The organism is Geofilum sp. OHC36d9, from assembly GCF_052400685.1.
Taxonomy (GTDB): domain Bacteria; phylum Bacteroidota; class Bacteroidia; order Bacteroidales; family Marinilabiliaceae; genus CAZHHH01.
Genome location: NZ_JBQTGJ010000005.1, coordinates 173,415 through 255,681 on the forward strand (window position 1 = coordinate 173,415; position 82,267 = coordinate 255,681).

The 82,267-nt window shown below is 39.6% G+C and carries 55 protein-coding genes, 3 tRNA genes, 1 pseudogene and 2 riboswitches (1 of these 61 running past the window's edge); of the genes and pseudogenes, 20 read left to right on the forward strand and 39 right to left on the reverse strand.

Translation table 11 applies throughout. The features are described 5' to 3' along the window. From ACT3CD_RS07925 to ACT3CD_RS07940, 4 genes are all read right to left on the reverse strand, one after another. On the reverse strand, positions 1-3 hold the start of the coding sequence (locus tag ACT3CD_RS07925) for an NUDIX hydrolase (protein ID WP_444644577.1). 762 nt of this gene lie to the left of the window's left edge; the window shows 3 of its 765 coding nt (coding positions 1-3); its start codon is at positions 1-3; the stop codon falls past the left edge of the window. 389 nt (positions 4-392) lie between these two features. After that, positions 393-2,213: a glycoside hydrolase family 2 protein gene (locus ACT3CD_RS07930; RefSeq protein ID WP_444644579.1), complete on the reverse strand. Its 1,821-nt coding sequence runs from the start codon at positions 2,211-2,213 to the stop codon at positions 393-395. A gap of 348 nt (positions 2,214-2,561) precedes the next feature. Continuing rightward, the gene (locus tag ACT3CD_RS07935; RefSeq protein WP_444644581.1) at positions 2,562-3,041 is read right to left on the reverse strand and encodes a low molecular weight protein-tyrosine-phosphatase; all 480 of its coding nucleotides are present in this window, start codon (positions 3,039-3,041) and stop codon (positions 2,562-2,564) included. An 11-nt stretch (positions 3,042-3,052) separates the two neighbouring features. Further along, positions 3,053-3,742 (reverse strand): NUDIX hydrolase, encoded by a 690-nt coding sequence (locus ACT3CD_RS07940; protein WP_444644583.1) that lies wholly within the window; start codon positions 3,740-3,742, stop codon positions 3,053-3,055. Positions 3,743-3,867: 125 nt separating this feature from the next. Between ACT3CD_RS07940 and ACT3CD_RS07945 the strand changes: the two genes are divergently transcribed. The 3 genes from ACT3CD_RS07945 to ACT3CD_RS07955 all read left to right on the forward strand — a co-directional run bounded on the left by ACT3CD_RS07945 (position 3,868) and on the right by ACT3CD_RS07955 (position 8,799). Continuing rightward, positions 3,868-5,385 (forward strand): carbon starvation CstA family protein, encoded by a 1,518-nt coding sequence (locus tag ACT3CD_RS07945; RefSeq protein ID WP_444644584.1) that lies wholly within the window; start codon positions 3,868-3,870, stop codon positions 5,383-5,385. A 33-nt stretch (positions 5,386-5,418) separates the two neighbouring features. Next, positions 5,419-5,645: riboswitch (cobalamin riboswitch) on the forward strand. A gap of 105 nt (positions 5,646-5,750) precedes the next feature. After that, positions 5,751-7,664 (forward strand): TonB-dependent receptor plug domain-containing protein, encoded by a 1,914-nt coding sequence (locus ACT3CD_RS07950; RefSeq protein WP_444644586.1) that lies wholly within the window; start codon positions 5,751-5,753, stop codon positions 7,662-7,664. Between the two features lie 79 nt (positions 7,665-7,743). Beyond that, positions 7,744-8,799 carry a YncE family protein gene (locus ACT3CD_RS07955; RefSeq protein WP_444644588.1) on the forward strand — a complete coding sequence of 352 codons (1,056 nt, stop codon included), beginning with the start codon at positions 7,744-7,746 and terminating at the stop codon, positions 8,797-8,799. Between the two features lie 345 nt (positions 8,800-9,144). On the opposite strand, the gene ACT3CD_RS07960 is transcribed toward ACT3CD_RS07955, so the two are convergent. Beyond that, positions 9,145-10,146 (reverse strand): sugar ABC transporter substrate-binding protein, encoded by a 1,002-nt coding sequence (locus ACT3CD_RS07960; protein ID WP_444644590.1) that lies wholly within the window; start codon positions 10,144-10,146, stop codon positions 9,145-9,147. 103 nt (positions 10,147-10,249) lie between these two features. Here ACT3CD_RS07960 and ACT3CD_RS07965 point away from each other — a divergent pair, with 103 nt between their 5' ends. Next, the gene (locus ACT3CD_RS07965; RefSeq protein ID WP_444644592.1) at positions 10,250-12,019 is read left to right on the forward strand and encodes a methyl-accepting chemotaxis protein; all 1,770 of its coding nucleotides are present in this window, start codon (positions 10,250-10,252) and stop codon (positions 12,017-12,019) included. A gap of 12 nt (positions 12,020-12,031) precedes the next feature. On the opposite strand, the gene ACT3CD_RS07970 is transcribed toward ACT3CD_RS07965, so the two are convergent. The 3 genes from ACT3CD_RS07970 to ACT3CD_RS07980 form a co-directional block, all read right to left on the reverse strand. Then, the gene (locus tag ACT3CD_RS07970) at positions 12,032-12,385 is read right to left on the reverse strand and encodes an MmcQ/YjbR family DNA-binding protein (protein WP_444644594.1); all 354 of its coding nucleotides are present in this window, start codon (positions 12,383-12,385) and stop codon (positions 12,032-12,034) included. Between the two features lie 154 nt (positions 12,386-12,539). Further along, positions 12,540-12,911 (reverse strand): YraN family protein, encoded by a 372-nt coding sequence (locus tag ACT3CD_RS07975; RefSeq protein WP_444644596.1) that lies wholly within the window; start codon positions 12,909-12,911, stop codon positions 12,540-12,542. 12 nt (positions 12,912-12,923) lie between these two features. After that, on the reverse strand, positions 12,924-13,832 hold the full coding sequence (locus ACT3CD_RS07980; protein ID WP_444644598.1) for a S66 peptidase family protein: 909 nt from the start codon (positions 13,830-13,832) through the stop codon (positions 12,924-12,926). Positions 13,833-14,243: 411 nt separating this feature from the next. On the opposite strand from ACT3CD_RS07980, the gene metG reads away from it, so the two are divergent. Then, positions 14,244-16,277, forward strand: coding sequence for a methionine--tRNA ligase (metG, locus tag ACT3CD_RS07985; protein WP_444644599.1), 2,034 nt, complete (start codon positions 14,244-14,246; stop codon positions 16,275-16,277). A 351-nt stretch (positions 16,278-16,628) separates the two neighbouring features. Here metG and ltrA read toward each other — a convergent pair whose 3' ends face one another. The 3 genes from ltrA to ACT3CD_RS08000 all read right to left on the reverse strand — a co-directional run bounded on the left by ltrA (position 16,629) and on the right by ACT3CD_RS08000 (position 18,688). Continuing rightward, the gene (gene ltrA / locus ACT3CD_RS07990; RefSeq protein ID WP_444644601.1) at positions 16,629-18,056 is read right to left on the reverse strand and encodes a group II intron reverse transcriptase/maturase; all 1,428 of its coding nucleotides are present in this window, start codon (positions 18,054-18,056) and stop codon (positions 16,629-16,631) included. Between the two features lie 459 nt (positions 18,057-18,515). Continuing rightward, positions 18,516-18,590: transfer RNA gene (locus ACT3CD_RS07995), tRNA-Pro, on the reverse strand. A gap of 11 nt (positions 18,591-18,601) precedes the next feature. Beyond that, positions 18,602-18,688, reverse strand: a tRNA-Ser gene (locus tag ACT3CD_RS08000). Positions 18,689-18,975: 287 nt separating this feature from the next. Further along, positions 18,976-19,036: riboswitch (Fluoride riboswitch) on the forward strand. Positions 19,037-19,530: 494 nt separating this feature from the next. On the opposite strand from ACT3CD_RS08000, the gene eno reads away from it, so the two are divergent. Then, a complete protein-coding gene (eno, locus tag ACT3CD_RS08005) occupies positions 19,531-20,814 on the forward strand; it encodes a phosphopyruvate hydratase (RefSeq protein WP_444644603.1) in 1,284 nt (427 codons plus the stop codon). Positions 20,815-20,907: 93 nt separating this feature from the next. Here the strand turns inward: eno and ACT3CD_RS08010 are convergent, their stop codons facing one another. From ACT3CD_RS08010 to corA, 3 genes are all read right to left on the reverse strand, one after another. Further along, positions 20,908-21,312, reverse strand: coding sequence for a bacteriohemerythrin (locus ACT3CD_RS08010; protein ID WP_444644605.1), 405 nt, complete (start codon positions 21,310-21,312; stop codon positions 20,908-20,910). A gap of 24 nt (positions 21,313-21,336) precedes the next feature. Continuing rightward, entirely contained in the window at positions 21,337-21,735 is a 399-nt protein-coding gene (locus tag ACT3CD_RS08015; protein ID WP_444644607.1) for a bacteriohemerythrin, read from the reverse strand. A 691-nt stretch (positions 21,736-22,426) separates the two neighbouring features. Further along, positions 22,427-23,566, reverse strand: coding sequence for a magnesium/cobalt transporter CorA (gene corA, locus ACT3CD_RS08020; RefSeq protein ID WP_444644609.1), 1,140 nt, complete (start codon positions 23,564-23,566; stop codon positions 22,427-22,429). A gap of 165 nt (positions 23,567-23,731) precedes the next feature. Here corA and ACT3CD_RS08025 point away from each other — a divergent pair, with 165 nt between their 5' ends. The 4 genes and pseudogenes from ACT3CD_RS08025 to ACT3CD_RS08040 all read left to right on the forward strand — a co-directional run bounded on the left by ACT3CD_RS08025 (position 23,732) and on the right by ACT3CD_RS08040 (position 27,070). Next, positions 23,732-24,688 (forward strand): calcium/sodium antiporter, encoded by a 957-nt coding sequence (locus ACT3CD_RS08025; protein ID WP_444644610.1) that lies wholly within the window; start codon positions 23,732-23,734, stop codon positions 24,686-24,688. Positions 24,689-24,724: 36 nt separating this feature from the next. Next, positions 24,725-25,243, forward strand: a pseudogene (cobO, locus tag ACT3CD_RS08030) (cob(I)yrinic acid a,c-diamide adenosyltransferase); the annotation flags it as partial. A 132-nt stretch (positions 25,244-25,375) separates the two neighbouring features. Then, positions 25,376-26,182, forward strand: a complete 807-nt coding sequence (thiD, locus tag ACT3CD_RS08035; protein ID WP_444644612.1) for a bifunctional hydroxymethylpyrimidine kinase/phosphomethylpyrimidine kinase — start codon at positions 25,376-25,378, stop codon at positions 26,180-26,182. A 237-nt stretch (positions 26,183-26,419) separates the two neighbouring features. Beyond that, complete coding sequence (locus ACT3CD_RS08040) at positions 26,420-27,070, forward strand: TenA family protein (protein WP_444644614.1); 651 nt, start codon at positions 26,420-26,422, stop codon at positions 27,068-27,070. 311 nt (positions 27,071-27,381) lie between these two features. Here the strand turns inward: ACT3CD_RS08040 and ACT3CD_RS08045 are convergent, their stop codons facing one another. The 6 genes from ACT3CD_RS08045 to ACT3CD_RS08070 form a co-directional block, all read right to left on the reverse strand. After that, a complete protein-coding gene (locus ACT3CD_RS08045) occupies positions 27,382-28,809 on the reverse strand; it encodes a glycosyltransferase family 2 protein (protein ID WP_444644615.1) in 1,428 nt (475 codons plus the stop codon). Between the two features lie 9 nt (positions 28,810-28,818). Continuing rightward, positions 28,819-30,057: a hypothetical protein gene (locus ACT3CD_RS08050; protein WP_444644617.1), complete on the reverse strand. Its 1,239-nt coding sequence runs from the start codon at positions 30,055-30,057 to the stop codon at positions 28,819-28,821. A 2-nt stretch (positions 30,058-30,059) separates the two neighbouring features. Beyond that, positions 30,060-31,289 (reverse strand): YaiO family outer membrane beta-barrel protein, encoded by a 1,230-nt coding sequence (locus ACT3CD_RS08055; protein WP_444644618.1) that lies wholly within the window; start codon positions 31,287-31,289, stop codon positions 30,060-30,062. A 1,302-nt stretch (positions 31,290-32,591) separates the two neighbouring features. Further along, a complete protein-coding gene (locus tag ACT3CD_RS08060; RefSeq protein WP_444644620.1) occupies positions 32,592-35,144 on the reverse strand; it encodes an Ig-like domain-containing protein in 2,553 nt (850 codons plus the stop codon). Positions 35,145-35,225: 81 nt separating this feature from the next. Then, positions 35,226-35,636, reverse strand: coding sequence for a bacteriohemerythrin (locus ACT3CD_RS08065; protein WP_444644622.1), 411 nt, complete (start codon positions 35,634-35,636; stop codon positions 35,226-35,228). 566 nt (positions 35,637-36,202) lie between these two features. Next, positions 36,203-36,574, reverse strand: coding sequence for a response regulator (locus ACT3CD_RS08070; RefSeq protein WP_444644624.1), 372 nt, complete (start codon positions 36,572-36,574; stop codon positions 36,203-36,205). Between the two features lie 447 nt (positions 36,575-37,021). Between ACT3CD_RS08070 and ACT3CD_RS08075 the strand changes: the two genes are divergently transcribed. Next, the gene (locus ACT3CD_RS08075; protein ID WP_444644626.1) at positions 37,022-37,687 is read left to right on the forward strand and encodes a transaldolase family protein; all 666 of its coding nucleotides are present in this window, start codon (positions 37,022-37,024) and stop codon (positions 37,685-37,687) included. Between the two features lie 167 nt (positions 37,688-37,854). On the opposite strand, the gene ACT3CD_RS08080 is transcribed toward ACT3CD_RS08075, so the two are convergent. The 7 genes from ACT3CD_RS08080 to ACT3CD_RS08110 form a co-directional block, all read right to left on the reverse strand. After that, positions 37,855-39,498, reverse strand: coding sequence for an ABC-F family ATP-binding cassette domain-containing protein (locus tag ACT3CD_RS08080; protein WP_444644628.1), 1,644 nt, complete (start codon positions 39,496-39,498; stop codon positions 37,855-37,857). 371 nt (positions 39,499-39,869) lie between these two features. Continuing rightward, complete coding sequence (locus ACT3CD_RS08085; protein WP_444644630.1) at positions 39,870-44,909, reverse strand: glycosyl hydrolase family 18 protein; 5,040 nt, start codon at positions 44,907-44,909, stop codon at positions 39,870-39,872. A gap of 522 nt (positions 44,910-45,431) precedes the next feature. Further along, positions 45,432-47,711 carry a beta-1,3-glucanase family protein gene (locus tag ACT3CD_RS08090; protein WP_444644632.1) on the reverse strand — a complete coding sequence of 760 codons (2,280 nt, stop codon included), beginning with the start codon at positions 47,709-47,711 and terminating at the stop codon, positions 45,432-45,434. 205 nt (positions 47,712-47,916) lie between these two features. Then, positions 47,917-49,980, reverse strand: coding sequence for a carbohydrate-binding protein (locus ACT3CD_RS08095; protein ID WP_444644634.1), 2,064 nt, complete (start codon positions 49,978-49,980; stop codon positions 47,917-47,919). Between the two features lie 303 nt (positions 49,981-50,283). Next, positions 50,284-51,705 carry a carbohydrate-binding protein gene (locus ACT3CD_RS08100; protein WP_444644635.1) on the reverse strand — a complete coding sequence of 474 codons (1,422 nt, stop codon included), beginning with the start codon at positions 51,703-51,705 and terminating at the stop codon, positions 50,284-50,286. Positions 51,706-51,999: 294 nt separating this feature from the next. After that, positions 52,000-54,060: a T9SS type A sorting domain-containing protein gene (locus ACT3CD_RS08105; protein ID WP_444644637.1), complete on the reverse strand. Its 2,061-nt coding sequence runs from the start codon at positions 54,058-54,060 to the stop codon at positions 52,000-52,002. Positions 54,061-54,354: 294 nt separating this feature from the next. Beyond that, the gene (locus ACT3CD_RS08110) at positions 54,355-57,372 is read right to left on the reverse strand and encodes a two-component regulator propeller domain-containing protein (protein WP_444644639.1); all 3,018 of its coding nucleotides are present in this window, start codon (positions 57,370-57,372) and stop codon (positions 54,355-54,357) included. 985 nt (positions 57,373-58,357) lie between these two features. Here ACT3CD_RS08110 and ACT3CD_RS08115 point away from each other — a divergent pair. The 4 genes from ACT3CD_RS08115 (at position 58,358) to ACT3CD_RS08130 (ending at position 62,920) form a co-directional block, all read left to right on the forward strand. Continuing rightward, on the forward strand, positions 58,358-58,711 hold the full coding sequence (locus tag ACT3CD_RS08115; protein ID WP_444644641.1) for a hypothetical protein: 354 nt from the start codon (positions 58,358-58,360) through the stop codon (positions 58,709-58,711). A gap of 301 nt (positions 58,712-59,012) precedes the next feature. Beyond that, complete coding sequence (locus ACT3CD_RS08120; protein ID WP_444644643.1) at positions 59,013-61,397, forward strand: TonB-dependent receptor; 2,385 nt, start codon at positions 59,013-59,015, stop codon at positions 61,395-61,397. A gap of 100 nt (positions 61,398-61,497) precedes the next feature. Next, the gene (locus ACT3CD_RS08125) at positions 61,498-62,307 is read left to right on the forward strand and encodes a DUF4625 domain-containing protein (RefSeq protein WP_444644645.1); all 810 of its coding nucleotides are present in this window, start codon (positions 61,498-61,500) and stop codon (positions 62,305-62,307) included. A gap of 109 nt (positions 62,308-62,416) precedes the next feature. Then, a complete protein-coding gene (locus tag ACT3CD_RS08130; RefSeq protein ID WP_444644646.1) occupies positions 62,417-62,920 on the forward strand; it encodes a DUF4625 domain-containing protein in 504 nt (167 codons plus the stop codon). Positions 62,921-63,055: 135 nt separating this feature from the next. On the opposite strand, the gene ACT3CD_RS08135 is transcribed toward ACT3CD_RS08130, so the two are convergent. Both ACT3CD_RS08135 and ACT3CD_RS08140 read right to left on the reverse strand, forming a co-directional pair. Then, a tRNA-Thr gene (locus ACT3CD_RS08135) sits at positions 63,056-63,128 on the reverse strand. 35 nt (positions 63,129-63,163) lie between these two features. Continuing rightward, the gene (locus ACT3CD_RS08140) at positions 63,164-65,620 is read right to left on the reverse strand and encodes an alpha-ketoacid dehydrogenase subunit alpha/beta (RefSeq protein ID WP_444644648.1); all 2,457 of its coding nucleotides are present in this window, start codon (positions 65,618-65,620) and stop codon (positions 63,164-63,166) included. Positions 65,621-66,059: 439 nt separating this feature from the next. On the opposite strand from ACT3CD_RS08140, the gene ACT3CD_RS08145 reads away from it, so the two are divergent. Then, entirely contained in the window at positions 66,060-66,254 is a 195-nt protein-coding gene (locus ACT3CD_RS08145) for a hypothetical protein (protein ID WP_444644650.1), read from the forward strand. 116 nt (positions 66,255-66,370) lie between these two features. Here ACT3CD_RS08145 and ACT3CD_RS08150 read toward each other — a convergent pair whose 3' ends face one another. Continuing rightward, positions 66,371-68,365 carry a T9SS type A sorting domain-containing protein gene (locus tag ACT3CD_RS08150; protein WP_444644652.1) on the reverse strand — a complete coding sequence of 665 codons (1,995 nt, stop codon included), beginning with the start codon at positions 68,363-68,365 and terminating at the stop codon, positions 66,371-66,373. Positions 68,366-68,918: 553 nt separating this feature from the next. On the opposite strand from ACT3CD_RS08150, the gene ACT3CD_RS08155 reads away from it, so the two are divergent. After that, positions 68,919-69,512: a YqgE/AlgH family protein gene (locus ACT3CD_RS08155; protein WP_444644654.1), complete on the forward strand. Its 594-nt coding sequence runs from the start codon at positions 68,919-68,921 to the stop codon at positions 69,510-69,512. 138 nt (positions 69,513-69,650) lie between these two features. On the opposite strand, the gene ACT3CD_RS08160 is transcribed toward ACT3CD_RS08155, so the two are convergent. From ACT3CD_RS08160 to ACT3CD_RS08180, 5 genes are all read right to left on the reverse strand, one after another. Next, positions 69,651-70,514, reverse strand: coding sequence for an aminotransferase class IV (locus tag ACT3CD_RS08160; protein WP_444644656.1), 864 nt, complete (start codon positions 70,512-70,514; stop codon positions 69,651-69,653). A 2-nt stretch (positions 70,515-70,516) separates the two neighbouring features. Then, entirely contained in the window at positions 70,517-71,134 is a 618-nt protein-coding gene (locus tag ACT3CD_RS08165) for a rhomboid family intramembrane serine protease (protein ID WP_444644658.1), read from the reverse strand. Positions 71,135-71,191: 57 nt separating this feature from the next. Further along, on the reverse strand, positions 71,192-72,199 hold the full coding sequence (holA, locus tag ACT3CD_RS08170) for a DNA polymerase III subunit delta (RefSeq protein WP_444644660.1): 1,008 nt from the start codon (positions 72,197-72,199) through the stop codon (positions 71,192-71,194). Between the two features lie 82 nt (positions 72,200-72,281). Then, positions 72,282-73,061, reverse strand: coding sequence for an AMP nucleosidase (locus ACT3CD_RS08175; protein ID WP_444644662.1), 780 nt, complete (start codon positions 73,059-73,061; stop codon positions 72,282-72,284). A gap of 67 nt (positions 73,062-73,128) precedes the next feature. Further along, positions 73,129-73,275, reverse strand: coding sequence for a hypothetical protein (locus tag ACT3CD_RS08180; protein ID WP_444644663.1), 147 nt, complete (start codon positions 73,273-73,275; stop codon positions 73,129-73,131). Positions 73,276-73,437: 162 nt separating this feature from the next. Between ACT3CD_RS08180 and ACT3CD_RS08185 the strand changes: the two genes are divergently transcribed. Beyond that, positions 73,438-73,899, forward strand: a complete 462-nt coding sequence (locus ACT3CD_RS08185; RefSeq protein ID WP_444644665.1) for a type I restriction enzyme HsdR N-terminal domain-containing protein — start codon at positions 73,438-73,440, stop codon at positions 73,897-73,899. Here the strand turns inward: ACT3CD_RS08185 and ACT3CD_RS08190 are convergent. The 4 genes from ACT3CD_RS08190 to ACT3CD_RS08205 form a co-directional block, all read right to left on the reverse strand. Further along, positions 73,820-74,416: a GNAT family N-acetyltransferase gene (locus ACT3CD_RS08190; RefSeq protein ID WP_444644667.1), complete on the reverse strand. Its 597-nt coding sequence runs from the start codon at positions 74,414-74,416 to the stop codon at positions 73,820-73,822. The two genes, ACT3CD_RS08185 and ACT3CD_RS08190, sit on opposite strands and share 80 nt — an antisense overlap. A 137-nt stretch (positions 74,417-74,553) precedes the next feature. After that, positions 74,554-75,720 carry a glycosyltransferase family 2 protein gene (locus ACT3CD_RS08195; RefSeq protein ID WP_444644669.1) on the reverse strand — a complete coding sequence of 389 codons (1,167 nt, stop codon included), beginning with the start codon at positions 75,718-75,720 and terminating at the stop codon, positions 74,554-74,556. Between the two features lie 143 nt (positions 75,721-75,863). After that, a complete protein-coding gene (locus tag ACT3CD_RS08200) occupies positions 75,864-76,670 on the reverse strand; it encodes a glycosyltransferase family 2 protein (RefSeq protein WP_444644670.1) in 807 nt (268 codons plus the stop codon). After that, the gene (locus ACT3CD_RS08205; RefSeq protein ID WP_444644672.1) at positions 76,670-78,106 is read right to left on the reverse strand and encodes a B12-binding domain-containing radical SAM protein; all 1,437 of its coding nucleotides are present in this window, start codon (positions 78,104-78,106) and stop codon (positions 76,670-76,672) included. Before ACT3CD_RS08205 ends, ACT3CD_RS08200 begins: the two co-directional genes overlap by 1 nt. An 828-nt stretch (positions 78,107-78,934) precedes the next feature. On the opposite strand from ACT3CD_RS08205, the gene ACT3CD_RS08210 reads away from it, so the two are divergent. Beyond that, positions 78,935-80,983, forward strand: a complete 2,049-nt coding sequence (locus tag ACT3CD_RS08210) for a sialate O-acetylesterase (protein WP_444644674.1) — start codon at positions 78,935-78,937, stop codon at positions 80,981-80,983. Positions 80,984-81,423: 440 nt separating this feature from the next. Then, the gene (locus ACT3CD_RS08215; RefSeq protein WP_444644676.1) at positions 81,424-81,798 is read left to right on the forward strand and encodes a hypothetical protein; all 375 of its coding nucleotides are present in this window, start codon (positions 81,424-81,426) and stop codon (positions 81,796-81,798) included. The last annotated feature ends 469 nt before the right edge of the window (positions 81,799-82,267 follow it).

Consider the following 82,267-nt stretch of genomic DNA (forward strand, 5'->3'; position numbering starts at 1 on the left):
CATTATCATTATATTACGTTAGTGTTTTTATTACACTTTCTAAACACACTGCTAAAATAGAACATTTACAATAAATTGCAAATACTAAAATTTATATTTTTTAATCATCTTTTACAATAACCAACCATAAACCTTAGAAATATCAATGTCTTTGTGTGGATTAGACACTAACTATTTTGGCGTTATTTATAAATAATCTAAATAATAAAAACAGATAAAACTATTTTGGGAGAACGCTTAACCAGAGATTGAAAAGCCAAACAAATTAAGCACAAAATTGCAAGAAGAAACCACAATCAGGCCAGACTTAAACCAGATATACATCACTAGAATTAGGAATGCATATAGATGGGCCATTTATAAAAAACAAATGTTCCATCTATTAAAAGAAGTTATTTTTTATTTAACGATTGAATTTCATTGTACCAGTTCTGAAGAATAAAAAAAGCTTTCTTTTTTATCAACTGATCAGAAACAAGACCTTTGCGATTAAAACCATCCTGAATTCCAGGCAGTGGTCTGCGAGGCGAGCGGAAATCCATCAAAATCCAAGGTGTAACCCCAGCCAAACCTTTCATCCGCTTCATCATATTAATATTATGGATATAAAGATTTTCCTGAAACTCTTCAGTCCACCGTTGATTGGCATCACCATGCAGCCCCTGAAGTGCACCAGCGCCTACTTCACTAATAAACACAGGTTTATTCTGGGTAAAGGTCCAATTTAGCCGGTCACATTTATCAGGCAGGCCATCGTACCAACCCACATATTGATTAAAACTAAGAACATCCAGTTCGTCAGCCAATGGGTCACCAATTGTTTTAGTGTTTGCATCAACACTATGCACCTCCATAGCCATTGCTACCAAGCGGGTTGAATCAAGTTGCTTAACATCGTGTATTAACGTTCGTAGAAACAGATTACGAGTCGCCGACACCGGCGTTTCATTGGAAATAGACCAAATGATTATATTGGCCCGATTTTTATCGCGGTGAATCATTTCCGCAAGCTGATTACGGGCATTTGCAAGCGTGGCTGCATTATCCCAATTTATGGTCCAGTAAACAGGAATTTCAGACCAAACAAGGAGGCCCTGTCTTTCCGCTTCTTTCACCATGGCTTCATTGTGCGGATAATGTGCAAGACGCACAAAATTACAGTTCAACTCCTTAGCCAGGCCTATTAAAACTTTAGCGTCGGCCTCAGACCAGGCACGACCAGAACGAAATGGCGCTTCCTCATGAATACTAATCCCTCGCGCAAATATTTCCTGCCCATTAAGAATTAACTTTTTGCCTTCAGCTTTAATAGTTCTAAAACCAATCTGGTCCTGGACCTCATCAGATTCGGACCTAATTATAATACGATAAAGTTTTGGCGATTCAGGAGACCAAAGTTGAGGCTTAGTGCTCAAAGAAAAATCAGCTCGTCCGGAAGCATCAGTTCTTAAAACCTTATCTACCTTCAATTCAGGTATCACAACGTGCACATTCTGTTGCTTTTGTGTGCCATCCAACTGAACATAACCGTTAATTAACTTACAATTAGAAGGATCGAGAACCAAATGATAATCACGAATAAAGGTTTCAGGGACCTCAATCAATTTCACCGAACGGGTAATGCCTCCATAATTATACCAATCGGTATTATCAGTAGGAACACCTTCAGGCCGCCTACGATTATCAACTTTTAATATTAAAGAATTACCACTCTTCAATACCTGATCAGTGACTTCAAAATTGAAAGGCGTAAATCCGCCTTCATGAACCCCAAGCTTTACTCTATTAAAATAGACATGGGTTTCATAATTAACTGCACCGAAATAAACAAAATAGCGCATATTGGCAGACTTATCAACGTCAAACTTACGTCGATACCATATATTCCCTTCATAATAAAACAATTTATCATCCTGTGTATTCCAATCGCCGGGAACGCGAAGAGTCTGTTCATCATCAAAATTATATTCCAATAAATCCGAAGGCGACTGAATCTTCTGGTCCATAAAATAACCGTCAATGCGAGGTAATTTACGGTAGTTATAATATCCATTTTCGTACATATCTACCATATACTTCCAGTGGCCATCAAGCATTTGAATCCGCCGTCCGTCGGTATTCTGAATCAATGGAGCCAGCCCTTCATTATTTGAAGCTTTCGATTCCCAAAAAAACAATAAGAATAAGCACCAAATAAAAATAACATATTTCATATGATTATATTTTGTTTCTCAATTGCCATATGGAACTCGCCGGATAATCATTCTTCTGTGTGAGAGATTACTCTCATGGCTCGTTTCATATGATTAAATTTATCTTTCAATGGTCATATGGAACTCTCGATGAATTTTAATCATTCTCCTGTGTGTATTTTAGAATGCTAAAATTCATGTTCGTTTCATATGTTTATAATTTGTTTTTCAGTTGCCATATGGAACTCGCCTAGCTTAATCATCCCTCTGTGTGTGAAACAATTCCCACGGCTCGTTTCTAATCTTCTAACTTTAACGTCTAATTTTAGGAATTGATACTAAGCTAAAGATCAAAACATGTTTGTCGCGTTAATTCTTCCCAAATACCAGATGTTGATATAATCCTTCACAGGCATCCTCTAACAAATCAAGAACCATTTCAAAGCCTGCTTCTCCGCCGTAATAAGGATCAGGCACCTCTTCGGCCTGTCCCTGAATCAAAAAATCGGTCATCTTCCGAATCTTCCCTTGGCATTCTGTTGGCGCTAAACGCTTTAAATCCCTGATGTTCTGATCATCCATCCCAATTATAATATCATAATAATCAAAATCAACGGGGCTTTTTATTGGCCGGCTGATATTATTGAGCAGATACCCCCGTTCACTGGCATGCTTTTTCATTCGACTGTCCGCCGGCTCCCCGGCATGCACAGACAGAATACCCGCAGAATCAATTTCGAAATTATTTTCCGCATCATATTTTTCAACCACACTAATCATCACAGCTTTGGCACTCGGCGAACGACAAATATTTCCCAAACAAACAAACAAAATTTTCGTCTTATCCATACAAATATAATTTATCGATTAACATGAAACAGCAACTGGCCTTCAGGCACTTGTTGTCCATCCTTAAAACGATAATAAAAAGCCCCCTTTTTCGATTCGGTGGTATTTTTAAGATTCAACCGTTCCAAAATATTTAGCGACAACACTTTTTTCCGAAAGTTACCCGGTTCAAAAGATTTCTGAAAAATAGTCTCATAAAGCACCCTCAACTGAGTAAGGGTAAAAATTTCAGGCAATAATTCACGTCCAACCAACTCAGATGCGGCTCTGTTCTGAAGACTTTTCATCGCTTCAGCCACCATTTCTTCATGATCAAAAATCAATTTTGGAATTTCAGCAACCGGCCACCATTGTGCACCAAGTTCGCCTACGGAATTCCGGTCGTGTTCATTCAATCGAATAAGAGCCACAAAAGTAACACTTATCACACGCGTTCCCGGTTCCCTATCAACTTTAGAAAAAGCCCCGATCTGTTCCAAAAAAATATTTTCCAAACCTGTCGTTTGAAACAAAACGCGCCGGGCCGCATCCTCAAGCGATTCATCGGACCTCATGAATCCACCCATAAGCGACCATTCACCTTTACAGGGCTCAATAACTCTATGAAACAACAACAATTTAAGTTCACCGGCCTCATAACCAAATATAACACAGTCAACTGCTAAATGAAACTTCGGGTTCTGATTATATATTTCATTCATAACTCGCACAATAATTCAAGGTAAAAAAGTTTTCTAAATTGGATCTAAATTAAATGATTTAAAGCCTTTCGTTGAAGGCAACTGCAAATTTAAGGTTTTTAGATGAAACACAACTTTACTGATTTTTGACTAATTTTACAAAAAAGCACAAAAATGATTACATCTCTCCTCTCCCTCACGGCTTTAATAGCTGGATTTTTTTATACGGAAAATTTACTGAATATTTTTTTGGCGCCGACGATTCACAACCAACGCCAGCCATTGCCAGTGCTGACCAGATTGATTACATACCTATGCCTGCCTGGAAAACTTTCACCATAGAATTCTTAAACATTGCCGGCTTAGGTCCTATTTTCGGGGCGATATTGGGGGCCATGTACGGTCCAATGGCTTATCTCTGGATTGTGCTTGGTTGTATTTTTATTGGAGCGGTTCACGACTACTTTTCAGGCATGCTTTCAGTCAGGAATAATGGCGCCAGCATTCCTGAAATAGTAGGAAAATATCTAGGTAACGGCTTTCGTCAGTTTTTAAGAATTTTTTCTTTACTCCTGTTAATTTTTGTAGGAGTAGCCTTTGTTACGGGGCCGGCAGAGCTCCTGTCCAGTTTTACAGGTGGTGGTATGACGATGTGGCTCTATGCCATCTTTGCCTATTACCTGATTGCCACGCTACTGCCCATCAATAAAATAATAGGTAAAATATACCCGGTATTTGGTCTGGCTCTACTTATAATGGCCCTGCTTATTGGCGGCGCCATTATAATCTATGGCATCTCAGGTCAATTAGTCCTCAAAGAACTATCACTATCATCATTTAGCAATTTTCACCATCATCCAACAGAAAACATCTTATTTCCGATGCTGTTCATTGTTATTTCATGCGGCGCTTTATCAGGTTTCCACAGCACACAGGCCCCAATGATGGCCCGTTGCATAACACACGAAAAACAAGGTCGGTATGTGTTTTATGGGGCAATGATTGCCGAAGGAATAGTAGCATTAATATGGGCCACTGCGGCTATGAATTACTTTGGTGGTGCCGAAGGACTAAATGCTACACTACAAACTTCCGGTCACACCCCGGCATGGGTTGTAAATGAAATCAGTACCGGTTGGTTAGGCAAAGCAGGCGCCGTTCTTGCAATTATTGGGGTCGTTGTATGTCCCATCACCACTGGCGACACAGCCTTTAGAAGCGCCCGCCTCACCATTGCTGACGTTTTTAAAATGAAGCAGACCACTACAACAAAGCGATTAATCATTAGCATTCCGCTATTTCTAGTAGGCTTTTTGCTCTCTCAGCTAGATTTTGCCACTATCTGGAAATATTTGGGCCTATCCAACCAAATTTTGGCCGTTATCGTTCTGTGGACCGGTGCAATGTATCTTGCCAAAAACAATAAAAGCCACTGGATGCTATCACTTCCGGCTTTATTCATGACCATAATATGCGTATCGTATCTGATGGTTGCTCCAATAAAAACAGGAGGATTGTTCCTTAGCCCAGAAACAGGTTACCTTATAGGAGGAAGTGCCGGAATAGCGGCGATGATCTGGTTTTTGGCAACCATTAAACACATAAAAAAAGAAATTAGGCAACAAAATATAAATCAGCAGATTACAAACAATTTCAAAAATTAAAGAACTAAAATTTGATAATCACATTATAGCACGTATTTTTGCACAAAGATTGGTTCAGTAATCCAATTACGGAAAACTGATAAAAGGGAATCCGGTGACTTAAATGGTTAAATTATTAATCTTTAAGAATTCCGGAGCTGTCCCCGCAGCTGTAATCTCTATTATTTTTTTGAAAACTTCGCCACTGTCAGGTATTAACTGATGGGAAGGCATCAAAAAAAGGAGTGAGCCAGAAGACCTGCCAATACTTTAATTCGTAGCTTTCGGGTAGAAAAGCGAAGATTAGAACTACATCCTTTTGTTCTATATTTTCACCAGCATCCGTTTGTTGCGAATGGTTAAATTCACTTTAATCATTTGTAAACATGCGCTTTAATAGAATCAAACCGTTTTTTACGGTAATATTAGTATTTGGCTGTCATCTGAATGCTCAGGTATACTTTCAACAAAAGACTATACCACTAAAAGGAGTAACCATTCAAGCCAACCATTTAAAGGAATATACCATTGGCGCTGCCATAGAAAAACCAGATTCAATTTTGGTGAAGCTAATGAGAACCTCCTCTCTTTCGGATTTACTCCTACTATCAACGGGAGCATCTATAAAAAGCTATGGTCCGGGTGGACTTTCAACGGTCAGTTTTAGAGGAAGCCACAGCAATCATACCGCGATTATGTGGAACGGGCTTAATCTCCAAAGTCCAATGAATAGCTCCGTTAATCTATCGGCCATGCCAGCATCCCTCTTTGAAGATATACAAATTCAAAGCGGTGGCGCCGGAACCCTATGCGGAAGTGGAGCCATGTCCGGAGTACTACACCTGACCACCAACAACCTCCTAAATAAAAAAAATCACATCTCGGTTAATGGAGGCATTGGAAGCTACAACCGCCAATACGAACAACTGTCACTGAAAACAGGAAACAAAAAAAGAGCCTCCTCCTTATCGGTCATGCGACAAAGCAGCGATAATAACTTTTGGTATTATAACACCTCTCGGCCGGACAAAAGAAAAGAACGCCAGACCAATGCAGGTGTAAAACAATGGGGTTTAAGTCAGGACAACTATTTTAGATTGGGCAATCAACTACTGGTAACGACCGGACTGTGGCTTCAACATTACGATAAGGATGTACAAACAATTATGACCAAAAGCACTCCTAACCAACAATATCAGATAGATAACAATGTAATGGGGGCTATAAACCTGAGATACTACCGCACCAACAACATTCAAATAAACTTCAAACAGGGAATTCTATGGAACCAGATTGACTACACCAATGTGGAGACTCCCATAAGCAGCGGAAATAACCAATCTTTATCCCTCATTTCTGAAATAGAATCAAGAATTAGCTTAAAAAACGGAATACAATGGAGCACGGGATTAAACTACACCAACGAACAAGCCCAAAGTGACGGTTACATTGGCACCCCAATACGTAGTCGTTGGGCTTTATTTTCCTTTGTGCAGTTTAAAACATTTAACAACCGACTAACCTCACTCATAAGCTTTCGCGATGAAATGACCAACACCACGTTACATCCTGTAATATTTGCCTATGGTGGTAATTATGCCCTCACGCAAAGAATAAAAATTAAGGGAAATATCTCAAAAAATTACAGAATTCCAACCTTTAATGATGTTTATTGGGCATTTGACGGTTATGCGCGCGGCAATAACAGTTTGAAGCCAGAGTCGGGCTGGAGTGGAGATATTGGCTTCGAGTACAACAAAAAGACGGCTGAACAAAACATGAAACTAAGCACAATCTGGTTTACCTCCAACATCAAAGACTGGATTATATGGCTTCAGGACGACGATGCAATATGGACTCCCTCCAATAAAAAAAGGGGAGAATCAAAAGGTCTGGAATTAAAAGGTATTTATGGCCGCAAAATAGGATCCTCGTTTTGGCAGTTATCAACCAGTTATTTTTATACCCACTCACGGCTTAAAACAGACGACCATTATGACGGAAAACAAATGGTTTACATCCCTCTCCACAAAGGAGCAGGCCTTTTAACATGGAAATATAAAGCAATAGTAGCTGCTTTTACAATAAACGCCGTTGGCGAAAGATACTACGACTACACTAATCGACTTGAGCCATACCTACTGGGGAATATCATGGGCGGTTATAAAATTCCTGCAGGGAGAACGGACGTCCAGCTAAACGTGAAAGTAAACAACCTATGGAACACGCAATACCAACTAATGGCCTGGTATGCAATGCCACTTTGCAATTACGAAGTCAATTTACAGGTAAGACTGTAATTATTCAATAACCAATCATAATTTTACAATCATGAATATTACCAATTTAAGAAGCCGTTATAAACGGTCAAATTTTGCAATGAATATTTTATTAGCTGCATTTCTGGTTCTTGCTGCGACATCGTGCACGGACGATAACGAAACGAGTAACAGCTTATACACAAACGGAGCCTTTATTCTGAACGAAGGAACTTTTGGACAAAGCAACGCTTCCGTTTCATTCTACAGCTACGACGATCAGGTGGTTGTCGGTAGTATCTTCAAGAAAAGCAATGGCACAAATACAATTATAGGTGATGTATTACAAGACATGGAAATTGTTGATGACAAAGCCTATCTGATTGTGAATGCCAGTAACAGCATTCAGGTGGTTAATAAAAATGATTTTACGTGGGTAACAACAATAGAGGGGTTAAGTAATCCCCGGTTTGCAACTCATTATAATGGCAAACTCTACGTTTCACAATGGGGCTCAACAACCGGTTCTGTGGCTGTTATTGATCTCGACACCAACACAATTGTCAATACCATTGAAACCGGAAGCGGAACAGAAGGCATCATCGTAAACAACGATCTTATTTGGGCTGCCAATAGCGGCGGATACGGCGTAAATAACACCATCTCAATTATTGATCCCAATACGAATGAGGTCATTAATACAGTTGATGTGTCCGATGGCCCAAAACACTTTGCCATCGACAACAACAACGACGTTTGGGTAATATGCTTCGGATCACAAGTTTACGATCCCAACACATGGGACCTGACTTCAGAAACAGGATCAGCACTCATCAAACTATCAGGAACCGATCAAAGCGTATTAAAAACCATAGAGATAGGAGACCAAATTCATCCGTCCCATTTGGAAATTAGCACCGACAAACAAACACTGTATACAGACACTTACACCGGCATTTTTGCAATAGCCGTAGATTCAGAGATATTCCCCACTGAACCGCTTATCAGTGGTTATTATTATGGTTTTAGCGTCAACCCGGCCAATGGAGACATCTACACTTGTGAAAGTCCGGACTTCACTAAACCAGGTACGGTAACCATCTATAATAATGAAGGGGAAATAAAGAGCGAACTAAACGAAAGCATAGGAATAGGTCCCAACAGCGTCATTTTTTAACCATTCCACACTTATTCTCCATGGCAAACAAATCCTGTTTATTGAAGTGCAGTGGTTGTTTGATTTAATCTGCCTTTACAACCGAAATACGGCAACTATTTCGGTAAAACAGACCCATTCTGCCATCTTCATGACAGGATTTTGTTTGCCTCCCCACAAAACAAAATGCCGGGCCTCCCGATTAAAAGAGGGAGCCCGGCATTTTATTAATTGGCAAAATTTTGCAGAATAACACTAATTTAACTGTCAAAAATTCAAATTAGAAACTTGTACATCTGTTAACATGGTCATTTACGGCAGTAAATGACCATGTTAACAGCAAGCACAACGCAAAATAGACAAACTCTAATTTGCAATTTCATCCATCGTATATTCCCCACTTTGAATTAACACTTCATCCAAATTTTCTTTGGTCACAGCAATTGAATTAATCTTATAGGTAGGAATATCAACCGTTCCATTAAAGGTAGAAGCATTAGACAAATCGCGGGCCTTTTTGCCATCCAATAAATCCATAACTAATTCGGCCGTTTTATACCCCAACGTTTTATGCGGATGATAAACAGTCATAGTCATTGAACCATCATAAATTTCTTTAACGGCCTCTAATATTGCATCCTGACCAGTGACCACAACTTCGCCTTCTTTCCCATACTTTTTCAAAATATTTGCCACGGCAACCGACATCGGATCACTACAGGCAATAACAGCATCGATATCCAACCCGTAGCTATCAATAATCTTCTGAAACTCAAAAGCCGTACGTTCACCATTCCAACCTTCCACGTACGTGTCAAACAACAAATTTATGCTACCCGATTCAATATGCGGTTTCAAAATGGAATCGATATGTTGCTTTAACTCCAGCCCATTGCGGTCAAAACGATCGCCGCCAAAAACGATATAATTACCGGTGGGCTTTCGCGAAAGAGCGGCCTCACAAAATAGACGTGCAATATCTTTATTGTTACCAGTCACAAAAAGATCGTATTCTGAATTGTTAATCAATCTGTTATAAGCAACCACAAGAACACCCTTTGCAACGGCATCGCGCACCAATGGAGCTATTGTATTTCCGTTAATAGCGGCAATAATTAAAACATCTACACCTTCGTCCAGCAATTGATATCCTTGCTGAAGCTGGACAGCATCGTCATCCTGAGCCGATAACGTAATCATTTCAGCCCCTAACTGTTCAAATCGCTCGGCCATATATGCACCTTCCGAGACAAATCGATCACGAAAATCAGCCGGATTTAAATACCCCACCTTCCACTCTGATTGACTGCCACATCCGGCGAAAATCAACATTAGAACAAATAACTGAACTTGAAAAATAATCTTCATATTAACTCGGCTTTAATAAAAATAATTACGTATTGATTTACGAAATTAATTATTTTTTAATACTTTTTCCGCATAATTGGAGAATTTCAACAAAGCTATATTTATGAAGATAAAAACTTATTGGCAAGATCTTAGTATCCGCAATAAAATCGGGACAAGTTTTGCAATCGTTATCGGAATCACGATCCTAACAGGTCTGGTATTACTTAAAAACTTATACCAAATTTCAAAAGAAACACAGAACTTATCCGGAATACACATTCCTTCGGCAAGTGCATCAAACTTACTGTTAAGGTATTGGCAGGAAACGCAGGAATTTGCGCGCTCATACGAATTCACAGGCGATAAATTCTACCTCAAATCGCATGATGAGTCATACAATAGAATGATTAATGCATTGGATAAGCTCAAAACCCTCACGGCTGACAGAATTGAGGCACTTCAAAAAAAAGGTGTATTTATTCCTCTACTAACAGAATATGTTCAAACCTATAAAACCGTATGGGAAGATTACCAAACCAAATCCGTCAATTTTCAGGAATCCAAACAACAGCTCATTAAAGAAACCGATAAATTAACAGCTTCGGGAACCAACAACCAGTATTCCTCAAATCTCTACGGTAACATTGTTGACCTGTTACTGGCATTTAACAATAGAGATGGTCAAGCGGTAGAAGTCGTGGCAGATCAGTTAAAAGATTTACAACAAAAAATAACACGAACCAACTCTCGTTTTAAAACCACGACCGGCAATATCTTCACAGATGCTTTTCATGCCATTGACGATTTTAAAACAATGCAATTAGCCGGGCTAAAAAATTATGAAGCCTCCAAAAAAGTTCTCTGGGAAGTAAGAGCCGCAACAGATATAGGTCTGGATCAGATAATTTTGACGGGTGAAGACAGCTATATAATTGCCACACAACAACGAAATGTTCAAATAGCAACACTATCGTTCATTCTAATATTAGGGATATTTATGATCTATTTCCTATCAGATTCAATTGCAAAACCAATTGTCAAAGGGATCGAGATAGCGGAAAAAGTGGCAGGCGGTGATTTAACAGTTAAAATGTTAGAAAGCCACCGTAACGATGAAGTTGGTCGATTAAGTAATGCCTTAAACTATATGACCGACAATCTGAATCAACTCATCGGAAAAATAATTGACACAACACATTCGATAGGGGATGCCAGTAATAAATTAACCACTAAAGCACTGGATCTAGCTGAGGGCGCCAACGAGCAAGCCTCTTCAGCCGAAGAGGTATCGTCATCAATGCAACAAATGCATGCCAACATTGAACAAAACACTGAAAATTCACGGCAAACAGAATCTTTATCAGCCAAAGCAGCCACAGACGTAAAAGAAAGCAACAAGAAAACAAAAGAATCGGCCGATCATTTGGAAGAAATCACCAACAAAATATCAATCATCAAAGATATTGCATTTCAGACCAACATATTAGCTCTGAATGCGGCCGTTGAAGCCGCCCGTGCAGGTCAGGAAGGACGCGGATTTGCCGTTGTCGCAGCAGAAGTGCGCAAACTGGCCGAACGAAGCCAGGTCGCAGCCCAAGAAATAACCGGGGCCTCTGTCGTAGCCATTGAATCATCGCAATTGGCAACTCAATTGATGGACCAGATAACACCCCAAATTGAAAACACCGCGAATCTGGTAAGAGAAATATCCGCAGCTTCGGTTGAACAAGTAACTGGTGTTGAACAAATTAACCTGGCACTACAAGAACTAAACCAGGTAACTCAACGCAATGCGTACAATGCCGACGAAATAAATATCGCAGCCAAAGAGCTTCAGCATTTATCTCAACTCCTTACCGAAGCCTCATCGTATTTTAAAGCCAGAAAATAAAACTAAAGTGATTTATGAATTCTCAATCTCTTCCCTGATTTTTCGGGGAAGAGATTTTAACACCAAATTGTAAGAAAGGTTAATCCATTCAAAAACCATCGAATCAGCAATACTACCATTTATTTCAACCGTGTTCCAATGTTTTTTATTCATGTGGTAACCCGGACTCACGCAACTATACTTTTCCCGCAATTGAACCGCATACTCTGGGTCGCACTTAACATTAATTCTAAAATCACCCTCAAGGGTCGTCAGTAAAAACATTTTACCGCCAATTTTAAACACCAGACTATCGTCTCCAAAAGGCATTGATTCTGACACATTGGATAAGGACATACAATAATCACGTAACTCCTCGATATTCATAAAACAAACAGTTTAAATCTAAAATAGTGGTAGCTAAAAATATCAGGCTTCTGTACAACGCGTGCCCTCAAAATGGTCATTTACCAAAATAAACACACATTTATAAAGTTTCAAAACGACCATGCTTATAAATGATTTCAAATAAAATACAGACCTATTCAAGTTGCGCCGTAAAAGCATTTTCTATCAACTCTATTTCCCACTCATCACTATCTTTTATTGGCATACAAGTCACCACATCAAAACGAACCGGCTCATCCACCTCATATAATTTCACATAAGCGTCGGTAGCCAATACCAGGAATCTGATTTTAGATCGGGTAATACTTTCCCTCGGATGTTCCCATTTACTGCTGGTGCGCGTACGCACCTCAACGATAACCAGGAACCCATCTTTACGGGCAATAATATCTACTTCTTTTTGTCGGTAACGCCAGTTACAGGTTACAATAGTATAACCTTGCTGCGTCAAAAAAATGCGGGCTTTTTCTTCGCCCAATTGCCCCAATTCATTGTGGCTGGCCATAAACTCAATAATTTATTTGATGTAATTCAATGTCACCGTTTCCTTTTTAACAGACAAATGAACGGTAGCGCCCAGCATCAAAGGCTGATTCGCCAAACTGTGGCCGGCCGGGAAATTGAACATTACCGGAAAATCACAACCTTCAACCACTTGCGAAATAATTTCATATGGTGATGCCCCGAAAGGAGTATGATTGTCCTGAATATCGGTCATCTGCCCCACTACTAAACCAGCCAACCCTTTTAACTTCCCGGCCAGCTTTAAACCTCTTAGCATACGATCAATATGGTACAGGTATTCGCCCACTTCCTCAATGAAAAGAATTTTTCCTTCAGGTTCAAAATCATAAGGCGTACCAACCAAGGAATTCAGTAACGTCAAATTTCCGCCTATCAATTTACCCCTTCCTTCCCCAATAACGTTTAACGAATGAGGCATAATCTGATAAATCACTTCATTCCCTTGTAACATCTGCCATAGAGTGTCAACTCCGGAAGAATCATAATTTCCGGTCTCGAGATTTTTAGGCATAGGCCCATGAACCGATTTCATCTTTAACTGTGCTCCCAATACTGAATGAAACACCGTAATATCGCTAAATCCGATTATCCATTTTGGTTGGTTCTTCAAAAGAGAAAAATCAATCCTATTTACTAACCTAATAGCGCCATAGCCACCACGCGAACACCAGATAGCCTTAACTTCCGGATTCTTAAGCATCGCATTAAAATCATCAGCCCGCTGTTGATCGGTACCAGCCATCTGATGCCACTGGCCTGCCGCATGTTTGCCCAACAAACAACGCAAGCCCATATTCTCCAGATACTGGCTCGCAAGCTTCAATGACGAAGGTGCAATTTTACCGGCAGGAGAAACAATTCCAACTAAATCATCTGACGAAAGAAAAGACGGCGAAATCATAATAAAATCAAACATTAATGTCAAACCACAAAAAAACAGCGTTCAAACTTCAATATATCAGGACGCAAATTATAAATATGAAACGAGCCATGAGAGGGAACTCTCACACAGAGGGATGATTAATTCCGGCGAGTTCCATATGACCTTAAAAAACAAAATATAATCACACAAAAAACTATCCTATTATTACAACACTATCACACGCCTTATAAAAACCCTGATTTTCAAACTATAAAAAACTAAAAACAAATCGTAATAACATCAAAGTCATTAAATTTATTAGTTTTCTTAACTACACTAATTATCTTTGCTGTTTGTAAAGCATAATTTACGAGTAAAACTAAAAAAACATCCTGTTTAAAGCAATTTGGGTTCACGATTTCCGAAAAAAATATTCGACATTTTCAACATATGACAAATTTTAAACGCACATTAGTTACCACAGCCCTACCGTATGCCAACGGTCCGGTTCATATTGGTCATTTGGCCGGAGTTTATGTACCAGCCGATATTTATGTAAGATACCTTCGTCTAAAAGGAGAAGATGTTTTACTTATTGGCGGTTCCGATGAACACGGGGTCCCAATTACGCTCAAAGCCCGTAAAGAAGGCGTAAAGCCACAGGATATCGTAGACAAATACCATGGCATCATTAAAGAATCATTTAAAGAATTTGGAATTTCTTTTGATATTTATTCGCGTACCAGCAATAAAACCCACTACGAAACCGCCTCTCAATTTTTCAAAACACTATACGAAAAAGGAGAATTTATCGAAAAAGAGAGCGAACAGTATTACGACGAGGAAGCTCATCAGTTTTTGGCCGACCGCTACATCACTGGCACATGTCCGCATTGCGGCAAAGACGGGGCCTATGGCGACCAATGCGAAAGCTGTGGCACCAGCCTTAATGCGACCGATCTGATACACCCAAAATCGACCATTTCGGGAAGTGCTCCGGTATTGAGAAAAACCAAACATTGGTATTTGCCATTGGATAAGCATGAATCTTTTCTCCGCCAATGGATCCTGGAAGACCACAAAGAATGGAAACCAAATGTTTATGGGCAGTGTAAATCGTGGATTGATCTTGGGTTACAGCCTCGTGCCGTAAGTCGCGATCTGGACTGGGGTGTTCCAGTTCCGGTTGAAGGTGCCGAAGGGAAAGTACTGTATGTGTGGTTCGATGCCCCTATCGGTTACATATCGGCTACACGCGAATTAACCCCCGAATGGGAAAAATACTGGAAAGATCCGGAAACACGTCTGCTGCATTTCATCGGCAAAGATAATATTGTGTTCCATTGCATCGTCTTTCCATCGATGCTTAAAGCCGAAGGGTCATATAATCTGCCTGATAATGTGCCTGCCAATGAATTTTTAAACCTTGAAGGAGATAAAATTTCAACTTCCCGCAACTGGGCTGTCTGGTTACATGAATATCTCAAAGATTTTAAAGACCAGCAGGATGTTTTACGCTATGTTTTAACGGCAAATGCCCCCGAAACAAAAGACAACGATTTTACCTGGAAAGATTTCCAGGCACGCAACAACAATGAGTTGGTAGCTATCTTCGGCAACTTCGTCAACCGAAGCATGGTGCTTACACATAAATATTATGAAGGAAAAATTCCCGTGCCCAATGTATTTAACGACTTTGACAACGAAACACTTAACAGCATCGCCGATATCGTTAAAAGAACAGAAGAAGCACTGGAAAATTTCAAATTCCGTGAAGCAGTAAAAGAAGCCATGAGTCTGGCGCGCCTCGGGAATAAGTACCTGGCGGACTCAGAACCCTGGAAACTAATTAAAACCGATGCCGACAGGGTTTCAACCATTATGTACGTTGCATTACAAATCACGGCTAATCTGGCCGTTTTAATGGAACCTTTCCTTCCATTTACGGCTCTAAAATTGCGCAACATGCTAAATATGGACAACATAGACTGGCAGGATTGCGGACAAAAAGAAATTCTTAAGCCCGGCCATATCATCGGCGAAGCCGTTTTGTTATTTCAAAAAATAGAAGATGAAGCCATACAGATGCAACTGGATAAACTGGCCCAATCGAAAAAAGACAATGAAACCGCGGCAAAAACGGCCAACCCCATAAAAGAAAATATCAGCTTCGACGATTTCTCAAAAATGGACATTCGGGTGGGCACCATTCTCGAAGCAGAAAAAGTGGCCAAAACAAAAAAACTGCTAAAATTAAAAATTGATACCGGTATTGATCAGCGAACAGTAGTCTCAGGCATTGCCGAATATTTTAGCCCCGAAGCTATCGTGGGAAAGCAAGTTAGCATTCTGGTAAATCTGGCCCCACGAAACATTAAAGGCATCAATTCGCAAGGAATGATTCTAATGGCTGAAGATGCCGACGGCAAACTGGTCTTTGTGAACCCGTCAGATAAAGTTAAAAATGGGTCTGAAATAAAATAAATACAGCTCTTTTATCATTTAATCTGCCATGCTATAACATTTCCCAATCGGTTGAGGAAATGTTTATGGTGTGGCAGCATAATTTAGTATTACCAATCAATATTTTCCAAGCCTAAACTAAAATATTCTGACTCCCCTATTATACATCTAATAATTTATTTCTAGTCATGTCAATAGAATACAAAATAAAACGCATTTCTTCGATCTAGAACTCTAATACAAATTGGTTATAAAGCAATTACTCCAGCCCTCAAAAAAATAATTTAATCTAATCGAGTAGGAGAAACGGGATTAATTCCCGTTTCGTACTCTCCCACCACCGTACGTACGGTTCTCGTATACGGCGGTTCCTTAATATTCAACTCTTACCGCTTTGTAATAATCCAGTAAGAAAACATATCCGGCCTTACGCAAACGCTGGTCTGTGACAGTTCTGGACAGGATAAAGCTCTTTGCTATGTGCCAGTAACCTTTCCTTGTGTTCGCCCACTCATAAGCTTTGTATTTATTTATACCCAACTTTTTCAGGTTGGCTACTCTGGTTTTTATCCGTTTCCATTGTTTCCAGATTACCATTCGTAGCCGTCGGCGATACCACGCATCCGTTTTTATCAGTAGATTTTGCATGTCGGCCAGTTTGAAGTATTGCACCCAGCCCTTAATGTATTGACTTAATGCCTCCTTCCTGCGATCGTTGCCCCATCCGTTGCTTCTCGATGTCAGCTTTTTAATTTTGGCTTTCATCTTCTCCATACTTTTGGGGTGTATCCTCAACCTTCCTTCACCTCTATAGCGATAGAAGGTATAGCCAAGGAACTTAACATCCTTTACATGTCCCACTTGGCTCTTGTCCCGATTGACTGTCAAGAATAGCTTTTCTTCTATAAAAGAAACAATACTTTTCATCGTCCGGAGGGCGCTTCGCCGGCTTTTGCAGAGTATTATCATGTCATCAGCATAACGTACAAATTTATGCCCTCGGCTTTCGAGTTCCCGGTCCAGCTCATTCAGTAGGATATTTCCCAGCAGAGGACTTAGTGGGCCTCCTTGCGGTACGCCTTCATGGGTTTCTTCGTAGTGGTCTTCATGCATTACTCCAGCATTTAGGTACTTGTGGATAAGTGACACGACACGTCCGTCTTTAATGGTGCGCGATAGTATCTCTATCAACTTGCTGTGGTTAACGGTATCAAAGTACCGCTCCAAGTCTATATCTACTGCATAGATATAACCTTGAGTAATGTAGTCCCGACACTTACGAAGGGCGCCATGAGCATTTCGCTTGGGTCTAAATCCATAACTGTGAGATGAGAACTGAGGCTCGTAAATGGAGGTCAGTTTTTGCGCGATGCTTTGTTGGATTACTCTGTCCACGACTGTAGGGATGCCCAACTGGCGCTGTTTTCCGTTTTCTTTGGGTATTAAAACCCGTCTTACAGGATTGGGGCGGTATTTCCCCTGTTGGATGGATTGTATTAGTCTATCCTTGTTATTGACTAGATAGTCCTTTAAAGACTCTACCTCCATCTTGTCTACTCCACCCGCTCCTTTATTGCGCTTTACTTGTTTGTAAGCGATGTTCAGGTTTGAGGGGGACAGGATATGCTCTAATAATCCGTTTCCTAAACGATAATCATTGGTGGTGAGGTTGTTTTCAGTTATCCAAATGAAGGTCTGCCCTTCCACATATCCGTCGGATGCCGTCCTATCTTTCTGTGGACAGGTCTTTGATGATGTAAAGATTTTCTGCTTTCCTTCCTTCATGTTGGTAACTTTCATTGACTACTCAATCATTAAGGTTCAGCCCTTCCCACTTTGAGGAGTTGAGTGGTACTATGGCTTCTGCTGACTTCTCATGGCAAGCTTTACTCCGTGCTTCATACCCTGTTTCCACACGTCCATGAGACCTCCCGTGGTAAGATAAATAACTTTCATCCCATATCCCCGCCACATTTACACTCCGGTGTCCGCATAATCTTTGGACTTTGACTTGTTTTGCAGTCTCATCCAACCGGTTGTGCCTGATATGATTCGTGTTCCTCGGGGCAGGTTTTTGCCGTAGACTTCCTTCAGATTCCACCTCGCGATGGACACCCTTGTCCTTAGCTAATGGTTGGCGATTATGAACCCCCATAGTGGACTTGCACCACCAAGTTATTTACCATGCACGGCACACAACAAAAAAGTCTGTAAATCATACGATTTACAGACTTTAAAGTAAAATTATCTCCTAATATGTCGGGGTACCAGGATTCGAACCTGGGACCTCCTGCTCCCAAAGCAGGCGCGCTAACCGGACTGTGCTACACCCCGAAAAAATACAGCGGAGAGAGGGGGATTCGAACCCCCGGTACAGTTACCCGTACGGCAGTTTAGCAAACTACTGGTTTCAGCCACTCACCCATCTCTCCAATCCTTTAAATGAACATTTCAACCGCTTTGCGATTGCGAGTGCAAATGTATAAAATTGAGCATAACTTCCAAAGAAAATAGCTGTAAAATGAAACAAATAAATTACTCAAAGACTCTTTACTATTGAATTTCAGACCAATTAATTTATCATTGGCTTGCAATTCAACAGTCCACAAAAAACAAAAAAGCGCTTTTCTAAATAAAAAAAGATCGCAGACACTAAAAAATAAACGGTATAAAACCCTTTCTTGTCAACCGCCCATAAAAAATATCCACTATATTTGTATTCATAATTGGCAATGATGTCTGCCTCAAACCGCTTAAAAGCTGATGACATCTGCATTATTAGTTACTAAACTATGCGGATTCATTATATACGGGCAACATGAAAAACCAAAGACATCCAGCTAACATTCAACAAACGACCTCTCATTTAAAGTTAAGCACAGGTTTGGTATATGCACCCGCATCGCTATCAGCGGTTACCAGGCCATCATTTTTCACAAAGCCCAATAACCGGTTAACACATTTGCAAATAAATAGCACCTACAAAAAAACGCCTTTTTTTTCGTTACGCTCCCTTTCGAAAGGGTTATTTACTCCAGTAAACTCACATTTTTCAAACTTCAGAAGCCTCAAAATTAGAACATTCTTATCGGCAACGAAAGTTTTTGGACACATACTATATAATGACATTACCCATTCAAATATTTATACCATAACAGATATCTGTAGCAACGATGCCTCTGGACCATAAAAAAGGCAGAATTGTTTGCAGCCAATTAAAACAGAGTTATCGTAATTAAAACAACTTTCATCATAAAATGTGGAGGACACCAATATGAAAATTAAAAACATTGAAGCCTTAGAAATTTTAGACTCACGCGGAAATCCCACTGTAGAAGTAAATCTTATGTTAGAAGATGGCACAACATCACGAGCCATGGTTCCAAGCGGAGCCTCAACGGGCGAACGTGAAGCCACCGAACTGCGTGACGGCGATAAGAATCGATACCAGGGGAAAGGGGTTCAAAAAGCGGTTGACAACGTGAATAAGATAATAGCACCTGCCATCCATGACATAGAAATAACCAGTCAGCGCCATCTCGATTATCACCTCATTGAAATGGATGGCACGGCCAACAAATCTAAATTAGGAGTAAATGCGATTTTAGGCATTTCAATGGCCTATGCCAGAGCCGAAGCACAGAGTTCAGGCACTCCATTGTACCAACACCTGGGAGGCAGCAATGCCTATGTTTTGCCCGTTCCGTGTATGAATATCATCAATGGCGGCAGGCATGCCGATAATAACGTCGATTTTCAGGAATTTATGATTGCACCACATGGTGCCGCCTCCTTTAAAAAATCGATACGAATGGGTATCGAAGTTTTTCACACATTAAAAGAGGTGCTTAAAAAGAAAAACTATAGCACCGGAGTAGGCGATGAAGGTGGATTTGCGCCCAATCTCAAATCAAACGACGAAGCCATAGAAGTAATCCTGGAAGCCATCACAAAGGCGGGTTATAAGCCCGGCAGCGACGTCAGTATCTGTCTCGACCCTGCTACCAGTGAGCTGTGGGATAACGGGAAGTACAAACTTTTTAAAAGCACTGGAGCTTTGCTAACAAGCGATGAAATGGTCAGACTTTGGGAAAACTGGATCAATCAATATCCCATCGTATTGCTCGAAGACGGAATGGCTGAAAATGATTGGGAAGGTTGGAAAAACCTCACCGATGTCATTGGTAAAAAAATTGAAGTCGTAGGCGACGATCTCTTCTGCACCAATAAAGCCATCCTCGGTAAAGGGATACAAAAAGGGGTCGCCAATTCAATTCTGATAAAACTAAATCAGATAGGAACAGTAACCGAAACGCTCGAAACCATCGAGTTAGCCTATAAAAATTCATACAACTGTTTTGTCTCACACAGAAGTGGCGAAACCATCGACAGTTTCATTGCCGACCTTGCTGTTGCAGTTAATGCAGGACACTTAAAAACCGGCAGTGGGTGTCGTGGTGAACGCATCGAAAAATTTAATCAATTAATGCGTATTGAGCATCAATTAGGCAGCACATCAAAATTTGCAGGTATTTCGGCCTTTAAAAATGCGAAATAATTAAAACGGGCATCATTAAAATAAACAATAGAATGCCCCGGCTATAAAAAGCCTTTCTGTAAAAACAGAAAGGCTTTTTTTTGTACAAATAAATTACATCCGGCCAGCTCTTTGCAAATACCATTTGGCATATTGCATATCTTCACGTTTTATATGGCGCGTAATCCAATCCATAATAAAATGAGTTATTTCATACGAAGCCGGAATTTCGCCTGCCTCATATCGCATCAGAAAATCATTCACCTGTTTAACAAAAGATTGATGCTCGATGCTGTGACTCGCCAAACCAGGAAATTCTATTCTTTTCATAAAAGCCTCCTCATTCGAGAAATGCCCCTTTGCGTAATCAATCAATTCATGCATCAATTGCACAAGACTTTGCTTCCCCTCGCCGGACTTCAGTCCTTCATAAAACTTATCAAGCGCCGCAAACAAAGTCTGATGTTCCTGATCCAACTGTTCGTTCTTAACACTGTAGTTTACACTCCATTGTATCATATAATTTTCAATTTGCGAACCGCGTCAGTCCTGATTAAGATTAAAACGCATATATCCGTGATCAACCCCTTTTATATGATTTATTAACCAGGTCTTTAAAAAATTAGTCACCTCAATAGTTAACAGCAAACGCCCCGCTTTTATCTTTTCATGAAATGATTCAATTTTTTCAACGTACTCACGATGTAGCTTCTGATGCTGAGCCAGTTTAGGATAATGAATCTGTTTCATATAACTCTCTTCGTTGGCAAAATGATACTTGGTATAATCAAGCATAGCCAAAATCAACTCCTGTAATTTCTCAGATGATTTTCCTTCTTTGAGACCAACGTAGAAATCATTCAAAATTTCAATCCACCGCTGGTGCTCTTTATCAATTTGGTCATTCCCTACCGACAAATCCTGCGTCCATTCAATGTACATAAATAATAATTTTAAGTTATAGTTAGCACTCCAAAATAATTCTTTTTCCCTCGCATAAGCGAATAAAAACAATATAGTTTTTATTCGCTTATGCTATTACATTCGTGGCATAAAACAAAACTAATTGAATGTTTGCATTCTATCTAAACAGAAAGAGATAAAAGATGTAAAACACCTCCCATATATACAAATTTAGAATCGTTCCAGATAAAAAAAAGAATTAAAGCGCTCAATATCAAACGGTCGAAGAAAAAATCCATTTAAAGTAAAAAATATCTGTAAACAATAATAACCATCACAAATACAGTTAGAAAGAAAAAACAACGAGTCCATCAACAATCAATTTCAAACGCAATAGTTTTAAATTTTAATATTTTTTAACAAAAAAGAATTGCACACTTTTATTTCTTTATCGATATTTGCATTGGGTTAGGGTTAAGGTTAGAGAAAGGGTATGTCAGAACGATGACAGCCCTTTCTTTTTTTATGTTAACTACTCCCGCTAAAAAACAATGCTTTGGCAGAAAAAATAAAGCCCGCCCCATTAATCTCTAATTTCCCCAGTACGGAATCAAATAGTCTCCACGATAACTTCTAAGAAAACTCTTATTAAAAAAATAGGACAAGAAAAAAATTCTTAGCGATAAAAATTAAAAGAATAGAGAAGATAAAATTGGAACTTCACAAAAAATCAGAACCAGCCTTTCCTTTTAAAAAAGAACACCATAACAAAAGCAACAATCACCATAATGCCAAGAGAAGCCGGGTAGCCCCAGGCCCAGTTCAATTCCGGCATGTTCCACTTCCCGGCTTCGGGATTAAAATTCATCCCATAAATCCCGGCAATAAAAGTTAGTGGAATAAATATCGTAGCAATAATCGTCAACACCTTCATAACTTCATTCATTCTGTTGCTTAGCGACGACATATACATATCATAAAGACTAAACACCATTTCACGTTGATTTTCGATGCTATCAATAACCTGCACTATATGGTCATACACATCGCGCATAAAAATTTTCACTTCGCCGCTAAACAAGGGCATTTCATCGCGAAGCAAGCTATTAATACCGTCACGAAGTGACCAAACCGATTTACGAAAATAGATTAGATCCCGACGCAGCCCATGAATCGTTTGAAGATTCTCCTGCCTTGGAGTGTCAATTACGACTTCTTCAACCGACTCAATGGTTTCGCCTAGGGCATCAAGAGCTGTAAAATAATGATCCACCACATTATCAACCAACGCATAAGCCAAGTAATCAACGCCTAGCTTCCGCAAACGTGTGTTATCAAGCGCCAGGCGTTTTATCACCGGATCAAAGACAGGGTCATCACTCTCCTGAAAGGACAACACATAATTACTCCCAACCACCAGGCTGACCTGCTCCGTTCTAAAACCCTCATCCAGTTCTCTTTTGCCTGCCGCAATCATCCGCAGAACAATAAAGACAACATCACCATAAAATTCCACCTTGGGTCGCTGACTAATACTAACAATATCTTCCTGAATTAATGGATGCAACTCAAAATAATCCCAAACTTTTTTCAACTGCTCAATATCGTGTAGCCCCTGAACCTGAATCCATGTTTTGGTGCTATCGGTTAAATAAGGCGCCGAGGTTTCTATTTCGGTGATGGGAATCGCATCATATTGCGTCTCACTATAATCATGTACAGTCATCAACACCTTCGCCATTCGACGTATCCCAGTATGTTGAAGAGTTCCGGGTGCTTGTCCAGGCGCCTTTCGGCTGGCGAGTCTCTGAAGTGATGGATTTAAAAAACCTTTAACTTTAACGACTGAAGGGTGAACTTTAAACTTCATAAGAATTATTTTTTACTAAGTTGATAAAAATATCAATAATGAAGATAATTTTGACAAGATAAACAAAGCACAAACAGAAGAAAAGAACTAAATATGAATCAACGCCATTTACCCCCCGCCAATGAAAATCATTTTCAACAGCTACACATCAAATAATACGAGACAATGCTTTTAACAATAACAATTTTAGTCATAGGTCTGGGCTTACTACTTAAAGGAGGCGATTGGCTGGTTAGTGGCTCGTCAACACTGGCACGTCGCTATGGATTATCTGAATTGGTTATTGGGCTTACAATCGTCGCCTTTGGCACCTCGGCACCCGAATTGGTCGTCAGCACACTGGCAGCTATCGATTCGCATCCGGAAATTGCACTGGGCAACGTTATTGGAAGCAACAATTTTAATCTTTTCATCATCCTGGGATTAGTGGGAATACTATCCCCGCTTAGCGTTCAGGAAAGCACCATACGCAAAGAGATCCCAGCCTCGCTCCTCGCCGCAATACTATTACTGCTTCTTGGCAATAATTTTTTCATCGGCACCACCGACTTCATGATAAGTCGTACAGATGCATCAATCCTACTCATCTGTTTTGCAGCCTTCTTGATTTACATTAGCAAAAACATAAAACAAGCGAGCACAATTAATACACAAGCACAAAAAAACACTCAACTATCAAAGACCATTCTATTAATAGCGGCAGGACTTGTTGCCCTTGTTGCCGGTGGCGACATGGTCGTGACATCGGCCGTGAAACTGGCGCGCACTTTCAACCTCAGCGAAAAAATCATCGGGCTCACCATTGTGGCAGCAGGCACTTCTCTGCCCGAATTGGTTACCTCATTGGTAGCCATCCGTAAAAAAAACAGTGATATTGCCATTGGAAACGTCATCGGCTCAAACATTTTCAACATCTTTCTGATTATAGGAACCGGCGGCATGATAACACCAATAAGCTCATTGCAAACCTTTAACACCGATTTATGGCTGTTAACAGGCGGCACTTCTTTATTACTTTTGGCTATGTTTACCGGCAAAAAAAGACAGCTCGATCGCTGGGAAGCTATGATTTTATTTGCAATTTATGCGGTATACATTGTCTATGCGACCATAAAAGATTAATAATTAAAACTTTGACAAAAACTAAAAAACAGAAATTTAATGAAAGGATATATTCAAATATATACAGGTAATGGGAAAGGTAAAAGTACAGCCGCCTTCGGATTATCGCTCAGAGCCATTGGCGCCGGTAAAAAAGTCTACTTTGCTCAATTTGTAAAAGGGAAACTTTATTCAGAAATAGAGGCGATAACTAAATTTTTACCCGATATCACTCTTAAGCAATATGGCTTAGGATGTTTCATCTACAATGAACCGACTCAGGATGATATTAATGCCGCCCAAAACGGACTAAAAGAGATATCGACGATTATTCAATCCGGTAAATATGACGTGGTGGTTCTCGACGAAGCCAACATCGCGCTATATTATAAACTCTTCACTGTTCAGGAGCTCATTACCGTATTAAAAACAAAACCTGAAACCACCGAAATTATCATTACCGGTCGTTATGCTCCCGATGAGCTCCTCAAAGTTGCAGACTTAGTAACCGAAATGAAAGAGATTAAACACTACTACACGAAAGGCATTGAAGCACGTAAAGGAATCGAGTTTTAAAGGAATGATTCTCCTTTATGAAAAAAACAAATCCCACGCGCGGTATCATAAAAATTTCAATGATTTAATTTTGTCATTCAGGTTAACCTAAAAAAACAAAACGTTTCAGACTTAACAAATAATCATAATGAAATGAATTACAAACGTGTTTTAACCATTGCCGGCAGCGACCCCAGCGGAGGAGCGGGTATTCAGGCTGACCTGAAAACCATATCGGCCTGCGGATGCTATGGCACTTCGGCCATAACAGCAGTGGTCAACGAAAATACTGTCGGCGTATTCGGACTTCACCCTATCCCGGTTGATTTTGTAAAAGGGCAAATAAAATCTGTTCTCGATGACATTGGCACCGACGCCATTAAAATAGGCATGCTGCACTCTGCGAATCAAATCATGGCGGTCATTGAAGCCATTATGCCATACAACATCCGCAATATTGTACTTGATCCGGTCATGCTTGCCACCTCAGGCGACACATTACTTATGAACGAAGCCATAGTCACACTCAAGAACAAATTAATGCCAATGGCAAGAGTTATCACCCCTAACATTCCAGAAGCCGAAATTTTGTCAGGGGAAAGCATTAGAAACCAATCCGACCTGCCCAAAGTGGTAAAAAAAATATCGTGCAATAAAACGGTTTCGGTATTACTGAAAGCCGGACATTTAAACGATGAAACACTGATCGATATTTTCTATAATGCAGAAACCGACGAAATTATTGAGCTGCCTTCGCAGCGTATTAATACCCATAACACTCATGGTACAGGCTGCACCCTTTCATCGGCAATAGCCTCATTTCTGGCACAACAAATGCCTCTCAACAGAGCTGTAACAGAAGCAAAAAGCTATATTAATCAAGCCATTGAAACAGGTAAAGATTATCACATTGGCAAAGGCCACGGACCGGTTCATCATTTTTATAAATACTGGAAGTAATAGAAATCCCGTGTCATATTCTGCTTCAAAAGGCTTTCTTGGGCGAACAAAAAAAAGCTAAAGTGATTTTAATTAACAAAATGATTCAGTCAGCAACCTGAAAAATATTAAATTTACTCTTCAAACAGCTTCTTAATATCAACAATATGAAACGAGCCATGAGAGGAAACCCTCACACAGAGGGATGATTAATTCCGGCGAGTTCCATATGGCAACTGAAAAACAAATTAGAAACATATGAAAAAAGAGCCTCCATTTAGTAAACTACTGTGGAATAATATTATACCCATCTATGACGAAATTATCCACTGCGATTTCATCAAAGAATTGATACATGGAACGTTACCCGATAACAACTTTGCGCACTATCTGGCTCAAGCTCTTCTTCATCTGAAAAAAAATAATGAAGCCCTTATGGCAGTTGCCGAAAGAACATCTCAAAAACATCAGCAACTATTTTTCAAAAAACTGGGTGATGATGGTATTAAAATGGAGACTATAATGCGGATAAAGTATTTAGCTCATTTTGCGGTACAGGAAACGCCAAGTCAAAGTCCCATATTTAAAAAATATAGCGAATTTCAGCTTTCACATGCCAACCATTCTTCGTTCAATGTGGCTCTGGCAGCGTTGCTTCCCTCCTTTTGGATACATACCGAATATGGAAAAATAATACGACTCAATACCATACCTGACAATCCATATCAAAAATTCATTGAAATGTATAGCGGGCCAGAAATTACCGGATACAACAAAAAATTCATTGAAATAGTAGATGAGGAAGCTCAAAAAACTTCGGATGAGGGGCGTGAAAACATGCGGAAAATATTTATTACTGCGACACAATACGAATTGGATGTATTTCACGAAACAATGAATATTCAATAGAATCTGGCTATAAGTACAACTTTTGAGCAAGCCTTTAATTTGACCTTCCTAGCCCAAATTTCTGACTTTATAAACGAGCACTATAATGAAGTAAACAAAAAAACTTCTTTTTTACCACCAAAGTTTTCGAGCAAGCGTTGTATACAGACAACCGCATTTTAAAATCTCCTACTACGTCAACCTATATCTCAAATAAGTACTTTCCACTGAAGATATGATTGTGAATTGAAGCCATAACTTTAACAAAACTGGGGTTGTAATCAGGCTCTCAATCGTTCATTTTTTTCCCTGGCGTTAGCACCATAAATTATTTACTTTTTCACTTTATCAAAAGCCGTTCTTGTCATTCTCCCCCAACCTTTTTTATCTCCTTTGACAAAGTAAACAAAATTACCCAAAATTGAAAAATAGACATTTAATGGATGGTAGATAACGGTCTCGAACAAAGCAATCAAAATTACTCTGCTAATGAACCTGGCCCCCTTATACCTACTAAAAACATAAGTCTCATAATAGATAGAAAAGGAAGAAAAAAAGATGGAAAAAGAAACGACGAAAATTGAAAGAATCAAAAATATCTGCATATTAATACTTTCAAAAATTAACATAAACAAAAAATAGATCAATCCAACAGTCTCTATAATAGGTGCTAGCCATTCAAAAAGAACCCAATATGGGAAACTAATCAGGCCCATCTTACCGTATTTGGGGTTAAAAAACATGTCTTTATGTTTCAACACTGTATCAATAGAACCTCTTGTCCATCGATTACGCTGATTTCTAAGTGTTTTTAGTTTTGACGGCACTTCAGTCCAGCATAGCGGTTCGGGAATAAAGGCGACCTTATATTTTTGTTTTGCAACAGTGTGCATATACTTTCTTAACCGCACCACAAGTTCAAAGTCCTCCCCAATAGAACTGGTATCATAACCATTAACATCTCTTACCAGCTGGCAGTCGAACAACCCAAAAGCGCCAGAAATAATTAGCAGTCCATTTATTCTACTCCAGGCCATTCGTCCCAATGTGAAAGCTCTGATATATTCAAGCACCTGAAATTTAGCCCATAAGTTTTTAGGATAATTTATTTCAGTAATTCTACCGTCTTTAATTTTACATGAGTTAGCAACCCGAACCACCCCCCCGGCAGCGATCACTTTTCGATCGCCCTCTTCCTCTATAAAAGGTTTAACCATACGCAAAATAGCATCGTGCTCAATAATGCAATCGACGTCAACAGCCAGGAAGAGATCAGAACGAGAAATATTGATACCTGCATTTAAAGCATCCGCTTTGCCGCCATTTTCTTTATCAACATAGATTAGATTATTATAGGCCACCATAGTGGATTTATAAATACCGCGCACCTGAGCTGTTGGTATTTTACCATTTAAAGCATACTCAACTTTGACCAGTCCATAGTAATCAATCACTTTCTGTAAACTATTGTCTTTGCTTCCATCGTTAACAATAATTACTTCAACTTTTGGATACTCAAGAGACAGCAAACTCCTGATATTTTCAATAATAGAGGCTTCTTCATTATAGGCAGGCGCAATAATTGAAATAGATGGCAACAATTTGTATTCACGTACCGTATTGAAACGAAAGTACTTAGATTTCTTAACATAAAAAGACAAATCTAAAGATGACAAAACGGCAATAAAAATGTAGCTAACAAAAAGAAGAGAGCCGTAACCCAAAAAAAATGAGTTTAATAAGTAGTAGATGTTATCCATTGAGTAAGATTACTGGTTAATATACATACATGCCGTTTCATTATAGGCCATTTTAATTTCAACATTTTGTGAGCTTTCGAACGTTGAAAGTAAATTAAAATCATTTTCAAAAATTATTTTCATAGCTTCAATCATAACTAAAACAGATTGATATTCAACTATTTCAACAAGAAAAGAATAAAACCGCTGATCCAAGATATTATGAGCATGTTCAAGGATAAGCAACTTCACTTCATCGGGTTGCTGATCAAATAGTTCTATAATAATTTGCATCGTTTCATCCTGAGGCACGGTTGAAAGCAAAGCATCCCAGGCCAGTTTATTAAGGACGACATCCTGATTCCCTATATGATTAATGATAAGTATTGTATTTTTACTGCTCTTTTCGTATCTATATTTAGCAAGTAACAGGCCTATCATTACTTTTCTCGGACTATCTGACGCTAACAAGGCACGATAGTCGATATTCATTTTTCGATTTTTCAAGACAGCATTAACCACCATATTAATGTCAATAAACGAAAGACTATGCTTCTCACCTATAAAACCAACCAAAAAATCGTCATTCTCCATCAACCGTATTAAAGCAGCATAAGCTTCCGTTCGTATAACAAAATTTTTATTCTCAGCCAATAAAAGTATCTGATCAATACTCGTTGTAATACGGAGGTACGACAACACTTTCATGGATAAAATTTTATTGTCAAAATCCTTGTGATACAAAAAGGATTCAATTTTATTCTGAATATTTAAAGCGTCGATTAGCTGCTTAAACTCGGGACTAAGATTATCTGCCATAAGTTCCTGCAATCGAAGATAGGACTCTAAAAAAGCTTTTAATTGGATCTCATACTTAACAAAAGGCTTAATCCTTTTAAAAAAATTAGCCCTATTTACTTCATCTTTGTATATATCGGCCACAAAATAATTTGACAACAGATAGGTGAAATAACTTAAATATTTAGCTTTCTGTTTGGCACTACGACTACGCTGATGGTCATAAAACAAACTTAAACTGGTAAATATAGATGCATTAACCAACGAAAAAAAAGAGAAAAATAAAACCAAATATAGCCAAACAGGTATCCCTGAAACAAAAGAATAAATCGGATTAACGAACCTTATTCCAAACAAATTCGTCTCATAACGATAAAATGCATACATGAAATAAGCAACAAAAGCTATTGCACTAGTCAACAAAACAAAAAGTGCTAAAACTTTAAAACATTTTAAAATAGTACGCATCATTATTAAAACTTGTGTTTCAAAAGAATTTCGACTGTAAACCTATTCCTAAAGTTACTGGCCTGAAATTCCTCATAAGTATATGCAGCGGTTAACTTTATTTCTTCAAACTTCAACACGGCCCAATTTTTTTCAATTTTCACCCGATAATTTTTCAGTAAATAGACGTCTGCCGATTGCAATAGAGAAAATCTTTCATCTGGTGAATTTCCATACAGGAGTTCTAACCCCCAATAATTAAATTGATTTGGAGCATAATATCTTGTATTTAAAACGTAGGTAAAAGTGTTTTTTGCTTTCTGAACGACATAATAGGGACGCGCCGATAGCCAAAGACGGTGAAAATATTTACTAAGGTGTCCGGTTAATATAAATACATCGTAATTATCAGAATTGAGATAACGCCCTCCAAAACTGGCTTCCATTGATTTTGCAACAGGGAAATAATACTCCAAACCAGCCCTGTATTTCGGGAATAACTCATTGAGCAGGCTTACCCCAAAATTCGCATATACATACTGTCCATTGCTGAGTATTTGGTAATAATCTGATTCAATCTGAAGATCTGACTTATCAAACCGATGGGCATAATTCAGCCTTGGGATAAATGTTTTCCGGTTAACTTTAAACGAATAATCGACATAGGCTAAATGCTGCGGCTGTATACCATTTTTGTCATAAAAGCTAATGGAATAATAAAGACTGACAGCCTTCTTTTTATTCTTCATTTGCATCTCATGGTATAAGTTCTTTATTAAACTCGAATCGAGATAGTTAGCGTAACTGTCAATCAACTCAATACCATCACTATACCGACCCAATGCGTTATATGCCAACGATTTTTTCAACACTAGATTATAGTCGTCTTTATAACTATTTTGTTTGGCAAGATCAGCTACTTCGATAACATTTTCATAATCTTTTGACCAAAGTAAAACATTTAACCAGGTGTTGTACAAGCCGGAAATACTATCCGTTAAAAGATATGTTTGCTCAACCTGTTTGAGTGCTGAAACATAATCCCCTTTCCAGGCATATACATTAGCAATAAAAACCATTATATCAGCACGATCGGGAAATAACTTTAATACCGAAGTCGCCTCATCAAGTGCTGCGTCATAATCCCCTTGTCGCGCATTTGTAATAGCTGAATTGAAGATGGAATCGGTATTAATTTGTCCAGCGACCCGTAAAACCAACAAAATAAAAACGATACTGATCACTAGTCTTTTCATACTAAACTTTTGCCAAGGTTAAAGAATTATACATCTTATTTTAAACTTTAAAAGGATTGATCTTACAATATAATGAGTGGCACAAAAACAATGCACGTTTCTTTCAACAACATAATAAAACAAATAATTGTGCTGCCTGATTTTTTGTTAAGTCATGAAGCTAACCCATAGCTGCATATGTCTACACACTGACCGACAACAAAAATCAGATCAATAAATTCGTCATATATCTTTAATTTACAAGAGACATATTCAACACAACCACCTTTAAACTTGTAAATATTCCATTCAATAATTTTAATAAAAATAACAACGATTTAAAACACTACTTGAATACAATTATCAAATATTGTCTGTTTCACTCATCGAATTTTCATCCTGATGGTAAGGATGGTCAGATGAGAACATACACGCAATTGACTCATAGTTGCAACTGATTCGCAAAACTGAGGCATTTCATCTGTTCGACAATAAATTTACTGTCAAAAGGTTATTGTAATATTTGCCTTTTATTGAACTTATTTTATACTTAACAAAACAATGCATTTCATTAAATATAATGTCAGCGGAAAAATCTTATTTTTATCGTTACGATCACTTTTAAAACAGTGATTTACAATAGCAAACTCACATTTTCAATATTCGCAAGTCTCAAGAATGAAATTTTCTTAGCTGCCACCAGAGTTCTAGGACAAACACCAATTATTAAACTTTTTTAATAGTCCTCGTTAAAAATAGCTACACTTCCAAAAGCTAGAAAAAGATGATTGCAGAAGTTGAAAATCGAAATCAGGTTTTCCAAAATTTATGGGTTTCAATTTCAAAACCAATACAAAATTCACCACATGCATATATTGATATATCTAGATCTAAACACCTGATAATTAAATTAAAACACTGCAAAGTTTCAAAAAAAAAAAAGATAAAACAAATAGTATTATATCTATTTTCCCCCACACTGGCACGCCTCAGTATACCCATTTTTTGGGTGGAAAATAACTCAATTTGGAGATACTAAAAAAACTCAACCGAGTTTTAAATAGGAATAATTGCTAAAACCGGCTTCGTAATTACGAGAAAAGGCCGACTTCTGCGTTATACTTGTCCTCAAAATGGATATTTACCATATAAACGCTGATTTTTCGGTCTTCGTAAGCGTTAAATTTGAACAGGTCTTATCAAACACTAATGTTTTTTTGCTGATACTACTCACCCAAAAATAATAAACTAACGACTCTCGTCATTCACATAAAGACTTTATTTTGAAGTCTCAAAGCCTTATCATCAAATACATTATGCAAATTACAACTTAATTATTTTTGCAGAATAATATTTATTATTGGTTTTACCCACCACAAAATACGCACCACTGGCTAAGTCAGAAAGATCAAGTTGAAAACTGGGCTGAACCGATGTTACGTGCTTAACTAACTGACCCGAAGAATTAAAAAGCTTTAGCTCTCCAAACAAAATTTTGGTTTTGACTGTAACAATAGAAGTGGCCGGATTGGGATAAACAACTATTAAATCGTCGTGAACCTCTGGCAAATCACCGATACCCGTGTTTGTTCCTTTTACCGTAAAAACAACGGTATTGGATTTAGACAAACTATAGCCATCATAAATACAATACATTAAAGAATCGGTACCACTAAAATTATTGTTTGGTAAATAAACAAACGAACCATCATTATTCAACTCTATCTGTCCGTTTACAGGTGGCTCGGTGACCAATGCCACCAAAGTTTGGCCGTCCAGGTCAAAATCATTTTTCAACAACCCGTTACCAGCAGTCACGCTAACAGGATAAACCTCATTGCTGAAAGTAAAGCTGTCGCGCGTTGCGATCGCGGGCGTGTTGAATCGTGTTAACCCCGCTTGCATTATGTAATAAGATGTTTTAAGCGTCTCGACAACGGTTGAATCCGGAACCCGATGCCAGACATCCCAGGAAAAACGTTCATCGGTAACAGACCATTGGTCCTTATAATAAATGCCGATATTAAAACCATCGGTCACGGTGTCTTCACGCTCATAAGTATTCTGATCATCGTGCATAACCTTTAACTGGTTGGGCGCAACCACATTGATAAGCGTCCATGGTATCTTTACGTTTATTTCACTATCGCTAATTGTTACAGCATCTTTGGATGATGAATTTTGAAAATCATAATTAACCTGCAAATTGCCAATATACTGCACATCAGAGTAGCCGCTGTTATTTTTCCATCTCACGATTTTCCAGGGTGCCCCATCGGTTGTTGTTGAATGATACAACTGTTTGGGACCGGGAATACCATGCCATATACCGTAAGTATCGTAAGCCTCGGTGACATAAAGCAGAGCCGAATAATTGGTAATATGCAGTAAAAATTCAGAACGGAATGGAATGGGTTCTCCTCCGGGTAATTGAGACTCACCCAATTCATCGCTATAAGTATCTAAAGCAACCCATAATTCATCCGGTATTTCCAGCGGTTCATTCAGCGTGATTTCAAATTCAAAAAAATTATAATCGGCCTTCGCCTTTATTGAGGAGGTTATGGCATCAAACTCTTTTAACAGCGTTAAATCAGCTTTCTTATCAAAAGAAATCAAACCAAAATTCTGTTCAGCAGCAGTAATGTTATGCCAAAGAATCCGACTTTCAGGATTATTGTCCAAGGGATCGGTCACCCAGGTACGTTTAAACCATTCATCAATCCATGCAAAAGAAATTCCCCCGCCGCAATTACTGTTTTCTATAGTTTCCAACATCCTCAGGTTCGTATTACCCTGCCCCGTTTCGTCAAAACCGCCATGATTCATCCCTGAACTGGCATAATGAGCTACGCCCCAGCTGGATGGCACACCATATTCGGCAATTATTAAAGGAAAACCTTCGTAGTGCGATTTAAGATCCTCTAAATACCCCTCATAACTATTAGACCCATAATAATCGTAATGAGTTAAATAGTCAGATTGGTCGCTGATAAAATCCGGGTAATAGGGATAGGCATGATAGCTCACAAAAAAACCTGCCGGTGCATCGGTGAGCATTATTTTCGACAAATCAATGGAAGCCGTATCTTCATCCCTGTTTATTTCTTCACCGTGTATAATCGGGTCAAGTGTAGGCCAGCTTGAGAGACTTACAGGGCGCTGTGTCTCATAAGTCTGAGATTCGTAACTAACAAGATGGTCTAACCGCGAAGTACACCATACTTCAGATGCCGTGGCGTTACTAATGGAAAAATGATTCCCCGAAAAGCTTGTTAAAGTTGGATTATTGTCGTTGGTAGTAAAAATCTCTTTGGGATATATTTCACGCCCAATAATATACCCCAAGCACCATTTTGAAACATCGTTGTCATAAGCACCAAAGGCTTTACCTTGGCGCACTTCTATAAAACGGTTGCCATGCACACAATCCACATTTTCTTCTATCTCCACATTAAATGTATCGGCCATGAATGCCAAATCAAAATTATAGTCCGGTAACTCTTCATTTAGCCATACACCCTGAATAAAGAGTAACGGATTTTGGTCGTTGGCCAGATTAAACGAATCCAAAACTTCATAAAACCTGGGGTAATGCAATGTATAAAGACGAATACAATTAAAACCGCCCTCCTTAATCTCCGTAAACCATTTGGAATATTGCTCCCTGGTAGCAGCCAGTTCGCCGGGAAATGTTCCGGGTACAGCTACCCCCATATTCATCCCTTTAATAAAAATAGGAATATATTCCGTCCCATTCCATACAGTAAGATGGGTGCTATTGGTAGCATATGGTAATTTCTGACCAAAAGTATCAGACAAACTTATAATCGAAATTATAAATACATAAAACGCTATAATAAAAGGCTTGGGCATATCAGTACAATTTTTAGTAACAGTTTGAAACTTGCCAAAAACAAATACCGCCCTCTGTGGATAATATTTGTCTAAAGTGACTCATTCCTGATTATTTTTAAGATAGTCTAAAGTGACACTCTGAAATTTTCGATCGGATTCCATGATGTGACTGAGAAACCATTTTTTCATAAAAACAATAATTTTCTCAAATAACATCGTATTTTTATAATTAAGCTCCTGCTTCATTTCTTCGACTTTTTGAATAAAAAAAGTATGCTGTTTCACATGTTTTTCGTAATCACTATAATCTGCCTTTAGCAGTAAACCCTCTTCATACGAGAAATGATACTTTAAATAATTCTCCAACTCATCTATAAATGCGACCAATTGTTGATGAGTTTCGGCGTCATCAGGATTCTCTTTCTCATTACACAATTCGAAAAACTTCATGTGCTGACGATCTATTTCGTCAATATTTAACAAATATTTATCAGTCCAAATATTTTTCATATGATTATATTTTGTTTTTCAGTTGCCATATGGAACTCGACTAGCTTAATCATCCCCCGGTGTGTGAAACAATTCCCATGGCTCGTTTCATAAGTTATTTATTTCTTCATATCAAAAAAAAACACAACCGTTTTAAATTAATCTGACTTATCTTTTAACAAAAAAGGAATTCACCGTCAAAAACGGGAATGAATCTATTGACGAATAAGATCATTTCAGGATTAAGAAAAACAATAAAACAATATATATTTTAAATCTGATTTAGTAATTCTTTCAGTTGTAAAACTTTATGATTCTATAAAACCGAAATCTACATAAACAATCCGATAAAGTCAAGATCACGATAAGGACTGTCTCTGATTAAATAACAACCATCAGAGCAGCTATTTTGTTTTGCTAAAAATCCAACTCCGTAGAAAAATATCGAAATGGGATTATGCCTTTACCAAAAGTATTTAACTTCCACACATCTGCCTGTTATGAAAAGGCCACAATATAGGATGCATCAATACAAACATCCCTATATGTCAAATGCTATACAAACTGAATCAGAACCCTGCTTCAGATTAGGATAAAAATTCCTGAAATTTTTTTTCAACTTCAGAAACCTTAAATGGTTTAACAATAAAATGGTTTGCGCCCGACGAATGTGCCTTTATTACGCCATCATATTCGGTCACACCAAAATAGATAATAGGGGTAATTATTTTTTGAGTTAACCGTAAAAACGAAATTAGTTCGTAACAAGAAGTCCCAATAATAATATCATCCACAATAATTAAATCGATTGAATCGTCAGGTGAAATAGTCCCGGCTTCCGAAAAAGAATTAAGAATTTCGCAATGACAATGACGATTATTATTTTCGATAAGTCGTTTTATAATTTCAATAAAAACGACATCAACCGAAAATACAACTACTTTGATGGGGGTATCCATTATTTCTATCTCTTGTGAGGTAATTATTTAATGATCAAAAATGATGATCCGCCTGATTGTAAAACGAATATCTTCCAATCCAAAACCCTTCATTTTCTTTTATAATTAAGAGGTCTAAAAATCCAGGATTGAACAAGAAATGGTGATTACATATTTATTTATCTCTGCCACAGCAAATTTAACAAAAAGAAAGAATCTAATATTACTTCTTTTCAATAATAAACATAATAAACACTAATTTCAAACAAAGCATTATTAGAAATTCCAGAATTAAAAAAGGACACCCGCGTCTGTTGTTTACGACAGAAAAAAGACCAATGTAAGCATCCAGGCAAAAAAACAACTGTTAGAAATACTTTATCTCATTAACATTCTTTATTAGATAACGTTGTTCATCTCGCGCTCAAAACACGACCTTTGTATTATTAAAATATTTAATTCCAACACATGATTTATTTAGCAGATACAGCAGACCTCGAAGCCATTAAAGAACTTTACGCTTACTTTCCGCTGGAAGGTATCACAACCAATCCCACTATTCTAAAAAATTGCGGCAACAAGCTATCAGTAGCTGTTGATCAGGTAAAAAATAAGATAGGGAATGGAATGATACACATTCAGATGATAAGCGAGAAGGCCGAAGATATGGTACGGGAAGCCAAAACCTACAAAACATACTTTGACCTAAAAGACAATTTCTACGCAAAAATACCGGTAACCACAGAAGGCTACAGAGCCATCAGAGTTTTAAAGGATGCCGGCATAAATGTAACAGCAACCGCCATCTTCACCCAACAACAAGCCTTAGTGGCAGCACGTGCCGGCGCTGATTATGTGGCGCCCTATGTAAGCCGGCTGGATAATATCTCGTCGCATGGCATTGAAGTGGTTCGTGATATAGTAAAAAATATGAATGATTATAAACTGCCAACTAAAGTTCTGGCCGCGAGTTTTAAAACTGTTGACCAGATTTACCGTATTAGCATGAGCGGATCTCATTCGGCAACTATAAGCCCTGAATTGCTTCACCAGCTTTTAAAACATCCGATGACTGACATCAGTGTGAAACAATTCACTGAAGATGGGCAGGGCTTGTATGACCTCAAATTTTAACTTTCCCAAAAAGCCAAAAGACTGCAATCAGAAACACCGAACCACTTCGGGAACATCAAATACATAAGATGCATTCTGGCGCAGTATTTTGGCGGGATTTCTCTCGCTTCTAACATCAAAAAAAAGCACATCACGACACCCATGAATCAGACGATAAAACCAAGACACTATCGACTGGCTTTTCGTTCAATCTCTCTCAGATTTTCCATCTTCTTAATTTCGAGAAAACCCTTAATACCAGTCAAATGTTCCTTCACTCTTTGATGGCCAAATTCATATACTTTCTCCACCAAACCATCCAGAAAATCACGGTCGTGAGAAACCAATATCAACGTTCCATCAAAGTCGTTTAGCGCACTTTTTAAAATATCCTTCGTTTTAATATCCAAATGATTTGTGGGCTCATCCAGAATAAGCAGGTTGACCGGCTCCAGCAACAGCTTTATCATAGCCAGACGGGTACGCTCTCCCCCCGAAAGGACTTTCACTTTCTTTAAAATATCATCCCCACTAAACATAAAGGCTCCCAGAATATCTTTAATTTTAGTCCGGATGTCACCAACAGCGACGTCATCAATGGTTTGAAAAACCGTTATAGACTCATCCAGCAAAGACGCCTGATTCTGAGCAAAATAACCAATTCTCACATTGTGCCCCAAATTAAGAGATCCATCATGCTCAATCTCATTCATAATACATTTAACCATGGTGGATTTTCCTTCACCGTTGCGTCCCACAAAAGCAACACGCTCGCCACGGGCAATGGTAAACGAAGCGTCGCGAAACACCGTATGATCACCATACTTTTTTTCGACACCAACGGCAATCACAGGAAATGAACCGGCACGCGGTGAAGGCGGAAATTTCAATCTCAAAGCTGAAGTGTCTTCTTCATCCACCTCTACCAATTCCAACTTTTCGAGCATTCGCACACGACTCTGCACCTGATTAGACTTGGAGTAAGTGCCTTTAAACCGTTCGATAAAATCCTTGTTATCGGCAATCATCTTTTGTTGCTCTTCAAACTGTCGCTGCATCTGTTCCCTTCGCTCCTTCCGTAACAACAAATATTGGGAATAATTCACCTTGTAATCATAAATACGGCCCATTGTCAATTCAATGGTGCGCGTGGTTATATTGTCGACAAAAGCCTTATCGTGCGAAATTAATATCACTCCTTTCGCCGAATTCATCAAAAACTCTTCCAACCACTGAATCGATTCTATATCGAGATGATTTGTTGGCTCATCCAAAAGAATTAAATCCGGTTTTTGAAGTAATATTTTAGCCAACTCGATACGCATACGCCATCCACCACTAAACTCGCCTGTGGGTTTCGTGAAATCAGCGCGTTCAAAACCCAATCCAAGCAATATCTTCTCCACATCGGCATCATAATTAGATTCTTCGATGCTGTAAAATTTTTCGCTTAAGACCGAAACCCGCTCAATTAACTGGTAATACTCCTCCGACTCGTAATCGGTACGCGTACTAAGCTGGAGATTTAACGCCTCAATTTCATCACGCATCTGATGAATATGCGCAAACGCCTGGGATGCTTCTTCAAAAACAGAACGCCGGTCTTCGGTAAGCAGATGCTGCGGCAAATAAGCAATCACCGCACCCTGCGGCGCCGACACGCGACCCGATGACGGTTCACGAACGCCTGCCAAAATCTTTAACATGGTCGATTTCCCCGCTCCGTTTTTACCCATCAACGCAATGCGATCGTTATCATTTATAGCAAACGATATATTTTTAAATAAAGTGGTTCCTCCAAACTCTACGGTCAACCCATCAACTGAAATCATACCAACAACATTAATATTTTGAGCCGCAAAGATAAACGGATTTAAGGACTTTTAAGGTGTTCCCCAATGGTAATAAAATTAAGTTTATTCCAATTTACTGCTTGCAAGGAAAGTCCAACTTCTGTGGCATGCATATTCTTAAAATGATCATTTACAAAAACAAACTCACATCTATTCGAAGTCAATAATTTATTCATTTTTCGAGTTCGCAAGCTTTAATCTGGACATTTTCAACCAAGCATCTAAATTTTCTTATCTATGACCGGAATTTTCGGACAAGCACTTAATTATAAATATTGGTCTATCAAAAAACGGGATCCAAAAATAATGGATCCCGTTTTTCAACACCTTCTACTATTGATTATAGAATTCTATTTTTTTATAAAAACAGCGTTACCGGAATCTCCATTTACAAAGGATGCTTTAATTATATATGTACCCGAATTCAGGTTGGTTACATCAATGGGAGAAACCTTGGTTTCTATTACTTTTTGCCCTGTAATACTAAATATCTGGTAGACTGACACGTCCTCTCCTCCCTCAACTGTTAACTGAGTTGCAGTAGGATTCGGATAAACCTTCATGTTCATTTTCAAACTCATGGTCGGATCTACAAAATCAACACTCAACTTTTTGCTTTTAAGCTGATTAAGGAAACTACCATTATTAATTGCAAATGAATTACTATTTTGATAAGCATCCCAATTAATGGACCAGGTCATGATTCCACGAATGGTCGGATAAATTACAGCTAATGTGTTAAAAGCCTCTTGCAAACCGGCATCGGATATTTGTCCGCTTCCGGCTGCGCTCGCAGACGCAGGTACTCCAATGACCACCTGATCAGCCCTTAAGCCTGGGAAAAAGTAATCTTCATTCCCATTAAGGGAGAAGCCTTCGATGGCCATTCGACACATCTCAACAATACCTGCTACAGTTCCCATATCATAGTAGGATTCATCTAAACCTTTCATGGATCCTGAATTATACAACTGTGCTTGTACATAGGTAATTTCATCTCGCAAAGCATGAATAACAGGAACGTAAACGCCAGATCGCGTATCTACATAACTATTTAAGCCTCCATAATAAGTATGTCCCATCTGAAAATAAAAAGTTTCAGGTGCAAAGGACAAAATAAAATTATCATTATAGACGCTGGTTATTTCTGTTAGCGCCTGTATTAGATTTACGACCTTAGGAGATATTGGGTTTTCAAAATCAGGATCGGCTCCGGATACAAATTCGATGGAATATTGTTCCAGATCAATATCAATTCCATCAAATCCATATTCATCCACAAATCCTTTAATTGAGCTTACAAACGTACTTACTGCACTTGCAGACCCTAAAGAAAAATAGCCTTCGTAGCCTCCAATTGACAGAACTACTTTTTTCCCACTGGCCTGTAAAGCTTTCACATCGGCCTTAAAATCATCAATAGTGTAATCAGGAGATAAACCCGAGATAGAAAACATCATCTTTCCATCGGTACTACCTGGCGTTACCGGTTCGGCAAAGGCAATATTTATTACATCCCAATACTCGTTTACTTCTCTCAACGGAATAAAAGGTACGCCGCCATCCCAGGTATGCCAATAACCACTCATTATTCTATCGGGCAAGCTGACAACACTACCACCGGGCGCATCATCTGTAGTGACACTAACAGCCGTTGAAAAGACCGACGTACCAGCAGCATTTTGTGCGCCGACCATGTAATAATAAGTTGAGGACGCCAACAAACCACTATGACTATAACTAGTTGTATTACTATCAATTTCCGCCAAGTAATTCCAGGTTGAACCATCTGTAGAATACTGAATAATAAAACTTTGTTCGTTTGTTGAATTATCAGTCCAATTTAGTAAAACAGCACTACTCGACGTTGCTATTGCGGAGAAATTTTCAGGTGTGTTGGGTAGGGTAATAACATTATTAGTAATTGTTGCTGTGATGTTAGTTGTTGAAGTACTCCCCGCATTATCAGTTACAGTTAAAGTAACCGTATAAATTCCTGATTCTGAATAGCTATGCGCAGCACTAACGCCCGAACCGGTGGCGTCATCGCCAAAATCCCAGCTATATACATAAGGCAATGTGCCTCCTGAGGCCACCGCTGTAAAAATCACAGCACTATCAACCAGCCCAATAAAAGAGCCCTCCACAATAACCTTGAACTCAGTTACAGCATCAGAACCACATGTTCCCATATTTTCCCAGGTATCATCAATACCTGGAGTACCATCGGTCCACCATTTTGCCTGATAATTAACGCCATTATGCGAAACCTGAGAAGCACCTACATAGGCCCCTGCAACCCATGCCGGCCAGCAATCGCTGCCAGCATCGTTATCATCCAAGACACCGTCATCACAAACGCCCATATTTTCCCATGTGTCATCAGCTCCCGGGGTACCATCTGTCCACCATTTTGCCTGATAATTAACACCATTATACGATACCTGAGAGCCTCCAACATAGGCTCCGGCAACCCATGCAGGCCAACAATCACCATCAGTATCGTTATCATCAGAAGCACTACCATCGCAAACACCCATATTTTCCCATGTGTCATCAACTCCCGGCATACCGTCAGTCCACCATTTCGCTTGATAATTAATACCATTATACGAGACCTGAGAGCCTCCAACGTAGGCCCCGGTAACCCATACAGGCCAGCAATCGCCATCAGTACCTCCGGTGCTTGAGATAATGACATTAGTGGTAGTTTTAGCCACAGAACCCTGAGAATCCGTAACAGTTAATGTAACAATATAACTACCTTCAGCAGCGTATGCATAAGAAAACTCTATTTGGTCAGTATCAGTGGCAGTTCCATCTCCCATTAACCAATTATAGCTATATGGAGCAATTCCTCCGGTTGCTGACGCAATAAAACTTATATTTTGCGCTAAATCAGCAACATAAGGTCCATTGGCACTAATTGTAAGAGTTTCCGAATTATCAGAACCAACCACCTGATAAATAGCACTTAACAGAGAGTTCTCATTCATTGCATCCTGAGACAGTTCCCAAATCATAATTCCTCCGTAGGATTTTGCCAATTCACTCTTTTGTTTAATGGTTGGAAGACCATTGTAATAATCACCATTGAAAAAATCTTCATTCTCACTAGCACCTGCAACCAGCAAACTGGCGTAACTAATCATAGAAGGACGAGAATAAAAAGGCACACCTAATACTGTTTTACGATTATCCATACCTTTACCAGTCCAGTAGTCAAGTGCCGACACAGCATAGCTATAAGGAGAGTGACCTGCACCTGAATCCCCATCATAAGCCATTACATTCAAAAAATCGAGTGCATTTAAAGCATCTATATTTATATATTGGCCATAATAATCGCCACCAGGAACGGCGGCAGACAACACTTTATTATTACGATGTAGTTTATTTGCTAACACTTGCAACATGCTGGCATAATCAGTGGCCCTGTTAATTGGATATTCCCAATCAATATCAACCCCATCCAAATCATACTGATCACACAACGCAACTAAATTATCCGCAAACTTATCGCGTAAAACAGAGGAAGCAGCAATCGCTTCAAATCCAGGATTATTTAAGTCAGTCCATCCTCCCACAGCAATACACACTTTGACATTATTGGCATGTGCAAGAGTAACTATTCCCTGAAGTTTTGCCTGATCAGGAACAGCATCCAAAGAGCCATCACCAGTTGCTGAAGGCGCCACAAAAGCATAAATAATGTGCGTTAATTTATCATATTGAATATCGGAAACATCACCTTGATAATAAGGGAAATAACCCACAATCTTCAGATCACTCTCCACTTGACCATCATCCGGTTCTTCTTCATCATCCGCATCATTATTATCGCCAGTATCACCAGAAGCAAAAACCTCATTTATTTTATTTACCAAAACAGATTTAACCAAGTCCCATCGTTTTAATTTGGTTCCAAAGCTTGTAGCTGTTCCACTTATTTCTAAATCACCATAACCTGTCCAGATTATTGATCCGGCCAGATTATTATCGTTAATAAACTGTGCCTTTATGCCAATAGACTCCTCATCATCATAACTTAAAAAATATTTTCCATTGGTCAAGTATGGTACTTTAGCCTGATCGTCCCAGTGGCGTGTCCATCCGTTGATGGTTCCCAATCCTGTTTTTTGAGCGATATAGAAATAATTAGGAGTGCCATCATAGATATCCAATGGCCAATTTGTATAGTCGGCACAAGTAGAAATTGGGCCATCAGGCTGAACTGTAACGCTCACTTTTTGAGTAGGCACATTAACCGATGCATCATTGGTGCAAACCACTCCACGACCATAAAAAGGGCATCCCATATTTATCATTGTAGAAGGCACTCCAAGATCATTTAACTTATCGAGTGTTGATTGCCAATTAAAGGAAGGCTCTTCAGCTCCATCATAAGAATAGACAGGCGAATTATGCCCCGCGATATTCGACCATCCGCCGTTAAAATCATAAGTCATCATATTAAAATAGTCCATAGTTTTGATGAGCTTATCCCATTCAAAACCTTCTAATTTAGCAGGAGCAGCTGACATCGCCGCTGTTATTAGACTTTCAGAACCGATAGCATCTCTGATTTCTTGTACTAGTGTAGTAAAATTAGCAAAGTCGGCTTCAGATCCAGAAAAGTTCATACCTCCAAAGCCGGGATATTCCCAATCCAGATCAATACCATCAAAACCTATAGCAATCAATTTTTTACAATCTGTAATAAAACGAGCGCGCTTAACGGGGTCAGCCGCCATCTCCGGGAAATGCTTACACATACTCCATCCACCAATAGAAGCCATCACTTTCACACCATTCTGATGCGCAAGATCAAGTAATCCCATTGCACCATCTTCAACATGCAAAGGCAATGGTAGCGGCTTATCGTATAGGCCCCAGCCTGGGTTAGACCAGGTTGTGCCACCTTCAACAACTTCAAATCCCTGTGCTTTAGCCCGGTCAACAACACTGCTGCTTATGTATTGGATAATATCTAATTCGCCAAATAAAATATACAAATCCCAACTGCTATATACATCAGTGTAAAAAATATCGCCCGGCTCTTGTATTTCACCAGCCATGTAAATACTCTTATTTCGCAGGTCGCCGCTGTGTAATGAACCATCATTAGCCACTCCGAAAAAGGAATAGTTTAAAACAGTGTACTTAGAATAATCAATGTTTAATTGAGTTAATGCTCCGGCTGAAGGAAGGCCCGCTGAGACAGCTTTCCATGCATCCCATTGCGTAACATAACCAATTACTTGTTTATTGTGGTCGCCAGTGTTGGCTAATCCTCCAGTATTTACCTGTGCGTATAATGCCGGGGTAAAGAATAGCAGCAAGCAATATGCTAAAACCACTATAGGTTGGTGTGTTTTTAGGTTTCTCATAAAACAATTTTTTATAGCAAATTTGCTATCGTTTAAAACTATGTTTTTACGATTATTTATTATCAATTAAAAAATGTCATTAATTATCTAACAGCACCAATCCCTCACATACAACTAAATCACAATTCATTACAAACGCTCCATTTTCAATCCACAGTTCTCAATCATTCGGTTACAGGCAATACTATAACCAAAAGAGATTAGTTGAATTACAATAAAAAACGAGCTATCGCGAAATAGCTTTTGAATAAAAAGGCACTGATATTCCATATATCTAATGAGCCATACTAAGAGCTCACCATAGGAAAGATGCTAAACAGGTTGTTTCGCAATAGACTTATCTTCATACGAATTTTACACTCCTAATAAACAAATATTTATAACGGCCAATTAGCACATCATACATAGTCAGACTAACCAACCTCAAATCGTGTTTGTCCTCAAAATGAGCATTTACAATAGTAAATGCTCACTTTTCAAACTTCGAAAGTCTCAAAAATGAAATTTTCTCACTAACACGATTTAATTTTTCACAAACGGGATATTTGCCACGGAATTTTGTTTTGTTACCCGTAAAATATATTTCCCTTTTGTTAAGTCACTTACCGATAGAGAGGTCCCGGTTGTATGCTTCACTTTTATACCATTTATAGAAAACACCTCCAGTAAAGATTGTTGATCTGCCCCACTTACATATAAATATTGACTGGCCGGATTTGGATAAACAGATATTTGCAATGATTCATCATTAAATGTAGTTGCAGAATTATTGAAAGTTGTTGATTTTAGAGCACCTGCGTATATTCTTATCCAATTTAAGTTCCAACCTCCCTGCAAAGCATATACTCCAATATTATAAGTTCCTGCATCTACCGATACCGTCTGGCTCATGGTGGCCCAGTTTTGCCACCCTCCTGTTGAAGGAATTGAAGCCGTACCCAATACCGTAGCACCTGCATTAAGATCCAACGAAAGGTCGGCGCCATCAACACTAGCCACACGGTATTCAAAAGTATATATACCGGATGTTGGAAAAGTAATATCATTGTATGCCATCCAATCGCCGGCATCAATATAGGCAACATTAAATCCGCCCTCATCACATAATTCTGACTCTACTCCAGACATATTCGTATAATTTTCAGCCTCAATTAACACGGCATTATTGCCCGGTGTAATTTTCAACCAGTTGATATTCCACCCGCCTTTTAAAGCGTACAAACCCAGATTATAAGTCCCTGCATCAAGGTTTACTGTTTGGGATACTGTGGTCCAATTTTGCCAGTCATTGGTAGAAGGAATATCTACCGTGCCAAGAACGATAGCCCCTGCATTAAGATCTAATGAAAGTTCACCTCCGTTTAAACTAGCTACACGATATTCAAAAGTATATGAGCCTGAGGTTGAAAAAGTAATATTATTGTACACCATGTAATCATCAGTATCGATATATGACACATTAAAACCTCCTTCAGAACAGGTTTCAATCTCAACGCCAGACATTATAGAATAATTTTCGGCTTCTATAAAAGTAGATAAAGAACTATCGTCAGCTCCGTCATCGCCGCCACTATTAGTATCACCATTAAACCCCCCAATAGTAATTGTCACATTCTGGGGATTAGGTGTATGAATGGTTGCCGATTGATCAAATACATCATCATAACAAAAGGCATAGGTAAGTCCATTATAACTAATACCAGACTGATGCCAGAATTTGCAGTACCAATTATAAGGCTCAGTTTGGTAATAATTTGAACTAACCGACCAGTCCTGTTGAACGCCAGAGGCAACATTTAAATTGATAGCATGACGCGTAACAGCCGCACAAAACTGAGCCTGCACTACGAGATCCCATTGTCCTCCTGAAGCTAAAACGCCACTACCTTCCATGGCTTCAATTGTGGTTGGTCGTCTGGAAATGGTAGCTGTTTGACCATCCGCATCGCGCGTGAAAACAAATTGCTCATTTGTAACACGCCCTCTCCAAACACCGGCATCGCCAGCATAAAACACCAATTGATCGGTAGCATATTTTGACCATATAGAGTTGATGTAAGCGTCCAAATAGCCTTCATATGCACCCCCAGCCTGAAAATCGGAAATTTTAGATGGGAAATGAATGATACCCTCTTGAGCATTTAGACAATTTTGAAAAGCAGCAGGTGCCATTGTTTGCCATTGTGAAATAATAGCATCATGGGCGCTTATTTCGCCAACTTTCTTATAAAAATCATCCCCCCACACTTCAAGACCCATAGGATATTGATACGAATCAACACGGGTGGTATTACACCACAAGCCGGCATTATTGTATGTTAACTCAATTAATTCGTATTTAATACCCTGATTGGGATCTGTTGCGTTTGCCAGGTTTGGCGCAGCATAACCACTTGGGTCACCTGAGTAACCAAAAAAATAAAGATATAGCTGACTTTTAAACGAAATCATAATTCTGCAACCAGCTATCTGCGGAATATTTACTATATGATTAGGAATATCACTCAATTTGGTAAAACAATCGGCATAAAGCGCATTTTCACCTGGCCCCATATTGCCACTGATGACCGGGCCTGGAACTGTGTTGTAACTCGTACTCATTTGATGGACAATGCCTGTTTGTGCATCCACCCACACATGACCATCAATGATCCCTACAATAGCCACATAAACCTCATCATCACTATAAACTGAATTATTATTTATAGTATACGGTAGTGTTTGTCCAAAAGCGGCATAAGAAACCATCAATTCGAATAAAAGCACTGGCAATAATAATAACAATACATTTCGTGTTTTCATCTTGTTTATATTTAAAATAGCATCTGCAACAGGAAATTCATTTGCAGACACTAAATAGAGTCTGTCTATAAAGTCCAACTTCTGCGTTACGCTTGCTCTCAAAATGGTCATTTACGGGAGTAAACTCACATTTTTCGAGCTGCGCAAGCCTTGAATTTGAACTTTACAGCTCAAACTCCCGACTTTATGGACAGGCACTAAATAGTTATTGTTTAATAAAAATATGATTCATTACTCGACCCTCATCTTTACATTTAAGAATGTACATTCCCTCTCCTAATGAAGAAGCATCAATAGATTGGCCGATGAAAGAAAGTTGCAGTTGTCCTATGGTGTTATAAACTTCTATTATTGCATTTTCGGTAACCCCGCTAATGTATAACCGATTTATAACTGGGTTCGGATATACTTCAACAACATGATCGGGTTGAACAGAAGCACTTTCTTCAACCATACTTTTTGTTGCCGACTCGATGTAATTAATAGAAAAATTATCGATGTTCCATCCTCCTGTTGAAGCATACAGTCCTACAGCATAGTTACCGCCATCTATATAGACAGACTGCTGAACGGTAGTCCAGATCTGCCAATCGCCGGTAGAAGGAATATCAACTGTACCTAACACGATAGTTCCTGCATTAAGATCAAGAGAAAGAACACCTCCACCTGCTTCGCTCGCAACTTTATAAATAAACGTGTAATATCCGGAATATGGAAAATAAATAGCATTATAAGCCAACCAATCACCATTATCAACATACGAAACATTAAATCCTCCATCCGAACAAGATTCCGTTTCAATACCTGACATACTGCTATAATTTTCAGCCTCAATAATTGTTGACCAATCATCAGATTGTTTCGCTACCACAACAGAACTGATTTTGTCATTAAAATCTTCATCTACCAAACAATCATCAGAATTTGATAACGAAACAGTGGTTCCGATAAAATTGTCATCTTGATATAACACCACTTTATACCCATTTTGTACATTTACAGACGAGATGTCATCATTTATTATTCCTAAGGACTGCAATTGACTTAGCGTGTAACGTCCTTCACTAATATTTACTGCATATCCACCATAATTACAATCTTGATACAGTGTTACAGGTCCTGTAGAATATCCAGATACAGCATCTTGCGGCATAAGCGTTCCCAAATCGTTAATTATAGATGGCATTTTCACACCTGAATTTACGCAGCCGCCATAGTGATGAAGGGCTACAACCAGGTTGTCGTCATAAGCAATTACAGGAGAACCGGAACTCCCCCCTTCTGTATCGGCATAATACTGTACATCGGTCGTATTAAAGCTATTAACCTGACTGTATCCGCCCGATTGATCATCGTACACCGAAATTTGTTTTCCTTTGGCACCCGGATGCTGAGGAATATATATACGTTCACCTACAGATGGTAAAGAAGGACGCAACTGCAAATAGCCATAAACTTGTGAGAGGTTGCCCGGAAGCTTCACTAAAGAATAATCGTAGCTATCATTTGTTTTGATCAGCGTTCCCGAATAAGCTTCCAGATTGCCCCGACAACCCAACCATGACCCACAATCGGTATCACATGATCCTTCACCCATAAATTCATATTCAGTATTATCGGCTGTGGACTGATCAGGAATTACGTGGTTATTGGTCATAATATGTCCTTCACTACCAATCAACCAACCCGTTCCTGCAGAATTACCATTCATGAATAACCTGCACACAGCTCTGGCTTTTTCATACATCCCGGTTCCTATATAACATTGCGCCCACTGCTTATCATCACTTCCGCAAATTGATTTAAGGCCAGTTAAAGTATCAATTTCATCCTTGGTATAACCAAAAGCTACTTTGTCAATATCAAATCCATAATCAACAGCTTTTCCTGTACTTATTAGCCTAACAATAGCCCCCTCATTTCTAACAACGCACGACCAGAAATCACTAATAACAACAGTGCCATTTCTCACTGATTTTCCTTTGCCAAAATACCTTGTAACAACACCTGTTAAAGTATTCTCAATTTCTACATAATCGTTGGGGGCCAAACTAAAATTGGTAAAATGAATACGAACATAAGCTGAGCCTTGGTTAATGTATTCCTTTTCGAAAATAACCCCACTATTTTTTATATAGGGATGAGAAGTCTGATCCTTAACCAATTTTTCTTCTCCTATTTTTATTATCGTTGATGCGTCTGTACAATTAATTGTTACACAAAATGAAAATGCAATCACAAATCGAATTAAAAAGTATTTGTAACTCATGTCTTATTTTTTATGTCAAATAATGTATTCGTATAAATATGATATAGTGCTTACCCTAAGATTCCGGTTACAGATAAGTAATCTTCATTTTTAAAACTTTCGAAGTATGAATATGGCATTTTCTTGCTGGCACTATATAGTCTGCGCATGAAACCTCAGGTGCTATATAAGAAACACTCAAATTCAAGGCTTACGAAGTCCGAAAAACGTGAGTTTACTATAACAAATGGCCGTTTTGAAGACTAGCATACCGCCAAAGTTGGACTTTCCTAACAAGCTCTATATGTCATTTTTTTCAGATATTTAGAGCTTAACAAACTTGAATGTCTTCGTACTAACACAATTAGCGATTTGTATAATATATATACCCGGCTCTAATACACTAACGCTTATGGCGTTACTTTTAATCAATTGTTGCCTTAAAACTAAATCACCTATGGTATTATATATTTTCACCTCATATTTTTCAGGACAATCAACACCTTGTATATATAGAATATCAGAAACAGGACTTGGATAAACACTTAGCTCAGTAACTTCCTCGGCTTCAGTTGATAAATTAATTCTAGTAGATTTAAGACCCTGGGTAATCGTGAAATTATTGATGTTCCAACCACCCGCAGGTGCATAAATACCAAAATCATATATTCCTGCATCTATATACACCGAATGACTAACGGTTGTCCAGTTTTGCCAATCGCCAGTTGAAGGGATATCAACCGAACCGAGGACAATGGAGCCTGCATTTAAATCCAATGAAAGCGACCCTCCCCCTTCTAAACTCGCCACTCTATATTCAATCGTATAATTACCCGAAGAAGGAATCGTAATACTGTTATAAGCCATCCAATCACCTGCATCTATATAGGCAACGTTTAAACCTCCTTCCGAGCAAGTTTCTGTTTCAACACCTGACATGCTGCTGTAATTTTCGGTCTCTGTCATCACACTCCAAAAAGCAGATGAATTTTGTTTATACACCCGTACATAATCTATATACATATTAGCTGGGAAAGCACTATTATCAACAGAAAATCCAGGCCAGTTGCCGCCAATAGCCATATTTAAAAGGAGAAAAAAATTTGCATGAAACTCACTTGTTCCATTAACTCCACCTGTGATATCCATCACATGAAACTGTGTTCCATCCAGATACCATTTAATATATTGCTCATTCCACTCGACAGAATACACATGATAGGCTGTAATATCGTTTACCTCAGTGCTCCCACTATAGCTGGCATAAGCAGCGTCATACCAGTGGGCTGTGCCGTAAGTCGTATTTTCGTTGTTTACATGCTCCATAATATCAATCTCACCGCATTTAGGCCATCCCTCAGAAGAAATATTATCGCCTAACATCCAAAATGCCGGCCACACACCCATAAAGCTAGGCATGGCAATGCGAGCCTCAATTTTTCCATACTTCCAGGATATATTGCCTTGTGTTTTCAGACGCGCAGAAGTATAGGAAGCCCCTTCGTAATTTTCATTTCGAGCCTGAATTACCAATTGTCCATTTTCAACCCAAGAATTATTGGTCGTATAATACTGTAATTCGTTGTTTCCCCATCCATTGGACCCCATACCCGTCTCAAAACTCCAATCAGCGCTTATACTGCCTTCAAATTCATCGCTCCAAACCAAACTCCATTGAGCATGTGAAGCTGTATTCACTAACAAAATACAGATGAATAGAAGTATTATTTTTTTTTGTGTAAACATGTGTTAAGTGTTAAAATTTATATTTGCGTATTGCTGTTTCTAATGCATTTAAAACACATTAATCATGGTTGATAAGCTATTATTGAATTCGCAAAAAGACACCCCAACATTACATTATGCGCATTTCTCAAAATATTAACTCCCAATTACAATTCACAAAAATCGAAAGCCTTGCCTTTGATGTATTCTTATCAACGTCTTCAAAAATGTTCTTTTTATTTTGCGGGGGTTTGTTATAAATGGAGTTAGTCTATAAAAAACCAACTCCATCTGAGCCATCAAAAGTAGAATATCTTATTTCTTCAATATTTTAATGGTATTGGTCATTTTTTCAGAGAAAATTTTCACCCAATAAATACCCTTTTCTAATCCTGAGATATCTAGCGTACTACCTGCCGTTTTTTTAATCAGGACGCCCTCAGCATTAAATATCTCAATCGGGGTATCGTTGGATATACCCGATATGTATATAACATCATTTGCTGGATTTGGGAAGACACTAATAGCCTCGTGAAGAGTATTGATATTTGAGAGTGTTGCCGTTTTTAACGACCCGCAATTACCAACCGTAAAGCTGTTTTTATTGGCTAAAGTATTGTTTTCGCCTCCTTCAGGTAAGCTGTATGTGTAATAGAAAAAGACTTCCTGTCCTTCGGTGGCTTGTATTTGATAAGCCTCATTTGGAGACACCAAATAACCAGGCATGATGGCATCTTCTGTGTTTCCATAATACAAAATACACACACTGCTACCCACATTTGTGCGAGAAGGAATAAAAGTCAACGATGGATTTTCTAAATCACTAGTAACCAAAACGGTAAAATCATCTGTATAACCAGCTATTATGCATCCGCTGGTGTCATCATCACTAGTATCGTCTCCAGTATTATCACCATCGTCACTATCGGGAGCACCCGTAAAAATGATATCGTCAATCGCAAATTCAAAAATTTGTGTCGGCAAATCATTGTCGTCACTTAAAATAGTAAACAAATAACTGATATTTTGGAATGCCAAAAGACCTTCATATTCGGATAATGGGATAGACACCTGTCCCCACTCACCATCTCTGGTTAATCCATATTTATTTTCTGATGCAGGAAAAGACAAATACGTTTGATTGGTATAATTATCAGTTATTCCAATTTTAAAAGATACGTCAGCAGGTATTTTAATTTTAAATTTTAAAAAACCATTAGCTGTATAATTAGATAAGTTTTTCCCGAATAAGGAGATAATCCCTGCGCCAAACCAACTATTGGCATTGACAGTTTTCCAGGCAATTACATCATCACCCTCGAAAGGAGCAATGGTTCCTTCTTGCAGCGTGTTGCCCCAAACATATATTTCAGAATCCAATCCTGGGGTTAATTTATTATTTGTTGCAGTATTATTGGTATATACACCAAAAACGCCCGTTTCTGCCTCAATTTCACCCGTTTCTGCGGTTACAGAACCATAACCATTCCACTCGTAAATTTTAATATAATCCACTAACATTTTGCCAGGTAAAGGGGCTGTAACTAATTCGTTGCTAGTGGCATCCGTGAAGGTCCCTCCAACGGCTAAATCGAGTAACATATAAAAGGGGCGCTGAAAAATTTTAGTATCGCCTTCAGCATCCAATGGTAGTGGCGCTGCATATAAATCATGTTCGGTACCATTATCTGTAACCGTAAAACGAAGTTCCGAAGGCTCCCAATACAATCTGTAAATAACGAAACGATTGTTCAGTGGAATTTCCGAAACATAAGGGGTGTTGTAATCTGCATCATAAGCAATACTTCCTGCACAGTTGCACTCCGAACTATAAAAAATGGCATTAGATCCAACATAATTATTAACCGATGAATTAGGATATCCCTGATTTGTTCTTGCAGACAGGGTGTGCCCCATCTCCATCATATCTATTTCACCATTTGACGGCCATGATAAATCAGCAGTGCCTAATAACCATGCAGCAGGCCATAATCCATTGTCTAAATCAGGGGCCTGCATCCGGATTTCGATAACTCCATATTGCACAGATAAATTGTCCTTGGTTGTTATTTTTCCAGAGGTAAAAGAACAACTCCCCATACTTTCCTTAATGGCTTCGAGTACCAATGCTTTATTTCCATCTTCCCCTGGAACTTCTTCAATATAAACATTGTCTGAATTATAATATTGCAATTCTGAATTCCCCCATCCACAAATACCTGCGTCACACCCATCTCCGATATCAATATTCCAGACATCAGTGTTAAGCGTGTCAAAATTCTCTTCCCACAGTACATCGCCAATTTGTGCTTTAATTGTGTTAAAGCCTACAAACATAACAAGTAGGATAAGAGCCCGTTGTTTTACTGTTTTCATGATTTTTATTTTTAGAGACGAAACTTTTTACGAACAATATTCTTGTTCATTTCAAAAGTAGGTTCTAAAAGATGTTTCCGATCAAAAACAGCCTAGACAAAAACCCTACAATACCTGATAAAAAACCCTACACTACAAACTAACACATTGAACTATTGACGGTTGATATTTACAAAAAAAACATCTTCGGCGTCATGCTTGTCACAAAGTCAGTCATTTACGAAATTTTATGACTTCGCAAGCCTTGTCTTTCAACTTTATATTTCAAACACTTAGTTTATAGACAAGCTCTAATTAAAACCTGATCAAAAAATCGTTCAAATTAATTTCTGATTCCAAACATAGTTTTTTGCGTATCCGATATCTACTCGTTTCTAAACTACTCAATGCGATATTTAACATCTGAGCGATATCTTTATTTGATTTATTCATTCGTATATAACTACAAATACGCAAATCGTTTTGTGTTAATTTGGGGTATTGCTGAGCCAATTTAGTTTGAAAGTCATCAAACAAAATATTTACAGTAGTGTCAAGTTCATTATCGCTATTTGTTGTAACTGCGCTTCTATTATGGATTGAATTAATAACTGATTTAAGTTTGCTTTTTAATAATGAAGGATCACTTTGTTCCAATTCTTTCAAATTTTCATAAAGCATTTTCACTTTTTGATCTGTAGCATAGGTATTGTTGACCAATGAGGCTATTTTATTTTGGTTTACTTTATTGGTTTCTTTTAATTGCTCATTGTGTAATTTGAGGTCATTTTGTTCAGCTATCAATTCCCTATTTTTAACTCGAATACTTTGTGTATTGACGACCCTTTTTCTTATCTCAAGATATTTTATCGCGCATATCACGATTATGACGCCTAGCAGTAAAGCAACACCTACCTTAAACCAGTATTGCTGCCAAAAAAAACCATTAATAATAATTAACAATGTTTTATCTGACTCCCAATTTGTCAAATCATAAGATGACCTAACTTTAAAAAAATATTCACCTGGAGGTAAATTAGTATAAGTAGCACTTCTGTATGCTTTCGAAATGATCCACTGTTTGTCGAATCCCTCCAGCTTATATGAAAAATAAAGGCCCAAAGGATTTGAGTAATTGATGGCACAAAAACTTAGAGTCAATACTTTATCATTATAGTCAAGCAGCAACGTGTCGATATCGCATAACAAAACATTTTGTATTACAGTTGTATCAATTTGTCGATCGCGATAACGTTGATCGCAATGAATCGGTTTATGCATGACCTCAATCTTATCAATACATGTTTTACCATTAAAAGCATCTGCACCAATGGTTTCAGGATAAAAGAGACTAAATCCCTCATTTCCGCCAAATATCATGTCTCCGGATTGAAGTAAAGCAAAGGCATTTATATTAACCTCATTAAATCCTAAGCCCTGACTTCGGTTAAAATTGAGAACCTGTTCTGTTTCGGGATCTAAAACTGAAATTCCTTGATTGGTTCCTATCCATAATCGCCCTTTTTTATCAGCGATAACTCCAACTAAAATGAGAGATGGTAGGCCATTACTGATATTAAAAAGCTTTTCAATATGATAGTTACGATCAAGTTTATATAACCCTTTGCCCATGGAGGTGACCCACAAATTACCCAATTTATCCTCATACATTGATGAAGCGGAGTAAATTTCAAAACGATTAAACTGTTTGCTTTGAATATCGTAACAGGTAAGTTTGTCGGGTGAACCAATCCATATATTACCTTTAACATCCTTCTGTAGGTTCCATATCTTATTATTCGGAATGGTATTTAATGTATCCTCAGATGAAAAAAGCTCTTTAAATTCGATAGTTCGATCATTTTTATCTGCCATATCACCGGCAGCAACCATTCTAATACCCTCACCACAGATTCCTAACCAAATATTTTCATCGTCATCCTCTATTATGGAATTTATTTTAGATAAAGGCAAACTATTCCTGTTTTCCGGGTCGTGGGTGAAGTATTTATAAGTTTTTAAGTCAGGCATTAACACAACTAGACTATTTTTACCGGCGAGCCACATTCGTTTCTTGCTGTCCTGAAAAATACAACTGATATCATTGATGTTCAATTTTGAAGTAACGTCTAATTTGGTATAAGTACCATTCTTGGAATTAAAAATATAGACGCCACCGTCGTAAGTGCCAATCCATAATCTTCTTCCTTGATCTTCGAAGCAACAAGATACACTTAAAAGCGTGTGTGATAACTCATCGCGTAAGGAATAAGACGGGAATCGGTTGTGCTCTTTATTAATCATAAAAACACCGGAACCAAAAGTTGAGATCCAGATATTTCCATTATCATCATTAAAGACATCCCATATAAAATCTTGTTTTGTATTCTTTAAATCGGACTGAACCAGTTCACATTTTTCAAAACGCTCTTCTTCCGTATAAAATTTGTACAAGCCCCCACCAAAAGTTGCAACCCATAAAAAATCTTTATCACTTTGCTCAATGGAACGAATGGTTTCGCACTTATCCAAAAAACATTCAAATGAGACTAATGAATTATCTTTAAATTTGTATCGCCACAGGCCTGAATTCCATGTGCCAATCCAATAATTATCAGCATAATCCTGAAATACACAATTGATAATACTATTGGACAATGATTTAAAAGCATTAGTTACACTTGATACAATCTTTCGTTTTCGCATATCAAAAATAGAGAGTCCTCCATTTTCAGTGGCTATCCATAACAACCCTTGTCGGTCTACATACAACGAATTGATATAATTACTTTGTAAGGAACTTGAATCTCCAGGGATAGCTTTATAATTCTCAAATTTCCCATTTGTTTTATCGTAAACTGTTAGTCCGCCTCCATAAGAAGCCAGCCACAATAAGCCATCTTTGTCGATATAAATATCTCTCAAACAATTACAACCCAAATTATTATTTTTATTTGAGCCACTCACTATCTGAGTTACTTTTCCTGTTTTAATATTATATGAATTGAGACCAAATTCGGTTCCAAACCACATGGTTTCACGGTCATTATCTTCAACAATAGCATAAATAACATTGTTTGAGAAAACCTCTCTTCCGTCAGCCGTTTTACTAATAAAATCGAAATCGTATCCGTCAAAAATCTGAACTCCGGAATACGTGCCTATCCAAATTATGCCTCTACTATCCTGTGTTACACACAAAACATGGTTATTTGCAAGTCCTTGCGAGTTGTCAACATTTTTAATTTTTAATTTATTTAAAGGGAGACTGTACCCCATCTGTATAAAAAAAACCTCTATTATTAAAATAATTAAATATTTAATGTACACCATTGTATAAACATTAATTAACAAACAATAAGTATTGATTATAGCATTAATAAATAAATTCAGCGTAAAAACTTAAGTAACTGATAATAAACAACTCAAAACAAAGGCTTACGAAAATCTGAAATGTGTATTTACTTTGATATTTAAAGACAAGCATAGCACAGAAATTTAACTTTTCTTGCAACCTCTAATCAGACCCTTGTAAAATATTTTACTTCTATGATAATTATATATATAAATAGCCGAGTAGATAACTAATATAACGATTTAGTTAACTTATTAAAACGAACAACCAAGCACCACAATTTAAATACAGACAAATTTTTACCAACAACTTTCAAAACAATCAAATTAAAAACAGTTCTATTTTCAAACAGACACAATAGGTTCAAAAACAGGCTCGTATAAATAAAATCATCGATAAATCAAACAGTTATCTCTAGTTTATAGCTGCAAGCAAAATAACAATTTTTACTATCACAGAATCACCTAAACTACAACAGAATAAATATAAAAAATAAAAAAAACGATTTAACAAAAGCCTAATAAAATTTCCCCCTTCTGAAAAAATGCCTCCTATCTTTCTCTCCTTGCGCAATTACTGACTATCAGATAATTTATACCAGAAACCAAATCAATTAACAAATCCTCTTCTCCTAAACTTTTACAAACCCTACCACTTAAAACTCTTATCTATTCAAAACTCCAGAAAGATTACTATTTCCATTATTATCTTTTAATGTGCTTAATACGTTTAGCACCTCCTTAAAGATACATGAGTATTGCTTAATATTTCATGAGTCTACAATTTGATTTTTGAGGTCACATGGAACTTGCCGGAATAATCATTCACCTGTGTGAGAGATTCCTCTCATGCTCACTTCATCTATACATACAGGCTAAACATAAATTCCCCCAATACTATGTAGAATCATTATAAAAAACTATATTTGCAACATTGTTGCATATAATTAGTCGCCAAAGTCGAATGTACCAGCCTAAAAAACATATTATTGTCTTATTACTGTGGATCTTCTTATCGCCACAGGTATATCAGGCATGGCACATAGTAGCGCATCACAGCAATCTGTTACAAAAAAAAGAATGCCTTGACGGATGCCACCATGATACAACGGCAAAGAACAAAGGGTTGCAATGGCAGGAAAAAAAATCATTGTGTCCCATCTTAACATTTCATTTTTATCACATTACCGGGCCTGCTGATGAAACAATTTCCTTCAAGCCCATTTTAGTCACCTCCTTTTTCAAAATCCGGGGAATCTCAAACTACCATCGGTTATACAATGGCTCTGCTTCTTCAAGAGCCCCTCCGGCTGCATAAACAGATACCGGGCAGTGCCAATTTAAGTCAGACAAAAAACAGTCGTGCCACTAAAAATTTCATTTAACACAATTTGTTGTTACATGAAGCTGTTCGACTATAGATAGTGTTTGTCTATAAAGTCAACTGCTTCGTTATGCTTGTCATAAAAACAGTCATTTACGAAAAGTAAACGCCTTGATTTTGAGGACAAGCATAACCCAGAAGTCGGACTTTTCCTGCAAATACCCCATAGCATAACCTATCAATAGCACTGCTCCATTAGTTATACATTTCAGTAAACAAGTATAAACCATTATACATGCGGCAACATAAAAGACTGATGCTGTCTGTTATTGTAATTTTCATGACCACGGTTTTAGCGTCGGCCCAGCACCTCCTCACGGGAAAAGTTCAGGACGAAAAGCGCCAACCTCTTGCCGGTGCCGCCATTAGAGTGATGCCCGGGAACAAAGGAACGGTAACCAACGCCAATGGCATATTTACAATAACAGACCTGCGTCCGGGAAATTATCACATCGAAATATCATTTTTAGGATACGAAAACAAAATCCTAAACGTAGAGCTACCTTCAAATAAAAATACAAACATAACACTAAGCCCCACACATCAAACACTTAACGAAGTGGTCGTTAAAGACAACTACCGCGAACAACGGCACCGTGAAGAGACTTTAAACATAGAAATTGTCAATGATGAATTTCTTCGTCAAAACAGGGGCGGCAGTCTGATGCAATCGTTATCACGACTCCCCGGTTTATCAACCATGACGATAGGCTCGGGTCAAAGCAAACCGGTCATTCGCGGACTGAGCTTTAACCGTATTGTGGTAGTGGAAAACGGCATTAAACACCAGGGACAGCAATGGGGCGATGACCATGGACTGGAAATTGATCAGTTTGCCGCCGACCGTGTGGAAGTAATCAAAGGTCCCGGTGCCATATTGTACGGTTCAGATGCCATCGGCGGCGTTATCGACATACAGCAAAACGGCGTGCCGGCAGAAAACAGTACGGGCGGTACCATCGATCTGACAGCTAAAAGCAACAATGAGTATGTGGGTGGTTCATTATGGCTATACACACGCCACAAAAAAAGCTATTATACCCTGCGTACTACTGTGGCCGGCTATGGTGATTACAAAGTCCCAACCGACAGTGTGGATATCTATTCATACCGGGCACCACTTTATAAACGACACTTACGAAATACCGCCGGCAGAGAACAAGTCATCAATTTTTCAACAGGTTACATCAGCCAACGTTTTCAAAACCGGTTATTTCTGAGTTTTCTGAACAATAAAAATGGATTCTTTGCCAATGCGCACGGCCTGGAGCCGATGCAGGTAGACACCCTTGTGCACGACCGCTCGTCGCGTGACATACGGGACCCTTTTCATAAAGTCAATCACGTTAAAGTAATCAACCGAAGTAAATGGCAAATCAACAATAGTATCTGGACAAACGACGTCGGTTATCAACGTAACTTCCGACAGGAATGGAGCCGATATACCAGTCACGGTTTTATGCCTGCGGTATTTCCCGAAGGGCTCAATTTCCCTTCCGACCTGGAGCGTGAATTCGTAAAAAATACTTTTTCATGGAATACCAAAGGCAGCTGGAACGTCGCTAAAAAGCTAAAAATAAGTACTGGTATTAATATAGAATACCAACACAACCGCATTGATGGTCGGGGATTTATCATCCCGGCCTTCGACCAGCAAAGTGCAGGAACCTTTTTTTACGGAAAATATAGTATTAACGACCAAAGTCTTTTACACGCAGGCATACGTTATGATTATGGACGCATTCATACAGAACACTATAACGATTGGTTCACCACGCCAGTAAACGACACAGATGTTCATCTGAAGAGAGCTGAGGAACTGACCCGACAATTCAGCAGCTTTTCATGGGCGATAGGCCTTAATCGCTCTGTAGACCACTTCAATCTGAAAGGAAATGTAGGTAAAAGTTACAGAACACCAACAGCTCAGGAACTGGCAGCCAATGGCGTGAACTATCACCGCTTTAGCTACGAAGTGGGTAACCACAATTTGAATCCCGAAGTAGCTTATCAGGTAGACGCCGGTATTGAATGGAGCAAGCATAAAACAGCCATTGGAATTACGCCTTTCCTGAACTATTTCACCAACTATATCTATCTGAATCCCACATCGCAACACGACCGGCTCTACGGCAATGGTAATCAAGTTTTTTACTACACACAAAATGAAGTGCTGCGCTATGGAACCGAGATGCATATCCATTTCAGTCCCACACCAAAAATAAAAACCGGCTTTATCGGCGAATATTTGTATTCAGAACAGATGAACGGAGATAAAAAAGGATTCACATTACCATGGTCGCCTCCGGCTACTGCTCTGTTTAACCTAAAATACCTCCCGTATACAGGCAGGCATTTCAGTGAGACATATATTTCATTGGATTACAAACTAACTGCCCCCCAAAACCGAATTGTGCCACCGGAAGAAAAAACCGACGGCTACCAGCTTTTAAATTTATCGGCCGGTAGCACCTTAGGGCCCTCGGGACGAACGTCGATAAACATGCAAATTCAAAATATTTTCAACACAAAATATTTTGATCACACAGATGTTTACAGGCTTATTAATGCACCCAGACCAGGAACCAACGTCATTATAAACATCAAAACAACATTTTAATTGATCGTCACGAAAACAACCATGCGCGCAAAAAGACACCAATAATATAAGTAAAAAGCACCCATGGCACTATAATTCACACATCTTAAATTTTAAAAAAATGAAAACAATCAAATTAGTAACCACAGTCATTTTATCATTGACACTTCTTTTTACGTCATGCAATGAGGATGATGTATCAGCGCCTGCTATCAGGAATCTGGAAATCGGATTGGAAAACAACCATATAGGTTACATTGGTAACGAACTACATCTGGAAGCCGACATTGAAGCCTCCGGCATAATAGATGAGGTAACAGTAACGATTAACCATAAAACAATCGGAAATAACACAATTAAGGCATCCTACACAGAATTTGCAGGGCTTAAAAACACGCTTTTTCACGAACATATAGACATACCTGACGGCTCAGAAGCCGGCACTTACATTCTTGACTTCATCGTTACCGATCAAGCCGGCCGGCAAACCATTATTCAAGAAGAAATAGAGATAGAAATTACAACCGAAACACAGGCGCCTGAAATAACAATAGCATCAGTTCCCTCTGAAAACAAAATATTTCAAAAAAATGATACCATAATAATTTCAGGAACTGTAACCGATAATCATTCGCTCGGAGGGATATACATAGGACTGGTGCGGGAAAATCAGAACCTTAACGATGAAAATATAGGCGACAGCAATACCATTACAATACTGCACACTCACGACTTTGAAAATTCGCAGTCGTTTAATTTTACGGCCAAACTGGTTACCGGTTCGGAACAGGACAATAACACAACGCCTAAAATTATAACTAATAATTTGGCCTGGCAATCCGGCAACTATTTCATCGTCGTTAAAAGTCAGGATGTCTCTGGTAACTGGGCATTTTCAGACCGCTATCCCATCATCATAAAGATGGACTAAACAAAACGAAGAATTGATGACAGACCAATTAAACAGAAGGTCTTTTTATCATTCTGAAAAATATTTTGCATTAAAAAAAAACTCAGCTATTCTAATTAAAAACGACAAAATGAAATCATTGATATTACCCATAGCAATACTTTTAGCAGTTATTACTGCTTTATCATCCTGCAGCAAGGACGATGTAGACGACACCAAACCCATTATTGATATGACCCTCGAATCAACATTTCCCCAAAACTGTGACACCATTTATTTTGGGGAGCCATTCATCTTTAATGCCGGTTTTTCAGATAACAACGAACTGGGCACAACCAATGCCTTTAGTCTCGAGATACATAATAATTTTAACCACCACGCGCATAGCACCGAAGTAACGGAATGTGAATTAGATCCGGCTAAAGATCCTGAAAATCCTTTTACACTTATAGCAGAATACGACATCCCGGAAGGTAAAAATTACTATGAACCTATGGAACAAATCACCATTCCCCATGGCGACGAAAACGGCCTGTACGACGAAGGTGACTATCATTTTTTCATCAGTCTGGCGGACAAAAATGGCTGGACAGTACAAAAAGGACTCAGCATAAAAATTATCAGAAGACCGTAAATACAGAGGTATTTTAAGACACTAAAGCGACAATCAACGCATTGGTAGCAGGAGTACACACGCACCATCTCACTCACAAACAACCTTGTACAAACGAAAGCCTGACAGAAATAACTGTCAGGCTTTTATTATGTGAGCCTCTCATGGGACTCGAACCCACGACCTGCTCATTACGAATGAGCTGCTCTACCAGCTGAGCTAAAGAGGCAATGCAGCTGCAAAAGTATTCATTTTTCTAAAATCTCATGAATAAATCGACGGAAATTTTTCAGGATTCGAATCATACATCAAATCATAGATTGCTTCATACACATCTTCGGCACTTGGTTTACTAAAATAATCGCCATCGGTACCATAAGCAGGCCGATGATCGCGGGCCGAAATTGTTACAGGCGGCGTATCCAGATAAAAGAACCCCTTTTGCTCTTCCACCACCTGCTGCATCATATAAGCCGAGGCCCCGCCCGGCACATCTTCATCAAAAAATACAACACGGCCTGTTTTCTGCAACGATGCCACAATAGTCTGATTAATATCGAAAGGCAACAATGTCTGCACATCAATCACCTCGACCGACACGCCAATCTGTGCCAGCTGATCGGCCGCTTCCATTCCTATTCGCACGCAAGCACCATAAGTCACCAGCGTCACATCCTCTCCCTCACGCATAACCTCTGGCTGTCCCAGAGGGATACGAAATTCCCCGGGATTCAGGGGCTGCGGTTCACGCAACCGATAACCATTAAGAGGTTCAATCACCAACCCGGGGTCGTCACCCTGCAATAAAGTATTATAAAAGCCGGCTGCTCGTGTCATATCGCGCGGCACACAGACATAAATACCGCGAATGGAATTAATGACCATACTCAACGGCGAACCCGCATGCCATGGACCTTCCAACCGATGGCCCCGTGTACTGACAATCAACGGCACTTTCTGTCCGCCTTTGGTGCGGTAATGTAATGTGGCAACATCATCGCTCAGTGTCTGCAACGCATACAGCAAATAATCGAAATACTGTATCTCAGCTATGGGACGCAAACCACGTAGTGCTAAACCAATACCTTTACCGATAATGGTCGTCTCCCGAATGCCTGTATCAAACACTCTCTTCTCGCCATACTTTAGCTGCATGCCTTCCAACGTTTGATTAACGCCCCCCAACATACCACTATCCTCACCAAAAATTAACACCCGCGGATCACGACTCAAAAGGCTGTCAAAATTCTCCTGCAACACCAAACGGCCATGAATCATTTCAGGCTTCTCTGCGTATTTAGGCGGCACAGGCGCAACCTTCAAGGCCGACTTCGACGACTCATCGTATAAACGATCGTTGTACCTTTTATTATTGGCAGCACTATACTTCATAACCCATGCTTTAATACTGGCTTTAGAACCATTTTCCTGACTACAACCCGAACAAGCATGACGAAGAATTTTACGCGCGGCCATCATGATTTCCTTACGGGTAAGGACCAAAGCATTATTAAGCTGTTTTAAAGCATCATCCACAAGATTCTGATGCGCCGAAGAACAGACACACTGCTTTGAAGCCACCAGTTGTAACAACTCATCTCTCTCTGCTTTCAGCGGGCCCATATAATCCTCAAAAGCAGAATCACGGGCAGACTTAACCTCGGCCAGGGCCTCCTTTTCAATGGCCTCAATTTCTTCAACAGCAGCAATACCCGTTTCCAGCATCCATTTACGCATCTGGTTAATGCAATCGTATTCTTTCTCCCATTCCAGACGCTCCTTTGTTTTATAACGTTCATGCGAACCACTGGTTGAGTGCCCCATCTGCTGGGTCATCTCCTCAATGTGAAAGAGCACTGGAACATGTTCTTTACGGCAACGCGTAATGCCCTCTTCAAACATCTGGCAAAGACCCGCATAGTCCCACCCTCGTGCTTTATAAATGACAATACCTGTGGCATCACGTGGACCTTTCTCAAAACCTTTGAGCAGTTTAGAAATACTCCCTTTAGTTGTTTGTTTATCGGTTGGAACAGAAATGGCAAATCCATCATCCCAAATAGAAACCGCCATCGGTATCTGCAACAATGCCGCGGCATTCATGGTCTCAAAAAAATGCCCCTCAGATGTACTGCCATCGCCAATGGTGGTAAAGACCACTTCATTACCGTTATGGCTAAATTTCGTTTGATCTTTGAGATCCGGATTGTTACGATATAATTTTGAGGCCAATGCCAATCCCACCGACCGGGGCATTTGTCCGGCCGTTGGACTGATATCAGAAGCGGTATTCTTTGATTCCATCTGCGAACGCCAATTGCCATCAGCGTCAATGAGCCTTGTACCGAAATGATTATTAAATGAACGACCACCATTATCAGGATTTAACGCCGTATCTGTTTCACCATAAAGCAATGCAAAAAAGTTCTTTGGTGTAGTCATTCCGCAAGCTAACATAAAGGTCTGATCACGATAATAACCCGAACGCCAGTCGCCATTTTTAAACTGTTTGGCCAAGGCGATTTGTGCCACCTCTTTACCATCTCCAAAAATTCCAAACTTGGCCTTTCCTGTGAGCACTTCACGGCGTCCCAGCAAGCTCATTTGACGACTTACATGAGCCAATCGATAATCTTTAAGTACCTCCCGTTTAAACTGTTCAAAACTTAGCTCATCTTCTGACATTGCAGCTACCTCCATAATATTTTCTCTCTTTAGCATACAAATTAATAAAATTAAAATGGAAGTGAGAACAACTTCCCCAATAGCAAGGCAAAGCATCCGCTATAAACAGATACTAATACCTCTTAAATTCAGTGTGTCTATAAAGTCCAACTCTTGCGATACGCTTGCTCTCAAAATGGTCTTTTACACCAATAAACTCAAATTTCAGAACTGAATAAACCTCAAAAATGAAGTTTTTTTATCTACCACAAAAGTTTTCAAACAAGCACTAAATAATACTATAGGATTCTGTTTCACATCCATCATTCCCTTTTTTTCGCCAGTCTGTTTTTCGGGAAAAGAACATTCTGCCCTTTCAAACAGATAAAAGTTGAGAATGTTTACAGCAATACTGAGAAAGGTCGTCATTTAGACAACTGTAAAAAAACCCTTCAATTCAGTAAATTTGTCTATTTTTGCATAAAACATTTGAGCTATGATTTGGAAGATATTATTGTTATCAATTGGGATGATGGGCGTTGTCGCCTTTCTCATGTCGTTTAATGTCATCTTCAGAAAAAAAAGATTCCCCAACTCACATATTGGCGCCAGCCGCGAAATGGCTAAAAGAGGTATTTCCTGCGCCACATCGCAAGATAGGGAAGCACGACAAAAAGGCACCGCTTTTTAAAAAAAAGGAAGAATGGCGACATGCCGTTCCACAATCAAAAAAACATTTCGAAATTAGTTACAACTAAAAAAGCAGTCCAAAACCGGACTGCTTTTTTAGGATCCTAACAACACCTGTTATCTCTTCACAACTTTAACAACATTGGTTTTGCCAGTTATCGTAGTTACCCGAACCAGATATATACCCTTCACCAAATCAGACATCGGTACAGCAGCAACATCAATTCCAATATTTTTCATCCAGCGAACAGTGACTCCGCCAGCATTAACAACCTCGATGGTACTAATAACATCTGAAGCACGCACCACTAAAATATCAGAGACGGGATTTGGAGCAATGGTAAATTGAGATGCTCCGCCCTCAGAAACAGATGTTTCATTGTCAACCAACACATCATCAGCATTACGAGGCGCCAATTTAAATTGACCATAATTGAAATTCATCAATCCGGTGATAGAAATATATTTTTCGTCGGCTGTGGCAACATGTTCGTATAAAAGATTATCGACAACGCCATTATTTTCGCCATCCGTAACTTCAAACTCCTTGTATTCGTCGGGTTCACCAACGGCAATAACGTCATCAAGTCTTACCAACATACTTTCGTACCTATCCTCAAAAGGAAGAGTAACAACCATTGGGTCGTATAATTCATTCCCGGTAGAAATCGGCTCATAATACGAAACATTGGTCAACACAGCCAAACCATTTGCATATGAAACCATGGCAATAATCTTCAACTGATCGCCCACATTAACATCAGACGTTACATTCGCATCGTTGACATAAATACCATTCCAGGCCTCGGCAGCACCTTGCAGGAAAAAGCCTAAATTTGCATTCTTCGCAGTCACCAGCCCACCGGTCATCACATACTGTCCCCAAAACGCCGGCTCATCGCTTTCATTCCGGATATCAGCAATTGTGATCTCTGACGTACCTTCGGTCGTTGTAAACCACCAGTCTACCCCATCCCATGTATTAGGCGTAGGCGCCCCATCCGTTACGGCCCCCGCATCAACAGACACATAATACTTTGTTTCAGGCTTTAGCAACTGCGGCATCTCAATGGTCACATAATACCCCATGAAACCAACCGCCTCCGACGCAACGTCAAAAATATAAGCAGGTTCGGTTGCCCCATCTTCGGTGAGTTCGATATTTCCGGTACCGGCCACAACTTCTTCTCCAAACATCAAAATTAACTTTCCTACCGACACAAAATCTTCTTCCTCAAAAGTGAAAAACAAATCAGTTCCTACCTGAGCTTGAGATGCCGGGAAAAGACCTTCAAGACCGGCAAATAAATTATCGGTAATGGTAAACCAATCACTTTCAGCATAAACATCACTATTCAAATTATCAACAATCCGAATCATATAAGTACCATCCTGAGCATCAACAGGTATTGTAAATGCCAGGGTTTGTAGAGAAGCATCAATTTCTTCCAGCCCATCAACAGGTTCCCAATCATCACCACTCTCTTTTACTTCCACACGGATATTATCCACATCCACGGCTGTCCAGGTAAAAGAAATCTCCTCATCGGGCTGAATATCACTGGTTGACAATACCAAATTAGATAAAGAAGCAGATGAATTGCCGTAAGCCGACCATTCTATATTGTCAATAGCAACCTGTCCGTCGCTGCTATTTTCATTCATAAACTTTAGAACAACATCACCTTCAACATTCACAGTCAGCGCACCGGAACTTTTTACGATACCAAGTTCATCATCAGAAGTAACAGTCGCAACGGCTACGTCATTGACTAAAACAGACAAATTTACACTCGTTGAAAAAGTCTGCATATAATCAAAACTAAGCGTTCCGATCCCTCCGGGTATTGTACCGGATGCGAGCTGAGACACAGGATTCCTGTCCTTCCCTATCATAATAGCTTTACCGGTAATCTCCTTATCACCCCGACACTGCTCATAATTCCAGACAATACCATCCTGTCCGGTAAACGAACCATCTGAATAGGTGGCTCCGGAAAGCGCCAAATTCTCAAACGTTTCATTTCCCTGTGCCACTATTTCCGACCAGTCAAATAAAAATGTAAAGGCCGCAAAAACGACAAAAAACTTAAATAGTAAAGATTTTTTCATAACGTTAAAATTTTGTTGGTTTTTAAAATTATTAATATGGGCCACAAAATATAATCGTCTGACAGAAAATCATTAACAAAACATTTTAAACATTTGTACTGTTAAAGTTATAATTAAAAAACTAAACAATCAAACTTTACACCAACCACCTCATCAATCACAACCAACTCATCATCAAATCAATCTAAAACAAAAACAGTCTCTACCCGAAAAAACCTTTAGCAGACAAAAAAATCATTTTTAAAACTTGCGAAGCTTACAAATGTGAATTTTTCATGGTAAATGACCATTTAATGACAAGCATAACGCCGAAGTCAGACGTCTCTTACAAAGCCAAAGTCATCTGATTACGTCAACCAAAAAGCAAATAAACAGTCGGCCCCCCATACCTCCAGAATCATTAAAATACTTTGGCATCAAAGAGATATGATTAGCAGAAAACATAAAAATTTATTTTTGCGCAAAAAATATTTTGTTTTCTCACATAGAAGTTAGTAACTTAAATTTCAATAACGAGAGAGAGAGATTGTGGAACGAACGAAAAAGCAACAAGATGAAAAATATCGACTTAAACATTTTCAAAGCCAATCATACCAAAATTCATCCTGGAAAAGGTCGCATATTAATAGCCGAGCCCTTTTTGCAAGGACCGTATTTTGCAAGATCCATAGTACTTCTTACAGAGCACAGTGAAGAAGGCTCTGTAGGTTTTATTCTCAACAAAGCCACCGATGTATATCCCGACGAAGTGATTGACGATCTGTTCAGCTTCAACGGCGAACTATTTATTGGCGGACCGGTCTCCTCCAACACCTTACACTTTCTGCATACATTGGGAAAAAAAGTCCCCGGCGCCATTAAAATAACCCAGAATATTTATTGGGGTGGCGACTTTGAAGAAATAAAAAAACTCATTAACGAAGGCAAAGCCGACAGCCATTCGGTTCGTTTCTTTGCCGGCTATTCAGGATGGACAGCCGGACAATTGGAAAATGAAATAGCTGAAAACTCATGGATCGTCTCATCGTTGGACGACTGCCAATTGATGACCGCCGACACCAACACCATTTGGAAAGAGAGTCTGAAAAACATTGGAAATCTGTATAAAACATGGAGTAATTTTCCGAATAACCCATCTTTTAATTAATCCAAGTGCATAAGGAAGTTTGGCTATAAAGTTAAAATTCAAGGCGTGCGAAGTCATAAAAATCGAGGCATTTACTTTTCGTAAATAACTGCGTTTATGGCAAGCCTAACGAATTAGTACTTTGTGGCCAAACACCAATTAACGGCTCACATCGTTACACAACGCCGCATACAACTCACGGGCAACGCGGGTAAAATAGCGTCGCTGTTGCAAGCCAACCACCCACCTGATGCCGGTAATTACATTGGTAAGAAATATTTCGTCGGCAGCCATCAGATCATCGGCCGTCGCTCCCTGATTTTCCATCACCTGAATGTTTAGCTGCTTAGCCAGCCGAATAATTTGTCGCCGCATAATACCATCCACACACCCCGATGCCACCACCGGCGTGAAGAGCCGTTCCCCTTTCACCCAAAACAAATTAGCGCTTACCGATTCTATAAAACGGGCATTGCCATTCACCACCAGGGCATCGTCCAACACCTGCTCCCGGGCATAAATGCCTGCCAGAATATTGGCCTGCGAGGCCAGCGTTTTAAATGGTGAAGCAGGTGTCAACAAACGAGGGAAGTCGGTAAACAACCCGACATGCAACCCCTTATCGAGCCATTGGTAACCTTTATCTTTAAGAACCGTTGTTTCAAGAAGCCATGAGGCACTCAAATTATCGGGGGTGTACAAACCCTCACCGCGCCTAAAAATGGTGATTCGCACCCGGCCATCATTAAACACCCGGTTTTTAACCAACAAATCAAGAATCTGAACTTCCAGCCGCTCCTTGGTTGGAAATCCACCCATAAAAAACCGCAGCGTAGCCAACCCCTCTATTAAACGTTGATAATGGTCGTTCCAAAACAACAAACGCCCTTTGTGATAATGAATTGTCTCAAACAAGCCATCGCCAAAACGAAAGGCCCGATTCGACGGCCGCACAAAAAAACTTTCGGTGGTACGCAACACCCCGTCATAAACCAGGTATTTAGCTGTCGGTTGACGCTCCATCTCTACCAATGAAATACGAGTAACTTATTAATAAAAACATTCAACAACGAAGGATCGGAAATAACCGGAAATAAAAGGCCGTAAACTGCGCCCCAGAAGTGCGCATCATGGCCAACATTATCCACCTGCTTGCGAGCCATATAAGCCGAATAAATTAAATACAACACCCCAAAAACAATACCCGGTATTTTTATGGCAAAGAAAAACAAAATCGGATTATACGGATCGAAAAAAATGCTGGCAAAGACAACAGCCGACACTGCCCCGGATGCTCCCACAGCATTGTAATTGGGATTATCACGATTTTTCCAGACACTATACATCGACGACAGCGGAATGGCCGTAACAAACAGCAACAAAAAACGAAGACCAGACAGCCCCGGCAAATAATGCTGAAAATAAAATATCACAGCATAGCCAAACGAATACAGAACGTACATGTTAACCAAAAGATGCATCCAGTCAACATGCAAAAAGCCGTGCATCAACAAACGCACATACTGTTTGCGGTGCACCACACTCCAGGCATTCAGCTGAAACCGGTACATCAATTCAGTACGGCTAAACGCCGCGATACTAAACAAACTTATGGCAATAATCAGAATAATATGTATCGACATCAGAACAAAAAATTTAGAGACACTGCCACTTCATAAAACAGACAGTTGAAAGTATTATTAATGCAAAATTTTAAACACCATTTCCTGTAACAACTCTGCGGGTGGCGTGTTCACATTTCCAAACCCTTTAGCTTTCATATCGTACTCGCGCAACAACGAAATAATTTCAGCCACCTTCACCCCTTTAAAATTGCGGGCACCCGTTTCATAATCGGCCACAAAAAACGGATTAATCTTTAACTGCGAAGCCACGTTTGACTTGCTTTTATCGGGCAGATAATAATAGGTCAGCAACTTGCTGAAATAGCCAAACAAAGTCGCCGTTATGGCCGGCATGGCATACGTTTTAGGATCGGCGCCAAACACTTTAACAATGCGGTTGGCTTTTTCAACATTGCGGGTGTATAGCGCCTTCTGTAGCTCAAACACATTATATTCCTTGCTGACGCCAACATTTCGGTAAACATGATCCTCCGATATTTTAGTAACCCCCGGCCCCATAGCCACCACCAGCTTATCAACAGACTGAACCACTTTTTCGAGTTCCGAGCCGAGATAGTCCGTCAGCATAACCAGTGCCTTGGGCTCAATGGTCAGTCCCCGCTCTTTCAGGTAACCGTTAATCCAGGCCCCAACCTGGTTATCGTACAGCCGCTTCCCCTCGAATATCACAGCTTTCTTCTGCGCTTTAAGAGCAGCATAAACTTTGGTCCGCTTATCAAGCTTTTTATATTTATAGCTAATAACCAATACCGTAGATGGTTGCGGGGTACGAAAATAACTTTCAAACCGATCGAAGCCGTTCAGCTCCTGTGCCTCGCGCAACACGACCAGTTGACGCGTCGCGCCCATGGGGAAACGACGTGCCGTCTCTATCACCGCCGTGGTATCGGCATCCTTACCGTAAAATACCGCCTCATTAAAAGCACGCTCCTCATCCTTCAACGCATGCTTCTGAATGGTCGTTGCCAGCTTATCAATAAAATAAGGCTCTTCACCGGTCAAAAAATAAATCGGAGCCAGCTGACCCGCCGAGGCTTGTTTCAATATCTCTTCAAATGTCATTTATTATATTGCTTTGTGCAGATTATCATAGGCATGCTGCGTCAAAATAACACAACCGCCTGTTGGTGTTACAACGTTCAGATCACCAATTATCAAACTTCAGGTGTTTCACCGACCTACCGTCATGAATAATTTCTTCCAACGCCTTCACCCCAATACGAATATGACTCTCCACAAAATTCTTCGTCACTTTTTTATCACTATCCGCCGTTTTGATGCCCGTCGAAATCATCGGCTGATCCGACACCAGCAACAGCGCACCCGTTGGTATCGAATTGGCAAACCCCACCGTGAATATCGTCGCCGTTTCCATATCAATGGCCATAGCCCGCGTCTTACCAAGGTATCTCTTAAAGCGTTCGTCATACTCCCACACCCGCTTATTGGTTGTAAACACCGTTCCTGTATAATAATCACTTCCCTCGTCGCGTATGGCCGACGACACCGCACGTTGCAAACTAAAAGCGGGCAAAGCCGGCACCTCCGCCGGCAGGTAATCGTCCGACGTACCATCGCTGCGAATCGCCGCAATAGGCAAAATTAAATCGCCCAGCTTATTAATATTTTTCAGCCCCCCGCATTTACCCAAAAAAAGCACCGCCTTCGGCTTTATCGCACTCAACAAATCCATTACCGTAGCCGCATTTGGACTACCCATCCCAAAATTTATAATGGTAATACCGTTGGCACTACAATTGGGCATATTACTATTCTCGCCCAAAACAGGAGCATTATACCATTTCGAAAACAGCTCAACATAATAGCTGAAATTGGTCAACAAAATATAATCGGTAAAATCAGTCAGCTCACGTCCTGTATAGCGCGGCAACCAATTTTCCACTATTTCCTGTTTCGTTTTCATAACATACATTTAATAAGCATCCCGAAAGATAATTTATCTATTTCTAATAACAAACCATTCCCCAAAATCAATACGCACGCAACCCGCCATAAAAAACAACAGCCACCAACCGCCCTTCAAAAACAGCTATGGGGCGTGTCCCGCCTTCGTCGGGTCGGGCTTTACGCTGCAACTCCTCGCTTCGTAACCGCTTCGTCAACGGGTTGTGGGCCACTCAGAGGTAATTGCGCATCGCCTTGAGAATATAGGCAACACCACGCTGTGGGGTTTCCGCTTCAATCCCTCACGCAACCGGCAAGCACTTCATCCATTTCACAATTCAGCAACCACTTTGCAGTTACAGCAAATTTCTTCAAATTTGCACCAAACAAACACCATGCAAACACTCAATCTTCCGGCAGCACCACTACGCATAGACACCACAAACAAAAAACCGCGGGTATTCGATGTCATCCGCAAAAAATTTGTAGCCCTCACGCCCGAAGAATGGGTGCGTCAACATTTCATCCATCTGCTTATCAGTTTAAACTATCCACAGGCCCTCATCGCCGTCGAAAAGCTGGTGCTGGTCAACCAACTGCGCCAGCGGGCCGACATTGTTGTTTACAACCGACAGGGAAAACCTGTACTCATCGTCGAATGCAAAGCCCCCGAAGTACCTCTGAGCAACGTCACCATTCAACAAGCCGGACGCTACAACACACGTCTCGGCGTAAGTCACATCATCATCACCAATGGTCTGTCAACGTATTGTTTATTCATTCATCCCCGCACGCATCAGTCCCGGGTGCTCTCCGAAATTCCCACTTTTGAAACTCTGAACGCGCCCCCGTTTTAATCAATTGAAGCATTAGTTCATCCTCAAAACCATCGCCCGTGCGCACCCAATCCTTCTTCACCCCAATAAGCTGAAACCCGGCGCTGGTAAACAATTTGAGACTCACTGCATTACTGGCCTGTATATTACAATAAATCTGATGCAGGCCCAACACCCCAAAAGCATATTGTATCAGTAACGCCAAGGCCGACGAAGCGACGCCCTGCTCACGCCAGTTTTCGTGAATCATCACGCCCACTCCGGCCCGTTGATGGTATGCGTCAAAATCAAACAAATCCATAATCCCCACGGTTTCAGAAACCGCCTTATCCTTGAGCAAATCAATCATGAGCCGCAATTGTCCCGTTTGATAAATATCAGTTTGGGCCGACTTAACATATTGCTCCATCTGGTAACGACTAAAAGGGGTGAGAGTATTGCTCACCCGCCATAGCCGCATATCATTTTCCCATTGATACAACCGCGTTGCATCATCCAACTCCACGGCCCTCAGAGATATCAAATCATTTTTTATCATACCAACAATTGTATTACATATAACAGCAGGAAAGATAAAAGAGAATAAGCACTTATGCAAAAAGTATAAACAAACCAACGGTCGTCATCAGTCATTTGCAAACCATTGGCACCCATTGATTCCTGATGAAAGCATCTCTATAACACCTTCTTCAAGACCTTAAAAACCCGTGTTCTTTTTTCCACATCAGTCACCTCAAATCCATATTCATGACGTGCATCCAGCCATACCACCTTACACTTTCCACAGGCTTTGTCCTGAACAATATGCAATGCCTCCCGGGGCGATAATGAGTGCATGTCAAGCCACGCCACAGATGCAAAATCGCTGCCTAAGTCAGCATTACCCATCATAAAAGCGCCTGAGGCATCTATGGCAATCACCTCCGACTCCTTGTCAGAATCATCTCCACTCACAACTGATCTTCGGTTGTGCCAGGCCAGCTGCCATCGCTTCGCCAACGACAAACATCTGGTCATAAAAAACACAACCGGACGCAACAACCGATTCCAATAGCTTTTAAAATGAATATGGTAAAACAAGCCCATGGCACCAAAAAAATGCTTCACATAGCGATCATCTTTAATGGTACTTTCCCCTTTAAAGTGAATAATAGAAATAGACGGATTATAAAAAATTTTAAAGCCGGCCTTTTTCAGCCGCCACGACAAATCAATATCTTCGCCATACATAAAAAAACGCTCATCAAACCCACCGCATTTCGCAATGGCATCGGCCCTCAAAACCATACAGGCGCCTGATAAGACCTCAACTTCGCTGACTTCATATTCGGATAAATGTCCCAGGTAATAGCCGGCCAATCGCCTGGATGCAGGGCATAAGGCTGTCAGTCCCGAAAACCGACAAAAAGACCGAAACAATGTTGGCAATCCCCGCTTGGATTCCGGCAAATAACACCCCATTCCATCGGTCATATAAACGCCCATTCCGCCGCAATCGGGATGATCCAACATAAAAGCGAGCACCCGTTGGGTAATATCTTCGGGCACCACTGTATCTGGATTCAGCATGAGGTAATAGCGACCTAAAGCAACCCGCATACCTTGATTGCAAGCGGTCCCAAATCCCACATTTTTGTCATTGGCAATCACTTTTACCAAGGGATAATTCGTCCGAACAACACTTACCGTTTGGTCGCTGCTGGCATTATCTACCATAATAACCTCCAAACGGTCATCGGTCTGCCAAAACAAAGTATCCAAACAAAGCCGCACAAAAGGCAAACTGTTGTGCGTTACTATCACCACTGATAACTCCACAGCCATATCAACATTCCTACTCAAACCATTAATATTGAATCGTTCATTGCGTTCAACTAACCATCTGAAGCGTGTAATTGTTTGAATGCAACCTTAAATAAACCGGGGATAGAGTTTGGTCAGAAAGTCCAACTTGATGGACAGACTCCGGATAGAATCATGGGAAGTTATAAGCTCCCCCTGTTTTTCCATAAAAAATAGATGATTGCTTTTAAATGTAAAAAGCTCATACGACTAAACAGATGCTTGTTGGAGATACGCATATAATGATGCACAATGGACACATGGGGAAGATATATCACTTTTAATCCGGCATTTCGGATACGCAGACAAAAATCGGCATCTTCAGGGCCGTAAAAAATATGTTCGTCCAGGTATCCCACCGCACTCAACACCGAATGGTGAAACATCTGGCAAGCACCAATAAGATAGCCCACTTCAAAAAACTGCCCTCCCAACATCTGTTGGTGATAAAACTGTTTGTTATTCCAACGCATCAACCGTTCACGAAAAGCGGCAAAACAGCCGCATCGCTCAAGCAATGGAATTGAAATATTCAGAAATTTATAACGCAGAGAAGGCATCTGTCGACAACTATCCTGCACCTCCCCTTGCAACGACTTAAGCTTACAGCCACAAATTCCGGTATCAGGCACCGTTTCGAGATGTAACAGCATGGCGTCAACAGCCGGTTTGTTCACGACCGTATCAATGTCCAATATCCATATAAACTCGCCCGACGCTTTCAGCAGCGCCCTGTTTCGTCCTCTGGCAACCCCCTGGTTTCCGGTATTGCGAAGTAACAAAATCCGGTCTTTATACTGCTTCAGCAACTCCAGCGTGCCGTCTTCCGAATTGTTATCGAGCACAATGACTTCACATTCAATATGAGCGGTTGATTCCAACACCGAGTCCAGACAAGGCTTAACATCATTCGCTGAATTCCACGTTAAAAGAATGACCGACAACTTCATTAGCCAAACAATTTAATTTTTAAAGCCTTAAAAGCAGTCACAAAGTCATGCCATGATCTGAATTTCCTGATATGCAACCAAATAAAGGAAGGACGCAGAAAAAACGACATATTATTCCGATAAAGTAAACGGGTCATTTGTTGGGTTGATAAATTGGGATAATTCAGGATAGAATGCCGTTGTACGTCGGTAGGGACGTAATGGCCGCCAACAATCCAGTCATTTTTAAGGGCCAATTCATAAAACTCCGTGCCCGGGAAAGGGGCCACAATGTTAAACATCACCTGGCTAACCCCTAATTTCATTGATTCTTTAAGCGTCTCTTTAATGGTCTGTTCGGTTTCCAGCGGACTGGTTCCTATCAGGATATTAAGTTTTACAGGAACCTTATATTTTTTCAACAAATTAATACCCCTAAAAATATCATCACGGGTAATTCCCTTTTTTATGTATGCGAGGATCTCGTCATTAAACGACTCCACGCCCAAATCGACAAAGCAGCAACCGGCATCGCCCAATATGCTTGCAATTTCGTCGGTTATGGCATCCACGCGGGCCTGACATCCCCATAATAAACCATGCTTTTTGATGGCATCACAAATTGGACGTAAACGTTTAGCCGAGACAATAAAATTATCGTCAATAAAAGCAATAGATTTGTAGCCTTTGGAAGCCAATTCATCAATTTCGGCCACTACGTTTTCAACCGAGCGACTGGACACCGGGGGTTTATGACCTTTGGCGGCTTTAAACTCAATTTCACGCGCAAAGGTCAAAGAACTGGGGACGCAATAAATACACTGATAAGGACAATTGCGGGATGTTAAGACCGTTGTGTAAGGATGAACCTTAAGTTTGGGATTACTGTACGGATATTTTTCGATAAAATGACGCGCCGGGAATGGCAGCCGATCCAGATCACGAATCAATGGTCGGGTTGGGTTACGACATATCTGTCCGTCCTTTAAAAAAGAAAGGCCCTTCACATTATCGACATCACGCTCCGAATGAAAACACTCAATTAATTCAGCCACAGTATCCTCGGGCTCACCTCTCACCACCATCATTTTGTCATCCAACAAAAACTTATCGGTAAAATAGGTTGCTCCGGGACCCAGGAACAAGACAAAAGCATCAGGGCGCTTGCTGCGTATCAGTTTTGCCGCCTCAATATCTGTTTCGATGGAAAGATTTACCGTCCACAAAAGATACACACGACTATCATCTTTCGACAAAAAACGATCAAAGTCGCGCCATTGCTTTTTTTCCATTACACAATCGATGTAACGAACGTCGTAACCAGCATTTTCGAGCACTGCGGCAACAATCAATTCATAAATATTGGGCATGGGATAAACCATGCGTGTGCAACCGGCCGTGCGTTCAGCAGGGTTTTCGGACGATATTTCAGGCGGGACGATAAAACTTACTACCATGAACTACAGAAATTTATTTGCTATTTATAAAGAATTTAAAAACAAAACATACTCCCGGGCAACAAAGTCGATGACAGTCTATAGATTTAGACTCTTTCTAAGTAAAAGTGGTCCATAAAATCCAATTTCTGCGATATGCTTGTCCGTAAAATGTTTATTTACCACACTTCAAAAACGTCGGTAACGACGTTTTCGTATGGGACACCAGCAATACCGTTCTATCTTTTCGATCTCACTGCAAAACTGACTTCCGAATAATGATACTGAGTTTATCGATATTGACATTTTTGAATCAAAAAATGATAGGATTATTAACCTGCCTTTATTTTTTGCACAAACAGATAATCTTAGCTTAATTATAGTTGTAACTTTATAGATCAAACTCTGGATTTTATGGGGGGACACTTATTAATGACAGCAAAAAACGTCATTTGTACGTGACGATTGCTTTCAAAATGGTCATTTACTGGAGTAAACTCACACTTTGAGAGCTGGGCAAACCCTGGATTAAGAGCAAGCAGGAATCAATTTCAGGCGCCCTGAAAAGATGAACAAAAACATTTTCCCTGACCAGGATGCCGTTGCATCAGGCGACTAAAATTAAATGCGAAACAATCAAAAGAACCTATAAAACACAATAACAATGTGCCTTTGAACTCCCCACTGTATTTCCGATTCGAAAGGCTTCGGACTTAAATCAGACAAACAGACCGTCATTTTTCACAAACAGAAAACGAACTAAATTGAGCTATAGCAAGTAATCCCGAAAAGAAAAATCAGTATTTTTGAATAAATCCATGTAGTCAATAAAAATCAAATTTTAAGGACATGAAAATTTTCAATCGATTATTGAACATCGCATTATTGGTGTTGCCACTACTAACTATTGTAAGCTGCACCACACAGGCACCACTTGAAATCCCAGCAATTTTCTCCGACAATATGGTGCTTCAGCAAAACAGTCAGGCGGTAATATGGGGCAAAGGACAGCCCAACTCAGAAATAGTTGTTACAGGCGACTGGGGTAACAGAGCCACCACTGTTGTAGAAGCAGACAGCAGCTGGCAAACCACGCTCTCCACCATCGAGGCAGGAGGTCCTTACACACTAACCGTCAGCGGAAGCGACACCGTCATTACAATAAACAATGTAATGTTGGGCGAAGTATGGCTAGCCTCCGGACAGTCGAACATGGAAATGCCCCTTGCCGGTTGGCTGCCCAACAACCCAGTGGAACATTCGGCCGAGGTAATTGCCGGCGCGTCAAATCCCAACATTCGGATGTTTACAGTAGCCCGAAATGTCACCTCGTCACCGGCGACCGACGTAACCGGTTCATGGGTGGTATCATCACCGGAAACGGCCGGTTCATTCAGTGCCACAGCGCTCTTTTTTGCCCGCAAGCTACAGGCCGAGCTCAAGATACCGGTGGGCATTATTCACAGCAGTTGGGGCGGAACCCCCATGGAGGCGTGGATTAGTCCGGACATGCTAACCATTGACAAAGATTTTAAAGATCTTACTAAAAAATTAAAACAAATTGCACCGCAAGAAGCTGCTTACAAAAAATGGCTATCGGGCATGAAATCCATAAATCTTGAGACAACAGAAGAAAATCCACAGCCCTACCAGGGAATCGATATCTTCAATCAATATTTCACCAATACTGAGACCGATATCACCAATTGGAAAAGCATGCAACTGCCATCGTCTTTCGAAGCCACAGAGATCGGCGAATTTGATGGTGCTGTTTGGTTCGCGAAAGAAATTGTGATACCGCAGGATTGGGCCGGTAAAGAACTAACGCTGACGTTAGGCGCCATTGACGATATAGATGTCACCTACCTAAATGGCAAAGAAATAGGCGCACACGAGCAGGAAGGCTTCTGGCAGGCCAACCGGGTTTACACCATCCCAGCCGCAGAAGTAACAACGGGCAAAGTCAGACTGACAGTAAAAGTTCTTGACCTGCAAGGGGGCGGCGGCTTCATGGGCACCGATAAATCAATGCGTCTTTTCCGCACCGACGATCCGAGCGTCGCAATATCAGTGGCCGGCGAATGGAAATACAAAGTCGGGGGCCAATTGATAGCCCACCAGCTATATCTCTTTGATCCAGAGAAAGACAGTTTCAGCAAACGGCCTAAAGTCGACTTGGTCATCTCCTCACAAACACCTGGCGTGTTATACAATGCTATGATTTCGCCACTCACCCCATTTAGCCTCAAAGGCACTATCTGGTATCAGGGAGAAGCCAACGTAGGGCGGGCCGGTCAGTACATGCGACTAACCTCGATGCTGATCACCAACTGGCGTAACCGCTTTAAAAATGAGACCATGCCCTTCTATTATGTACAACTGGCCCCGTGGAATTACGGAGATCCCAGCGGCATTTCATCGGCAGGCCTTCGTGACGCACAACGCCGCATGCTCGACATCCCCAACACAGGAATGGCCGTCACCCTTGATATTGGAAACGTAAACGATATTCACCCCGCCAAGAAACAAGAAGTTGGCGAACGATTGGCTTTATGGGCTTTGGCAAACGATTACGGCATAGAGACCCCTTTTTCAGGTCCGCTGCTTCGGGGTCACGAAGTGATTGGAAATAAAGTCAGACTTACTTTCGAACATGTTTACGATGGTTTAGTCCTAAAATCTAAGATCCCCAATCAATTTGGAATAGCCGGAAAAGATGGCGTCTTCTACCCAGCCACTGCAAAAATTGTAAATGAAACCATAGAAGTATCAACCCCAAAAGTAAAAGAACCAGTTAACGTTCGCTACGCCTATAAAAACGGCGCTGAAGCATCATTGTTCAACAGCGCGGGGCTACCTGCCCCATCGTTCAGCACCGAAGTTGAAATAAAAGAGTAGTTAAAGTTTATCGGTAAAGTTCAACTTCGGTGTTGTGCTGGCTTTCACAATGATTATTTACACCATAAATTTAGATTTTGAAAGCCGTGCCAACCCTGAATCTGAACTTTATAGGTCAAACTACATACTTTAGAAGCGATAAGGGGGGGGTGATTTAAAGTCCCCCCCCTTATCGTTATTATGATACTAAACAAAAACCTGCCAATAAACCCGATCGTGACGTTACGCTTACACTCAAAACACACATTTATACCACAAATTCCCGTTCTTCGGATTTAACCTCAAATACGAGACTTCCCTATCCGGCACCAGTGTTTGCATGCAAGCACTAAATAATAAACTGAATAATGATAAGGATCCATGTATTTTTTAATAGATTTACCGCAAATAAGCTTTTCCTTATTTCATAAAATTTATTACTCGGTTTATTTCTTTACTAAATGGATAAAAAATTCAAATATGAATTTGATCGTTCAACAGGTATTTTATACAAATACTATTATGGATTGATTGGCGTTGAAGACATAGAATCTTCGTGGGAATATGCTTTTGAGAATAATTTAATACCCAAAGAAATTAAGGGCTTCATTTTAGATTACCGAAAATCAAATTTCAATATAAAAATTGAGAGACACATTTCGATAGCGGGTTTCTACAAAAAGCATCTGGATGTATTTGGGAATAAAAAAATTGCTATAATCACTCAAAATCCCAGAGATATTGTTATTCCGATTTTAGTAAAAAAAGAGGATAAAGGCTATCATTCAAGACCTTTTAGCACTGTTGAATCGGCGATAAAGTGGGTATTGAGTTGAAAAACCAATAAAAAACATCATACTTATAGTCACTGGTACTTTCAATATAATCATTTACGAACGAAAACTTCCATTTTTAAGACTTCGCAAGCCTTAAATTTAAACATTTCTTATCAGGCATTTTAGGTTCCTTGCTGATACAAATTGAGTCATGACACTGCCCAATCGGTATATTGTCGATTTGTTTAACAGCAAATTTTTACCTGAACAAGCAACAAGTTAACTCACTTAAATACAAACCAATCACAATCACACCGATATTATTTAATATGATTTGTTGGTCGGCGACAAAGTGCAGTGTCAAAAATTATTGATTACGGTGATTTTTACAATTTTTCCAACGGCTGTTACCTGTTTGCCGTTACTTGTCACACCTTTGACGGTGGCTGTTGTGTCATATTCTGAAATAGCTTGACGTAAAAAGTCAAGTAAAATGAAAAAAAAAGGAATTGCCATGTTAACAAATAGC

Bases quoted from the DNA above. Each gene is read 5' to 3' on its own strand.
- ACT3CD_RS08125 (WP_444644645.1), top strand. From the start codon at position 61,498: ATGAAAACAATCAAATTAGTAACCACAGTCATTTTATCATTGACACTT.
- ACT3CD_RS08185 (WP_444644665.1), top strand. From the start codon at position 73,438: ATGCAAACACTCAATCTTCCGGCAGCACCACTACGCATAGACACCACA.
- ACT3CD_RS07960 (WP_444644590.1), bottom strand. From the start codon at position 10,146: ATGAAGATTATTTTTCAAGTTCAGTTATTTGTTCTAATGTTGATTTTC.
- ACT3CD_RS08080 (WP_444644628.1), bottom strand. From the start codon at position 39,498: ATGATTTCAGTTGATGGGTTGACCGTAGAGTTTGGAGGAACCACTTTA.
- ACT3CD_RS07930 (WP_444644579.1), bottom strand. From the start codon at position 2,213: ATGAAATATGTTATTTTTATTTGGTGCTTATTCTTATTGTTTTTTTGG.
- ACT3CD_RS07965 (WP_444644592.1), top strand. From the start codon at position 10,250: ATGAAGATAAAAACTTATTGGCAAGATCTTAGTATCCGCAATAAAATC.
- ACT3CD_RS07970 (WP_444644594.1), bottom strand. From the start codon at position 12,385: ATGAATATCGAGGAGTTACGTGATTATTGTATGTCCTTATCCAATGTG.
- ACT3CD_RS08075 (WP_444644626.1), top strand. From the start codon at position 37,022: ATGATTTATTTAGCAGATACAGCAGACCTCGAAGCCATTAAAGAACTT.
- ACT3CD_RS08120 (WP_444644643.1), top strand. From the start codon at position 59,013: ATGCGGCAACATAAAAGACTGATGCTGTCTGTTATTGTAATTTTCATG.
- ACT3CD_RS08070 (WP_444644624.1), bottom strand. From the start codon at position 36,574: ATGGATACCCCCATCAAAGTAGTTGTATTTTCGGTTGATGTCGTTTTT.
- ACT3CD_RS07940 (WP_444644583.1), bottom strand. From the start codon at position 3,742: ATGAATGAAATATATAATCAGAACCCGAAGTTTCATTTAGCAGTTGAC.
- ACT3CD_RS08055 (WP_444644618.1), bottom strand. From the start codon at position 31,289: ATGAAAAGACTAGTGATCAGTATCGTTTTTATTTTGTTGGTTTTACGG.
- ACT3CD_RS08040 (WP_444644614.1), top strand. From the start codon at position 26,420: ATGAAAAAAGAGCCTCCATTTAGTAAACTACTGTGGAATAATATTATA.
- ACT3CD_RS08090 (WP_444644632.1), bottom strand. From the start codon at position 47,711: ATGAAAACACGAAATGTATTGTTATTATTATTGCCAGTGCTTTTATTC.
- ACT3CD_RS07955 (WP_444644588.1), top strand. From the start codon at position 7,744: ATGAATATTTTATTAGCTGCATTTCTGGTTCTTGCTGCGACATCGTGC.
- ACT3CD_RS08215 (WP_444644676.1), top strand. From the start codon at position 81,424: ATGGATAAAAAATTCAAATATGAATTTGATCGTTCAACAGGTATTTTA.
- ACT3CD_RS08190 (WP_444644667.1), bottom strand. From the start codon at position 74,416: ATGATAAAAAATGATTTGATATCTCTGAGGGCCGTGGAGTTGGATGAT.
- ACT3CD_RS08145 (WP_444644650.1), top strand. From the start codon at position 66,060: ATGATTTGGAAGATATTATTGTTATCAATTGGGATGATGGGCGTTGTC.
- ACT3CD_RS08210 (WP_444644674.1), top strand. From the start codon at position 78,935: ATGAAAATTTTCAATCGATTATTGAACATCGCATTATTGGTGTTGCCA.
- corA (WP_444644609.1), bottom strand. From the start codon at position 23,566: ATGAAGTTTAAAGTTCACCCTTCAGTCGTTAAAGTTAAAGGTTTTTTA.
- ACT3CD_RS08060 (WP_444644620.1), bottom strand. From the start codon at position 35,144: ATGCCCAAGCCTTTTATTATAGCGTTTTATGTATTTATAATTTCGATT.
- ACT3CD_RS08045 (WP_444644615.1), bottom strand. From the start codon at position 28,809: ATGGATAACATCTACTACTTATTAAACTCATTTTTTTTGGGTTACGGC.
- ACT3CD_RS08165 (WP_444644658.1), bottom strand. From the start codon at position 71,134: ATGTCGATACATATTATTCTGATTATTGCCATAAGTTTGTTTAGTATC.
- thiD (WP_444644612.1), top strand. From the start codon at position 25,376: ATGAATTACAAACGTGTTTTAACCATTGCCGGCAGCGACCCCAGCGGA.
- ACT3CD_RS08155 (WP_444644654.1), top strand. From the start codon at position 68,919: ATGAAAAATATCGACTTAAACATTTTCAAAGCCAATCATACCAAAATT.
- ACT3CD_RS07980 (WP_444644598.1), bottom strand. From the start codon at position 13,832: ATGATTTCGCCGTCTTTTCTTTCGTCAGATGATTTAGTTGGAATTGTT.
- ACT3CD_RS08025 (WP_444644610.1), top strand. From the start codon at position 23,732: ATGCTTTTAACAATAACAATTTTAGTCATAGGTCTGGGCTTACTACTT.
- ACT3CD_RS08140 (WP_444644648.1), bottom strand. From the start codon at position 65,620: ATGCTAAAGAGAGAAAATATTATGGAGGTAGCTGCAATGTCAGAAGAT.
- ACT3CD_RS08050 (WP_444644617.1), bottom strand. From the start codon at position 30,057: ATGATGCGTACTATTTTAAAATGTTTTAAAGTTTTAGCACTTTTTGTT.
- metG (WP_444644599.1), top strand. From the start codon at position 14,244: ATGACAAATTTTAAACGCACATTAGTTACCACAGCCCTACCGTATGCC.
- ACT3CD_RS08010 (WP_444644605.1), bottom strand. From the start codon at position 21,312: ATGATACAATGGAGTGTAAACTACAGTGTTAAGAACGAACAGTTGGAT.
- ACT3CD_RS08015 (WP_444644607.1), bottom strand. From the start codon at position 21,735: ATGTACATTGAATGGACGCAGGATTTGTCGGTAGGGAATGACCAAATT.
- ACT3CD_RS08115 (WP_444644641.1), top strand. From the start codon at position 58,358: ATGTACCAGCCTAAAAAACATATTATTGTCTTATTACTGTGGATCTTC.
- ACT3CD_RS08095 (WP_444644634.1), bottom strand. From the start codon at position 49,980: ATGAGTTACAAATACTTTTTAATTCGATTTGTGATTGCATTTTCATTT.
- ACT3CD_RS07950 (WP_444644586.1), top strand. From the start codon at position 5,751: ATGCGCTTTAATAGAATCAAACCGTTTTTTACGGTAATATTAGTATTT.
- ACT3CD_RS07975 (WP_444644596.1), bottom strand. From the start codon at position 12,911: ATGGCCAGCCACAATGAATTGGGGCAATTGGGCGAAGAAAAAGCCCGC.
- ACT3CD_RS08200 (WP_444644670.1), bottom strand. From the start codon at position 76,670: ATGAAGTTGTCGGTCATTCTTTTAACGTGGAATTCAGCGAATGATGTT.
- holA (WP_444644660.1), bottom strand. From the start codon at position 72,199: ATGACATTTGAAGAGATATTGAAACAAGCCTCGGCGGGTCAGCTGGCT.
- ACT3CD_RS08110 (WP_444644639.1), bottom strand. From the start codon at position 57,372: ATGGTGTACATTAAATATTTAATTATTTTAATAATAGAGGTTTTTTTT.
- ACT3CD_RS08100 (WP_444644635.1), bottom strand. From the start codon at position 51,705: ATGTTTACACAAAAAAAAATAATACTTCTATTCATCTGTATTTTGTTA.
- eno (WP_444644603.1), top strand. From the start codon at position 19,531: ATGAAAATTAAAAACATTGAAGCCTTAGAAATTTTAGACTCACGCGGA.
- ltrA (WP_444644601.1), bottom strand. From the start codon at position 18,056: ATGAAAGTTACCAACATGAAGGAAGGAAAGCAGAAAATCTTTACATCA.
- ACT3CD_RS07935 (WP_444644581.1), bottom strand. From the start codon at position 3,041: ATGGATAAGACGAAAATTTTGTTTGTTTGTTTGGGAAATATTTGTCGT.
- ACT3CD_RS08150 (WP_444644652.1), bottom strand. From the start codon at position 68,365: ATGAAAAAATCTTTACTATTTAAGTTTTTTGTCGTTTTTGCGGCCTTT.
- ACT3CD_RS08205 (WP_444644672.1), bottom strand. From the start codon at position 78,106: ATGGTAGTAAGTTTTATCGTCCCGCCTGAAATATCGTCCGAAAACCCT.
- ACT3CD_RS08065 (WP_444644622.1), bottom strand. From the start codon at position 35,636: ATGAAAAATATTTGGACTGATAAATATTTGTTAAATATTGACGAAATA.
- ACT3CD_RS08130 (WP_444644646.1), top strand. From the start codon at position 62,417: ATGAAATCATTGATATTACCCATAGCAATACTTTTAGCAGTTATTACT.
- ACT3CD_RS08105 (WP_444644637.1), bottom strand. From the start codon at position 54,060: ATGAAAACAGTAAAACAACGGGCTCTTATCCTACTTGTTATGTTTGTA.
- ACT3CD_RS08085 (WP_444644630.1), bottom strand. From the start codon at position 44,909: ATGAGAAACCTAAAAACACACCAACCTATAGTGGTTTTAGCATATTGC.
- ACT3CD_RS08175 (WP_444644662.1), bottom strand. From the start codon at position 73,061: ATGAAAACGAAACAGGAAATAGTGGAAAATTGGTTGCCGCGCTATACA.
- ACT3CD_RS08160 (WP_444644656.1), bottom strand. From the start codon at position 70,514: ATGGAGCGTCAACCGACAGCTAAATACCTGGTTTATGACGGGGTGTTG.